The 115343-nt window shown below is 42.0% G+C and carries 110 protein-coding genes, 2 tRNA genes and 2 pseudogenes (2 of these 114 cut by a window edge); 59 read left to right on the forward strand and 55 right to left on the reverse strand.

All coding sequences use genetic code 11. The features are described 5' to 3' along the window. On the forward strand, positions 1-1600 hold the 3' portion of the coding sequence (gene rbtA, locus AC3IT7_RS04280) for a rhombotarget A (protein WP_489249511.1). Its footprint begins 200 nt before the window's first position; only the last 1600 of its 1800 coding nucleotides appear in the window; the start codon falls outside the window, past its left edge; it ends in the stop codon at positions 1598-1600. A 9-nt stretch (positions 1601-1609) separates the two neighbouring features. Continuing rightward, positions 1610-4021, forward strand: coding sequence for a CSLREA domain-containing protein (locus tag AC3IT7_RS04285; protein ID WP_489249512.1), 2412 nt, complete (start codon positions 1610-1612; stop codon positions 4019-4021). A 55-nt stretch (positions 4022-4076) separates the two neighbouring features. Here the strand turns inward: AC3IT7_RS04285 and AC3IT7_RS04290 are convergent, their stop codons facing one another. From AC3IT7_RS04290 to AC3IT7_RS04310, 5 genes are all read right to left on the reverse strand, one after another. Further along, positions 4077-4490, reverse strand: coding sequence for a DUF3106 domain-containing protein (locus tag AC3IT7_RS04290; RefSeq protein ID WP_489249513.1), 414 nt, complete (start codon positions 4488-4490; stop codon positions 4077-4079). Continuing rightward, positions 4480-4797, reverse strand: a complete 318-nt coding sequence (locus AC3IT7_RS04295; protein WP_475653792.1) for a hypothetical protein — start codon at positions 4795-4797, stop codon at positions 4480-4482. The genes AC3IT7_RS04290 and AC3IT7_RS04295 overlap by 11 nt, the downstream gene beginning before the upstream one ends. Further along, positions 4794-5408, reverse strand: coding sequence for an RNA polymerase sigma factor (locus tag AC3IT7_RS04300; protein WP_489249514.1), 615 nt, complete (start codon positions 5406-5408; stop codon positions 4794-4796). The genes AC3IT7_RS04295 and AC3IT7_RS04300 overlap by 4 nt, the downstream gene beginning before the upstream one ends. 167 nt (positions 5409-5575) lie before the next feature. After that, complete coding sequence (locus AC3IT7_RS04305) at positions 5576-6352, reverse strand: TrmH family RNA methyltransferase (RefSeq protein ID WP_475653794.1); 777 nt, start codon at positions 6350-6352, stop codon at positions 5576-5578. A gap of 52 nt (positions 6353-6404) precedes the next feature. After that, positions 6405-7379 (reverse strand): class 1 fructose-bisphosphatase, encoded by a 975-nt coding sequence (locus tag AC3IT7_RS04310; RefSeq protein WP_489249515.1) that lies wholly within the window; start codon positions 7377-7379, stop codon positions 6405-6407. A gap of 181 nt (positions 7380-7560) precedes the next feature. On the opposite strand from AC3IT7_RS04310, the gene AC3IT7_RS04315 reads away from it, so the two are divergent. After that, on the forward strand, positions 7561-7746 hold the full coding sequence (locus AC3IT7_RS04315) for an NF038105 family protein (protein ID WP_475653796.1): 186 nt from the start codon (positions 7561-7563) through the stop codon (positions 7744-7746). A 75-nt stretch (positions 7747-7821) separates the two neighbouring features. On the opposite strand, the gene pal is transcribed toward AC3IT7_RS04315, so the two are convergent. The 7 genes from pal to AC3IT7_RS04350 form a co-directional block, all read right to left on the reverse strand. After that, positions 7822-8394, reverse strand: coding sequence for a peptidoglycan-associated lipoprotein Pal (pal, locus tag AC3IT7_RS04320; protein ID WP_180191091.1), 573 nt, complete (start codon positions 8392-8394; stop codon positions 7822-7824). Positions 8395-8450: 56 nt separating this feature from the next. Next, positions 8451-9734: a Tol-Pal system beta propeller repeat protein TolB gene (gene tolB / locus AC3IT7_RS04325; protein WP_489249974.1), complete on the reverse strand. Its 1284-nt coding sequence runs from the start codon at positions 9732-9734 to the stop codon at positions 8451-8453. 204 nt (positions 9735-9938) lie between these two features. Beyond that, entirely contained in the window at positions 9939-11282 is a 1344-nt protein-coding gene (tolA, locus tag AC3IT7_RS04330; protein ID WP_489249516.1) for a cell envelope integrity protein TolA, read from the reverse strand. A gap of 3 nt (positions 11283-11285) precedes the next feature. Continuing rightward, positions 11286-11735 (reverse strand): protein TolR, encoded by a 450-nt coding sequence (gene tolR / locus AC3IT7_RS04335; RefSeq protein WP_489249517.1) that lies wholly within the window; start codon positions 11733-11735, stop codon positions 11286-11288. Next, complete coding sequence (gene tolQ, locus AC3IT7_RS04340) at positions 11735-12433, reverse strand: protein TolQ (RefSeq protein WP_100357458.1); 699 nt, start codon at positions 12431-12433, stop codon at positions 11735-11737. The genes tolR and tolQ overlap by 1 nt, the downstream gene beginning before the upstream one ends. 27 nt (positions 12434-12460) lie before the next feature. Next, positions 12461-12868 carry a tol-pal system-associated acyl-CoA thioesterase gene (gene ybgC / locus AC3IT7_RS04345; RefSeq protein WP_100357457.1) on the reverse strand — a complete coding sequence of 136 codons (408 nt, stop codon included), beginning with the start codon at positions 12866-12868 and terminating at the stop codon, positions 12461-12463. Between the two features lie 268 nt (positions 12869-13136). After that, positions 13137-14480 (reverse strand): amidohydrolase, encoded by a 1344-nt coding sequence (locus AC3IT7_RS04350; RefSeq protein ID WP_489249518.1) that lies wholly within the window; start codon positions 14478-14480, stop codon positions 13137-13139. Between the two features lie 380 nt (positions 14481-14860). Between AC3IT7_RS04350 and AC3IT7_RS04355 the strand changes: the two genes are divergently transcribed. Next, on the forward strand, positions 14861-16087 hold the full coding sequence (locus tag AC3IT7_RS04355; RefSeq protein WP_489249519.1) for an acetamidase/formamidase family protein: 1227 nt from the start codon (positions 14861-14863) through the stop codon (positions 16085-16087). A 145-nt stretch (positions 16088-16232) separates the two neighbouring features. After that, complete coding sequence (locus tag AC3IT7_RS04360; protein ID WP_489249520.1) at positions 16233-17027, forward strand: hypothetical protein; 795 nt, start codon at positions 16233-16235, stop codon at positions 17025-17027. A gap of 11 nt (positions 17028-17038) precedes the next feature. Here AC3IT7_RS04360 and ruvB read toward each other — a convergent pair whose 3' ends face one another. The 6 genes from ruvB to AC3IT7_RS04390 form a co-directional block, all read right to left on the reverse strand. Then, positions 17039-18046, reverse strand: a complete 1008-nt coding sequence (gene ruvB, locus AC3IT7_RS04365) for a Holliday junction branch migration DNA helicase RuvB (protein ID WP_278357088.1) — start codon at positions 18044-18046, stop codon at positions 17039-17041. A gap of 267 nt (positions 18047-18313) precedes the next feature. After that, positions 18314-18916, reverse strand: coding sequence for a Holliday junction branch migration protein RuvA (gene ruvA, locus AC3IT7_RS04370; protein ID WP_489249521.1), 603 nt, complete (start codon positions 18914-18916; stop codon positions 18314-18316). Between the two features lie 84 nt (positions 18917-19000). Further along, the gene (locus AC3IT7_RS04375; RefSeq protein WP_489249522.1) at positions 19001-19492 is read right to left on the reverse strand and encodes a hypothetical protein; all 492 of its coding nucleotides are present in this window, start codon (positions 19490-19492) and stop codon (positions 19001-19003) included. Then, entirely contained in the window at positions 19489-20832 is a 1344-nt protein-coding gene (locus AC3IT7_RS04380) for a deoxyguanosinetriphosphate triphosphohydrolase (RefSeq protein WP_489249523.1), read from the reverse strand. Before AC3IT7_RS04380 ends, AC3IT7_RS04375 begins: the two co-directional genes overlap by 4 nt. A gap of 669 nt (positions 20833-21501) precedes the next feature. Continuing rightward, positions 21502-21633, reverse strand: a complete 132-nt coding sequence (locus AC3IT7_RS04385) for a putative transporter small subunit (protein ID WP_475653853.1) — start codon at positions 21631-21633, stop codon at positions 21502-21504. Positions 21634-21644: 11 nt separating this feature from the next. After that, the gene (locus AC3IT7_RS04390; protein ID WP_489249524.1) at positions 21645-23282 is read right to left on the reverse strand and encodes a sodium:solute symporter family transporter; all 1638 of its coding nucleotides are present in this window, start codon (positions 23280-23282) and stop codon (positions 21645-21647) included. 1346 nt (positions 23283-24628) lie between these two features. Between AC3IT7_RS04390 and purL the strand changes: the two genes are divergently transcribed. Together purL and AC3IT7_RS04400 are read left to right on the forward strand one after the other, a co-directional pair. Further along, the gene (gene purL / locus AC3IT7_RS04395; RefSeq protein WP_489249525.1) at positions 24629-28462 is read left to right on the forward strand and encodes a phosphoribosylformylglycinamidine synthase; all 3834 of its coding nucleotides are present in this window, start codon (positions 24629-24631) and stop codon (positions 28460-28462) included. A 311-nt stretch (positions 28463-28773) separates the two neighbouring features. Continuing rightward, positions 28774-28899 (forward strand): KGW motif small protein, encoded by a 126-nt coding sequence (locus tag AC3IT7_RS04400; RefSeq protein ID WP_489249526.1) that lies wholly within the window; start codon positions 28774-28776, stop codon positions 28897-28899. 43 nt (positions 28900-28942) lie between these two features. Here the strand turns inward: AC3IT7_RS04400 and AC3IT7_RS04405 are convergent, their stop codons facing one another. Then, the gene (locus AC3IT7_RS04405) at positions 28943-30685 is read right to left on the reverse strand and encodes an FAD-dependent monooxygenase (protein WP_489249527.1); all 1743 of its coding nucleotides are present in this window, start codon (positions 30683-30685) and stop codon (positions 28943-28945) included. Positions 30686-30856: 171 nt separating this feature from the next. On the opposite strand from AC3IT7_RS04405, the gene AC3IT7_RS04410 reads away from it, so the two are divergent. Both AC3IT7_RS04410 and AC3IT7_RS04415 read left to right on the forward strand, forming a co-directional pair. Next, positions 30857-31732 carry a LysR substrate-binding domain-containing protein gene (locus AC3IT7_RS04410; protein WP_489249528.1) on the forward strand — a complete coding sequence of 292 codons (876 nt, stop codon included), beginning with the start codon at positions 30857-30859 and terminating at the stop codon, positions 31730-31732. A gap of 29 nt (positions 31733-31761) precedes the next feature. Next, on the forward strand, positions 31762-32079 hold the full coding sequence (locus tag AC3IT7_RS04415) for an NGG1p interacting factor NIF3 (protein ID WP_489249529.1): 318 nt from the start codon (positions 31762-31764) through the stop codon (positions 32077-32079). 190 nt (positions 32080-32269) lie between these two features. On the opposite strand, the gene AC3IT7_RS04420 is transcribed toward AC3IT7_RS04415, so the two are convergent. Next, positions 32270-33073, reverse strand: coding sequence for a nitroreductase family protein (locus tag AC3IT7_RS04420; RefSeq protein ID WP_489249530.1), 804 nt, complete (start codon positions 33071-33073; stop codon positions 32270-32272). 73 nt (positions 33074-33146) lie between these two features. Then, positions 33147-33947 carry an enoyl-CoA hydratase-related protein gene (locus AC3IT7_RS04425; protein WP_489249531.1) on the reverse strand — a complete coding sequence of 267 codons (801 nt, stop codon included), beginning with the start codon at positions 33945-33947 and terminating at the stop codon, positions 33147-33149. Positions 33948-34048: 101 nt separating this feature from the next. Here AC3IT7_RS04425 and AC3IT7_RS04430 point away from each other — a divergent pair, with 101 nt between their 5' ends. Continuing rightward, positions 34049-34618 carry a nicotinate-nicotinamide nucleotide adenylyltransferase gene (locus tag AC3IT7_RS04430; RefSeq protein WP_489249532.1) on the forward strand — a complete coding sequence of 190 codons (570 nt, stop codon included), beginning with the start codon at positions 34049-34051 and terminating at the stop codon, positions 34616-34618. 8 nt (positions 34619-34626) lie between these two features. Here the strand turns inward: AC3IT7_RS04430 and AC3IT7_RS04435 are convergent, their stop codons facing one another. After that, entirely contained in the window at positions 34627-35538 is a 912-nt protein-coding gene (locus AC3IT7_RS04435) for a LysR family transcriptional regulator ArgP (RefSeq protein WP_489249533.1), read from the reverse strand. Between the two features lie 103 nt (positions 35539-35641). Between AC3IT7_RS04435 and AC3IT7_RS04440 the strand changes: the two genes are divergently transcribed. Together AC3IT7_RS04440 and AC3IT7_RS04445 are read left to right on the forward strand one after the other, a co-directional pair. Continuing rightward, positions 35642-36247 (forward strand): LysE/ArgO family amino acid transporter, encoded by a 606-nt coding sequence (locus AC3IT7_RS04440; RefSeq protein ID WP_489249534.1) that lies wholly within the window; start codon positions 35642-35644, stop codon positions 36245-36247. A gap of 448 nt (positions 36248-36695) precedes the next feature. Beyond that, the gene (locus AC3IT7_RS04445; RefSeq protein WP_489249535.1) at positions 36696-37259 is read left to right on the forward strand and encodes a YceI family protein; all 564 of its coding nucleotides are present in this window, start codon (positions 36696-36698) and stop codon (positions 37257-37259) included. 169 nt (positions 37260-37428) lie between these two features. Here the strand turns inward: AC3IT7_RS04445 and AC3IT7_RS04450 are convergent, their stop codons facing one another. The 5 genes from AC3IT7_RS04450 to dapD all read right to left on the reverse strand — a co-directional run bounded on the left by AC3IT7_RS04450 (position 37429) and on the right by dapD (position 40764). After that, positions 37429-37887: a peroxiredoxin gene (locus tag AC3IT7_RS04450; protein ID WP_475654051.1), complete on the reverse strand. Its 459-nt coding sequence runs from the start codon at positions 37885-37887 to the stop codon at positions 37429-37431. An 80-nt stretch (positions 37888-37967) separates the two neighbouring features. Next, positions 37968-38381: a hypothetical protein gene (locus AC3IT7_RS04455; RefSeq protein ID WP_005170085.1), complete on the reverse strand. Its 414-nt coding sequence runs from the start codon at positions 38379-38381 to the stop codon at positions 37968-37970. A gap of 16 nt (positions 38382-38397) precedes the next feature. Continuing rightward, positions 38398-39066 carry a 7-cyano-7-deazaguanine synthase QueC gene (queC, locus tag AC3IT7_RS04460; RefSeq protein ID WP_489249536.1) on the reverse strand — a complete coding sequence of 223 codons (669 nt, stop codon included), beginning with the start codon at positions 39064-39066 and terminating at the stop codon, positions 38398-38400. Between the two features lie 34 nt (positions 39067-39100). Continuing rightward, complete coding sequence (gene queE, locus AC3IT7_RS04465; protein ID WP_336018477.1) at positions 39101-39811, reverse strand: 7-carboxy-7-deazaguanine synthase QueE; 711 nt, start codon at positions 39809-39811, stop codon at positions 39101-39103. Between the two features lie 131 nt (positions 39812-39942). Further along, a complete protein-coding gene (gene dapD, locus AC3IT7_RS04470; RefSeq protein WP_475654048.1) occupies positions 39943-40764 on the reverse strand; it encodes a 2,3,4,5-tetrahydropyridine-2,6-dicarboxylate N-succinyltransferase in 822 nt (273 codons plus the stop codon). Between the two features lie 319 nt (positions 40765-41083). Here dapD and carO point away from each other — a divergent pair, with 319 nt between their 5' ends. Further along, the gene (gene carO, locus AC3IT7_RS04475) at positions 41084-41806 is read left to right on the forward strand and encodes an ornithine uptake porin CarO (RefSeq protein ID WP_489249537.1); all 723 of its coding nucleotides are present in this window, start codon (positions 41084-41086) and stop codon (positions 41804-41806) included. A gap of 60 nt (positions 41807-41866) precedes the next feature. Here carO and AC3IT7_RS04480 read toward each other — a convergent pair whose 3' ends face one another. The 8 genes from AC3IT7_RS04480 to AC3IT7_RS04515 form a co-directional block, all read right to left on the reverse strand. Further along, positions 41867-43039, reverse strand: coding sequence for an outer membrane protein transport protein (locus tag AC3IT7_RS04480; RefSeq protein ID WP_489249538.1), 1173 nt, complete (start codon positions 43037-43039; stop codon positions 41867-41869). Between the two features lie 145 nt (positions 43040-43184). Next, the gene (locus AC3IT7_RS04485) at positions 43185-44108 is read right to left on the reverse strand and encodes a CysB family HTH-type transcriptional regulator (protein WP_475654045.1); all 924 of its coding nucleotides are present in this window, start codon (positions 44106-44108) and stop codon (positions 43185-43187) included. Positions 44109-44162: 54 nt separating this feature from the next. Beyond that, positions 44163-45224: a sulfate/molybdate ABC transporter ATP-binding protein gene (locus tag AC3IT7_RS04490; RefSeq protein ID WP_489249539.1), complete on the reverse strand. Its 1062-nt coding sequence runs from the start codon at positions 45222-45224 to the stop codon at positions 44163-44165. 11 nt (positions 45225-45235) lie between these two features. Next, positions 45236-46129: a sulfate ABC transporter permease subunit CysW gene (cysW, locus tag AC3IT7_RS04495; protein ID WP_489249540.1), complete on the reverse strand. Its 894-nt coding sequence runs from the start codon at positions 46127-46129 to the stop codon at positions 45236-45238. Next, positions 46126-46959, reverse strand: a complete 834-nt coding sequence (gene cysT / locus AC3IT7_RS04500; RefSeq protein ID WP_263576911.1) for a sulfate ABC transporter permease subunit CysT — start codon at positions 46957-46959, stop codon at positions 46126-46128. The genes cysW and cysT overlap by 4 nt, the downstream gene beginning before the upstream one ends. 87 nt (positions 46960-47046) lie before the next feature. Then, a complete protein-coding gene (locus tag AC3IT7_RS04505) occupies positions 47047-47652 on the reverse strand; it encodes an RBBP9/YdeN family alpha/beta hydrolase (protein WP_489249541.1) in 606 nt (201 codons plus the stop codon). A 29-nt stretch (positions 47653-47681) separates the two neighbouring features. After that, positions 47682-48695, reverse strand: coding sequence for a sulfate ABC transporter substrate-binding protein (locus AC3IT7_RS04510; protein ID WP_489249542.1), 1014 nt, complete (start codon positions 48693-48695; stop codon positions 47682-47684). Positions 48696-48872: 177 nt separating this feature from the next. After that, on the reverse strand, positions 48873-49880 hold the full coding sequence (locus AC3IT7_RS04515) for a sulfate ABC transporter substrate-binding protein (RefSeq protein WP_489249543.1): 1008 nt from the start codon (positions 49878-49880) through the stop codon (positions 48873-48875). Between the two features lie 159 nt (positions 49881-50039). On the opposite strand from AC3IT7_RS04515, the gene pabC reads away from it, so the two are divergent. The 4 genes from pabC (at position 50040) to AC3IT7_RS04535 (ending at position 53025) form a co-directional block, all read left to right on the forward strand. Next, on the forward strand, positions 50040-50852 hold the full coding sequence (gene pabC / locus AC3IT7_RS04520) for an aminodeoxychorismate lyase (protein ID WP_489249544.1): 813 nt from the start codon (positions 50040-50042) through the stop codon (positions 50850-50852). Between the two features lies 1 nt (position 50853). Further along, a complete protein-coding gene (gene mltG / locus AC3IT7_RS04525) occupies positions 50854-51912 on the forward strand; it encodes an endolytic transglycosylase MltG (RefSeq protein WP_489249545.1) in 1059 nt (352 codons plus the stop codon). Between the two features lie 2 nt (positions 51913-51914). Then, positions 51915-52514: a dTMP kinase gene (gene tmk, locus AC3IT7_RS04530; protein WP_489249546.1), complete on the forward strand. Its 600-nt coding sequence runs from the start codon at positions 51915-51917 to the stop codon at positions 52512-52514. Between the two features lie 94 nt (positions 52515-52608). Next, on the forward strand, positions 52609-53025 hold the full coding sequence (locus tag AC3IT7_RS04535; protein WP_475654036.1) for a PaaI family thioesterase: 417 nt from the start codon (positions 52609-52611) through the stop codon (positions 53023-53025). Positions 53026-53132: 107 nt separating this feature from the next. On the opposite strand, the gene nadB is transcribed toward AC3IT7_RS04535, so the two are convergent. Further along, the gene (gene nadB / locus AC3IT7_RS04540; RefSeq protein WP_489249547.1) at positions 53133-54767 is read right to left on the reverse strand and encodes an L-aspartate oxidase; all 1635 of its coding nucleotides are present in this window, start codon (positions 54765-54767) and stop codon (positions 53133-53135) included. 230 nt (positions 54768-54997) lie between these two features. Between nadB and AC3IT7_RS04545 the strand changes: the two genes are divergently transcribed. From AC3IT7_RS04545 to AC3IT7_RS04595, 11 genes are all read left to right on the forward strand, one after another. Beyond that, on the forward strand, positions 54998-56380 hold the full coding sequence (locus tag AC3IT7_RS04545) for a Do family serine endopeptidase (RefSeq protein ID WP_475654034.1): 1383 nt from the start codon (positions 54998-55000) through the stop codon (positions 56378-56380). Positions 56381-56511: 131 nt separating this feature from the next. After that, on the forward strand, positions 56512-56967 hold the full coding sequence (locus tag AC3IT7_RS04550; RefSeq protein ID WP_489249548.1) for an acyl-CoA thioesterase: 456 nt from the start codon (positions 56512-56514) through the stop codon (positions 56965-56967). 248 nt (positions 56968-57215) lie between these two features. Continuing rightward, entirely contained in the window at positions 57216-59033 is a 1818-nt protein-coding gene (gene lepA, locus AC3IT7_RS04555; protein ID WP_475654032.1) for a translation elongation factor 4, read from the forward strand. A gap of 20 nt (positions 59034-59053) precedes the next feature. Further along, positions 59054-59881: a signal peptidase I gene (lepB, locus tag AC3IT7_RS04560; RefSeq protein ID WP_489249549.1), complete on the forward strand. Its 828-nt coding sequence runs from the start codon at positions 59054-59056 to the stop codon at positions 59879-59881. A 24-nt stretch (positions 59882-59905) separates the two neighbouring features. Beyond that, the gene (locus AC3IT7_RS04565; RefSeq protein WP_489249550.1) at positions 59906-60277 is read left to right on the forward strand and encodes a DUF4845 domain-containing protein; all 372 of its coding nucleotides are present in this window, start codon (positions 59906-59908) and stop codon (positions 60275-60277) included. Next, positions 60249-60947: a ribonuclease III gene (gene rnc / locus AC3IT7_RS04570; RefSeq protein ID WP_475654029.1), complete on the forward strand. Its 699-nt coding sequence runs from the start codon at positions 60249-60251 to the stop codon at positions 60945-60947. The genes AC3IT7_RS04565 and rnc overlap by 29 nt, the downstream gene beginning before the upstream one ends. Continuing rightward, entirely contained in the window at positions 60947-61978 is a 1032-nt protein-coding gene (era, locus tag AC3IT7_RS04575; protein WP_475654028.1) for a GTPase Era, read from the forward strand. The genes rnc and era overlap by 1 nt, the downstream gene beginning before the upstream one ends. Before the next feature lie 37 nt (positions 61979-62015). Next, positions 62016-62213 carry an NF038104 family lipoprotein gene (locus AC3IT7_RS04580; RefSeq protein ID WP_475654027.1) on the forward strand — a complete coding sequence of 66 codons (198 nt, stop codon included), beginning with the start codon at positions 62016-62018 and terminating at the stop codon, positions 62211-62213. An 11-nt stretch (positions 62214-62224) separates the two neighbouring features. After that, on the forward strand, positions 62225-62935 hold the full coding sequence (recO, locus tag AC3IT7_RS04585; protein WP_489249551.1) for a DNA repair protein RecO: 711 nt from the start codon (positions 62225-62227) through the stop codon (positions 62933-62935). A 13-nt stretch (positions 62936-62948) separates the two neighbouring features. Beyond that, positions 62949-63674 (forward strand): pyridoxine 5'-phosphate synthase, encoded by a 726-nt coding sequence (gene pdxJ / locus AC3IT7_RS04590; protein ID WP_489249552.1) that lies wholly within the window; start codon positions 62949-62951, stop codon positions 63672-63674. A gap of 13 nt (positions 63675-63687) precedes the next feature. After that, complete coding sequence (locus AC3IT7_RS04595; RefSeq protein WP_489249553.1) at positions 63688-64341, forward strand: MiaE family protein; 654 nt, start codon at positions 63688-63690, stop codon at positions 64339-64341. 221 nt (positions 64342-64562) lie between these two features. On the opposite strand, the gene AC3IT7_RS04600 is transcribed toward AC3IT7_RS04595, so the two are convergent. Then, positions 64563-64638 (reverse strand) — tRNA-Asn (locus AC3IT7_RS04600). Positions 64639-64874: 236 nt separating this feature from the next. Here AC3IT7_RS04600 and AC3IT7_RS04605 point away from each other — a divergent pair. Then, positions 64875-65324, forward strand: a complete 450-nt coding sequence (locus AC3IT7_RS04605) for a hypothetical protein (RefSeq protein WP_475654023.1) — start codon at positions 64875-64877, stop codon at positions 65322-65324. Positions 65325-65364: 40 nt separating this feature from the next. On the opposite strand, the gene AC3IT7_RS04610 is transcribed toward AC3IT7_RS04605, so the two are convergent. From AC3IT7_RS04610 to map, 3 genes are all read right to left on the reverse strand, one after another. Continuing rightward, entirely contained in the window at positions 65365-65799 is a 435-nt protein-coding gene (locus AC3IT7_RS04610; RefSeq protein WP_489249554.1) for a PaaI family thioesterase, read from the reverse strand. A 194-nt stretch (positions 65800-65993) separates the two neighbouring features. Beyond that, complete coding sequence (locus AC3IT7_RS04615; protein WP_475654021.1) at positions 65994-67229, reverse strand: pyridoxal phosphate-dependent aminotransferase; 1236 nt, start codon at positions 67227-67229, stop codon at positions 65994-65996. 437 nt (positions 67230-67666) lie between these two features. After that, entirely contained in the window at positions 67667-68494 is an 828-nt protein-coding gene (map, locus tag AC3IT7_RS04620) for a type I methionyl aminopeptidase (RefSeq protein ID WP_475654020.1), read from the reverse strand. Between the two features lie 207 nt (positions 68495-68701). Here map and rpsB point away from each other — a divergent pair, with 207 nt between their 5' ends. Next, the gene (rpsB, locus tag AC3IT7_RS04625) at positions 68702-69448 is read left to right on the forward strand and encodes a 30S ribosomal protein S2 (RefSeq protein ID WP_004279050.1); all 747 of its coding nucleotides are present in this window, start codon (positions 68702-68704) and stop codon (positions 69446-69448) included. A gap of 142 nt (positions 69449-69590) precedes the next feature. After that, positions 69591-70466, forward strand: a complete 876-nt coding sequence (gene tsf / locus AC3IT7_RS04630; RefSeq protein ID WP_489249555.1) for a translation elongation factor Ts — start codon at positions 69591-69593, stop codon at positions 70464-70466. 684 nt (positions 70467-71150) lie between these two features. Here the strand turns inward: tsf and AC3IT7_RS04635 are convergent. The 7 genes from AC3IT7_RS04635 to AC3IT7_RS04665 form a co-directional block, all read right to left on the reverse strand. After that, the gene (locus AC3IT7_RS04635; protein ID WP_489249556.1) at positions 71151-71606 is read right to left on the reverse strand and encodes an Mpo1 family 2-hydroxy fatty acid dioxygenase; all 456 of its coding nucleotides are present in this window, start codon (positions 71604-71606) and stop codon (positions 71151-71153) included. A 247-nt stretch (positions 71607-71853) separates the two neighbouring features. Next, on the reverse strand, positions 71854-72468 hold the full coding sequence (locus AC3IT7_RS04640) for a septal ring lytic transglycosylase RlpA family protein (protein ID WP_475654017.1): 615 nt from the start codon (positions 72466-72468) through the stop codon (positions 71854-71856). Positions 72469-72757: 289 nt separating this feature from the next. Next, positions 72758-73759 (reverse strand): lytic murein transglycosylase B, encoded by a 1002-nt coding sequence (gene mltB, locus AC3IT7_RS04645; RefSeq protein ID WP_489249557.1) that lies wholly within the window; start codon positions 73757-73759, stop codon positions 72758-72760. Positions 73760-74051: 292 nt separating this feature from the next. Continuing rightward, positions 74052-74705, reverse strand: a complete 654-nt coding sequence (locus AC3IT7_RS04650) for a hypothetical protein (protein ID WP_486396072.1) — start codon at positions 74703-74705, stop codon at positions 74052-74054. Positions 74706-74723: 18 nt separating this feature from the next. Next, positions 74724-75539 (reverse strand): NADPH-dependent 7-cyano-7-deazaguanine reductase QueF, encoded by an 816-nt coding sequence (queF, locus tag AC3IT7_RS04655; RefSeq protein WP_486396071.1) that lies wholly within the window; start codon positions 75537-75539, stop codon positions 74724-74726. Continuing rightward, positions 75539-76312, reverse strand: coding sequence for an ABC transporter permease (locus tag AC3IT7_RS04660; RefSeq protein WP_489249558.1), 774 nt, complete (start codon positions 76310-76312; stop codon positions 75539-75541). The genes queF and AC3IT7_RS04660 overlap by 1 nt, the downstream gene beginning before the upstream one ends. Further along, on the reverse strand, positions 76309-77244 hold the full coding sequence (locus AC3IT7_RS04665; RefSeq protein WP_475654012.1) for an ABC transporter ATP-binding protein: 936 nt from the start codon (positions 77242-77244) through the stop codon (positions 76309-76311). Before AC3IT7_RS04665 ends, AC3IT7_RS04660 begins: the two co-directional genes overlap by 4 nt. 178 nt (positions 77245-77422) lie before the next feature. On the opposite strand from AC3IT7_RS04665, the gene AC3IT7_RS04670 reads away from it, so the two are divergent. Next, positions 77423-77498: transfer RNA gene (locus AC3IT7_RS04670), tRNA-Arg, on the forward strand. A gap of 630 nt (positions 77499-78128) precedes the next feature. Here AC3IT7_RS04670 and AC3IT7_RS04675 read toward each other — a convergent pair. Then, positions 78129-78359 (reverse strand): annotated as a pseudogene (locus AC3IT7_RS04675) (IS5/IS1182 family transposase); the annotation flags it as partial. A 428-nt stretch (positions 78360-78787) separates the two neighbouring features. On the opposite strand from AC3IT7_RS04675, the gene AC3IT7_RS04680 reads away from it, so the two are divergent. Genes AC3IT7_RS04680 through AC3IT7_RS04695 form a run of 4 tightly spaced genes read left to right on the forward strand, consistent with a single transcriptional unit; the run spans position 78788 to position 84165 of the window. Next, complete coding sequence (locus AC3IT7_RS04680) at positions 78788-79375, forward strand: hypothetical protein (RefSeq protein ID WP_489249559.1); 588 nt, start codon at positions 78788-78790, stop codon at positions 79373-79375. Then, complete coding sequence (locus tag AC3IT7_RS04685; RefSeq protein WP_489249560.1) at positions 79372-82272, forward strand: AAA family ATPase; 2901 nt, start codon at positions 79372-79374, stop codon at positions 82270-82272. Before AC3IT7_RS04680 ends, AC3IT7_RS04685 begins: the two co-directional genes overlap by 4 nt. Further along, positions 82262-83635 (forward strand): hypothetical protein, encoded by a 1374-nt coding sequence (locus AC3IT7_RS04690; protein ID WP_489249561.1) that lies wholly within the window; start codon positions 82262-82264, stop codon positions 83633-83635. The genes AC3IT7_RS04685 and AC3IT7_RS04690 overlap by 11 nt, the downstream gene beginning before the upstream one ends. Continuing rightward, complete coding sequence (locus tag AC3IT7_RS04695; protein ID WP_489249562.1) at positions 83632-84165, forward strand: condensin complex protein MksE; 534 nt, start codon at positions 83632-83634, stop codon at positions 84163-84165. Before AC3IT7_RS04690 ends, AC3IT7_RS04695 begins: the two co-directional genes overlap by 4 nt. Positions 84166-84339: 174 nt before the next feature. Here AC3IT7_RS04695 and AC3IT7_RS04700 read toward each other — a convergent pair. Continuing rightward, a pseudogene (locus AC3IT7_RS04700) lies at positions 84340-84734 on the reverse strand (transposase); the annotation flags it as partial. Between the two features lie 295 nt (positions 84735-85029). Then, positions 85030-85845 carry an IclR family transcriptional regulator gene (locus tag AC3IT7_RS04705; protein ID WP_489249563.1) on the reverse strand — a complete coding sequence of 272 codons (816 nt, stop codon included), beginning with the start codon at positions 85843-85845 and terminating at the stop codon, positions 85030-85032. Between the two features lie 263 nt (positions 85846-86108). Here AC3IT7_RS04705 and AC3IT7_RS04710 point away from each other — a divergent pair, with 263 nt between their 5' ends. The 15 genes from AC3IT7_RS04710 (at position 86109) to AC3IT7_RS04780 (ending at position 101722) form a co-directional block, all read left to right on the forward strand. Next, the gene (locus tag AC3IT7_RS04710; protein ID WP_489249564.1) at positions 86109-86414 is read left to right on the forward strand and encodes a non-heme iron oxygenase ferredoxin subunit; all 306 of its coding nucleotides are present in this window, start codon (positions 86109-86111) and stop codon (positions 86412-86414) included. Between the two features lie 26 nt (positions 86415-86440). After that, positions 86441-86740 carry a recombinase-like helix-turn-helix domain-containing protein gene (locus AC3IT7_RS04715; protein ID WP_489249565.1) on the forward strand — a complete coding sequence of 100 codons (300 nt, stop codon included), beginning with the start codon at positions 86441-86443 and terminating at the stop codon, positions 86738-86740. A 17-nt stretch (positions 86741-86757) separates the two neighbouring features. After that, a complete protein-coding gene (locus AC3IT7_RS04720; RefSeq protein ID WP_489249566.1) occupies positions 86758-87825 on the forward strand; it encodes a Rieske 2Fe-2S domain-containing protein in 1068 nt (355 codons plus the stop codon). Further along, positions 87818-88582: an SDR family oxidoreductase gene (locus AC3IT7_RS04725; protein ID WP_489249567.1), complete on the forward strand. Its 765-nt coding sequence runs from the start codon at positions 87818-87820 to the stop codon at positions 88580-88582. Before AC3IT7_RS04720 ends, AC3IT7_RS04725 begins: the two co-directional genes overlap by 8 nt. Before the next feature lie 10 nt (positions 88583-88592). Then, positions 88593-89522 (forward strand): VOC family protein, encoded by a 930-nt coding sequence (locus AC3IT7_RS04730; RefSeq protein ID WP_489249568.1) that lies wholly within the window; start codon positions 88593-88595, stop codon positions 89520-89522. Between the two features lie 27 nt (positions 89523-89549). Beyond that, on the forward strand, positions 89550-90758 hold the full coding sequence (locus AC3IT7_RS04735; RefSeq protein WP_489249569.1) for an NAD(P)/FAD-dependent oxidoreductase: 1209 nt from the start codon (positions 89550-89552) through the stop codon (positions 90756-90758). Between the two features lie 44 nt (positions 90759-90802). Further along, on the forward strand, positions 90803-92026 hold the full coding sequence (locus AC3IT7_RS04740; protein ID WP_489249570.1) for an MFS transporter: 1224 nt from the start codon (positions 90803-90805) through the stop codon (positions 92024-92026). Between the two features lie 114 nt (positions 92027-92140). Further along, positions 92141-92662, forward strand: coding sequence for a cupin domain-containing protein (locus AC3IT7_RS04745; protein WP_489249571.1), 522 nt, complete (start codon positions 92141-92143; stop codon positions 92660-92662). A 20-nt stretch (positions 92663-92682) separates the two neighbouring features. Continuing rightward, positions 92683-93495 carry an alpha/beta fold hydrolase gene (locus AC3IT7_RS04750; RefSeq protein ID WP_489249572.1) on the forward strand — a complete coding sequence of 271 codons (813 nt, stop codon included), beginning with the start codon at positions 92683-92685 and terminating at the stop codon, positions 93493-93495. Between the two features lie 25 nt (positions 93496-93520). Then, the gene (locus AC3IT7_RS04755) at positions 93521-94315 is read left to right on the forward strand and encodes an SDR family oxidoreductase (protein ID WP_489249573.1); all 795 of its coding nucleotides are present in this window, start codon (positions 93521-93523) and stop codon (positions 94313-94315) included. 9 nt (positions 94316-94324) lie between these two features. Beyond that, on the forward strand, positions 94325-95116 hold the full coding sequence (locus AC3IT7_RS04760; protein ID WP_489249574.1) for an aspartate dehydrogenase: 792 nt from the start codon (positions 94325-94327) through the stop codon (positions 95114-95116). An 18-nt stretch (positions 95117-95134) separates the two neighbouring features. Then, a complete protein-coding gene (locus AC3IT7_RS04765; protein ID WP_489249575.1) occupies positions 95135-96601 on the forward strand; it encodes an aldehyde dehydrogenase in 1467 nt (488 codons plus the stop codon). 53 nt (positions 96602-96654) lie between these two features. Then, positions 96655-98295 carry a thiamine pyrophosphate-binding protein gene (locus tag AC3IT7_RS04770; protein WP_489249576.1) on the forward strand — a complete coding sequence of 547 codons (1641 nt, stop codon included), beginning with the start codon at positions 96655-96657 and terminating at the stop codon, positions 98293-98295. A gap of 449 nt (positions 98296-98744) precedes the next feature. Then, on the forward strand, positions 98745-99947 hold the full coding sequence (locus AC3IT7_RS04775; RefSeq protein WP_489249577.1) for a hypothetical protein: 1203 nt from the start codon (positions 98745-98747) through the stop codon (positions 99945-99947). A gap of 857 nt (positions 99948-100804) precedes the next feature. After that, positions 100805-101722, forward strand: a complete 918-nt coding sequence (locus tag AC3IT7_RS04780; protein ID WP_489249578.1) for a LysR family transcriptional regulator — start codon at positions 100805-100807, stop codon at positions 101720-101722. 37 nt (positions 101723-101759) lie between these two features. On the opposite strand, the gene AC3IT7_RS04785 is transcribed toward AC3IT7_RS04780, so the two are convergent. Then, positions 101760-101933: a hypothetical protein gene (locus AC3IT7_RS04785; protein ID WP_475654967.1), complete on the reverse strand. Its 174-nt coding sequence runs from the start codon at positions 101931-101933 to the stop codon at positions 101760-101762. 1305 nt (positions 101934-103238) lie between these two features. On the opposite strand from AC3IT7_RS04785, the gene AC3IT7_RS04790 reads away from it, so the two are divergent. Further along, the gene (locus AC3IT7_RS04790; RefSeq protein WP_475654968.1) at positions 103239-103457 is read left to right on the forward strand and encodes a hypothetical protein; all 219 of its coding nucleotides are present in this window, start codon (positions 103239-103241) and stop codon (positions 103455-103457) included. Positions 103458-103691: 234 nt separating this feature from the next. Here AC3IT7_RS04790 and AC3IT7_RS04795 read toward each other — a convergent pair whose 3' ends face one another. From AC3IT7_RS04795 to AC3IT7_RS04805, 3 genes are all read right to left on the reverse strand, one after another. Further along, entirely contained in the window at positions 103692-104042 is a 351-nt protein-coding gene (locus AC3IT7_RS04795) for a hypothetical protein (RefSeq protein WP_489249579.1), read from the reverse strand. A gap of 200 nt (positions 104043-104242) precedes the next feature. Next, a complete protein-coding gene (locus tag AC3IT7_RS04800) occupies positions 104243-104860 on the reverse strand; it encodes a hypothetical protein (RefSeq protein WP_489249580.1) in 618 nt (205 codons plus the stop codon). A 102-nt stretch (positions 104861-104962) separates the two neighbouring features. Then, entirely contained in the window at positions 104963-105661 is a 699-nt protein-coding gene (locus AC3IT7_RS04805; RefSeq protein WP_475654971.1) for a 3'-5' exonuclease, read from the reverse strand. A gap of 349 nt (positions 105662-106010) precedes the next feature. Between AC3IT7_RS04805 and AC3IT7_RS04810 the strand changes: the two genes are divergently transcribed. The 7 genes from AC3IT7_RS04810 (at position 106011) to ahpF (ending at position 114888) form a co-directional block, all read left to right on the forward strand. After that, a complete protein-coding gene (locus tag AC3IT7_RS04810; RefSeq protein WP_489249581.1) occupies positions 106011-107252 on the forward strand; it encodes an alpha/beta hydrolase family protein in 1242 nt (413 codons plus the stop codon). Positions 107253-107406: 154 nt separating this feature from the next. Then, entirely contained in the window at positions 107407-108657 is a 1251-nt protein-coding gene (glyA, locus tag AC3IT7_RS04815) for a serine hydroxymethyltransferase (RefSeq protein WP_475654973.1), read from the forward strand. A gap of 552 nt (positions 108658-109209) precedes the next feature. After that, a complete protein-coding gene (gene rnk / locus AC3IT7_RS04820) occupies positions 109210-109614 on the forward strand; it encodes a nucleoside diphosphate kinase regulator (protein ID WP_475654974.1) in 405 nt (134 codons plus the stop codon). A gap of 572 nt (positions 109615-110186) precedes the next feature. Next, entirely contained in the window at positions 110187-110978 is a 792-nt protein-coding gene (locus AC3IT7_RS04825) for a tellurium resistance protein (RefSeq protein ID WP_489249582.1), read from the forward strand. Positions 110979-110994: 16 nt separating this feature from the next. Next, positions 110995-112128: a toxic anion resistance protein gene (locus tag AC3IT7_RS04830; protein WP_489249583.1), complete on the forward strand. Its 1134-nt coding sequence runs from the start codon at positions 110995-110997 to the stop codon at positions 112126-112128. Positions 112129-112161: 33 nt separating this feature from the next. Then, positions 112162-113079, forward strand: coding sequence for a hypothetical protein (locus tag AC3IT7_RS04835; RefSeq protein WP_489249584.1), 918 nt, complete (start codon positions 112162-112164; stop codon positions 113077-113079). 243 nt (positions 113080-113322) lie between these two features. After that, on the forward strand, positions 113323-114888 hold the full coding sequence (gene ahpF / locus AC3IT7_RS04840; RefSeq protein WP_218209175.1) for an alkyl hydroperoxide reductase subunit F: 1566 nt from the start codon (positions 113323-113325) through the stop codon (positions 114886-114888). 270 nt (positions 114889-115158) lie between these two features. On the opposite strand, the gene AC3IT7_RS04845 is transcribed toward ahpF, so the two are convergent. Beyond that, positions 115159-115343: the 3' portion of a YfhL family 4Fe-4S dicluster ferredoxin gene (locus AC3IT7_RS04845; protein WP_218209174.1), read on the reverse strand. The gene runs 70 nt beyond the window's last position; 185 of the gene's 255 nt are visible here — the last part of the coding sequence; the start codon falls outside the window, past its right edge; the stop codon is at positions 115159-115161.

The raw sequence follows: 115343 nt of genomic DNA on the forward strand, positions 1-115343 counted from the left end.
TATTTTAAAAGAAAAAAATAAGTACATTCTTAATAAGCATATAGTAATTAAAAAATCCATGACCATCCGCTCTGTCGCTGACAATGATGGCGAGTTTAGTACAGTTGAAAAAACACTGGGTCTGCACAATGCTTATATTCAAATGCAAGGTACTGATAATCTTTTTCGGATTAACAGTGCAGATGAACTGATCCAGCTCAACTTAAAGGAACTGGACCTCGAAGGCTGTGATAAAGCCAGTTGTGCTGAACAAGGTGGCCTCATTTATAATCAGGGTCAGGTGGTCATCGACTATAGCCGCTTATTTAATGGCGCAGCCAATCGGGGTGGTGCAGTCTATAATGCGGGAAATTTTGGCCAGAATTTTATCAGCCGGATCGAAATTAAAAATACCCTGGTCGAAAATAATAAAGCACAGCAGGGCGGTATTCTATATAGCGAGCTGCCTGCTTTTCTTGTCAGCAAAAGTGTACTTAAAAATAACCAGACACTGGATAATACTGCGACCAATATTTATAGCGCAGGACAATTTTCTGACTCCAGTGATACTCAAAATATTAGTGCGGAAGTACTCAGCAGCACCATATTAAAAAATAAGGGTGCTCTCATCAATGTCATGGATGGAATGGGATTGAATAATCTGACCATCGTTGACAATACTGATACTGCTTTACGCATCTATGCGCCGAATGGCAGGGCTTATGTGGCCAATAGTATTATTTTAAAAAATGGCGCACAGGATTGCCAAATCGCAACCGGTGATAAAAGCCTGATACAAAATAATCTGCTTAGCGCGTCATGTGGGGCCGGTGATGCTATTGCTCCGAATGAAATCTGGAACGGAACTTCACTTCTGGCTGAAGCTTCAGGTCAGAGTGAAGGTATCTGTCAAACTCTGAATGAAAACAGCTCGGCGATACTCTGTCCGTACAGTGTTCCCAAAGGGCAATTCCTGGGCTATATGCGCCCACGTATTTTATTGAGCCATAATCAGCTCAGTGAATCGGTCATTGTCAATCAAGGTACAGCGCTCGATCTTGCCAACCCGAGTGTGGCATGTGAGGCTGCAGATCAGCGCGGTATTAACCGTTTGATGGATAACCTGTTTTGTGATCGTGGGGCGATTGAAATCACAGTGCCAACTTCAGGCAGTCTGGTTGGACAAGACCTGTTAAAGGGTGAAATTGCCAAGTTTTCAATTGAATCTTTCTTGGGAGATAGTGATTTAATTCCCAAAGAACAATGTAATGCCATCATCGGTCAGAACCCAACAGGTGAACCTTGGCAGGATGGTTGTTTGCAAGTCGTGCAAACCAAAACCGTGTCTAAGGGTAAAACTCTGATCGATATTCATGGCAATGTCATTTATAGCCCGAATTCGTCTTGGCACGGAGCCGATATTTTCGAATTACAGGTGGTGACCTCCTCCACACGGTTTAATAAAAGCAGACCTTATTTGACGATTACCACTCAAATCGTGCAGGAGCCAAAAAATGAAATGCAAGACAAATCTGTCAAAACTTCAGGTGGCGCGTGGGGTTTCGGTGGGCTGCTGGTTTTACTTGGACTGATGGGTTTACGCCGTGAATTAAGGGGTTAAGGAAAAATCATGAAAAATTATAAAAAGGGACTGCTTGCGGCCATGATTTTATCTGCCATGAGTTTGATGGCAGCCGAAGATAAAACCATATATGTCACCACTTTTGCTGATGAGGACGGGGAAAATAGTAATGCCTGCTCTTTACGGGAAGCGATTAAAACGGCAAAACTAGATAAATCCTATGGGGGCTGTAATGTCGGTCGTACCCTTCGACTGGATGGTTCAGCCCCTGATGTGATTCAGCTTGAGGCAGGTGAGTATAAATTGGATAAAGAGCTGATCGTCGAGTCAGCCCTTCGAATTTATGGAAAAACTCCACTTAGCTATACCAGCCGTAGTCCGATTACGCTTTTATATCCAACCCGTGAAGCTTTAAAAACCACGATTTCAGGGCAAGGAAAAACACGTCTATTTAATAGTATTGCCAGTCAATCCAGTCTGGATATCTATCATCTCATCTTAAAAGATGGCTATGCAGCAGTCGGTACAAACGACAAAGGCAATGGTGGCACCTTTTATGTGGCGGGTCCTTTAAGCATTAATACCAGTGAAATTGTGAATTCCCGTGCCGATGCAGAAGGTGGAGCGATTTATACGGTATCCCTGAATACGGAAAGAAGTTTGATCATTCAGGATTCTTTGCTGCATCAGAATAAGGCAAATTCATTTGGTAGTGTGCTTGCAATGGATTGCCAGGGAAATTTAGGTGCGACTCAAACCAATGTAAAAATTGCTTATAGTAGCATTGTTAAAAACGGTTCGGAAAATACCGCCAGCATTCTTGATTTTTGTGGTTATGCTACCGTAGAGATGAGTAACTCTACCATTGCCAGAAATACTGCGAGTCCGACAGGGCATATTGTACGCATGACCAATCAGGTCAATCGTCCACTCAGTAATTCTTCCAGTTTAACGGCGTTAAGTAATACCATTGTTGAGAATGCAGCTCGCTCTACCTTATTTTATGACAAGACCGGTACTAAATATTTCAGTTTTAATGTTTTAGCATTTAATCAGGGCTTATCTTGTGAATATGCCTTGAATCAGGGCAATCCGGATAAAGCTCAGGAAGTCCGATTTTATAATGGTAACAATGCCATTCAAAGTACGGGATCATCGCGTTGTGTACTGCCTGAACCCGCAGAAGATGTCCGCTCAACAAACCTTGACGTTTCCGGGAGTGATATAAGTAGCCTGTTAACAGCCTATATTGAACCTGCAATTGATAACCGTTTTTTAGGCATGTATTACCCGCGTGATAATCGAACAGCAACAGATTTGGTCGATGTGGGGGTCAGTGGTTGCCTAGAACAGGATCAGCGTGGGATTGACCGTGTCATCGGATCAACGCTTACCCTGGATCCGGATGCAAAAAACACCTGTGAGATTGGTTCAGTCGAAATCCGGCGTCTGACTGCAGCAGATATCACCGATTTGAAAAATACCAGTTTGATAGAACTCACTGATTTTTATCAGGCAAATATTGACGATATCGAAAGCATTATTGCGAATAAAAATACCCCGGCAGAAGAGCTGCCCGGCTTAAGAGAAGAATTAAAAGAGTACCAGGATCTACTTAAATATACCAAGCAATATCAGAAATATCGGGCAATTTATGTCAATCCCTTTGTATTGGCCATGCCTGAAGAAACCCTGACCGGCAATACTGTTCAAACCAAAGCCCTGAATGCACAAAATTATGATCTTAGTGTTAAATCTCTGGGAGTCGGTGAATTAGTGGGTACAGGGAGTTCGACCAGTGTGAACGGTGATCCGAATGACCCTAATCTCAAATGTGAATGGAAGCCTGATCTCAACCGGATCATGATGTATCGTACTGATGGAAAAACGACCAAAGCAGCTGATATGGAGTTCTGTAGCTATACCTTGAAAGATAAGGCCACAGGAGCCAGCAGTGCAGGGATTTTAAAAGCAGCTTTTACTAATATTGCACCGATTGCAAAAAATGATGAATATCGGATTAGCCCAGAAAACAACCTCACTGTTACCGTGAATCCGCTTGAAAATGATAGTGATGCCGGTGATGGTTCTCTAGCTGCAGAAAAACCGGCTTTTTATCAGGATAAAGATGGCAAAGAGATCCCGATTCGTATTGTCAAGATTCCTGCCGGGGTTTCTCTTAAGGCAGAGCGACAAGGGCCTTGTCCAGCTACTTATGAACGTGAAACCTGCTATGGTGGACAGCTGACATTTAGTGTGAAGAATAATCTGAGCCAAGCAGATTACAGCATGGAATATACGATTTTTGATGCGGATGAAAAAATGTCTGGAACCGCCATGATTGTGTTGCGCAATACAGTAAAAAATACCAATACTTCTTCGAGTGGCGGTGGTTCGTTGGGAATCTGGGGATTAATCGGATTATTCGGACTTGCAGCTTATCGCCGTATAAGAAAATAAAGCATAATTTACGTCATCAAAAAAGCCTCCAGATGGAGGCTTTTTTGATGCTTGTTTAATGTGAGCTAGAGGCTGGTTGAGTTGCCTGCTGATATTTGAGAATGTATTCTTCCCGAATGGCAAGTCGCTCTTCAGGTTTGGCTTTTTGCATGCGTAAGCCAAGTTCGCGACGCTCCTGACTGCTCATCATTTGCCAGGTCTCACGCATTCTTTGTTTTTCGGCCTCAGGAAGTTGGGTGAACCAGTCCATACGTTGTTGTAAGCTGACACGTTGTTGTTCTGGGATTTCTTTAAGAGACTGATAGCGCTTAATCAGTGCCAATTGTTCAGAATCAGAGAGACTATCCCAGGTATCGGAAACCTGGGCATTTGCATCTTTGGAAAACAACCAAAAACGTTCAAATCCTGCAAAACTGGTTTGCAGAAAACTGAATGCACAAAAAGCAATTGCCAATTTTTTAGCTGCCATGTGGAACTTTGTCCTCACCTAGAACCATTAACATTTCTAAATCTTCAAGCATTTGAGGAGACAGCTTTGGTACTGACACCATTTGGGTTTGCGGCTCGTTGTGACTGGCAAAGTTCGGCAAGACCACAACGCCGGCAATTGCCGCTGCCAGGGCAAAACCAGACATTTTTAGAAATGCAAAGCGTGAATTTTTAGAATCCTGAATTTCTTCAAGAACATGGTGCATGACAACAGGTTTGTCTTTATGTTGTTGTGCCAGTCCATCAAGTTTGGAAGTTACTTGTTTTAAGAAATCATCTTGATTCATTCGGATGACCCTCCCAGATATGGATTTAAATGTGCTAAAGAGGCACGTAAACCTTGAATAGCACGGTGATAGTGGGTTTTTACACTGCCTTCTGTACAGTTCATAATTTGTGCGGTGGTGTGTGTATCAAATCCTTCCCAAGCCCTCAGCATAAATGCCTGCTGCTGTCGTACCGGCAGTTTGGCAATTGCGTCCTGAATTTCTTCAGCAGTTACTGCCTGATCAAGAAAGTCCAAAGGCGTCGGTGTGGATTCGTCCACTACATCGTCCAGTTCAATTTCGTCATCATCCAGACTGACTTTTTTGAAAAAGGAAAACATCTGACCACGTCGTGCTTCTTTACGACGCCAGTCCTGTAACTTATTGTTCAGAATAGTATAAAACAGGGGATACCATTCTTCAGTGCTTTTTTCTGCATAGGATTTATGCAGCGAAATAAATGCTTCCTGAACCAGATCCATGGCAATACCATGCTGACTTTGGGTCGCACTTTCCATCATGACCAAGGCACGTCCAGTCACATCCTGCATAAAATTCTTCAGACGTGCTTCAGCCGTACTCTTTAGAATACTCGCATCGTGTGACTGCAACTGTTTTGGCGCTAAATCCATAGAGATGGAAAATCCCGTCATTGGACACCCACCATGATTCCCAAGTTCATAATCACATAACGTTGGGACTCATGGTTTGGTTGACAATTAAGTTTATTATTTTTGTAGTGTAATCTATTTTGTAAACAGACAGGACTGAATTAAAACACTGTAACCTAAATCCTTAATTAGATACGTTGACGTACCATTTCAAAGAAGCAAATTGATCCTGCGATCGCCACATTTAGAGATTCCTGGCCGCCCGGTTGGGGAATACTGACAGCTTCTGCGTGTTGCATGGCATAATCAGAAACGCCTTGACCTTCATTGCCCAGAATCCATACGCAAGGTTTACGTAAATCTTTTGAATATAGACTTTCGGCACGGTGTGAGCTGGTGACGTATACAGGAATTTGAAATTGCTCAAGAATTTGTTCAAGTGCAATATTTTCAAATGTCAGCAAAGTGAAGTGCGCACCCATGCCTGCACGTAACACACGCGGTGACCAGAGTGATGCAGAACCTTTGGTACATACAATCTGTTCAATACCGGCAGCGGCAGCAGAACGAAGCAGTGTGCCGACATTTCCCGGATCCTGTACATTTTCCAGAATTAAAGTGTCTGCTTTAAAATCAAGTGCATAATTGGCCGTGGGCAAAGTGACCACAGCTAAACAGGCCAATGAAGTACCCAGTGTGCTTAAATCTTTGTATAAAGATTCACTTAAAACAAAGACCATACCTGTGTATTTTGCGAGAATTTTCTCGAAATCAGGATGTGAAAGTGCATGTTCAGTAGTAAAAATCGAATCAATTTTACGGTTTTCATGCAACCAGGCCAGCGCCAGGTGTGTGCCTTCCAGAACGGTTTGGCCCTGTTTTTTACGATAGGTATTTTGTTCAATCAAACCACGTAAGTGTTTAATCTTTGGATTGTCTTTTGAGTCAAGAAAAAAAGTTGGCATGGGAGATATAATCCACGGCAGCCGATTCAATATCGGCTGCCGCTATAAAAAATTAGTTATGGTAGCTGGTCACAAGATCAACTTCGTTTTTAGAGCCGATGATCACGGGCACACGTTGATGTAGATCAGTCGGTTCGATCTCGAGAATACGCACACGGCCTGTGGTCGATGCACCGCCAGCCTGTTCCATCAGCATGCTCATCGGGTTGGCTTCATACATTAAGCGTAAACGGCCCGCTTTAGCCGGATCTTTAAGATCGTATGGATACATAAAGATACCGCTACGGCAAAGAATACGGTGAATGTCGCCCACCATACAGGCAACCCAGCGCATATTGAAGTCTTTTTCGCGTGAGCCGGTTTTGCCTGCCAGTAATTCATCGATATAACGTTGTACTGGTGCTTCCCAGTGACGCTGATTTGATGCATTGATCGCATATTCTTTGGTATCTGCAGCAACTTGAATTGCTTCAGAGGTCAGCAGGAATTCTTGAGTCTCAGGGTCATAGGTAAAGAACACTACGCCTGCACCGACCGTCAATGCCAGCATGGTCGACGGGCCATACAGCACATAACCTGCAGCAACCTGATGAACACCGGCTTGCATGAAGTCTTCGGCCTGGGTCACGGCATTTCTTGCAGGAAGAATCGAGAAAATCGTACCCACACACATATTGATATCGATATTGCTTGAGCCATCTAGTGGATCGAACAAGACCAGAAATTGACCATTTTCCTGTGCAGGCGTGAAGTCATCCAGTTCTTCTGAAGCCAAACCACCAACATGCGGATGTTGCTGTAAGGCATCAATCAGATAATCATTAGAAATGACATCCAGTTTCTTTTGCTCTTCGCCTTGAACATTTTCATGCTGGGCACTTCCCAATACACCCGCTAAAGCACCTTTTTGCAGTAACTGATCGATATCTTTACAAGTTTTTGCAATCGTTTCAATGACTTGCGCAAGCTCAGGTGTGAGATTCCCGCTTTGTTTTTGTAAAAACTGGGATAGGGTGCGGTATGACATAAGGGAAAACTCCAAGACTTAAATCGGGAAAAAATGATCAAAACGATATGCGGCTATATTTTAGATGAGAACGTACTAAAAGAAAAATCAAACTGGATTATTTGTATCGATTTTGCCCTTGCAACTCCTGTGGAAAATGCTATGTTGAATGCAAGGGAAAATTGAGAATCGGAGCACAGATATGACAACATTAAAGTTTGATGCGACTCCAACGCCAAGTGAAGGCATTACTTTAGAGGGCATCTCTGAAGACAAGATGAAAGAAGCATGGCGGGATTATGAAGCAAAACCAGAGTACAAACAATTCAATAAACATGACCTGATCGAATCGATGCAACCGGCTGAAGCAGACCAGCCTGCAGAATAAACAGATTCTTTCATTGAACTCAATAAAAAGCACTCCATCAGGAGTGCTTTTTATTGGATACTCTATCATTGAATATTATTTCAATAATGGCGGTACCGCTTCATAATTAATTTCTACACGGCGGTTTTCTTTCCAGGCATTTTCGTCATGACCCGGATTGATTGGCATTTCTTTACCATAGCTCACAGCTTCTAATTGAGCAGCATTCACGCCGGTAGTGACCAAAAAGCTTTCTACGGCTTTGGCACGACGCTCACCCAGCGCCATGTTGTATTCACGAGTACCACGTTCATCGGTATGACCGGTAAGTGCGACACGTGAATTGGCATTGGCCATCAGGAACTGCGCATGGGCTTGTAGCGTACGCAGATCTTCATTGCTGAGTTCAGTGCTGTCATAGTCAAAATGCACCACACGTTTTGCCAGGAAGGCTTTATTTTCTGCAGTAACACCTTTTGCAGAAGCACCTGCCATATTCTGTGCGTTTAGTGCAGCATCTTCACTCAAACCTTGGGTATTTACTGTGGTTGAACCAGTGGTATCTAAACCACCCGTTTGAACTTCAGCGGCAGGTTTACGGCTTGCACAACCGGTCATAACAACTGCTGCTGCTAAAAGTGGCAAGGCAAATAATTTTACTTTGTTCATCTTCATCTCCATGAAGTTTGATTATGGGGTAAACAGTTTATAGCTATACAAAAATGTTATTTTGGTGCCCAAGCCGGTTCACGAACTTCACCTGTTTCACTTGGCAAGTTCATGCGGAAGCGGCCATCCAGCGACATGATCGACAGGAGTCCGCGTGCGCCCTCACGTGTGGCATAGACCACCATCTGGCCATTTGGCGAGAAGCTTGGTGATTCATCCAGGGTCGTTGGCGTCAGAATGTTGTTCACTCCAGAAGCCATATCCTGAACGGCAACGCGATAATTACTGCCGCTTGGACGATGCACCAGGGCCAGTTTTTTACCATCGGCACTGAGTGTACCACGCGCATTAAAGGCACCGCGGAAAGTCAGACGTTTATTGCTGCTCGATGCAAAATCATAGCGATAAATCTGCGGAGAACCACCACGGTCCGAAGTGAAAATAAAAGATTTTCCATCTGGTGCATAACGTGCTTCAGTGTCAATTGCACTGTCATTGGTCATGCGTTGTAGCTGCCGCGTTTCCAGATTCATCTGGTAGATTTCCGGATTGCCGTGCATGGATGCAGTAAATAGCATGCTCTTGCCATCTGGAGAGAAACTTGGTGCGCCATTTAAACCACGGAAGCTGGCCAATTTTTCACGTTGTCCTGTAGCCAGATCCTGGACATAAATCGCTGGACGTTTGGTTTCAAATGACACATAAGCAATTTTTTTGGCATCCGGTGTCCAGGCCGGAGAAAGGATCGGATCGCGCGAGGTCAGAATGGTCTTTGGCTGTTCGCCATCGGTATCGGCAATCTGTAAGGTATAACGCTGATCAGGGGTTGCCGGATTACGCAGCACATAGGCAATACGACCGCTAAAATCACCCGGAATTCCGGTCAATGCCTGATAGATGGCATCACTGATCATATGCGCTGCCTGACGGGTACGCGAGGCTGGAACAGTTAGCAATTCATTTAAGAGATATTGTTTTTTTTCGATATCGTAGAGCTGGTACTGGATTTGGAATGAACCATCTGCGGTGGTTTTTGATGAGCCGGTCACGACATAGGGAACGCCAGCAGCTGCCCAGGCTTCTGCATTCGGATTATTCAGTGTTGCCGTGGCAGGCAGGTTTTTTGAAGCACTGGTAAATCTGCCTGAACGATTCAGGTCATTTTCAACAATCGGATAAATGCTCTGATCCTGACTGAAAGGCACAATGGCAATTTTAGGAGCTGCCTCGGGTGCCTTGGTAATTTCAAGATGCAGCTGAGCATAGGACTGAGTTGCCAAGACAGGACTTAAAGCGCCAATGATTGCGAGGCAGAGTAGGTGTTTGCGAGTCTTTTCCATCATTCGTTATTTACTCAGATCAACGGATTTATTGTATAGGTGCTTGGGCTACATCATCGCATGGATTTAATAGAATAAAACCATGAATTTATGACCAAACTGTTATGACACTGTGAAAAGTGAATATTATTCAATCAATTTAAAGTGAAGTTTAGCTTAAAAAATCAAAGCCATCACCACATTATTTGGGTGATGGCTCCAGTTTTATTGCGCGGTAAAAGTTGAAGTAAAACTTCGTGCTTCTCGGCGTGCATCTGGATCGGAAGGCATCGGATAAGGTGCAGCAGCCCGCACCGCAGCTTCGACACTGGCTTTCATATCTGCATCGCTTGAATTGACGATAACAGAAACGACACCGCCATTATCATTCAAGGTCACACGAGCAGTGGCGCGCTGGCCTGATGACCCTACGGGTGTATCCCAGGCACGTTTAATTTTATTTTCAAAGTCACGTTTTGCTGTGGATGCAATCCGTTTTGATTCCGCTTTTTTCTGTGCAGCTTCTTCAGCGGCCTGTTTGGCTGCTGAAGCTTTGGCGTCTGCCTCTGCTTTTGCTTTGGCATCTGCGTCCGCCTTAGCCTTAGCATCTGCCTCGGCCTTCCGTTTAGCGTCAGTCTCTGCTTTGGCTTTTGCATCGGCATCCGCTTTACGTTTTGCATCTGCGTCGGCTTTTGCTTTGGCTGCTGCATCAGCTTTGGCTTTTGCATCGGCATCTGCTTTACGTTTTGCATCCGCGTCAGCTTTTGCTTTGGCTTTTGCATCGGCATCCGCTTTACGTTTTGCCTCTGCGTCGGCTTTTGCTTTCGTTGCTGCATCAGCTTTGGCCTTTGCATCGGCATCTGCTTTACGTTTTGCCTCTGCGTCAGCTTTTGCTTTCGTTGCTGCATCAGCTTTCGCCTTTGCATTGGCATCCGCTTTACGTTTTGCATCCGCGTCAGCTTTTGCTGCCACATCTGCTTTTTGTTTAGCAGCCAAATCTGCTTTTTTCTGTGCGTCTAATTTGGCTTTTTGTGCAGCATCGGCTTTGCGCTGTGCATCGAGTTCTGCCTGACGTGCAGCTTCGGCTTCAGCCTTGGATTTTTGCGCTGACTCAGCTTTGGCTTTAGCGGCTGCCTGTTTGGCCTGTTCGGCAGCTTCAGCACGTTTTGCTGCTTCGGCCGCCTGTTGTGCAGCTTTGGCTTGCGCTGCTTCCGCGGCTTTTAATTCCTGTTGAGCTTTTTGGGTATCTACTTTGGGTACAGCTGGAGCAGCCGGTGTTGCTGGGGCAGCTGTCGGAATCACGGGAGCTGGCTCTACACTAGGTTCTGCCGTTTGTGTAATTTCTTCTGCAACAGTCTCATGTGCAGTTTCCTCAAACAGGGTTTCTTCACGGGTAACTGGTTTAAGGTCTTCCGGCTTGATCAGCACAGTTTTAATCTGTTTGGGCGGCTCAGGTGGTTTACTCATGCCAAGATAAAGTAAGCCCACCAAAGCCACGGCATGGATGCCCAAAGTGAATCCAATCGCGATGGCTTTTTTCTGGAATGGCGGCTTTTTATAATCTTTCATACATTATTCTAATGGCTTGGTCAGTAAACCGACTTGGGATAAACCGGCATCCTGCAGGCTGGACATTAAGGCCATCACATCACCATAAGGGCGGGTATTGTGACCATTGATCACGACATTCATCACCTTGTTGTCATTCTGTGCCTGTGTTTGTGCGGCAACGAGGGCACGCGTCAATTCTTCCAGTGTAATCGGGCCAGTCTCCTGATTGCGATGTTCCAGATAATAGGAACCATCTTCTTTCAGGGTGACAATGGTCGGCGCATCTTTAGATTCAATCGGTAAGCCATTGGCCTGAGGAAGATCAACCTTGATTCCGCTGGTGATCATCGGGGCAGTGACCATAAAAATCACCAGCAGCACCAGCATGACATCAATATAAGGCACGACATTCATGTCACTTTTCAGTGGTTTTTTTATACGCTGAAAGCGTCCTGAACCTTGAATCGCCATTAGCCTTTGTCCTGAGTTACGCCCACAGACTGACGTTGCAACAATGCCACCATTTCTTCTGCAAACAGGGCACGGTCAGAATAAACCGTTTCGCCTTTAGCAGTGAAATGGTTGAATGCCAGTACGGCTGGGATTGCTGCAAACAGACCGATTGCTGTTGCAATCAGGGCTTCTGCAATACCGGGTGCCACTGTTGCCAAAGTCACCTGATCGACATCTGCCAGACCAATAAAGGCATTCATGATGCCCCAGACCGTACCAAACAGACCTACATAGGGTGCAACCGAACCAATACTGGCCAATGCGCCCAGACCTTGTTCCAGATGGCCTTGATCACGGCTCAAACCGACACGTAAGATACGCTCGGTACCTTCAATGGATTGGGCAGTCGGCGCATGACGTTTTTTCAGCTTCAGGAATTCGCCCAGACCCTGATAGAAAATATCTTCAAGGCCGGTACGTTTAGAATTGAGCTGGGCATTGTTATACAGGGTGTTCAGCTCGGCGCCAGACCAGAAAATTTTCTGGAAATGTTCATCATCGGCCTGGGCTTTTTTATAACTCATATATAACCTGGCAATCAGATACCAGCTATATATAGAGGCTAACAGCAGAGAAAGCATCACCAGTTGTACGACAGGGCTTGCTTGTAAAATAAGATCTGAAACTTGAAGAGATGATTCTAACTGAGTCGCCATAGTTGTTACGTGTGCCAATAAATTTTTTTAGTCTTGTCCCAATTCTTTTTGAATTAGTTCGCGGATTTCATCCGGAAGTCGACGTGGTCGCATCTCTGCACTGATACATGCCAACTCAACTTCACCTGATGCAAGCATGATTTCACCACGATAAATATTTTGTTGCAATACAAATGATGAAGCTTTACATGAAATGACACGTGCAGTTACAGTAATTAAATCATCCATCAGGATCGGACGCATATATTTGACATTAATTTTGTGTACTACAAAATTGTATTCTGCCTGTTGCCAGTAATGACTGACTCCGGCAGCACGTAACCATTCGGTACGGGTACGTTCCATATAGCGAATGTGGTTAGCATGGTAAACAATACCACCTAGATCCGTATCTTCAATATATACGCGGATATTGAATTCAAAATGATTCGCCATAGTTTTGTTCCATGCAGATGTTCGAAAATTTTGCTGATTATATTGGAGATAGGAAAATCAGAGGATTCACCGGATTTCTGTCCAAAGTCAAGCAATTTAGCGGGACAAAGTTTAGCATTTTGAGTTTTGAGACCAATGGCACAAGGTGTCAAATCTGGACAGAAGTGGTATCGAGGAAGTATAGAACAGCTAACAGCTCATTTATAAAACAGCAGCAGATACTAAAATGCGCGAGTCCATGGAGCCGCGCATTTTTTGTAGCAGAGGATTAGCCTTTATTTTTCTGTTTCCAGTTGGCCTGAACCTGCTCAGCCACTTTTGGATAGTCCAGAATAAAGCGGACATGGCTTTCAACACCGGTTTTCAGGGTCGCATCATCAACAATGAAATTCGGGTTATGGTTCGGTGCGGCTTTTGCAGGATCCTGATTTGCCGGTGTAGCGCCGACAAACACGAAGAGCGATGGCATGAGCTGGCCATAGTAAGCAAAGTCTTCGCTGGCGCTGGCATTGTTGTCTAAAACATGCAATTTATCTTCACCATGTACGTTCGCCAAGGTTGGACGCATCAATTCAGTCAAGGTTTTATCATTGGTGGTTACCGGGGCATAAGGTGCAATTTCGACTTTCACCTTGACGTCATTGGCTACGGCATTATGTTCCAGCATTTTTGGCAAGTCTTTTAAAATGCCCTGACGTACATCTTCACTATTGGAACGGATGGTGCCGACCATATTGACCTGATCTGGAATGACGTTACCTGTGGTACCGCCCTGAATGCTGCCGATACTCACCACCCCCATCCCTTTGGTCAGGTCAGCTTTACGGCTGATCAGGCTTTGTAAATTGGTCACCATCTGGGCAGAAGCATAAATCGGGTCTTTACCTGCCCAAGGCATGGAGCCATGCACCTGACTGCCATTGACCTGAATACGTAAATGATCGGCACTGTTTAAAATTGCACCATCTTTGTAGAAGATATTGCCGCTTGGCATTCCTGCCATTACATGCATCCCGAAAATGACTTCAGGTTTTGGATTTTTTAAGGCACCGTCGGCAATCATTTTACGTGAGCCAATCTGATCGCCATGAGTGAAGTTATCGATATCTGCACCACCTTCTTCAGCCGGCTGGAATACAAACACCACTGTCCCCACAATTTTATCTTTATTGGCTGCCAGCACTTTGGCTGCACCCAATAACATGGCGGTATGCGCGTCATGGCCACAGGCATGCATCACATAAGATTCTTTGCCTTGATAAATGGCTTTTTGTTTACTGGCGAAAGGCACAGGCGCTGTTTCTTTAATTGGCAAGGCATCCATATCTGCACGTAAGGCCATCACAGGGCCAGGTTTGCCACCTTTTAATACACCGATTACACCAGTTTTAGCATAGCCTTTACGTACTTCAATGCCATAAGATTTTAATTCTTTTTGTACCAGTTCCGAGGTTTTAAATTCCATATTGCCCAGTTCTGGATGCTGGTGGATATGTTGGCGTAATTTGATAGTGTGTGCTTCAGCAGCATGTACAGAGTCATCAATCCAGTCGGCCAGGCTGAACTGGGTACAGAAAAGAAGAGGTAAACACAAGGAGATCTGCTTATACATGTTCATACTTCGGGAGAACCTTAAGAATTTGAAATGGTTAAAGTGATTCTTTAGGATGGCATGCTGATCTAAATTTAACCAAAACCCTCTGAGTATTTTTTGATACTTTAAAGGTATTTTGGATGTTAATGGCTGTTCTAAAAGAGCTTTATTTCCTCATTTACATTGTAAAAATATGTATCTATATTAATTTTTTTATATTTATAAGGTATGAGGCTTATAAAATAACCAGATGAAAAATGATTATGAAAAAGAAAAAATACTTCCATATATATCTATAGCCTCGATGAAGTGAAGATTTTTTAAACATTTTAAAATAATTTTGGCACTTAGATTGCATGCACTGTTTCATAATATTTTTTATGACGGAAATTGAACACATGTTAAAACCTTTGGCTTTATCTCTGGCAGTGGCTTCAAGCTTAAGTTTTATTTCGACAAGCCTATGGGCTGAAGACTTTAAAATACTGAAACAGCTAGAAAATAAACCGACATTACTCAAAAGTGGTGAATATAAAGGTCATTATTATGTGCCGAGTACTTTAAATACCATTAGCTGGGGTTATCTGCCAAATAAAGATGCAAAACCTATTCTGACTGTTGCATCGGGTAGCACAGTAACCTTCGATACAGTCTCGCATGAAGGACTGCTCGAAGATCAGGGGCGCAATGCCGAAAAATATTTTGTCTCGAAAGGTGTAAAGCCGGAGCAGGTTTTAGATGAAGCCAAACTGATTACAGGCTCCAAGCTGAAACATGATTTTCATAAAGATGGGCCACATATCATTACCGGACCGGTGGCTATACAAGGTGCAATGCCCGGCGATATTTTGAAAGTAGAGATTTTGAAGGTAGAACCACGTGTGCCTTATGGCGTGATTTCAAACCGTCATGGGAAAGGAACGTTGCCGGAATTTCCGAAACGTCAGAAACATGATCATGCCTCTGCTGCAAACCCTGAAGCTTATGGAAATGTTTCTGTGTTTACCCCGATTGAAAAAAATGCAGCTGGTGTCTGGGAAGGGGTACTCAAAACTGAATCGGGTAAATCCATTCGTTTCCCACTCAATCCGTTCATGGGCACCATGGGCGTGGCAGCCAATACCAGTGAACCTGTACATTCTGTGCCACCATCTTTTTATGGCGGCAATATTGATATTAATGATTTAAGCGCAGGAGCAACCGCATACTATCCTGTGCAAGTGCCGGGTGCGTTGTTCTATACAGGAGATAGTCATTTTGTTCAGGGGGATGGTGAAGTTGCTTTGACTGCACTGGAAGGTTCGGCACGTGCAACCTTTAAAATTTCAGTGTTAAAAGCAGGAAGTGACAAGATTCCGGGTAAATCCTTGGCACAGCCTTTGGGTGAAAATGATGAATTCTGGATTACGCCGGGCTTAGATGAAGACCTTGATGAAGCGATGCGTAAGTCTACCCGTGAAGCGATCCGTTTCTTGGTTAATGAATACGGAATTTCAGAAGAAATTGCTTATGCCTACTTAAGTGCTGCAACTGATTTTGAAGTATCGCAAGTAGTGGATAAAACCAAAGGCATTCACGCCATGATTCGTAAAGCAGATTTTAAGGAGTTTAAAAACGAGAAGTAATACCCTTAAATATAATTTCAATATTTAAAAATTTATTTTTGCCAACTGATTTAGGCATGGTCAGTTGGCTTTTTCTTTTGTAATGATTTGAAAATGTTTAGAATGCGAGAGATAAATAGTCGATTTAAAACAAGAAGGGTAGATTGTGGCAGTAGAAGAAAAACAAGCGGTCGTTATAGAACAGTCTAAAGATCAGAAAGTATATTTAGATCTGCAGCATTCGACGGATACCACAGCCATTAGCTCATTTGCTTTATCTGTTGTTATTGCTTTAATTTTAGGTTTGTTAGCAACTTGGCTAGCATATTGGTATGGTCGTAAAAGTTTTAAGTTAACGGGGATGTCTTTTAAAACAGTAGTTGAAGAAATAAGAACTTCTCAAAAGTCGGCAATAGATTTGAATACGAGATTATTTGAACAGCAGAAGAGCTTACTTTATATTCAGGCAGAAGAAAATAGATATCAAATAAGACTCTCTAATGTTAAGAATTCGGGAGGGAGATTTATTGCTTCTGTTAATAAATTTATACTCTATGCTGAAAATTTTGAGAAAAACTATTTTGATTTAACATCAAAGATTAAATTGGATGTCCATTGTGAAGCTGGTCAATTATTTTTAAATCTTAGAAAATTAAGTGATCAAATTCTATTAGATATTGTTGGTCTAGAATTGGATTCAGATAATTCTAAGGATTTTGAAAAAATTATTCATTTAGGAAATTTTATATGTGTTGTCATTGAAGATCTTTTAAATGATTATATAGATGATAATTTAATTTATTTAAAGAAATTTGAAATTTCTGAATTTACGCCAAAGGAACTAATGCAAGGTTATGCTTTAGAAGATCTTGAGCAGGATTATAAGTTAAAGGTTATTGGGTTACTTATAAGAAATTTTATTATTAATCTAATTAAAATTTTAAATAAAAAAGCAGCCTAAGCTGCTTTTAATCATTTATCCTTTGGTTCAGGCGGTGTCAACCCAAACTGTAAATACGCCATATTAGTGGCAATACGACCACGCGCAGTCCGCATCACATAACCTTGCTGAATCAGATAAGGCTCAATCACATCTTCCAAAGTACCTGAGTCTTCTGCCATAGCAGCAGCCAAGGCTTCTACACCGGCAGGGCCACCATCAAAACGTTCAAGTAACATTGATAGATAACGGCGGTCGAGTGTGTCTAAACCATCTTTGTCGACTTTAAGCATGTCCAAAGCACGTTGCGCCATATCCTGATTGATTTCACCGGTGCCTTTGACCTGGGCATAGTCACGGACACGACGCAATAAACGGTTGGCAATACGTGGTGTTCCCCGCGAGCGACGGGCAATTTCTTTTGCACCATCTCCAGTCATGGGTACATCCATCAGATTGGCTGAACGTTTGACGATATGAGTTAAATCTTCAACCGAATAGAACTCTAAACGCTGTACGATGCCGAAACGGTCACGCAAAGGAGAGGTAAGCAGGCCTGCACGTGTGGTTGCTGCAACCAGAGTAAATGGAGGTAAATCCAGTTTAATCGAACGGGCTGCCGGACCTTCACCAATCATGATATCGAGCTGATAGTCTTCCATCGCTGGATAGAGAATTTCTTCAATGACCGGTGACAGACGATGGATCTCATCAATAAATAAAACGTCACCCTCTTCAAGGTTGGTCAGCATTGCTGCCAAATCACCGGCGCGTTCCAGTACCGGACCTGAGGTCGACTTCAGGTTGCCACCCATTTCGCGGGCAATAATATTCGCCAGCGTCGTTTTACCTAAGCCGGGCGGGCCGAAAATCAATGTATGATCTAGTGCTTCTTCACGGCCACGCGCTGCGCCAATAAAGATTTCCATCTGTTCACGGACTACTGGCTGACCGATATAGTCGTCGAGTGAGGTTGGGCGGATGGCACGATCAAAATGATCTTCTGGTTTTTCAGAACCACTGATAAGACGGTCTTGCATATCGATTTAATTCATCTCTTTATTGAAGCTGTTTTGATGCTGATGGAACAGCCTCAAATAATGATTTGTGTTTCACTGCCATTGTGTTGGCGGTATTTTACTTTTGACGGGACAAAATGAGGAATTTAAAATACATTTTAAATTCCGCAAGGAAACCCTTTTGTCAGATTGAGGATATGTCCCTATATCCCAATCTGACGGACGACATCCATCTCGTCCAACGTGTAGCAAAACTAAGTGCTTAACATATGTGGTTGACGTTAATCATTAGCGATTCATCGACTTCAATGCAGCACGGATGATGTCGCTGGCTTCAGTATAATCTGCTTTTACCGCATTAATCAGTTTCTGTGCTTCAGCAGGTTTATAGCCCAAAGACTGTAATGCAGCTTCGGCTTCTGCCACTGCAGAGTTACCCATAAACTGAATTTGTGGCGCGGTAGAATTGGTCGGTGCCGTACCCGAAGCCATGGCTTTGAAACGGTCACGCAATTCAATCATCAACCGTTCTGCGGTTTTTTTACCGACACCAGGGACTTTGACCAAGGTATTCACATCTTCATTTTCAACGGTATGAATCAGCATTTCCACACTTAAGGTCGAAAGAATACCCAGCGCCATTTTTGGACCAACGCCGTTGACTTTCAGCAGGGTACGGAAAATAGTTTTTTCCTGAGCATTGATAAAGCCATACAGCAATTGCGCATCTTCACGAACGGCTAAATGCGTCCATAGAGTGACTTTCTGACCTTTTTGCAACTGGCAGAAAGTTGTCAGCGGCGTATCAATTTCATAACCCACACCATTTACATTTAACAGTACGGTCGGTGCTTCCAGAGCCAGTACTTCACCAATCAGACATCCAATCATTTTAAATTATTACTCTGTTTTTCATGTGTGACATAGTAGTGAGGCTGAATTGAAAAGGCAAAAAAATCAAAATCTATTTTGGCCTTACTTTTGCATTTCATATAAATATTGATTAGATCGATGGAAATTAAATTGCCAAAGATTCTGAGTCGGTTTTAACTGAGCACGTGCATAGCCATATGTTGGGTGATAAAGCCGAGTATCATTTGGCTCATTGCCATGTATGGTCCAGCCACGGTCTAAAAAACGAGGAACGATCTCTGTATTCCATCGATCAGTTGTTAACTGTGCAACTTGTATCTCAAATTGAAGTTCTGTGCCAAAACGCGGGGTATAACGCATGGCATCAGCAGACAAGTGTGGTAGATCATCAGCAAAAATCTGTACAACTTCATGATGTAAATGACTCATTTGTTTTGGTGTACGTTCAAGTTTCTCTGAAAGTGACTCGGAAATTTGAGGCGTATGACTGATTTGGCTCAAACCATACAAGCCTAGAATCACCAATGCACAAAAACTGCCAATGCCTAAAGCGAAGTTACGTTGTTGACGTGAATCTTGTTCAGCTGGTGTCATGACAAGAGTCCGGCTTTGTTGCCTTGTAATTCCTGCGACAGGTTATAAGCCTGATGGTCAGAAAATTTCGAAACAATATCGAGCACCTGCATGATATTGTCATAATGGCTCGTGCTAAAATCCGCGCCTGAACGTTGCAAGATCGACATCAAGCGCTGTTCTTTAAAACTCAGGTTTTTATGCGGCGTGGTCAAGGGAATAAAGGCATCCAGAATATTTTGCAAACTCTGATGCGCAATAATTTCCAGGCCGGCTTTTTGAGGATGTTCAAAAATTTTGTCACGTGCCAGTTCTTTGGCGCGATTAATCCCGATTTCAATGTCCGCAGTACAGTATTGCAATAAGCCACCTTGTAACTGACCCGATAAAATCTGGTCATGATGGCGGGCAAAGGCTGTCGTGACTTCATCGACCAGACGCTTCATGACCCGGCCACGCAAAGCAGCAATTTTCTGCTGCCAGGTGGTATTGCTCATGGCGATTTCGGAAGGAACGCCATACTCACCGAGCAGGTTCAGAAAGACTGGTTCAACTTCATCATAGCTCAGCATATTCAGACTGATGCCATCTTCAAGGTCAATCAGGGCATAACAGATATCATCCGCCGCTTCGAGCAGATAAGTCAGTGGATGACGGCAATAATGATATTCAGCCAACTGAATCAGGCCAAGCTCTTCGGCGATCTGCTTTAAAATCTCTTTTTCAGCTTGGTAGCAGCCAAATTTGGCCCGATTGCTGGCCGGTAAGTCGACTTGAGAGGCCATGGTTTTTGACAGCCACGGATATTTTAAATAAGCCCCCAATGTGGCATAAGTCAGACGCATACCGCCATCATTGGGATGATAATCGATTTTGGTTAACAGGCGCAGGCCTTGGGCATTGCCTTCAAACTGACGTATATCGGCTTCCTGTTCCGGGCTTAAGTCTTTTAAGAAATCGGTATGCGATACATCATCAAACCATTCCCGAATTGCATATTCACCGGCATGACCAAAAGGCGGATTGCCAATGTCATGAGCAAGGCAAGCAGCCTGAATAATCGCACCCACATCGGCCGGAGAAATCCAGGGTGGGAGCTGATCCTTGATTTTTTCTGCGGCCAGCATGCCGAGTGAACGTCCAATACAGGAGACTTCGAGTGAGTGGGTAAGTCGCGTATGAATGCCATCATGCTGGGTTAAGGGATGCACCTGAGTTTTGCGGTTCAGCTGACGGAAACTTTGCGAAAAAATAATACGGTCATAATCTTTGTGGAACGGGCTACGTGCCAGCTCAGTACTTTGCTTTTTACGACCAATCCGAACTGTCGAAAGCAGCTCTAACCAACGCATTTGAGTCATTTATCATTATTCAATTCTTTACTAAGTGCATCATGCCAAAAAAGTGGCGACAGCACTAGGGCGCTGCGACATGAATTGTCATTTGAAGTGAGCTTGGCTGAAATCTGGTGAAGAATCGTTAAATGGTCTATAGGCTTGTCTCAATAATTTCAGGTAAATAAGAAGCGGAATAAAATCATTTTACAGGTTGAATAGAACTCACAACCAAATCGTTTACTCAGTGTCGTGCAAGAGGGCTTGTCTGACTGAAGTGCTTGATATGAGGGGAAATCAAAGCTTAGGTTGGCATACGATTGCGCTTGATGGATTCAACCTGACTATTTTCCGGTATATGACTACTTTAAACAGCCTTTCTGATTGTCAGGTGCGACCAGACATTCTACCTTTGAAGCAGATCGTCCAGACAATCAAATTCCCGGTTGATTGAAAATCACGAGATGTATGTAGAAGATAAGGACGTGATTAGTATCCCCCCCTGAGGAGCTTTTATAGTTCAGGCTAGCTTATGGGGAGCTTGCTGGCTTATCTGCAATAGCATCACAACCCTAATCGTCTGAACTTTTTATATTAAGCCGGCTATCAGACTTTCGGCTCTGTTCCTTCACTAGCACACGAGCAATAAAAAAACAGGTCAAAAGACCTGTTTTTTGCTGCAATAGTCGCTGTGTACTAAAGCAGATCGTCACCAGTGACTTTGGCTTCTTGGACATCTTTATAGACACCCATACAAATGACGAACAAAATCAGGCTCGCCACCAATGGCCAAAAAAGTACATATAGGGTCATAAATTGACTACTCATCTGAAATCTCCTTATTTACTTTTCTCAGATGCTTGGTGAAATTCAATCACCATTTTATTGATTTGTTTAAAATCAAATCGTTCTTTGCTATTCATTAAGGTCAGTACGGTACAGACAATGGCGCTGCTACCATAAGCGGTCAGAGAGCTTAATAAGGTGCCATAATCACGCAGGAATCCGATGGTCCACGGCAAGAAGCCAATACTGGCTACAATACCTACCACCAGACCAACTTTTTTGCCAAAAAAGCCAAAGCTCATCAGGCCAAGCACCACACCCAGACCGATCGTCGCCATAAATTCAAAGCCATAGGCGGTCAAGCCCTGAATCGGTAGCCATTCAAATCGAACCACCAGGAAGCTGAAAAATGCAATGCCGACAGACCAGTTAAAGGCACGCGCATTGACCTTGTCCCAGTACAGGCTGACAATCACGGGGAATACGATGGCACCCCAAAGTGCTCCCACGAAAATCAGCATCGCCAGAATATCGAATTTAAGCGTGGCAATTAAAATGCCGAGCATGGTGGCGACAATCATGGTCATCCGGCCAATAAACAGCATTTTTTTCGGATCAGGGCGATTTTTGGCAATCTGCTTGCCATAAATATCGGTCATTACAATCGCAGACAGAGCAGATAAATCTGAATCCGCTGTCGAAGAAAGTGCGCCAATGACCATGACAAAGAGCAAGGCCACCATAAATGGAGACAGATAGGTTGCTGCCATTTGTGGAATCAGGTTGTTCAGGTTGCCATCAATCGGCTGAATCCCGGCAAATAGCGCCAATAATCCGAGCATTCCTAAACCGACAACAATTGCGGCATAACCGATAGTTGCAGTGATGAAGCTGGGTTTGATCAGGTCTTTACGGACTGCAAACAGGCGTTGCGCGATGGTCTGGTTACCAATGGCATAGGCCAGTACTGCTACAAAAAACGGCGCACCCTGTTCTAAAAATGCAGTTTTCGAGAAGAAATCCAGTTGTTCTGGTTGCAGATTATGCATGCCGCTCTGAAACAGTGAAGGGCCGCCCAGGGTAAAAAATAGGGTCGGAATAATGATCACGGCCGCGACAATCATGGCCACCAGCTGACCAAAATCGGTAAACACCGAAGAACGGAAACCTGACCATAAGGTATAGGACAGGACGCCAAGCCCGGTGATCAAGACCCCATGGATAAAGCTCAGTGGTGACAGAATCTCGACCAGTGCCCCGGCTGCGGTAAAGTTCACCATCAGGCTGATCACGCTCCCGACAATGTTGGAGCCTGCCAGAATCATCTGGCTCTGGTTGCCATGCCGTGCATGCATGATTTCTGCCAGCGTATGGGCATTTGGTGCCAGTTCGCGGAAGCGTTTGCCGAAGGGATAGATAAATAAAATCATCAATGCCCCCCACAAACCATAGTGTAAGGCACCGGAAACACCGTATTTGTATCCAGACGAAGCTGCTGCATAAAACGAGGCAGCCCAGATCCAGGTGGCGGTCATACTGGCCGCAGACATTCCAAATCCGATAGAGCCATTTGAAACCATGTATCCATCGACATTTTCATTTTTTTGCTTAATGCGTAACGACAATAGAAAGGTGATGCCGTAGAAAAGCACCATCAATAGTACAGTTGCTGTACTAGTGAATTGAAACATACATACTCCTTAAGCGGGTCACCTTTTGTTTTTAAAAAATTAACTCATTGGCAACAGATTAAGGCTCTAGATTAGACAGAGCAGTGAAGCTACAGAAAATAAAAAAATCAGCGTTTGAATATAAATTTTATATTCATGTCTGCAGCAGAAAGAGGGTATTTATAGGTCCTGAATTTGGACACTTCCTCAGCAATTGGCAGAGAGATTAACATAAAATCATCAAATTTACTGATGAAGTGCTGAGGTATGGAGATTTTTTGCTGATATAGGGCGGGTTTGAATTTTGTACACTTGTTGAATGTCGATCCAAAATTTTTATATTTTTATAGGAATTACAGTGGTTTATTTAATAGTATTGAAATTGAATAAAAGTAGGTATGAGCTAGAAAATAAAAAAGTAACAAAATTTTAATTTTAATTGTTTCTTCATTATTTCCAATAAATTTCCTCATAATCACGCAGGTTTTTTTGATTAATGTATGCCCGGTTTTTCTGATATATTCTGGCATTTGGAATAAGAGCAGAAGCTAAGAATGGGCTGAATTTTAAGCTTTGAACTTTCAATTGATTAGCAGGAAATCGGGATTTTTCAGAGCAAGATATTCACTGAAATTTGCATAAATTTTATTAATCATGCTCTGAATAAAAACAGGCTTAATATCCTGGTCAGATATTTAATTAATTTGGCTGGTTGATTTTAACTTTAACCTTGATTAGAAACGCTGTGCAGGTCTTATATGGCAGGATTCAAGCATCTTTAAATCTAGCTGAGATATTAATGTGTATGACCAGAATAATCATGCGTCCTGAATATCGTAAAAGGCGACTTGAAGCTGGCAATATGGTTTGCTCATACAGACAGGCTCGAAAAGGGAGAGCAGTGAGATGGAGTCCTGTTCTGGAGCTAAGGCATGGCATAAATGGATATAAAATTATTTCACTATTACAGGCAGTTTTCACAGCAATCCACTGAACAATAAAAAAAGGCTATCGCAGTTTATTGTGGGAGAATTCATCCGGTTTCCCATCAGGCTTTTAAAAGATATTTAAGATAAATTCTGGACTTATTTTAAGGCGTATTGCTGTTGAAAAATAATACAATTTTCTTCAGTGAAATTATTCTTGGGCGGTTTTGATTTTTAGTTAAAAAAGTGTGTTAATCTACGCGACTACATTCAATTTTCCTGTCTGAAAATAAACACAATATTTTAAAAATACAGAATATTTCAGGCATAGTTTTCGTATTTGCCATCTAGCCGATTTCCTTATTTCACAGTAGAATATGCGCTCTCTCAAGTCACATTGTGGCATGGTCGTTCAGACCATCCCGTGGAGCCAAAATCAGCATGTTTATCGTTGCCGGTGCACCCGCACATTCTTCTTTTAAGAAAACTCAACTATTATCGCGTTTGACGTCAATTAGTTCTGTTCAATCAATTGAAAGTCAATGGGTCTACCTCTTTGACCAAGCGCTCAACGAGCAACAACAGCAATCAGCTTTACAGCTTCTCAACGATGGGCAATCTTTTGAATTGCACCAGGCTGCAAGTGATGAAATCCAAATTTTAGTGACCCCGCGTGTCGGCACCATTTCACCTTGGTCGTCTAAAGCTACGGACATCTTTAAAAACTGTAATACACCGGTGCATCGTCTTGAGCGCGGCGTTTTATTTACTTTAAAGGGTCTAAACGACGTATCAAATGAAGTCAAACAGGTTTTGCATGACCGTATGACTGAAAGCGTCTTCAATGCGATTGAAGAAGCTGCGGTGCTGTTTGTTGAAACGGCGCCAAAACCACTGAACTCAATTGATATTCTGGGTGAAGGTAAAGACGCACTGGTTAAAGCCAACAATGAGTTTGGTTTTGCATTGTCGATGGAAGAAATTGATTACCTGACTGACGCATTTATCAAGCTGGGTCGTAATCCGAATGACATCGAACTGATGATGTTTGCGCAGGCGAACTCTGAGCATTGCCGTCATAAAATCTTCGGTTCTGAATGGACAGTTGATGGTGAAGTTCAACCATTGTCATTGTTCCAGATGATCAAGAACACGTATAAAGAATCACCTACAGATGTATTGTCGGCTTATAAAGACAACGCTTCGGTGATTGTTGGTTCGGATACCCAGCGTTTTTATCCAACCAAAGAAGACAATGGCCAGCAGGTTTATAAATACAAGAACCAAGCTGCGCATATCCTGATGAAAGTGGAAACCCACAACCATCCTACAGCAATTGCGCCATTTGCCGGCGCTGCCACGGGTTCTGGCGGTGAAATCCGTGATGAAGGTGCGACCGGTCGTGGCGGTAAACCTAAAGCAGGTTTAACTGGCTTCACTGTCTCTAACCTGAACATTCCGGGTTTTGAACAGCCTTGGGAAGAAAATTACGGCAAGCCATCACGTATGGCATCGCCGCTACAAATCATGATCGAAGGCCCGCTTGGTGGTGCTGCGTTTAACAACGAGTTTGGTCGTCCAGCCTTAAATGGTTACTTCCGTACTTTCGAACAAAACATCAATGGCGATGTTAAAGGTTTCCACAAGCCAATCATGATCGCTGGTGGTTACGGGAATATCCGTCCAGATCACGTTGAAAAAGATCCGATTTTGCCGGGCGATTTATTGATCGTGCTTGGTGGCCCTGCAATGCTGATCGGTCTTGGCGGTGGTGCAGCTTCTTCTGTAGACAGCGGTAAACTCGGTGAAAACCTGGATTTCGCTTCAGTACAACGTGAGAATCCGGAAATGGAACGCCGTTGTCAGGAAGTGATTGATACTTGCTGGCGTATGGAAGACCAGAACCCGATCGTGTCTGTACATGATGTCGGTGCAGGTGGTGTATCAAATGCGATGCCTGAACTGGTGAATGACCATGAACTTGGTGCGGTGCTGGATCTGCGTAAGATTCCATCGCTTGAGCCAGGCATGTCGCCAATGGAAATCTGGTCAAACGAAGCGCAAGAGCGTTATGTACTGGCGATTCGTCCATCTTCTTTAGAATTGTTTGAATCAATCTGTGCACGTGAACGTTGTCCGTTTGCGGTACTGGGTGAAGCGACTGAAGCACGTCACTTAACGGTTGAAGATCCATTGTTTGGCAACAAGCCAGTGGATATGCCAATGCAGGTCATGCTTGGCGGTACACCGCGTATGAGCCGTTCATATGAAACCATTGAACGTAAAGGCGATGATTTTGATGCATCGAAAGTGACTGATTTAAAAGATGCGATTTATCGCGTTCTGAAAAATCCAACGGTTGCTTCTAAATCGTTCCTGATCAGTATTGGTGACCGTTCGATTACCGGTATGGTGGCACGTGACCAGTTTGTAGGTCGTTGGCAGGTTCCTGTGGCAGATGCTGCAGTTACCACAACCAGCCTGGTCGGTTACACCGGTGAAGCGATGGCAATGGGTGAACGTCCACCTGTAGCATTGCTGAATCCTGCTGCATCGGCACGTTTATCGGTGGCTGAATCAATCTCGAACATCATGTCTGCGAAGATTGAAAAAATCAGCAATATTAAATTGTCTGCAAACTGGATGGCCGCTGCCGGTCAACCGGGCGAAGATCAAGCGCTATTCGAAGGTGTAAAAGCCATCGGTATGGAAATGTGTCCAGCACTGGGTATTGCAATTCCAGTCGGTAAAGACTCGCTTTCAATGCGTACGACCTGGAATGACGAGGGCGAAGACAAATCAGTGACCTCTCCAATGTCAGGCGTAATCACTGCATTTGCACCAGTGACCGATGTTCGTAAAACCTTGACACCTGAATTGAAAGATCTTGAATCTGTACTGGTACGTATTGACTTGTCTAAAGGTCAGTTCCGTCTTGGCGGTTCGATCCTGGCACAGGTGTACAAAGCCATTGGTTCAGTCACTCCGGATGTAGATAGCTTCGATGACTTCAAAGCATTCTTTGCTTTAGTTCAAGACTGGAACAATCGCGGTCTGATCAAGGCATATCATGACATCGGCGATGGTGGCTTATTGGCAACTGTTGCAGAAATGATGTTTGCATCACGTCTGGGTGTGGCTTTAGAAGATCAGTCTACTGCAAGCCTGTTTGCAGAAGAAATCGGTGCAGTTCTGCAAATCGCGAAAGCAGATTGGGCAGCATTAGAAGCTGAAGTTGCAGCATCTACCCTGAAAGATGCCATTCAGGTTGTAGGTACAGTCAACAATACGGATCAGTTATCTGTAAATGGTTTAGTACTTGAACGTGCTGATCTGCAAGTGGCTTGGACGGAAGTGTCGCATCAAATCCAGCGTCTGCGTGACAACGTAGAAACTGCGGATCAGGAATTTGCGCTTATCACTGACAAATCTCATGCAGGAATCATTGCGAAACCGACATTTGACCTGAATGAAGCGATTGAAGCACCTTATATCAACTCGCGTCGTCCAAACATGGCGATTCTGCGTGAGCAAGGTGTCAATGGTCATATTGAGATGGCAGCAGCATTTGATAAAGTAGGCTTCAATACTGTTGACGTACATATGAGCGACTTGCTGGCAGGTCGTATCAGCCTGGATGACTTTGAAGGTCTGGTGACGTGTGGTGGCTTCTCGTACGGTGACGTAATGGGCGCTGGTGGCGGCTGGGCGAAATCAGTATTGTTCAATACGAAACTGCGTGATCAGTTTGAAAAATTCTTTAACCGTCAAGAAACCTTCTCACTAGGTATCTGTAATGGCTGTCAAATGTTGTCTCAATTGGCTCCACTGATTCCGGGTGCGGAGGCTTGGCCACGTTTCCACCGCAATACTTCTGAAGTGTTTGAAGCACGTAGCGTGAATGTTCGTGTAGAACAATCAAACTCTGTATTGCTTCAGGGCATGGAAGGTTCAATTCTACCGATCGCTGTAGCACATGGCGAAGGTCGTGCAGTTGCAACTGCGGAAAACTTTGCTGCGCTAAACGCATCAAATCAGGTGGTTCTGCGTTATGTAGATAGCCATGGTAATGCAACACAGCACTATCCATTGAACCCGAACGGTTCGCCAGAAGGGATTACCGGTGTAACGTCGCAAGACGGTCGTGCAACGATTATGATGCCGCACCCTGAGCGTAACTTCCGTGCAATTCAGCACTCTTGGAAACCAGAAGATTGGGATCAAGATGGTGCCTGGTTACGTATGTTCCGTAATGCACGTAAGTTTATTGGTTAATCGGTTATAGATTCAAAAAAGGGTTGCGTCAGCAGCCCTTTTTTAATGCTGTCATTATAGTAATAATTACAAGACTGGAAAATTTTTCAGCTTTTGTTTAGACTAGCTTCATCAATTGCCACCTTTAGGTGGCTTTTTGTTTTTAAGTATTTTGATTTTTTAATTTAACTTCTCCTGCTGAGTTGGTTTAGATTTTGCTTTCATATTGTATATAAAGTGCTATGGTATGTTTTATGCACAACTTTATTGCACTATAAAAGAAAGATGGAATAGATCAGTTCAGTATCAATTCTCAAGTATGAGGTGATGACATGGCTAAAACACTTAGAATAATGGATAAGGCGGCAATGCGTCAGAAAGGCTGGATGTTGTTTGGTATTGTCGTAGGACTACAAGTATTGTTTGTTGCGGGCAGTTACTTGTTGCAGGGTTCTTGATCATCAGCTTTAATAAAGCCACCATTAAGGTGGCTTTTATAATTTAAACAACCAATTGAACCTGCTTCAATACCGCCTTTAACGTATTTTCATAATCAAAAGCATCACTGGTCTGATCCTGATAACGCCAAGCCACATAACCATCTGGACGAACCAACACAGCACCAGATTCATGAATTTCAGATTTGCTGTTCCATGTACCATAGACATCACGATAATCACGTGAACCAATCTGAATTACGTCCAGATAAGGTAAATCTAGAGCCTCGGCAGCCAATCTCCAGCCTTTGCCTGATAAACCTGTCAGCAGCGTAAAACGGCCTTTACCGCTAATGTCCAAAGTGGATTGCTTTTGGCCTTTGCTATTGATCAGCCAGGTATGTGGAACTTTGGCACCGGGACGAGTGCTGGCTTGCAGATAAAGCTGTTCATCTTTCTCGAAAATTTCAGGCTCAGTTTCACTAATCACTGCATTTGAGCTATAGCGTTGATTTAGCTCCACACCTTGGGCATTAAATTCAAAATGCTTGATTTCAAGAGCTTCAAATAGTTTTTGACGAATCTTTGCCCCTTGTTCATCTTCAGAGAAAATACGTTCCAGCATTTGTTTTTGCGTCGTGATGCCTTGGTCAAACCCAAAGACTTCTTTTAAATGTTTATAATCGAAACGGGACTGGTTGGCGCGCGCGACAATCTGTTTGCCCACAGGTACACGTTCAGCTGTATACGAATCGAGGAGGGACGGTGCTGCCCAACCTTTAATTGCATAGGCCAGTTTCCAGCCGAGGTTAAACGCATCCTGCATACAGGTATTGGAACCTAGGCCGCTTGAAGGTGGATGACGATGTACCGCATCACCGCCGCAGAACACGCGGCCTTTGGAATATTCGGTTGCCCAAGTCTGATTTACATACCAGTAAGACAGTTTCTGGATTTCAACATCTTCTACTTCGGCGCCAACAAAGGTATTTAGGCGTGCCCGAACTTGTTCTTCGCTGACTTGTGGTTCGCCTTTGGAAATGTCAAAGCCCCAGCCCATAATCCATTCATTCCATGGCGTAATGGCACGTAACAAGCCCATACCGAGATCACCAAAGCTGGCTTCAGGATTGACAATCCATTGCAAAATCGCAGGACGATGTTGAACGTATTTAGACAGATCTGCTTTAAAGGTCACATAGACTGTACCAGCACGCGCCATCACACCTTCGAGTGGCAGTTCGAGTTGCTCTACCACTTTGGAGCGGGCGCCATCCATACCAACCAGATATTTGGCTCTTAAGCTAAATTCTGTATTGGTAATCCGGTTCAGGAGCGTAGCAGTGACACCATTTTCATCCTGAACATGTGATAAATATTCAGTATTGAAGTTATAGATTGCACCGCGCTCACCGGCATTCTTGACCAGTAAGGCTTCCATTTTCGGCTGAATCAGATCGACCAATGGACATGGACTACCCTTGATGTAGTCACCATGGCGTTCATCCCCTGTACCCCAGGCACTTAAGCGGGCAATTTCTTCACCGACCAGACTGGTGGTAATCAGGCTTTCACCCATGTGCTCCCACGGTGTCGCAATTTCCTTGACTTGTTCTTCAATGCCTAAATCACGTAATACTTCCATGGCACGTTGATTGGTAATGTGCGCACGTGGACTATTGGCCAGCCAGTTAAACTGGGTGAAAAGCTGAACTTTGATTCCGTAGTTTGCCAGCGCCAAACCTAAGGTAGATCCTGCAGGTCCTGTGCCAATCACCAATACGTCAGTATCGTAATGCTGTGTCATACATGACTCCATGTCTGTGTCTAAAGAACAAGATTTGAATATATCTATAATCCAGTGTAGTGAAATTCAGGCAATGCAGGAGGAGTATTCATATAAACTATGGGTCTATTGGTATTTTTACTACTTTCTCGCTGGGCAGCTTAAAATGCCTGGGAATATGTGGCTTAGTTTATGGAACTTCGACATTTACGTTCTTTTTTAACGGTAGCTCAGGAACAGAGTTTTACCAAAGCAGCAGACAGGCTGTTCACGGCACAGCCTTCTTTAAGTCAGCAGATTAAGGATCTGGAGCAGGAAGTCGGTGTGATGCTGTTTGACCGCTCATCCCGGCAAATTAAACTGACGGATGAAGGGCAGGCTTTTCTGATTCATGCTGAACAGGCGCTTGAAAGTGCCAAACTGGCAGTTGCTGCGGCGCGTCAAGTGGCGCAGCAGAAAAATAACCAGATCCATATTGGTTTTTTAAATGTCGCAGAACTGAAAGTGATGCCAAATATTCTGGCCAAACTGAAGCAGAATATTCCCGATTTAAAAATTCATCTGCATAGTCTGACCTGTATGGAGCAGATTCAACGCCTGAAAAATGCCGAACTGGATTTGAGTTTTACCCGTTATTGTCTGCAGCATCCCGATTTTGACAATATTCATTTAATGAATGAACAGATTTATCTGGTGGCCGCCGGGCATTTACATCCCACCGATCGGCTACTTAAATTACAGGAACTGAAAAATCATCAGTTGATTATGTGTGAGCAAAATGCCTCGCCGGTCTTTTATGAGCAGCTGAATCGGCTGATGTCTTTTGAGCAATTGCAGCATGATCAAATACTGTGGGTTACCAATGTATTGCAACATATTAACCTGATCAATATGGGCATGGGTTTTAGCTTTGTTCCGGAATATCTGCTGCGCTTTTTGAATGAGCATGTGAAAATCGTGCAGACTGATCAAGCTCTGCCGCAATTGGGACTCTATGCAACATTTAACAAGAATTCTCATAATCCTGCATTGAATATCATTACCCAGGCACTGAACAATAGACCTTAACTAAGCCACTGAAAAGGTTGCAGGAAAATATGCTAAAACTTATTTATTATGTGCCGGATGAACATCTTGAACTAACCAAAGCGGCCTTATTTAAGGCGGGTGCAGGCGGTATCGGGGATTATACCCATTGTGCCTGGCAAGTACTCGGAACAGGACAGTTTAAGCCGCAGCAAGGGGCAGATCCTTATATAGGTAAGGTCGGGGAATTAGAGCAGGTCGAAGAGTGGCGGGTGGAAATGCTTGTTCCTGATGAAAAGGTGGTCGAGGCCGCCAAAGCTCTGAAAGCAAGTCATCCTTATGAAGAGCCAGCTTTTGAGTTTATACAAATTTTAGAGATTGATTTTTGACACAAGCACGGTGACAGGGATGTCATCCGTTAGACAGAGATTCAGGGCTGAATCTTCTGTCTAACAAAGGATTTTGGTTAGCTTAGGAAATATCTTCCTTATCTTTCAAAGTAACAAGTAATACCTACGCCATAAAATTTAAAACATAAGCTGATAATTGGGATAGTGACTAGCTGGATGATTGAGTAATTCAAACCTTTTGAATGAATAAATCATGATCAAAACGATACTGCGGGAAGAACACCCCATCTTCTGCACGCTCACCGGCACCAATCACCATGACTGGATATTGCTGATCATTTAAACCTAAGATATCGCGTACCATCGGTTCATCAAAACCTTCCATCATGCAGCTGTCAAAGCCATACGCTCGCAAGGCCAGAACCAGATTTTCGCAAGCCAGCGCCGTTGTTTTGGTCGCCCAGAGTTTGGCATCGGCCGGACTGAAAGCAGATACCGGCATCTGTTTGTCTAAAGTGCGGGCAACTTTAAACGCCACTTTTTTAAAGTTGCCAAAGACATTTAAATAGCCGGTTTTATAGTTATACGGAATGTATTTGTAGTATTTTTTGATCGCAGCTGGCGCTTCCGGATATGGAAATTCATTGACATTGCGTTTGGCCATTTCATCAATACGGTCGGTACGTGCCACACAGATAATCAGTTCAGAAGCCGTTTTTGCTGCCAGCTGACTCATGCAGGCCTTGACCAGACGCTTTTTCTTGCCCGGATTTTGTACCACATAAAATGTCCAGGGCTGCAAGTTTGATGAATTGGGAGCCAGCAAAGCCAGATCCAGACATGCATCCATTACATCTTCTGGAATTGGTTTTTTGGTAAATTTACGTACTGAGCGACGACTTTCGATCACTTTACGGAAATTGTCGACATCAATATCCTGCGGCGCAGGTTCGTAATAGCGTTTTTTATCTGGATTGGCGCTATCCACGGTTTCATGAGATTTATCAATAGGGGAGGAATTTTCAGTAGACATATTCTTTATTCTGGCAGCTAAAGGAATCAATGAGGCAGTCTAAACCACCTCATTCACATTATAAGTTTGAAAATTAGTTGAATTGTGTGAAATCAGATTTACGTTTTTGCATGAATGCCTGGACCGCTTCCAGCATTTCCGGTGAGCCGACACGCTGCATGAAAATTTCTGCTTCATGGTCAATCCATGCCACGATTTCATCCAGATTATGTTTCATCAACGCTTTGGTCTGCTTTAAAGAGGCCAAAGGTAAAGCCGCTAAAGTCTGTGCCTGTTTTTGTGCAGCGGCATAGGCATCATCTTCAATGCTATTAACCAGACCGGCATCGAGTGCTTTGTCACTATTGAATTTTTGTGCAGTCAGCAATAATTCGGCGGCTTTATGGTAGCCTGCCTGCTGAATCAGTAATTTGCTGGATGCACCTTCAGGCGATAGGCCCAGACTGACAAATGGAATCTGGAACAGGGCAGTGTTGTCACTATAGACCAGATCACAATGCAACAGGATCGTCACCCCAATCCCGATCGCAACGCCACGTACCGCTGCAATTAAAGGCTTGGAAAACTTGGCAGCCGCTTTGAGTAAAATAAATGGCGGGCCTTCAGCAGCAGGTGCCTGACCTTTCCTGGCAACAGATTTCATGAAATCCTGCATATCGTTACCAGCGCTAAAATCCGCATCCTGACCGCGTAAGACTACGACACGCACCTGATTATCCTGATCTGCCTCATCGAGTGCTTGAGCAATCCATAAATACAGTTCGCTGTATAAGGCATTTTTCGCTTCCGGGCGATTGATGGCTAAAGTAAGTACACCATGTTCTAAATTCGCATTCAAATGCTCATGAGGTTGTTGAATACAGCTCAGTGTCATCGTACTATCCTTGCTTTAAAACTTAATTTGATTTTATGAGATTGATTATGTCGCATATTTATTGGGGCGGCACAACTCATGAGTCATAAAAATGATCTGTTATGAACTATACATTTGATTATCTGGTTTTCATTGGCCGTTTTCAGCCTTTTCATCTGGCGCATATGCAAACCATTCAGATTGCCTTGCAACACAGTCAGAATGTGATTTTGGCTCTGGGTTCTGCGCAAAATGAACGCAATATCAAAAATCCCTTTCTGGCCTCGGAACGTGAAGCCATGATCCTTGCAAACTTTAATCCAGAAGATCAGGCGCGGCTTAAATTTGTAGAAGTGGTTGATGTTTATAATGATGAAAAATGGCAGAAACTGGTGAAATCACTGGTAAATCAGGTTGTTGAACCGAATGCCAACGTTGGGTTGATTGGGCATTTTAAAGATGATTCTTCCTATTATTTGAAGTTTTTTCCGGAATGGGAAATGGTTGAACTGGAAAGTCTTGAAGGCGCTTTATCCGCTACACCAATGCGTGAAGCTTATTATCGTGGTGAAATTCAACGGGATAAATTTCCACAAGGCACGATTGATTTTCTGGAGCAATTCCAAGCAACTGAAACCTATCAGCAGCTTAGTGAAAAATTTGCCCAGAACGATAAGACCAATCTGGTTTAAAACAATCTTTAAAGTGATACAGTCGTCGGCTGGTTCATGGCAGTTTGGGCATGCAGTTTTAAACACTCACCCAGAAGCGCCAGAGCAGGAGACTGTTGTTTCCAGTGATGCCAATACAACGGTACTTCAATCCGCATTTCATTCGAAAGTTCAAGCAATTGACCTGATTGCAGTAAGTGCCGGGTTTGATAATCCGGTAGCCAGCCATAACCTAGGCCCATGACTATCGCATCAAAAAATGCATGCGTCGATGGAATAAAAAAATGAGGATATTGGGCCGGATTCAGGCCAAATCCCTGCTGGATATACTGGGTATGCAGCTGATCTTTTTCATTAAACAGAATTGCCGGTGCGTGACCTAAGGCTTCGCGATGCACACCCTGATGAAACCAGTTTTGGGCAAATTCAGGCGTGGCAACCAGACGGTACTGCATTTCACCAATCAGCTCGGCCAGACAACCTTTCATGGCTTTGGCCTCGGTACTCAAACAGGCATTGACCAGTCCGGCTTCCAGTAAATGGTAGGTTTGTGATTGGTCATCGACCTGGAAATGCAACACAATTTTATGCTGGATCAGTTGGGTTTGTAAGGTTGGCAATAACCAGGTCGCGAGTGAATCGGCATTGGTGGCAATATTCAGACGGTAAAAACCTTCCTGTTGCAGTTCTCCGCCCAGATCCTGCATCAGATTCTGTTCCAATAAACGCTGATGCTGTAAATAATGCAATAAAGTCTGTCCGGATTGAGTCACCCGACATGGCCGGTCTCTGACCAGCAGCAAGTGTCCCAATTGTTTTTCCAGACTCTGGACGCGCAGCGTAACAGCAGAGGCGGTAATATTTAGCTGTTCTGCAGCCAGGTCAAAACTTCCTGTTTTTGCAACTGCATAAAAAGCATCACATTGTTTCGCATTCAGCATGGTTTTTATCTGAGAAATTTTTAGTTAGATTGATATTAACTTAGTTTTAATTAATCAACTCATTTTTGTTGAATAATGCATGTATTCAAAAGAGGGGAATATCATGTTGAGTTATGTGGCCAGCGGCTTTGCTGTGGGAATGAGCCTGATTGTCAGTATCGGGGCACAAAATGCCTTTGTATTAAAACAAGGTTTGAAACAGCAGCATGTCTTCTGGATCTGTGTGACATGTGCACTGTCTGATACTATTCTGATTCTGTTGGGTATTTTTGGTTTTGCTCGAGTGATTGAACATTATCCGAACGCGCTTATGTTTTCTAAATATCTCGGTGCCGGATTCCTGTTTTATTATGGTCTACAGCATGCAATCAGTGCATTTAAATCAACAGCGGTCTTAGCCCCAAGCGAGCAGTTTACAGAGCATTTTCTGCGTGTGCTGATGATCTGTCTGGCATTTACCTGGCTGAACCCGCATGTTTATTTGGACACCGTGATATTGATGGGTTCAATCTCAACTCAATATAGTCTGGGAAAATGGTGGTTTGCTTTAGGCGCAGTCTGCGCATCCTGGTTGTTCTTCTTCAGTTTAGGCTATGGTGCAAAGCTATTGACTCCCTGGTTTCAACATCCCCGTGCCTGGAAAGTTCTGGATGCCCTGATTGCTTGTACGATGTGGATCATCGCAGGGTCATTAATTCTAAGTGTCTAATTCAACTGGTATTATGAAATTTATTAATTGAGGTTTTTATATATTGCAAAGGGAAGACGATGAAAGATTGTGATGAATAGCAGTCTCGGTATTCTATTCTAAACAGTTTCCATCGCACGTCAGAAAATAGAGTTTACAGTGCTACCTGTATAGGCGTACTTCAGTTCAAAGATTATTAAACATCTATGCTCATATTTATAAGATAATTTTTTTAATTCAAGCTACTAACCGCGCTCATTTGATTAGAATGCTTCTTTTGGAGCATCTCTTAAAAATAAATACTGACCATTATTCTTTCCATTAGTCATTAAGCATTTTACAAAAACTTCAGTTAACTGGTATAAAAATAACCAAAACAAAAACTCTAAAACTGAAAGAAAATTTAATTTCAGAGTGAACGGTCTGGCTAAATCCGGTTAATCAGAAATTAAACAAGGTGGATGTTAAATTGAAAACAACAATAAAAACCGGACTAATTAGTCTGGCAATCTGTTTATTTTTGAGTGGGCAGGCTTTTGCAAAATCATGGACCTTAACTCCCCAAAGTGATGTCGGTTTTGAGATCAAGTCGATGGGACTGACTGTGGTCAAAGCCAAGTTCAACCAGGTGCAATCCAGTATGCAGTTTGATGCTAAAGCACCGCAACATGCTTCAACGCATCTGGTTATGGATGTGCAAAGTCTGACTTTTAATAAACCGTTATTGAAACATATGATGCTGGGAGAAGACCTGTTTTATGTGGAAAAGTACAAAACGGTAAGTTTTAAAAGCATCCAGTTTAAAGACTTGGGCAATGGTAAGTACAATGTTTTAGGCAATTTGACCTTGCGTGGCGTGACCAGGCCAGTGGTTTTTGAAACCACTTTCAAGCCCAATCTGTCCAATGAAAATTTACTCGAAGTCCAGGCCTTTGCAGTGATTAACCGCAGCGATTTTGGCATGAGAAAGGGGATTGCAGGCGTAGGAGAGAAAGTGAATCTGCATCTCTCAGGCTATTGTGAGGTGAATTAAGGGTGTTTGATACAGTCTTTTTTCAGATAGAGAGACTGCTGCACACTTGTCCTTGCCCAAGTTTAAAAATTAAAGAATAGAAGACATATCAAATGCCTGATTGCGTAAAAACGATCATAAAAAAAGCCCGATTTTTTTTCGGGCTTCTATCTTTATAGCAAATATGCCATCAAGCACTCTGCAAGGCTTTTAAATCTTCCAGGACTTGTTCTGCATGACCTGCTGCTTTAACTTTGCGGTACTCTTTAACCAGTTCACCGTTATGGAAAATAAAAGTCGAACGTTCGATTCCCATGACTTGTTTGCCATACATATTCTTTTCTTTAATCACATCAAAATGATTGCACAGCACTTCTTCTTTGTCACTGATCAGGTTGATACTCAAATTCTGCTTTTCAGTAAAGTTTTGATGTGCTTTCACCGAATCACGAGAAACGCCAATAATTGTGGTATTTAAGGCATCAAACTGGTCTTTTAAACATGAAAATCCAATGGCCTGCGTAGTACAGCCTGGAGTTGAGTCTTTAGGGTAAAAATAAATCACCAGCCATTCTGTATCAAGCTGGGTTAAATTGATTTCACCTGTGGTTGCAGGGAAGTTCTGATTCAATAAACTTATTCCAGACATAAAAACTCCTGTTTTCTTTAAAATTTTCAAAAAAATAAGCCACATTATAGTGGCTTATTTTATCAAAGAATAATCAGATATTATTTCTTCGGTGCAGCTTGAGCTGATTTCATGGCTTCTTCAGTCAAAGTTTTCAGTTTGCCTGTCAACTGTGGACCAAAACAGGCTTGCAGGTCTTTATTTTGCTTTTGGACAAAAGCTAAAGTGCCTGGGCTTTTCTTCTGGTTAATGGTGCTTTGAATTTCCCATTTTTGCGCATTGGTTAATTTACCATCTGCTTCAACAGCACAAGTACAATACTTACTGACTTCAGCAGCTGTCAGTTTTTTACCTTTGCCAGTTTCATCTTTACAAACATTGATCAATGCAGATTTCACATTGGTGCTTTTATAAGCTTGTTGTAATTTGTCATCAGCTGCCTGAGCTGTTGTTGCGAACATAGCAGCAGCTGAAACAATTGCTGAAAGCACGATGCTTGATTTTAAATTCTTCATAAACTCTACCTTGTTATTACGGTATATAACGTGTCGGGTCTTCAACACCTGCGTCCGCAAAACCCTGTTTACGTAAACGGCAACTGTCGCATTTGCCACAGGCACGTCCTTGGTCATCTGCTTGATAGCATGACACCGTTTGACTGTAGTCTACGCCATGTTCAATACCTAAGCGAATAATATTTGCTTTGGATAAATGTAACAAAGGGGTTTCAAATTTGAGCGCCTGACCCTCTACGCCAACCTTGGTAGCAAGGCGTGCCATATTGGCAAATGCGTCAATAAATTCCGGTCGGCAATCCGGATAGCCCGAGTAATCAACCGCATTAATTCCGATCACAATTGCTTCGGCTTTAAACACTTCTGCTGCTGCCAGGGCATAAGACAGGAAGATGGTATTACGTGCAGGAACATAGGTAATCGGGATACCTGACTGTTCATGATCCGGCACGTCAATGCTATGATCGGTAAGGGCTGAGCCACCCAGATTGCCCAAGTCGATATTGATGACACGATGTTCCACACCGGCACGTTGAGTCAGGGCTTTGGCAGCATCGAGCTCTGTGGTCGAACGCTGACCATACATAAAACTGATTGCGATACATTCGTAGCGAGCCTGTGCCCAAGCCAGACATGTAGTTGAGTCTAATCCACCAGATAACAGAACAATGGCACGAGGGCGCATAAGCTGATTCTCCAAAAAATAACTTTACAAAAAATTAACGACCAGTTTCATCATTCCATAACAACTTGTGCAGCTGTAACTGGAAACGAACAGGGAGATGGTCTTCTAAAATCCATTGAGCCAAATCACGCGCCAGTTGCGGTAAGCGAACTGCACCTTTTTCAACTGCAAATGCAGGCGAAAACCAGACTGTACTTACTTTTTCTTGAAGTTGGTACTGTTCAAGCTGCTGCTTGGACCATTCATAGTCTTCGCGGTTGCAAATGACAAACTTGATTTGATCATGTGGCGTTAAATGATCCAGATTGGATAGCAAATTTCGTGCAACTTCACCTGACGTTGGAGTTTTTAAATCTAAAACTTTGGAAACGCGCGGGTCTACTTTAGCCACGTCTAAAGCACCGCTGGTTTCAAGTGAGACTTCACAGCCTAAATCGGCAAGGCGCTGCATGAGAGGCAGGGCATTGGGTTGCGCCAGCGGTTCACCACCGGTCACACAGACATAGGGCGTTTTAAAATCGAGCGTGGTCTGGATAATATCTTCCAGCGATTGACGCTCGCCACCTTCAAATGAATAGGTGGTATCGCAGTAGCTACAACGTAACGGGCAACCGGTTAAACGGATAAAAACCGTTGGCAAGCCCGCAGCATTGGCTTCACCTTGCAATGAATAGAAGATCTCCGTAATGCGTAAACCCGCAGACGGATCAGAAACTGGAATTGCGGAAGATCGAAGCGTATTCATAACAAAATTAACCAATGAAAAATAAATAACCGGGTATAAAAATAAAAATCCCTACGATCATTGCTAATCGTAGAGACGAGGAGCGGTTGAGGCTCCGAGGAACACCAGTGTGCCCTCTAACTTAAGACATCTTAGTCTTCGCGCAATAGATCGTTCAGGCTTGTTTTAGAACGAGTTTGAGCATCTACTTTTTTCACGATAATCGCAGCATACAAGCTATAAGTACCGCATTTAGAAGGCAGGCTGCCGGCAACCACGACTGAACCTGCAGGAACGCGACCATAGTGAACTTCGCCAGTGGCACGGTCATAAATCTTGGTCGATTGACCAATAAATACGCCCATTGAAATTACAGAACCTTCTTCAACAATCACGCCTTCCACGATTTCAGAACGTGCACCGATGAAGCAGTTGTCTTCAATAATAGTCGGGTTGGCTTGAAGTGGCTCAAGTACACCACCAATACCGACACCGCCAGACAGGTGTACATTTTTACCAATTTGTGCACATGAACCAACAGTTGCCCATGTATCAACCATGGTGCCTTCATCTACATAAGCACCAATATTGACATAAGAAGGCATCAAGATCACGCCTTTAGCCTGGAATGAACCTTTACGTGCCACAGCAGGAGGCACTACACGTACACCAGCCGCCTTGAACTGTTCTTCAGTCCAGCCTGAGAATTTAGTATCTACTTTGTCATAGAAACGAAGATCACAAGCTTCCATTGGTTTGTTGTCGTTTAATTTAAATGATAACAATACCGCCTTTTTAATCCATTGGTGAACAACCCATTCACCCTCAATTTTCTCGGCAACACGTAAAGTACCATTGTCTAGGCCAGCAATTACTTCCTCAACTGCTTGACGGATTTCAGCAGAGCAATCTGCAGCTGTGAAATTCGCACGGTCTTCAAACGCTTGTTCAATGATTGTTGAAAGCTGCGACATGATCTTCCTTCCAGAAAAAAATTTTCTAGATTTTACACTATATTGCATTAAAAATAGTTGAGCAGAGCTAAAATAGATGAAAAATCGCCAAAAGCGTGGCATGTCTGAAATAATGAACGTGATAAGTGTTATTTTTCATTATTTTAAAATGTAGGAGAAGTGTTAGAAAAAACCAGCTTATCAACAAGAAAAATTAATTTGTATCAAAAAATAACAAAAGATCAGCAAAACGTGAATAAAAAATATTTTTTAAGTCCTTTATATTGAACCCATCACGAATAACTAATGATCAAAATAAGTTCTTTTGAGGAGAGAAATAATGAAATCTTTACATAAAATTTTAGCAGTTTCCATTTTGGCTGCAGCAGCTGGTTCTGCTATGGCTGCTGATGAAACGATCGTAACAGATGAAGGTGTAGCATCTTTCTCTTTCTTTAAACCCGCAGCTGTTCGTGCTGAAGTCGGTACTACCGGTTATGGTGGTGCACTTTCATGGAATGTGAATCCATATGTTGGTGTGACTTTAGGTTATAACGGTGGTGACATCTCTTGGTCTGATGACTTGTCAATCAATGGTTCTAAATATGACCTAGATATGGATAATAACCTGACCTATTTAAATGCTGAGATTCGTCCTTGGGCGAACTGGTTCTATATGGCTGCCGGTGTAGGTTATGTTGATAACGACTATGAAATTGAACGTCGTGTCGGCGCTGGTGAAGGTTTTAGTGTAAATGGTACAGATTTTGTTGCTGGACCTAGCGGTGTTCGTATCAATGGCGATCTATCTTACAAAAACAATATCGCTCCTTACGTAGGTATTGGTTTCTCGCCAGCAATTACTAACCGTTGGGGCGTATTTGGTGAGGTTGGTGCCTATTATAATGGTAATCCTAGAGCTAATTTGACAGCAACTGGTACAACAGAAAATCTTAATGCAAATTTACAAGATGAAGTAAACCAAGAAGCTGATGATATTCGTAACGACAATAAATACGAATGGCTACCAGTAGCAAAACTGGGTGTCAGCTTCCGCTTCTAAGGTTGAGCTGCATAAAAAAACGAGCTTCGGCTCGTTTTTTTATGCTTTGTAATAAGTAATTTAAAAGTGATAACCCAGTTTTAAACCTGCGATCCAGGCACTATTGTCAGAAACAGCGGATAAACCCGCTATCTGGGGAGTAAGCGAATCAGATGTTGCCACCTCAGGTTTCTGAAATTTTAAATAATAGAGTCCTGTAGCAATATCCCAGGTCTCTTGAATCTTATAAAGATGGCCTAGTCCGATGCCCCAATATCCATCACTCGGATTTAATGTTGAAGCCGGATTTCCTGTACCGGAATCCCATAAAAGCTCGATAGAATTTATGCCAAAAGAGGGCCATTGATGGGCAAGCCCAATTTTTGCCGACCATTGATCCTCACGATAATCAATCATCCTGAATGTTTGTACTTCTGGAAACTCTAAAGCAGCATAGTCAATCACTGCAGCGAATTTAGGAGGTTGAATGACAAAATTTTGCCAGTTTAACCAGCGTAAGGTGGCATAAAATGCATTCTGATAAGGCAAACCGGTTTGAAAATCCAGATTGACAGATTGAGGGGTTTGAATCTTGGTATAGGGAGATGGATGGGTACCCACTGCAATAGATTCGGTCGTTTTATTCTGGTGAGTAATGCCTGAACGGTATGTCAGTGCAGTTCTGAAAAAATATTCTGGAATTTGATAACTGAACCCTGCAAGCCAGCCCCAGGCAGAATCTTGTTCAAATGTAGCCTGATAACCATTAAATACATAAAAGGTTTGCCCAGATAAATACAAGCTTCCTTCCAGGCTTTGGTAACTTAAACCTGTATAAAAATTCCAGGCATCATCCGGTTGAAAACCGATTAAAGAAGTGAGATTGTGGCTATTAAACTGAATGGTAGCCGCTTCAACAGGCAGCGTCTCACCTGCAAAAACCGGATTATAAGCATAGGCAACATCTACATAATAGGGCTGATCATAAATCAGTCCCCATGATAACTGAGGGTGCAATTGCAGTTTGAGTGCAAGATTGGTGATCAATTGTGTACTCGCGAGTTGACCGGTAGAAAAGTCAGTAATGCCCAGTTCTTGCAATTGCTCGGTATGTTGTACCTGGCCTTTAATATCTGGACGAACCCAGGCCAGTGAAATTTCAGCATAATGATTTTTTTCAAAAAAAGACTGAATACTTTGATTGGACTGTTCAAAAGCAGCGCTATAACTTGACCCGGAAAAAGTGCAGCCCATGCAAAAAAGAAAAAATTTATAGTTAATCATATTGCTATATTTCAATTTATTATTAATGTGATTATGCTTGATATTTATACAATTTATCTACTTAAAAATAAAAAAGAGGCCAATGAGCCTCTTGAGTTTAAAGCCTGAATTGGGTTCAGTCGTCTGGATAAGCGACTTTTTTAAGCGCTTTAATATTGGCATCTGGCGAGCACAATGAAATAAACTCGTAGCCATAGCCACGCAGTAAATGTCCTTTACGTACCGCAATCCAGGTGGTATTGACACCAAAAATGTCTGTTTTAATTTGCTTTAAACGATAATCGCGCTCAGGGTCATAAGCGACATCATTGACGATACCCACGCCCATGTTCATTTCTACATAGGTTTTAATCACATCGGCATCGAGTGCGGACATCACGATATCGACGTCAAAGCCGGCTTCTTCAAAAGCAGTATCAATCTTGGAGCGGCCGGTAAAACCACCGTGATAGGTAATAATCGGATAGTGAGCCAGATCTTCAATCCGGATGTTTTCCTTACTCGCCAGCGGATGATTTTGCGGCGTAATAATACTGTGTTGCCAGTTATAATAAGGCACGCTGGCCAGATTGTCTTCAGTCGTCAGGGCTTCAGTCGCAATACCGATATCGGCTTGGCCTTGCAGCAGCATTTCCGTAATTTCCATCGGACTGGCCTGTTGCAGAATCAGATGCACCTTAGGAAATTCTTTTTTGAACTGGCTCACGATCGGCGGCAGGACATAACGTGCCTGGGTATGTGTTGTGGCAATGGTCAGGGTGCCTTCATCCACTTTATTAAAATCATCAGCCAGACGTTTAATATTGTCGGCATCGACCAGCATGCGTTCTACAATTCCTAAAAGAGCCTGTCCCGGCTCGGTTAAACCCAGTAGACGCTTACCTTTACGGATAAAGAGCTGCACGCCAAGCTCATCTTCCAGGTCTTTAATATGCTTGCTTACTCCAGACTGTGAAGTATAAAGCGCAGCCGATGCTTCGGTTAGGTTAAAGTTCTGTCTAACCGTTTCGCGTATAATTCTTAGTTGTTGGAAATTCATAATACTCTTTACCCTAGAAGAGAATGGGGCATTTCGCAGCCCCATCTTTTAGTCTTAAGCGACCTGATTTTCAAATAAATGCAAATTCACCGCACTTAACCAAACAGTTTGATTTGGGCGGAATTGATGTGCTCTTGCTTCATCAGGTGTCAGTAAAATTTCGATCAGGTTGCCTTGACGGTCATTCAGTTCTGCAACCACTTTACCCGCGATCCATAATTCACGAATGAAAGTGGCCTGGATGGCGTTATCTTGTGGCTGGGCATGGATGCGTAGCTCATCCGGGCGTGCGAATAAAATCACTTCACCTTGAGCGGCATTTTTGGCACCGTCAAACTGAATACGGTCCTGACCGAGTTGAATAATGCCGCCATTGTTTTGTCCTTCAAAACGATTTGCCTGACCCAAAAAGTCGAACACAAATGGGGTTGCCGGTGTTTCATAGACTTCACGTGGCGAACCGATCTGTTCAACATTGCCTTTGTTCATCACCACGATCTGATCGGCGACTTCCAGGGCTTCTTCCTGGTCATGGGTTACAAAGATCGAGGTAATATGCAATTCATCATGCAGGGTGCGTAACCAGCGACGCAATTCCTTACGCACTTTGGCATCCAGTGCACCGAAAGGTTCATCCAGCAACAGCACACGCGGTTCAACGGCTAAGGCACGTGCCAGTGCAATACGCTGACGCTGACCACCTGACAATTGTGCAGGATAACGGTCTGCCAGGAAGCCAAGCTGAACCAGATCAAGTAAACGCGTTACACGTTTTTTAATCTCCGCTTCCGATGGACGGGTTTTACGCGGGCGAACACGCAGACCAAAGGCAATATTGTCAAATACGGTCATATGGCGGAACAGGGCATAATGCTGGAACACAAAGCCGACTTCACGTTCACGCACATGAACATTGGTGGCATCTTCACCCTCCAGAATGACCTGACCGCCATCTGCAGATTCCAGACCGGCAATGATCCGTAGCAGCGTGGTTTTACCACAACCCGATGGACCGAGCAGGGCCACCAGTTGCCCATCTGGAAAGTCGAGCGAGATATTTTTAAGTGCATGGAATGCACCAAAGTGTTTTTCAATATTTTGTACTTGAATACTCATGTTGGCATTCCTTAAGAAACTGTTGAATCTTCATTACGTTTGTCTTGTTTTTCCTGGCGCAGTTCAACCCATGTTTTTAAAATCAGGGTCACAATTGCGAGGAGAGCCAGAAGCGAAGACACGGCAAACGCAGCACTAAAGGTATATTCGTTATAAAGAATTTCGACGTGTAGCGGCAAGGTGTTGGTTTCACCGCGGATATGGCCGGAGACAACCGATACCGCACCAAACTCACCCATGGCCCGTGCATTACACAGAATCACGCCGTAAATCAGACCCCATTTGATATTTGGCAGGGTCACTTTCCAGAAGGTTTGCCAGCCCGATGCACCGAGGACAATTGCAGCTTCCTCTTCTTCGGTACCTTGCGCCTCCATTAAAGGAATCAATTCACGTGCGACAAACGGTACAGTAATAAAGATGGTCGCCAAGACAATAGCAGGCACTGCATAAAGGATCTTGATGTCATTGTCCATCAGCCAGGAACCCATCCAGCCTTGCGTACCAAAAATCAGTACCAGCATTAAACCGGCAATAACTGGAGAGACTGAAAATGGCATATCAATCAAAGTGGTCAGGAAAGACTTGCCAGGGAAATTGAATTTTGCTACCGACCATGCAGCAGCTACACCAAATACCACATTCAGCGGTACTGCAATTGCAGCAGTCAACAGGGTAAGTTTGACCGCAGATAAAGTATCCGGATGTACCAGCGCCTGTGCATAAACACCCACACCCTGTTTAAAGGCTTCGACAAAAACCAGAATCAGGGGCAGGATCAGACAACTTAAAAAGAAAATCAGTGCAATGGTAATCAGGGTATAGCGTACCCAGGTTGGCTCACGGGTTGCATCACGGGATTGCAACTTTTCGGCCAGCGCATTGCTGTTGGTATTTAAACTCATCGTGCAGTTCTCCCGGTGCGACGGCTTGCCCAAGCTTGCAATAAGTTAATCAGGAACAGCAACACAAATGAAATCAGCAGCATCACCACAGCAATTGTGGTTGCACCAGCATAATCATATTCTTCTAAACGGGAAATAATCATTAAAGGTGCGATTTCTGTTTCAAAAGGCTGGTTGCCGGCAATAAAGATCACCGAACCATATTCACCAACACCGCGAGCAAAGGCCAAGGCAAAGCCAGTGATAAGTGCAGGCAGTAAAATCGGGAAAATGACCTTGGTCACAATTTGCAGACGATTTGCCCCGAGTGCAGATGCCGCCTCCTCCAGTTCAGTTTCCAGGTCACTGAGGACAGGCTGTACGGTACGTACTACAAAAGGCAGACCAATAAAGATCAATGCCAGGGTAATACCAATCGGCGTATAGGCAACCTGAATCCCCAATGGCTCAAGATACTGACCAATCCAGCCCGTTGGTGCATATAGGGATGTCAGTGCAATACCGGCAACTGCGGTTGGCAGGGCAAAGGGTAAATCGACTAAAGCATCGACAATACGTTTGCCTGGAAAACTGTAGCGCACCAGACACCAGGCCAATAGCAGGCCAAACACCACGTTCACCAACGCAGCAATAATGGCCGCGCTGAAACTCAGCTGCAGTGATTTTTGAATACGTTCAGAGCTCAGGATCTCCCATAAGCCTTCCCAGCCAATGCCCAGCGATTTAATAAAAACAGCAGACAGCGGGATTAAAACGATTAATGATAAATACGCTAGGGTAAAGCCTAGAGAAAGACCAAATCCTGGCAGCACTCGGGATCGCTGCGACATGATGACTCCTCAAAAGAGAGAAAGCTGGTTAAAACTAACCAGCGAAAATTGAAAAAAGAAATTGGACACAAGCATAATTTGCAACGACTAAAATGCAAATTTGAAATAGTACTTGCTGTCATTAGTATTACTGATATGTTGCATGGTCTTTTCTGAAATCAGATATTGTGCAATTTCAGGAAAAGGACCAAAGCCTGAGGCGACATTGACATGTCCAACTTGCCCGAGATTGATCGGCTTGAGTTTCCAGGCTTTGGCCAGCAGCTGTGCATCTGCATAGCTTAACCAGGGATCATTCTCGCTAATCAGGAGTGTGGTTGGAACCTGAATCTGCAATTGTTGAAAATAATGGCTGTAATCGCTGTGGCTGTCACGTGCAAAACCATTTTCCCCAAAACGTGCCGGATTGGCCGGCGCAACCAGAATCAGTTTTTTAACTTTAGCATTTAATTCTGGATGTTGTGCCAGTGCCGCAACCGAGGTCAAACAGCCAAAGCTATGCGCCACTATCTGTACCTCGTCCTGAATATTTTGCAGGGCTTTGACAAACTCGGCGATCCATTCCTGCAATACCGGACGATTCCAGTCGTGTTGTTGCACCCGAGAGCATCGACTGAGCTGATGTTGTAACCAGGTCTGCCAGTGGTTGTATTCGCTACCACCCACACCTGGAACAATAAGCGTATGTATCATGTCGATGCTCCTGTCAGATCAGCTCAGTCTTACTTGGTATTGTTGGCCTTCACAATCTGGTCAAAAATACCGCCATTTTCAAAATGCGCTTTTTGTACTTTTGCCCAGCCGCCAAATTCCTGATCAATTGTCACCAGCTTAAGCGGTTTGAACACATGACTATATTTCTTTAAAGCTGCTTCGCTACGTGGACGGTAATAATGTTTACCTGCCAGGTCTTGTCCCAATGGCGAGTACAGGAAGTTCAAATAACCCTGAGCCAGATATTTATTGCCTTTTTTCTCTGCATTCTTTTCTACAATTGCCACTGGCGGTTCAGCCAGAATCGAAAGGGAAGGGGTAATGATTTCAAATTTGCCCGGCTGCTCACGAAGCGCCAGATATGCTTCATTTTCCCAGGCCAGTAACACATCGCCTATACCACGTTCAGCAAAAGTGGTGGTCGCGCCGCGTGCACCTGAGTCCAGGACTTTGGTCTGTTTATAGATTTGACGGACAAATTCCTGAGCTTTGGCATCATTGCCACCTGCCTGATGCTTGGCCCATGCCCATGCTGCCAGGTAGTTCCAGCGTGCACCACCCGAAGTTTTCGGATTCGGGGTAATAATGCCGACACCCGGTTTCACCAGATCGCCCCAGTCTTGAATGCCTTTAGGGTTGCCTTTACGCACCAGGAATACAATTGTTGAAGTATACGGTGTCGAGTTTTGTGGCAATTTCTTTTGCCAGTCTGCAGGTAATAACTTGGCTTTTTCTGCCAGCACATCAATGTCGGCGGCGAGTGCCAAAGTCACTACATCTGCATTCAAGCCATCAATAACAGAACGTGCCTGTTTGCCGGAACCACCATGGGACTGTTTGAAGTTAATCTTTTGACCAGTACGGCTTTCCCAGTATTTGCCAAAATTCTTGTTAACATCTTCATACAATTCGCGTGTCGGATCGTAGGAAACGTTCAGAAAGTCGCGTGCTGCAGCACCAAATGATGTTGCTGAAATAACAGCAGCCAGAACCCCAAGTTTTATTGTTTTTGAAATGCTCATAGAAATCTCAATCTCTTACACGTTTTGTAACATAGCTGCAGAATAAACCTATTCTTTATGCGTAAAAAATAATTAAAAATGAATTTTATATGAAAATAAGAGATAAGCGGAATCTTAATTGCTTGAAATAACAATGGCCTTATCAATAAAGGCCATTATAGTTTGTAGAACAGGCCATTATTTTGCGTGATTGGCTTTCACGATCTGGTCGAAGATACCACCGTTATCAAAATGTGATTTTTGTACCTTGTTCCAGCCACCAAACTCCTGATTAATGCTTACCAGTTTAAGTGCTTTAAATACATGGTTATATTTTTTCAGCACTGCCTGATTGCGGGGACGATAAAAGTTTTTCGCTGCCACAGTTTGTCCGGCCGGTGAGTAGAGATAATTTAAATAGGCTTTGGCCAGATGTTCATTGCCATCTTTTTTGGCATTTTTTTCTACGATCGCGACTGGTGGCTCAGCCAGAATAGAAAGAGACGGGGTAATGATTTCAAATTTCCCCGGTTGTTCACGTGTCGCGAGATGTGCTTCATTTTCCCAGGCCAGCAACACATCGCCAATGCCGCGCTCAGCAAAAGTCGTAGTCGCACCACGTGCACCTGAATCCAGAACTTTGGTCTGTTTATAGATCTGACGGACAAATTCCTGAGCTTTGGCATCATTGCCACCTTGCTGATGCTTGGCCCATGCCCAGGCAGCCAGATAGTTCCAGCGCGCGCCACCTGAAGTTTTCGGGTTTGGGGTAATAATGTCTACGCCCGGTTTTACCAGATCGCCCCAATCTTGAATGCCTTTAGGGTTGCCTTTACGCACCAGGAATACAATAGTCGAGGTATAGGGTGTCGAGTTTTGCGGAAATTTCTTCTGCCAGTCTTTTGGCAATAGACCTCGCGCTGCAATTTCATCAATGTCGGCTGCCAGCGCCAGGGTTACGACGTCTGCATCCAGCCCATCAATCACCGCGCGTGCCTGTTTGCCGGAACCACCATGGGACTGTTTATAGTTAATGTCCTGCCCCGTGGTTTTTTTCCAGTATGCACTGAACTCCTTGTTGAAATTGTCATATAATTCGCGGGTTGGATCATAAGAGACGTTGAGAAAGTCTTTTGCAGATACACTAAAAGCACTTGCAGAGAGCAGTGCTGCCAATACCCCAATTTTTAAGTTATGAAGATTCATTTTTGCCTCAGGTTTTTTAGCTTTTGTTGGTGATGGCAAGAATAGCTGCAGATTATTTGCATAAAAAATAATTAAAAACGAAGTTTATGTGAGTAAAACAGATATGTGCACAGCACTTATCTTTTATGAGCGGATACATCACTTGAGAGGCGATAAAACATGCTTTGTTTGAAAAATGCGCAACATGTCAGAGAGATAGATGTGCTGGATCGCGCCTTTCATTATGGCGATGGCTGTTTTACCACGGCCCGGATTCGACGTAACCGGATTGAGTTATATGATCGTCATCTGGCACGTTTACAGCTCAGCCAGCAAAAGTTAAGCCTGAATGCTGATCTGGATCTGATTACACAAAGTTTACAGATCTTGCTTGCATCAGAAGGTGAACTGAATGGAACATTAAAGATCGTACTGAGTCGTGGTATTGGCCAGCGCGGTTACAGTCTGCCAGATCATCCTGCGGATCTCTGGCTGTTCTATTATCCTCAAGTGGTCGAGGATTTTAAGTTTGAAGAGATTCAGAGTGGTGTATTGCAGCAGGCGCTAGGTTTGACCATGCCGAGTCTGGTGGGATTGAAAACCCTAAACCGTCTGGAGCAGGTATTACTCAAGCAGGAAGCCGAGCAACGGGCTTGGCCTGAGGCACTGGTAACAGATGTGCAGGGTGGAATTGTAGAAGGGGTGAGCAGTAATTGCTTCATTCGTATAAACAATACATGGATTACACCCGAACTTCGTTATAATGGCGTCTTTGGTGTAATGCGTGCAGAAATTCTGCAACGTATGCAGGATCAGGGATTTGCCTGCCAGCAACGTTGTATTGAGATGGATGAAATTTCGCATATTCAGAGCCTGTTTTTCTGTAATGCACTGAGCCCGATGAAAATTGTCACACAATTCGAGCAACGCTCCTTGGATGGAGAGGCTTGTATTGAACTTTTTAACCGTCTTCAATTAAATCAGATTTTTTAATATGTCAGCGTCCAAGCCTAAAGCCAAAAAGAAAAATAAAGCCAACTCTCCGTCAGCATTCAAAGGTATTGCGCTGCTCCTGATTGGGCTTGCCTTGATTGTGACACTGATCCTGAAAAGCAGTCTGTGGAAAGATTATCCGGTCAAAGGCAAAAAACAGCTGCTTGCGATTGAATCTGGTCAAACCTATTCTGCTTTTATTGACCGTCTGGCCAAAGAAAATCAGGTTAGCTTCCCGGTTATTCTCAAGCTGTATCAGCGCATCATGATTCATGACACCATGAAAGCCGGCGTATATGAAGTACGTCAGGGTATGAGTATCCGTCAGGTGCTAGAGATGATCTCTAATGCTGAAAATGCGCAAATGAACCGTATTTTGGTGATTGAAGGAACCACGTTTAAGCAACTGATTGATGCGCTGAAGAAAGATGATCTGGTCAGCAAAGAAGTACTGCATTTGCCGACTGCGCAACTGCTGCAAGAACTCAATATTCCATTTTCACATCCTGAAGGTCTGTTTGCACCAGATACATATTTCTTTGCCAAAGGCGAAACGGACCGCAAGATTCTGACCAGTCTGTATCAGCGCCAGATGAAAGCCCTGGACCAGGCTTGGGAAAAACGTGCAGCTGATCTGCCGTATCAGAATAAATATGAAGCGTTGATTATGGCGTCGATTATTGAAAAAGAAACCAGTGTCGATAGTGAGCTAGAACAGGTCTCTGGAGTGTTTATGCGCCGTTTAAAAATCGGCATGCGTTTACAGACCGATCCAACCGTCATTTACGGCATGGGTGACAGCTATAACGGCAATATTACCCGTAAGGATTTACGCACCCCAACGCCTTATAATACCTACACCATTTCAGGTTTACCGCCAACGCCAATCGCCTTGCCAAGCAAAAAAGCCATTGAAGCGGCCATGCATCCGGATAATTCAGACAACCTGTATTTCGTGGCCACAGGCAATGGCGGACATACCTTCACTACCAATCTGAATGACCACAATAAAGCAGTGCAGGAATATCTGACCGTTTTACGCTCGAAAAATAAGGAATGAGTATGTTTATTAGCTTTGAAGGCACAGAAGGTGTAGGTAAAACCACGCTCATTCGTTCGATCTATGATGATTTTATCGCGCAAGGCAAAGATGTAGTACTGACTCGCGAGCCGGGTGGTACGCCGATGGCTGAACAGATCCGTTCCTTGCTTCTGGCGGTTAATCATGAAGAAAGCATGGCACATGATACCGAATTGCTGTTGATGTATGCAGCACGTGCCCAGCATCTGGCACAAGTGATTCTGCCTGCATTGCAAGTCGGAAAAATTGTGTTGTGCGACCGTTTTACCGATGCCAGCTTTGCTTATCAATGCGCAGGGCGGGGACTCAGTGAAACAAAATTACAGGTTTTGAATGATCATTTTGTGGTACGCATGCCAGACATGACTTTCTGGCTGGAAGCTCCGATTGAACTGGGAATGAACCGGGCACGTGAACGCGGTGCGCTGGATCGTTTTGAACAGGAGAAAGTAGCTTTCTTTGAGAAAGTAAGAGCCGGTTATGAAGCCTTGTGGCAACGTCATCCTGAGCGGATCAAGCGGCTGGATGCGACTCAAACACCTGAACAGGTATTTGAGCAAGCTTTAAGTTATTTAAAATAAGCTTGGTATTAATATAGTTTTATTTAAATTTTCTCTAGGTTTATCTATGAAGAATCTTCTATATTGAGATGGATATAGAAGATTTTTTAATCATATGAAAACGACCAAAACCGAGATTGAACAATTTTTACAACAAGAATTTCCACAAAGTCTAGAGAAATGCCGGATTGAAGCCGTTTTTCCATGTGGAGCGACTTTGCTTTATCAGGTTAGCGCCCAAGAACTGCGTCCAGGTGGCACGGTGTCTGGTCCTACCATGATGACCCTGGCAGATTTTGCCTTATATGTTGCCATTCTGGGCGAAATTGGGCTGGTGGGTTTGGCAGTCACCACTAACCTGAATATCAATTTTCTACGTAAACCCTCCGGTGGAAAAGACCTACGTGGCGAATGTAAGCTAATGAAAGTCGGTAAGGCGCTGATTGTTGGAGAAGTCTGGATTTATTCTATCGATCTCGAAGAGCCTGTGGCACATGTTACTGGAACCTATTCCATTCCACCTCAACGCTAGAAATTTAAAGTGAAAAGATTGGCTATAAAATAGCCTAAGCTTAATCAAGCTGATGAACGTCAAAAGACAGGGAGATATGATTTTTAAAATAATATCTCCCCAATGACTTAAAGATTCACCAAAGGCGTTTCTACTTCAAAATTCACCGGATTCAGAATGGTCTTGCGTAGTTCAGGCAATAATTCCGGATAATCCAGAGTGTAATGCAGACCGCGAGATTCCTTGCGGTGCATGGCACAGCGCACAATCATCTCGGAGACCAGTACCAGGTTGCGAAGCTCAACCAGGTTTTTGCTGACCTGATAATCCTGATAATACTCGGTAATTTCTTTTTTCAGCATTTCAATACGATGCAGGGCACGTTCCAGACGTTTGGTGCTGCGCACAATGCCAACATAGTTCCACATGGTCTGACGTAACTCATCCCAGTTTTGTAAAATCACCACATCTTCATCCGGATTGGTCACCTGAGAATCATCCCAGGCCGGTACTATCGGGAACTGATACTCACGGTCAAAATGCGATTCAATATGTTTGGCTGCACTCATGCCATAAACAAAACATTCTAAAAGTGAGTTACTAGCCATCCGGTTAGCACCATGCAGGCCGGTATATGAGGTTTCCCCAATTGCGTACAGACCTGCGACATCAGTCTGGCTATGCTCATCGACCATAACTCCACCACAAGTGTAATGAGCGGCAGGAACGACAGGAATCATATCTTGGGTAATATCAATCCCAAGCTCCAGCAAACGGGCATAAAGTGTCGGGAAATGTGCTTTGACAAAGTCAGCATCTTTGTGGGTGATATCCAGCCAGACATGACGAATACCCAACCGCTTAATTTCAAAATCGATGGCGCGCGCCACGATATCACGCGGGGCAAGTTCAGCACGCTCATCAAAACGCAGCATAAAGCGTTCCCCGTCTGGCAGGCGCAGATAAGCACCTTCACCGCGCATGGCTTCAGTGATCAGGAAAGAACGTGCTTGTGGGTGATAGAGGCAGGTTGGATGGAACTGGTTAAATTCCATATTGGCAACCCGGCAGCCGGCACGATAGGCCATGGCAATACCATCTCCGGTGGCAATATCCGGATTGGAAGTATATAAATAAGCTTTCATGGCACCGCCACAGGCCAGGGCAGTAAATGGCGCTAAAAAGGTATGTACTTTTTCAGTCTTTTCATCCAGTACATATAAACCCAGGGCACGATTTTCTCCGTCTAAGCCGAGTTTTTGTGAGCAGATCAGATCAATCGCAATATAATTTTCAAAGATTTTAATATTCTGTTTTTCTTGCGCGCGTTGTACCAAAGTGGTCGAAATGGCACGACCTGTGGCATCTGCAGCATGAATAATCCGGCGCTGAGAATGACCACCTTCACGAGTAAGGTGCAACTGTTCCTGTTCATCGAGGGTAAATTGCACACCGTGTTTCAGCAGAAAATCAACTGATGGTTTACCACCTTCTACCGTCTGTTTGACTGCCTCCATTTCACAAAGCTGGGCGCCTGCAATCATGGTGTCATCAATGTGCTGTTCAATGGAATCCATTTCATCCAGCACTGCGGCTACCCCGCCTTGCGCATAAAAGGTGCTGGCATCGGTCAGGGTCGATTTCGCCAAAACTGCAATATTAAAATGGTCAGGCAGTGATAAGGCTAGACTTAAACCGGCACCGCCACTGCCCACGATAATGACGTCAAATTGATGGGTAAGAGATAAATTAGACATGTCCATCAGCTAATTTTAAAAAAAGTTTGGTAATAACAGCGCTTTTTGACACAAAAGGCAAGCGTTGAAATGCTCATTTAATGATTAAAAAAATGAATTAAAGCCTTAATTTAGTGTTTTAATAATGCGGCATTAACAAGAATAAAGCTTTGGAACATATTGTTACTTAAACCTTATGGCGTTTATGATAAAACCTATTTACATAAATTTATCAACAATTTGGGTGAATAATTTATATGAAAATTCTGGACTTAAAAAAAGGATTATTTGCAGCAACTTTGACCATGAGTGCTGCACAGCTACAGGCGGTCACACCTGTTGATTTTTCCAATCTGGTAGAGCAGGTCAGTCCTGCTGTGGTCAGTGTCAATGTCGTTAAAAAAATGAGCGAGCAAGAACTCTTACAACAACAGGTTCCGGAAATTCTACGTCGCTTCTTTGGAAATCAGGTGATTATCCCGCAGCAACGCATGCCTCAGGAAAAAACCGGCTATGGCAGTGCATTTTTTATCAGTAAAGATGGCTATTTGCTCACCAACCACCATGTGGTGGAAGATGCCTCTAAAGTCACCATCACCCTGAATGACCGCCGTGAAATTGATGCCACGGTGGTGGGAAGTGATGAACGTACCGACGTGGCTTTGCTGAAAGTCAACGGTTCGAATTTCCCGGAATTACGTACCGGGGATGTAGGACGCTTACGTGTTGGGGAGCCTGTGCTGGCGATCGGTTCGCCATTTGGTTTCGATTACTCGGCCTCTGCCGGAATCGTAAGTGCCAAAATGCGCAACATGATGGGCGAAACAGCGGTGCCTTTTATCCAGACCGATGTTGCATTGAACCCGGGTAACTCTGGCGGCCCTTTATTTAACCAGCGCGGTGAAGTGGTCGGTGTGAACTCGCGGATCTTTAGCGGAACCGGTGGCTATATGGGGCTGTCTTTCTCGATTCCGATTGACGTTGCCATGGAAGTGGCAGAGCAGCTGAAAAAGAATGGTAAGGTGACCCGTTCTTATCTCGGTGTCAGTTTGCAGGATATCGACCGTAATCTGGCAGAGTCTTATAATCTGTCTAAGCCTGAAGGCTCGCTCATTACTCAGGTTGCACCAAATTCACCTGCTGCACGTGCCGGTCTGCGTGTCAGTGACGTGATTTTAAAATACAACGGCACTGCGATTTCGCGTACCAGTGAGTTATTAAATTATCTGAACCGTACTGCACCTCAGCAGCAGGTACAACTCGAAGTTTTACGGGATGATAAGCGCCGTACCATCTCGGCAACCTTAAGTACTGCACCGGATGATACCCCTGCGAAAGCGGGAGCACAGGCGCAACCAACTAAAGGGCCGGTAATTGGTGTAGCGATTCGTGACCTAACGCCGCTAGAAATGGATCGACTGGAGATCAAAGGCGGAGTAATGATTCAGGATGTACGTTCAGGGGGAATTGCCGCACAGGCACGTATTATGCCAAATGATGTGGTAACCCATATTAATAACAAGGCAGTATTGAACTCGGAGCAGTTTGTACAGGAAGTTTCTGAGTTGAAGAAGGGTAATGTTGCACGCGTTACCCTTATGCGCCAAGGGCAGCGGGCGATTGTGGGAATGCGTATCTAATTCTGGTCGCACCTCTGTATATAACAAAAGGCCGCTCTTGATGGGCGGTTTTTTTATGATTTGCGATTTATCTCCGCGCTAAATTCGGTAGACTCTAAAACATCAAAACTCATGCAAAGGATAAGAGAAAAGTGAGCGGTATTTTTGATCTTGCTTTAAAGGTTCAGCCTGAACATATTGATGGATTAGGTCATGTCAATAACGTGATCTATGTCCAGTGGATGCAGGATGTCGCCACCGCCCATATTGAAAAGCTGGGACTGGGATTGAAGGAATATGTGGAGCTGAAACATGCCATGGTGGCGGTTGAACATCAGGTGCAATATCGCAAGGCCGCTTTCGAGGGCGATGAAATTATTTTGCGCACCTGGCTCAACGATATCAACGCCCTGTATTCATTTCGGCAATATGCATTCTATCGGCCACAGGATAAAACCCTGTTATTTACCGGCAATACGCAGTGGGCCTGTATCGAAATAGCCACTGGACGTCCAAAACGCATGTCACCGACATTTACCCAGGCCTATCAGCTCATTTCTGATCAAATAAATCCTTATGATTTTTCGACTGTATATCTGGATCTATGAACTATAGATTCACTCACCTGATTGTAGCGCGGGATCTGTATTCATTTGGGCGCATGTCTTGAAACGTGCACTGCCATCAAGCGGATTCAGCTTTAAACCGATTTAGATCTATCCGGCTTGATGGATAAAGGAAAAAATATAATTCTTTTTCTAGATCACCATTCTGCTATAATCCTTCGCAATTTCTATTCGGCTTTTGTTATGTAATATTTTTAAATTACATAGCGCGTTTTTTTTCAAGGTAACCCATGGCGCAAGCTAAAAAATCTGTTGATATTAAAAACATTCGTAACTTCTCGATTATTGCGCACATTGACCATGGTAAATCGACCCTCGCGGATCGCTTTATTCAGACCTGTGGAGGGTTGCAGGATCGTGAAATGCAGGCTCAGGTCCTCGATTCAATGGAGCTTGAGCGCGAACGTGGGATTACCATTAAAGCCACTTCGGTGACGCTGAATTATACTCACCCGAATGGTGAAGTTTATCAGTTGAATTTTATTGATACACCGGGACACGTCGACTTCTCTTATGAAGTATCACGCTCGCTTGCAGCCTGTGAAGGTGCATTGCTGGTCGTTGATGCGGCGCAAGGTGTAGAAGCACAGTCTGTTGCCAACTGCTATACCGCAATTGAACAAGGTCTGGAAGTACTGCCGATCCTGAACAAGATCGACTTGCCACAAGCTGAACCTGAACGTGTTATTCAGGAAATCGAAGATATTATCGGGATTGAAGCCACAGAAGCGCCGACCTGTTCTGCAAAAACCGGTTTAGGTATTGAAGGTGTGCTTGAAACACTGGTGAACGTGATTCCGGCACCGGAAGGTGACCGTGACGCGCCGCTTCAAGCCCTGATTGTAGACTCATGGTTTGATAACTACCTAGGTGTCGTTTCTCTGGTACGTGTCAAGCAGGGTCGTGTGCGTAAAGGCGACAAGATGTTGATTAAATCAACCGGCCAAACGCATATCATTACTTCTGTGGGAATCTTTAACCCGAAACATACTGAAACAGGCATGTTGGAAGCGGGTGAAGTTGGCTTTGTGATTGCCGGTATCAAAGATATTTTCGGTGCACCGGTCGGTGATACGATTACGTTGGCTACAACGCCTGAAGTTGAAACCTTACCGGGTTTTAAAAAGGTTAAGCCACAGGTCTATGCCGGTTTGTTCCCGATTGATGCCAGCGATTTTGAACCTTTCCGTGAAGCCTTGCATAAACTGCAAATTAACGATTCGGCGCTGTTCTTTGAACCGGAAAGTTCGGATGCGCTCGGTTTCGGTTTCCGTTGTGGCTTCCTCGGCATGCTGCACATGGAGATCGTACAGGAGCGTTTAGAGCGCGAGTACGATCTTGACCTGATTTCTTCTGCACCGACTGTAATTTATGAAGCGGTGATGAAAAATGGCCAGACCATTTATATCGACAGCCCATCTAAAATGCCGGATGGTTCAACTGTAGAAGACCTGCGTGAACCGATTGCTGAATGTCATATTCTGGTACCACAGGAATATCTGGGCAATGTGATGACCTTGTGTGTTGAGCGCCGTGGTGTGCAAAAAGACATGAAGTTTATGGCCAACCAGGTATCAATTACTTTCGAAATTCCAATGGCGGAAGTGGTCATGGATTTCTTTGATAAATTGAAGTCTTGTTCACGTGGTTTTGCATCGCTTGACTATAATTTTGTCCGTTTTGAAAGTTCGTCACTGGTGAAGGTGGACGTACTGATCAATGGTGAAAAAGTTGATGCCTTGGCAATGATCTGTCACCGCAATGACGCACGTCATCGTGGTATTGCACTGGTTGAAAAAATGAAAGACCTGATTCCGCGTCAAATGTTTGATGTGGCAATTCAGGCGGCGATTGGTGCGCAAATCATTGCACGTTCGACTGTAAAAGCAATGCGTAAAAACGTATTGGCGAAATGTTATGGTGGTGACGTGTCACGTAAGAAAAAACTTCTGTCTAAACAGAAAGAAGGTAAGAAACGCATGAAACAGGTGGGCAGTGTCGAAATCCCGCAAGAAGCGTTCTTAGCTGTATTAAAAGTCGAACGCTAAAATAAGAAGGATATAAGCCCATGGATTTTGATTTTAATTTGATTCTTGTTCCTGCGACGCTGTTTTTTATCGCACTGTGGTTGCTCGACAAGTTTGTCCTGAAACAGAGACAAACCCGGGGCAAGGGCAATGAAAATTTTATTATCACCTGGGCTTATGACTTTTGGCCAGTACTGACGATTGTGCTGGTTTTGCGTTCGTTTTTGTTTGAGCCGTTTAACATTCCATCCGATTCGATGGTGCCGACCCTGGAAACAGGTGACTTTATTCTGGTGAATAAATTTGACTACGGCATCAAGTTGCCGATGGTGAACACTAAAGTTATTGATACCGGTAGCCCGGAACGTGGCGATGTCGCAGTGTTCCGTTATCCACCGCAACCGACCATCAGCTATATCAAGCGTATTGTGGGCTTGCCTGGTGATCATATTGTTTATGATCATGGTCAGTTGAGCATCAATGGTGAAAAAGTAGCGAAAGTTCCGGTGGAGTTTAGCCGTGAAAAAGACCGTCTGGATACACCGAATGCCATCTATCATAAAGAGACTTTGGGTGAACATACCTTTACCATGCGTGAGCTGGAAGGGGTCAATGTCGCACGTCAGGCACCTTATATTAACTTCGTGGAAAATGGTAAATATTCAGGTGAAAATGGTTTATATTGGGAAGTGAAAGTGCCAGAAGGTCATTACTTTGCGATGGGGGATAATCGCGATCAGAGTGCTGACAGTCGTTTCTGGGGGCTTGTTCCGGAAGAAAACCTGACAGGTCGCGCATTCTATATCTGGATGCATAAAGAACCTGGCTTTAAACTGCCATCGTTTAGTCGAAACGGAACAATCGATTAATTGTTTCAATCAGGAAAATAAAAAATGAGACATCAACAAGGTGCTTCGTATATTGGGATTTTATTTGCAATCGTGGGGTTTGCATTTCTGGCCAAAGTGGCGATTGCAGTGTGGGGGCCATACTTTGATGACCGTATGGTAGATGGTGAGATTGAGGCGCTGTTAAAAAGTGCGCCGGCCAATATAACGCCAGAAAAATTCCGTCAGCAGATGAATCAGCGTTTGGAGATGAATAATATTCGTGATCTGAAATTTGATGAAATTGCCAAGGTGACCCAGACCGATGGTTTGCAAGTACACAAGAATTATGAAATTCGTAAAAATTTCATAATGAATATCGATTTAGTGATGAAGTTTGAGAAAAATTTTGATCAAAGCGCAGTCAAAACTCAATGATGAACGTCTTGCCAGACGGATCGGTTATCAGTTTAAAAAAGCTGAACTGCTCAAACTGGCACTGACTCATCGTTCAGTCAGTCATAAACACAACTATGAACGCCTAGAATTTCTAGGCGATTCTCTTTTAGGGATGATCATTGCGAATTATCTTTTCACTGCCTATCCGAGCGAAAATGAAGGTCGGCTGACGCGTATGCGCGCGACCTTGGTTCGTCAGGAAGCCTTGGGAAAAATCGCCAATGATTTAAAACTCAGCCAACATTTAATTCTCAGTACCGGTGAATTGAAATCTGGCGGTCATCATCGCGAGTCTATACTGGCAGATACGGTAGAAGCCATTATCGGGGCAATCTATGTCGATTGTGCTGATCTCACCGTGCTAGAAGCAATTGTGTTAAAATGGTACATACCTTATTTAGACCATATCGAGCCGACAGATCAGCTGAAAGATCCGAAATCTCGTTTACAAGAGTATCTGCAAGCGCGTAAGAAACCTCTCCCAGTGTACGAGGTTGTAGATATTCAGGGCGATGCACCCAATCAGCATTTCAAAGTGGAATGTCAGGTGGATGGATTGCCAACCATGCTTGGTGAAGGCGCCAGCCGACGCTTTGCAGAACAAGCCGTTGCGGCAGATATTTTAAAACTTTTGGAGCATAAGTCTTAATGACTACTCATTCCGATCACATTGATGCTGATCACGAGTCGCAAAGCGACAACAGTCACGACCTTATTAGTCAGTTTTTTAGTGCCCAAGGCACCGAAATCCCGTCAGATTATCGCAGTGGTTTCGTTGCCATTGTCGGTCGTCCGAACGTGGGTAAATCGACTTTAATGAACCATATTCTGGGTCAGAAACTTTCGATTACTTCACGTAAACCGCAAACCACACGTCATAAGATCGTGGGAATTGATTCGCGTGAAAAATCTCAGGCAGTATTTGTCGATACTCCGGGGATGCATAAAAAAGAAGTCCGTGCCATCAATAAAATGATGAACCGCGCTGCACATTCAGCTTTACGTGATGTGAACCTGGTGCTGTTTGTGGTAGATGCACAAAAATGGACACCGAATGATGACCTGGTACTGGAAAAGCTGAAAAATGCTGAAATGCCGGTGATTCTGGTGATTAACAAGCTAGATACTTTTGAGAACAAGAACGAAGCATTGCCTCTGATTCGTGAGCGTGAAAAGCTGATGAACTTTGCAGAAATCGTCCCGGTATCTGCATTGCGTGGTGCCAATCTTGAACATCTGCGTGACACGATTGCCAAGTATCTTCCATTTCAGCCGCCACTTTATTCACTGGATCAAGTGACTGACCGTTCAGAGCGCTTCCTGGCTTCTGAAATTATCCGTGAAAAGATCATGCGCCAGCTGGGTGAAGAACTGCCATATGATTTGACAGTTCAAATCGAGTCGTTCAAAACTGAACAGCCCGTGATGAATGAAAAAACCGGTCGTATGAAAGCAGCATGTACCTATATTGATGCGACGATTTTTGTCGATCGTGCAAGCCAAAAAGCCATTGTGATTGGTGAAAAAGGTGTCAAGCTGAAAAAAATCGGTATGGATGCACGTCTCGACATGGAAAAAATGTTCGAACAGAAGATCATGCTGACCCTTTGGGTGAAAGTCAAAGGTGGTTGGTCGGATGATGAACGTGCACTGAAAAGTTTAGGTTATAGCGATATCTAAGCGATAAGATTGATAAGACCTTTCAAGGAATTCCGTGATGATGAAAATGTTGGCAGTGGTTGCATGTGTTTTATTCCTGCAAGGCTGTATTCATAAAGTGGTCACGGTGCCTGTGAAAGTGGCTTATAAAACCACGAAAGTCGCGGTCAAAGGTACTGCGGCTGTCGTTGGTGCAGTCATCCCGGATGGAGATGACCAAGAAGATGATAAAAAATCAAAAAAAGATAAGGATTAAAATACTTACTTATGCGTAATGAAGTACTGCATGGCTATTTGATTCATCATCGTAAGTACCGTGAACGCAGTCATATCGTGCATTTATTTACCCAGGAATATGGCCGTATTGACGGGATTCTCCGGCAGATGCCACCTCCCCAATACCAGCCCATTCGCTTGCAAGCTTCGGGCAAGTCAGAACTTAAGAACTTTACCAAGCTGGAAATTGTCAATCAGCCGATTTTCTTTTTCGGTGATGCCTTTTTCTCGGGTTTTTATCTGAATGAAATCCTGTTACGACTTTGTCCCCTAGAAGTCGAAATGCCGCAAACCTTTGCCAAATATGCAGAAACCTTAACAGGATTACAGCAGCTCTCGGCACAATCCAATCCAAATTTACATCTCAAACAGATTTTGCGTCAGTTTGAACATGTTTTACTGGAAGAGCTTGGTTATGCGCTGGATTTCTCCTTAGATGCCAATCAGGCACAAATTGATCCACTACAGCACTATTATTTTCAGCTCAATGCCGGTTTCATGCCATCGGCGAAAGCCTTGCGCTCTACCATGTCAGGTCAGCAGATTTTAAGCATGCTCGATCATGAAAATGGTGGGGATTTTAAGCCGGAACAGTTACAATTACTGACCAAACTGTATCGACAGATGATCACGGCCTTGCTCGGTGATCGCCCGTTAAAAAGTCGGCAACTGTGGATTCAAAATTCTCAATCTCAAACGTAGTTAGGAAAAGATTATGGCTGCATTACTTGGTGTCAACATTGACCATGTCGCAACATTAAGACAAGCACGTGGTACGACGTACCCAGACCCAGTCAATGCTGCATTGATCTGCGAACAGGCTGGGGCAGAGGGCATTACTCTGCACTTGCGCGAAGACCGTCGTCACATTCAGGATGAAGATGTACGTCGTATGCGTCATGCGCTGAAAACCCGTATGAATCTGGAACTGGCGGTAACCGATGAAATGGTTGCCTTTGCCAGGGAAATCCAGCCGCAGCATGTTTGCTTTGTGCCTGAAAAGCGTCAGGAAGTCACTACTGAAGGTGGTCTGGATGTCGTGACCCATTTTGAGTCGGTCAAGGCAGCTACACAAGAACTGGCAGCGATTGGCTGTGATGTATCTTTGTTTATTGATGCAGATTTTGCCCAGATTGATGCAGCAGTAGCCTGTGGTGCACCGACGATTGAGATTCATACTGGTGCCTATGCCGATGCAGTAAGCCCAGAAGCACAGCAGGCGGAGCTTGAGCGCATTATTAAAGGTGCTGAATATGCGGCATCGAAAGGTCTGGTGGTAAATGCCGGTCACGGCTTAAATCTGGATAACGTGACGCCGATTGCTGCAATTCCACAGATTCATGAACTTAATATTGGCCATTCTTTGATTGCCGATGCGGTATTTGTAGGACTGGCACAAGCAGTTCAGCAATTGAAAGCCGTGATCAAGTCAGCGCGTTAAGATCAGAGCAGTTATGTCGAATATAAATTATGATGAACTGATGCAGCCGGTAATTGCTTTCCTCGGTTGTGAAACGCCACAAGCATGGCTGGATCTGGCAGTTGAAAATCTTGAAATCCTGATGCAGGATCATGCCAACTGTGAAAAAAAAGCTGCCAGTACCGCCATGAACCTGATGTTTCGTTACAGCTATTTTGTCGATCTGCAGGTAAAACTTGCACAACTGGTTCGTGAAGAAATGCTGCATTATGAGCAAGTGCTTGAATTGATGAACAAGCGCGGTCAGGCGTGGCAGAACTTGAGTGCAGGGCGTTATGCCGGTGGTTTACGCAAGGAAATCCGGACTTTTGAGCCTGAAGCCCTGATTGATGTACTGGTGATTGGTGCCTTTGTGGAAGCACGTTCCTGTGAGCGTTTCTATGCGCTGGCTTCGCGTGTGGACGATGAATTGGCACGTTACTACCGTTACCTGCTCAAGTCAGAATCTCGTCATTTTGAGGACTATCTGGCCTTGGCGATGGATGCAGCTACCACAGCAAAACTGAAAAATCCGAAAGAGGATATTCAGGACCGGATCAATCATATTCGGGAAGTCGAAAAACAGCTCATCTTAACGCCTGATGAAACTTTCCGCTTCCATAGCGGTGTTCCGGCTCAGGCGGCTTAATCCCAGTGAAATCTAAAAATCCTCCATTCATAGGGGATTTTTTATCGCTTAATTTTCCCAATAACAGCATGCATTCTATCGAATGCTGCTCTAGCTTTAGCCTGTTCATGGTTTAGTTATTTTTAGTATTTATACTGATTTTCAACTTTTCAATATCATCAGTTTTAGCAATTCAAGACAATAAAAAAGCCCACTTCATTATGAGTGGGCTTTCTTGAATTTGGCTCTCCAACCTGGGCTCGAACCAGGGACCTGCGGATTAACAGTCCGTCGCTCTACCGACTGAGCTATTGGAGAATCTGAAAGCGATTATAGAGAGATTTTGACAGGGGTCAAGCAAAAATTGTCATATTTATTATAAATACAGGCTGTCTGTTTTTAATTTAGGCAATTGCATAAATTTCATCAAAAATACTTGTCAGAATAAATTTCACTTGCTAGATTAAAAACATAAAGTCGTTTGACCAGATGGTCAAACAGTGTGGATTTAAACCTACTTGCCAGCACAAAAATGGCTAAACCGGAGACAGCGAATGAATACGCTCAGCATCCCTCAAATTTTCTCTCAACTGGCTTATTATCAAGACAACTATCTCGATATTATCCAGGATCCCACCCAATATTTTACGCCTGTTGCCGAGGCAGAAATCCGTTTATGGCCATTAGCTACCAAACAGTTGTATTTAGGCGACTTGTTGCAATTATGGTTTGCAGAAAAATGGCTGGTAGAAAAAGAACGTCAATTTAGCTTTGAAGTGTTCCTGAATGCGCCTGAAACCCAGCAAAAAGATCTTTATATCTATGCAATTTCAGGCAATCTTTTGACGGGGAGTAATCAGTCTAAAGTCTGGCAGACATCTGTTGAGCAGATCCAGACACTCAGCGTGGCAAATGTTTCCAGACATTATTTCGAGTTTCAAGGTCTAAGCCGGCCACGTTTGTCGCATGTTGATGCAGGGCAAGTAAAGCGCAGCATCATTTAAGTAAATTGTCTGGTGGATGCTAGGCGCTATCAATACTTATTTAGTTGCGAATAATCATACAGGTCGCGGTAGCATGGGCATACAGGCGACCTTCTTGATCCACAATCTGACCTTCAGAAATGCCTAAGTTTTTACTAAGATTGATCGATTTTCCGATAGCAGTCAGTTGCAGGTCCTGGGGAATCGGGCGGCACATTTTAACATTCAGATCAATCGTGCCATAACCGACACCTGCTTCAAGTAAAGTATGAATCGCACAGCCTGTCACCGTATCTAAAACAGTTGCAGCAAAACCACCATGCACACCCCCAAGCGGGTTTAAATGCCGGTGATCGGCTTTGACCTTAAATTCTACGTATCCGCTTTGGATGACGGCAGGTTGCATCGACATGGTTTCGCTAATACTGGGAGCGGGAATTTTTCCATCTCGCATTGCTTCCAATAAAGCTAAACCGTTCATTTGTTTTGGATTCATTGTGCTTTTCCTGTGATTATTCTCTAGCTGTTTCTGTTTTATTTAAAAGTTATTTTTAATACGATATGTAGCATAACACTTTGACTGTAAGCATGTGTTTAAGCTGTTTAAAAATTTAATATCTGAAGTTTTGGTAAAGACATAAAAAAACCCGCGATCAACGCGGGTTTTTCAAATCTGATGTTTCAGTCAGATTATTTAGCAGCTTTTTCAGCTTCGATTGAAGCAATTGCAGCATCAACACCTTCGATTGAGTCAGCCGCTTTCTTGATGCGTGCAAGTGCATCAACCAGTACTTCGTCAGCAGTTGCATAAGAGATACGCATGAAACCACCTAGACCAAATGCATCGCCAGGAACTACAGCAACGCCAGTTTCTTCCAGTAACCAAGCAGAGAATTCTGTGCAAGATTTAAGACCTTTGGCACGAATCAACGGCTTGATGTTTGCGTATGCGTAGAATGCACCATCCGCAGGCAAGCAAGAAATACCATTGATGTCATTCAAGCCTTTCACAACCAGGTCATGACGACGTTTGAACGCCTCAATCATTGGCTCAAGTACGTCTTGAGGACCATTCAATGCAGCTTCGGCAGCAACTTGTGAAATAGAAGTCGGGTTAGAAGTTGATTGAGACTGGATCTTCTTCATCGCGCCGATCAGTTTTGCAGGACCCGCTGCATAGCCGATACGCCAACCAGTCATTGCATAGGCTTTAGACACACCGTTTAACACGATAGTGCGCTCATAAAGGTCTGGTGCAATGGTCGCGATGTTGTAGAACTCGTCATCCCAGCGGATTGGTTCGTACATGTCGTCAGATGCAATATACACTTCTGGGTATTTGCGTAGTACCGCAGCCAGAGCTTCAAGCTCAGCTTTGGTATAGATCATGCCTGTCGGGTTAGAAGGGCTGTTTAATACCACTAGACGTGTTTTGTCAGTGATTGCAGCTTCCAGTTGCTCAGGTGTGATTTTGAAACGTTGCTCTTCGCCACATTTCACAATAACAGGCACGCCTTCAGCAATGATCACCATGTCCGGGTAGCTGACCCAGAATGGCGCAGGAATGATGACTTCATCACCTTTGTTTAACAGGGCAAGTGCCAAGTTAAAGAAAGACTGCTTACCACCACAAGAAACCAGGATCTGGTTTGCTGCATAGTCCAGGTTATTGTCACGTTTAAATTTAGCAATAATGGCTTTTTTAAGGCCTGGCGTACCGTCAACAGCGGTGTATTTGGTGAAACCGTTGTTAATCGCTGCAATTGCTGCATCTTTGATGTGTTGAGGGGTATCAAAATCTGGCTCACCTGCGCCCAAACCAATCACGTTATGACCAGCAGCTTTTAATTCAGCAGCCTTGTTGGTCACAGCAAGCGTAGGGGACGGTTTGATGGCATTCACACGATCAGAGAGACGTACGTCCACGGCAGTATTCCTTCTTATAGGGATTAAAAAATAAAAAGCACAATATCTTAGCTCAGTTTCACTGTTTTAGGGCAAAGATTTTTGCAAGCTTTAAAGGAAAAAGTGTTGTAGTTGTATAAATTTATCTTGAACGTCGATGCTAAAAAGCATTTAGGACTTTATTTTGAATGGATCTCTTTCATAAATCAAAAAATAATCGTTATATTCATATTTAAATGGATATTAAAAGTTCCTTCTCCCTCTGGGATGAGAAGTATTGCTTTGCCAGAGGTGAGAGGATTTCTTAGAAAAACCTCTTCCTTGCATAGCAGAGCTGTGTAGTGATTCAAAAACGATTTATGAAAGAACACTAATCTATCCTTTAAATAATTTGGTTTATTCTAGCTGTAAAGTAAAAAGGCTGTCCGCAGACAACCTTTTATCTTAATTGAATAATATTAAGAACTAAAACGTGACAAATCTTCTTCCGGACGTGCCGTTAAAATCTCTGCGCCAGTTTTGGTCACTAAAATCGTATGTTCATATTGTGCCGAAAGTGAATGGTCTTTGGTCACAACGGTCCATTTGTCGCCCAGAAGTTTAGTTTTCCAGTCTCCACCATTGACCATTGGCTCGATGGTAAAGGTCATGCCTTCCTCTAGAATCATGCCAGTCTCGGGTTGGCCATAATGCAGCACTTGCGGTTCATCATGGAAAGTCGTACCAATTCCGTGACCACAATATTCACGAACCACGCCAAAACGTTCCGATTCGACATACTGCTGAATGGCATGACCGATGTCACCAATGGTTGAGCCTGGTTTTACAGTTTCAATACCGCGATACATCGCTTCTTGCGCTACTTTACATAGACGGTTAGCAAGAATTGAAGTTTCACCACCGACGATGTACATCATGTTGGTATCACCGTGGTAACCATCTTTAATCACAGTGACATCGATATTTAAAATGTCACCTTTTTTCAGTTTTTTGCTATCCGATGGAATGCCGTGACAGACCACGTGATTCACAGAAGTACAAATCACGTGTTGAAATGCCGGACGGCCAGGTGCAGCACCATAACCTAAGCAGGCAGGAATTGCGTCTTGTTTATTGACAATGTAGTCATGACAAATCGTATCAAGTTCCAGGGTGGTGACACCCGGAACAATATGCGGTTTGATCATATCCAAAACTTCTGCCGCCAGTCGCCCTGCCACACGCATTTTTTCAATTTCGTCAGGGGTTTTGATGAGTCGACGTGGCGCTTGGTAAGTGTTGTTCATGATCTCTAAAAACTTTTGGAAATTTGTGTGTGACTATGGTATAAATAGCCGCCCATTTTATCAAATGCTTTTTCGTGAATAAATTTCACGGGCTTTGTGCGATGAGGCAAAAAAATCCGCACATATATCGACACATTACTCTGGGTGCCCTTTGGGGTGGAGAATGCGGGTATATGGAGGCCTAACCCAAACTTTAAGGTAAAGAAAATGGCAGATTACAACGTAAGCATGCGCGACCTTCTTCAAGCTGGCGCGCACTTTGGTCACCAAACTCGTTTCTGGAATCCAAAGATGCGTGATTACATCTTTGGTGCGCGTAACAAAATTCACATCATTAACCTTGAGCACACTGTTCCTGCGTTAAATGATGCTTTGAACTTTGCTAACAACTTGGCTAGCAAAAAGAACAAGGTTTTGTTCGTTGGTACTAAGCGTGCAGCTTCTGCAATCATCCGTGAACAAGCGCAACGTGCTGGTCAACCATATGTTGATCACCGCTGGTTAGGTGGTATGTTGACGAACTGGAAAACACTTCGCCAATCTATCAACCGTTTAAAAGACCTTCAAACTCAATCTCAAGACGGTACTTTCGCTAAGCTGACTAAACGTGAAGCTCTAGAGCGTACTCGCGAGATGGAAAAACTTGAGCGTGGCTTAGGCGGCGTTAAAAACATGGGTGGTTTACCTGACGCATTATTCGTAATCGACGTTGATCACGAAGCGATTGCAATCAAAGAAGCGAAGAACCTTGGTATTCCTGTAATCGGTATCGTTGATACAAACTCTAACCCAGACAACGTAGACTACGTTATTCCGGGTAACGATGATGCGATCCGTGCAGTAACTCTTTATGCTTCTGCTATGGCTGATGCGATTCTTGCTGGTAAAGAATATGCTCAATCACAAGCAAATGCACAAGCTAAAGCAGAAGAAGCTCCGGCTTCTGAGGCTTAATGCGTTTGACGCTAGCTTGTCATTTTTGCGACATGTGATGGTGGCAAAGTAAGCGTTATGTATGCAGGCGGCCCATGAGAACTCCTCTGGGCCGTTTCTGTTCTAAAAAGAATTCATTTTCTACCGAATTTAGGAGATAAACATGACTGCAGTTACAGCGAGCATGGTTAAAGAATTGCGCGATCGTACTGGTCTTGCAATGATGGAATGTAAAAAAGCTTTGACAGAAGCGGGCGGCGACGTTGAACTAGCGATCGACAACCTGCGTAAATCTGGTCAAGCAAAAGCTGCTAAAAAAGCAGGTAACATCGCTGCTGACGGCGCGATCACAATTGCTCAAGAAGGCAACAAAGCACTTCTTCTAGAAGTGAACTGCCAGACTGACTTCGTTGCTAAAGACGAAAACTTTGCTGGTTTCTCTGCAAAAGTTGCTGCTGCTGCACTTGCTGCAAACACAACTGATGTTGCTCAAATCGCTGAATTGAAACTAGAAGATGGCGCAACTGTAGAAGAAGCGCGTATCGCTCTTGTTCAAAAAATCGGTGAAAACATCCAAGTACGTCGTGCGAAAATTGTTGAAGGTGCTAACCTTGCAGTTTACAAACACGGTCTTCGTATCGGTGTTGTTGTTTCTTACACTGGTGATGAAGCAACTGGTAAAGGCTTGGCAATGCATGTTGCTGCGTTCAACCCAGTCGCTGTAAATGCTGAAGGCGTTTCTGCTGAGCTTATCGCGAAAGAGAAAGAAATTGCTGAAGCTAAAGCACTTGAATCTGGCAAGCCAGCAAACATCGTTGAGAAGATGGTTGTAGGTTCTGTTGAGAAATACTTGAATGAAGTTGTTCTTGAGCGTCAAATGTACGTAATCGACAACGACAAGAAAGTTGCTGACGTTCTTAAAGCAACTGCTACTACTGTAACTGAATTCGTTCGTTTCGAAGTTGGTGAAGGTATTGAGAAGAAAGCTGAAATGAGTTTCGCAGAAGAAGTTGCTGCTGCTCAGGCTGCTGCTCAATAATTCGGTAACGAATTAGAAAAAAGCTCCACCTGGTGGGGCTTTTTTTATGTCTGTATAAAATATAAGTAAGCTGGACGTGTGGCTTGAGTCTAGAAAATGAACCTGATCAAATCACCACCACTTAAAGAAAAATATTATCGGATGGCAGATAAACCCAACAGGGCATTAGGGTGATGATGACCTTAACAATTATTGCAGAGCGGAGTTGATACGCAGTAAAACCAGCTTGAGCAAGGCTGCACATATAAAGCCAGCAAAGTAATCGTGTCAGAACTAAATGTGAAGCAAAGTCATTTAAGATGGCCCAATAAAATTCAGAATGCTTTTGAACATCGCTAGAGTGCTATTGAGGCTCGTTCTTAAGCCAAACTGATCACGCTATAAAAAGATCATCATCACGGGCCACGCTATCACAACTTTATTCTGCGACTATTCAAGACATAGTCTCTAGAAATGGCTCGTAATATCAATGTAGTGTCATATATCTACGGTATTTAAAAGTATCCAGAGTATTTAAAAAGCAAATCGAATCGAGTTTTATGGCGAATAGGCACAAGCTGAAAAGGGATGTGTGATGTATTGAATCCATCCTGATCTTGGGTATAACGATAATGAGACTGGCTGAAACTTGAGGGAAGAACCTATCCATCAGGTTCTTCCAATCCAAGAAAATCAGCAATAGCGCTAGATGCTCTTCATTTCTCGTGTTTGGCGACTTTTCCAGAAAGGGGTAACTTTGCCTAGATAAGCATCCATACACCAAATGGGGCCAATGAGAAGGAATTGGAGGTCTTTAAAGAAAGAAGGCTTTTTCCCCTCAATCTTATGTCCATAAAATTGCCCAACCCAGGCAACAACAAATACCCCAATATAAAACCCGATACCGGCTGGCAGTATCCAGATTAACCAGACCATGATTGAGGTTAAAACAGCCATGGCGACCGCTAATACAAGATCCAGGCGTGCATAAAAGATAAAAGCCAGCGCCAGGAGCAAGGCGGTCAGTAAAGCGCTGAAATGTGCCAGAATGCCAATAATCGAAAAATAGATGGTTGGTACACAGACCCAATGGATGAGCTTGTTGGTATGATTTTGATGGCTCTCGCTATATTCATCTAGCCATTCAGAGATTGTTTTCATTCTTCGCTCCATTCCATGAGTGCGTTTTGCTTATCTGGAAATATAAAGCAGAATCTGGGCGTGGTCAAAACTTAATCATGCAAGCCTGTGATTTTTAGTTGGCAAACTTGCAAGTTTCAAACCGTGATGAATACACAAGAAGGAAAAGAGTGCAGCTACACAGGGTTGATCATTCTTGTATAAATCCGAAGCAATAAAAAAGCCACATCACTGTGGCTTTGGGTTAAATGCGTTATGAAGCTAAATTTTAAGAATTTGGTCCAGCAACACGTTCGATGCTAACTTTAGCAACACCAGCGCTGGTAATGCCCAACTGTTTTGCAGCCCCGTAAGATAAATCAACTACACGATTGCCATGGAATGGGCCACGATCATTGACTTTCACGACAACGCTCTTGCCGTTATTGCGATTGGTCACGCGAATATAGCAGTTCAATGGCAGGCTACGGTGAGCAGCAGTCATGGCATTCATGTCAAAGGTTTCACCGCTGGCAGTTTTACGGCCGTGGAACTGACGACCATACCAAGAGGCTGTACCTGTCTGGCTGAACTTACGTACAGTGTTCGAAGCAACCGTATTCAGTTTTTCAATCACTGAAGGCTCTTCTGCAGGAATTTCAATTTTCGCTGCAATAGTTTCACGGCGAACTTTATCGCCAGAACGCTCAGTGATTGAAAGGCTGTTCAAATTGGTAAAATTTGAATTGAAGCTTTGAGCTTCTTTGTTTAATACTCGCGTTGCAAGGCGCGAATTGTCATTTTCCTGATTAAACGAAGATGACGGAACCATATCTGCCTGCGATTGCGTCAGCGTGACGATCGTGGCAATGGCCATAAAATACTTCAAAATTGAAGAATGCATCGAATCAACTCCTAACAGCATATCTGGTTGGTTGTTCATAAGTGGCTGAAAAACCATGTAAACATGCCTGATATTTAACTTATGCAACGACATTTAACGAAATGGATAATATTCATGCCGGTAATATCCTGTCTAGTGTTTAATTAAAATAGTTAAAAAAAGAACCCAAAATAAACAATAACTGGTTAAATAATAATCAATATTGTAACAATATATTAAAAATGCCTATAAAGTAGGCATTTTTACCAAGAAAAATGTTGACTTTAATAATTGGTATTAATTTTTAGTGTTAACGGCTGGTAATTTCTGTACCTAATAACCACAATGCAGTGGCGTACATGCGACTGCGATTATAGGTGGTAATCACTTGAAAATTTGGATAAGTGATATAGTAAATATGCCCATAATTTTCTTGTAATTGAATCACATTGACCAGATCCAGATCATCAATTTGAACAATCGGATTCATTGGACTGATGCCTTGGGTTTTTAGCACACCATAGGGAGTCGGTTGAGTCAGATCTTTGGCAATCACCGCATCTGGATTTGAGCCGCTGTAACGGGCCGGAAAAGCAATCGGCTGATTGCGCTGCCAGCCATGCTGAGCCAAATAGTTAGCAATCGAACCAATTGCATCTACTGCAGAATTACGCAGGTCAATATGTCCATTGCCATCGTAGTCCACCCCGAATTTTGGAATATTACTTGGCATAAACTGCGGATAGCCCACTGCACCGGCATAAGAACCGACCACCGAAGAGGTAGCCACACCATCTTTATAGGTCCAGGCAATCAGGGCCGCCAGTTCATCCTGAAAATACTGGGCACGACGTTCATAACCAAAACCCAGGGTGGCCAGCGCATCACGCGTCACAAATGAGCCTTTGTTTGAGCCAAATCCGGTTTCTACACCTAAAATTCCCAGAATAATTGCCTGTGGAACACCAAACTGCTGTTCCGCACGATTCAGTGTTTCTGCATATTGCTGTTTAAAGCGCACGCCGCGTTGAATGGTCGATTCAGCCAGAAAGTTGGTTTTATAGGAATACCATGGCTTACTTTCACCTGGACGGTTCATGATGTTGATGATATTGGGCAGATTACGTGCACCATTCATGGCTGAATCGATTTGCTCGGCACTCAGGCCGTACTTCTGCATGGTGTTGTATTTGAAACTGGCATACGCGGGATTAGATTGGAAATCGTTGGCCAGACTAAAGCTGCTGAGTCCAAGGACGGTCAACGCGATTGAAAACTGTTTAAATTTTTTATAAAAATCTAATTTCAACATCTTGCTACGATTTCCAATTTTTGATGAGTTGCTGGCAATGTTATTTGAATCATGCCATGAAAAAGATTGATTAATTTTTTTCAATCATGAGGCTTTAAAAGCGAGATTAAGATAACATTCGGATGATTAAGAGATATAGACGCTTATACAAAAATAGTGCAAGAGTGATTATTTTTAAGGCAGTTTTTCTTTTATAGCAGTTTATCTGTAACAAGCTATTTCACTGGTCATAAAAAAGCCTGACCGGAGTCAGGCTAATTCAATACAATCTGCAAGAAGCATCTAGGTGGCACTATTCTGTATAGAACAAGGTGTCGTGATATTCCGCCATGGCACGCAACTCATCCTTATTTAGGTTCAGGATAATTTTATCTGCGGCAATGTTAATGGCTTTAATCACTGCAGATGCACCAATATCTGCTGCCTTGCGCTTGATCATGCCGAGATCCAAGGTTTTATTAAAGTCGACCATAAAGTGACGTACTGTCGCTTCACCAAACTGTTTGTACAGATTGCTGAAGGTTTGTTTGTCGATACTCTGGCCGGCTTTTAGCTCCGCATAATGATGTTTTAAATTGGTTACCAGATTGGCATCCAGTGATTCACCAATACGCATCTGTCCCGCAGGGTCCTTAAACAGACTGCGTTCAGAGAAGGCAATCGACTCTCTGACCACATCATTTGGTGCTTTACTCAATAACTGCTTGAGCAAGACCGCTACAGTTGACTTGATATAACCGGCCAGCTTTTCTGCGGTATCGCGTTTATCGCTGGCAGGAAAGCGACGCACCAGTTCCGTCAGAATCGCATCAATAATTTCATCATTAATCATCAACGCAGTTTTATCACGCAATGGATAAAGCGGCTCACTTGAGTTTTTGTTTTGTTGTGCAGTCTGAATTGTAGTTAAAAGCTCTGCAGAAGGAATAAAACCAAAAAACGGCATTGTCAAACCTCAGTGTTTTTATTGTCGCGCTAATCGAATAGGGCGAGGCATCCATGTTAAATCCGATACACGGCAAGGGTTGATATCCAATCCACCACGGCGTGTATAGGTTGCGTAGACCATCAGCTTTTCCGGTTTCAGTTGCTGCCAGAGATCGGCAAACATCTGCTCCACGCATTGTTCGTGAAAACCATTATGCTGACGATAAGAAATAATATAAGCCAAAATACTCTTATAACAAGGTTTTTTGCCCTGATAGCGTATAAATACTGTACCCCAATCCGGTTGTCCAGTGACTGGGCAGTTACTTCTTAACAAATGTGAATACAGCTGGATTTCACCTTCTGCTGCATCATCCGCGTCCAAAGCCAATAAACTGGCATCTGGGTGATTTTCCAGACGTTCCGGGATTAATTCATCAATGCAGATGCCTGCAGGTTTCGTAATTTCCAAGTCATCAACCTGAAATAAATCCAGGGTAATCTCTGCGCCAGCCGCAGCCGATAAATCCTTTTCCACTGTAGCAATAAAGTCAGCTTGAGAATCAAATCTGGCAAAATTCAGGCTATTGAAATACAGCTTTAAGGACTTGGATTCAATCAGGTTTGGTGAAGAAGCGGGCAGACTGATCCGGCCAATCGCGACTTGAGGAACACCAACCGCATTTAACCAGGAAATTTCAAAAACATGCCACCAGTCGGTGCCTTGCTGAATTGCGTCAACATGGGCATATTGTTCACGGGCAGGTGCGCGCGAAATCGGAAACAGAACATCGGGCTGATATTCTGTCGGGTAATTGGTGTCTTTACCAAGGAGAGATTGTTCTACACTCATTATTCACGCATTCCTGAACCACGGGAGAGTAAATGATAGGCCACTGCATATAGCAGGCCACAACATAAGGTGATCACTGTCAGTGAAACAGTCACATTGACATCGCTATGTCCTAAGATGCCATAGCGGAAGGCATTGACCATATACACTACAGGATTGATCAAAGATAAGTTTTGCCAGAACGGGCTTAAGTTCGAAATGGCATAAAACACACCACCTAAATAGGTCAGTGGCGTTAAAACAAAGGTCGGGATAATTGAAATGTCATCGAAAGATTTGGCATAGACAGCATTGATGAAGCCACCCAGCGAAAACAGCAGGGAAGTAATCAATACGGTATAGATCGTCACAAACCAGTTGGTGATATATAAGTCGGCAAAAAACAAACTTACGGCACTGACAATAATAGCCACCAGGATTCCGCGAATCACGCCGCCCAGCACATGCCCCCAAAGAATGGCATGCATCGGCACCGGACTCATGATCAGTTCTTCAATGCTCTTTTGAAACTTAGAACTGAAAAAGCTGGAAGAGACGTTGGCATAGCTATTGGTGATCACGGCCATCATGATCAGGCCAGGCACAATAAACTCCATATAGCTAAAGCCACCCATGTCTCCAATCCGCGAACCGATCAGATTACCAAAAATCACAAAGTACAAGCTCATGGTGATGGCAGGTGGTAACAAGGTTTGCGGCCAGATGCGCATAAAGCGCCGTACTTCTTTATAAACGATAGTATATAAAGCAATGCCGAGTTGATTAATGTTCATTGCGCAGCTCCATCCAGATTTTTCTCGACCATTTTCACAAAAAGTTCTTCCAGGCGATTGGACTTGTTACGCATACTGCGCACCTGAATATTCTGCGATTCCAGTAACTGGAACAGATCATTCATACTGTGTGCCTTGTCCATGGTAATTTCCAGGGTCATCGGATCGATTAAATTAAAACGTACCCCGATAATCTCCAGATGCAAGGGTTCAATAGGTGCTGCCAGATCAAAAATAAACGATTCTTCATTGAGCTGCCCCAAGAAGTTTTTCATGGTCGTATCTTCTTTAATGACACCACGGTCAATAATCGCAATACGACGACACAGCATTTCCGCTTCTTCCAGATAGTGGGTAGTCAAAATGATGGATGTCCCTTGCTCATTCATCTCATTCAGAAATTCCCACATCGAGCGACGCAGTTCGATATCGACGCCCGCAGTTGGTTCATCCAGAATCAGAAGTTTCGGTTCATGCATCATGGCGCGCGCAATCATCAGGCGGCGTTTCATCCCGCCAGAAAGCATGCGAGCCTGAGTGGAACGTTTTTCCCACAGACCCAGCTTGGTTAGATAGAGCTCAGCCCGTTGCTGTGCAATTTTTTTAGGAATGCCGTAATAACCCGCTTGAGTCACCAGAATGTCGAAAGTTTTCTCAAACTGGGCAAAGTTGAATTCCTGCGGTACCACCCCTAAACACTGTTTTGCTTGAGACGGATGTGTATCCAGGTTATGACCGAAAATCTCGACCGTACCAGAGGTTTTTTTTGTTAATGAACTGATAATACCGATGGTGGTGGATTTCCCGGCACCATTGGGTCCCAGTAGTGCATAAAACTCACCTTCCGGTACATTTAAGTTAATTCCTTTCAATGCCTGAAAGCCATTGCGATAGGTCTTTGACAAATCCCTTAAGATCAGTGCATCAGTCATGAATATCTCAAATGGTGAAAAGTTGAGATATTGTGAGTGATCTTGGAAAATAAGCCAAGTAATTCATATGCAATTCTGTGTTGCCATTTTGGAACATTGTATAAAGTCTAAGCATAAAATGCGGAAGTTGTAGATAGTTGCTTTACCTTATGATTTTTTTTGTTATGATGTGCATCGCGCGCTCATAGCTCAACTGGATAGAGTACAGGTCTCCGAAGCCTGTGGCGTGGGTTCGAGTCCCGCTGAGCGCACCACTACTACTTATAAAATCAATAACTTATAATGCCTTTGGCGTAATTCTGGCGTAATCCATATTTTAATTAAGAAAAACCCCGCTATATTTTGCGGGGTCTGCCTACTGCTTTTTTCAAATCTTCCGGCCTACTTTCTAGCCAGTCAGATAACTTTTTTTAAATTACCTCTTCGACTTTTTATAGTTTCAGTGATGTACTTTGGTTTTGGAAATCCCTTTAAACAAATAATCGATGCTTTAAAATATTTTTTCGTAACTTAGAAATTTTGCTGCCTAGTCATCCGTCAACTAAATAACTGAAAGGTGGCAGAGCAATTATAAAGTTACCGATGTTCGCCATTGCTGTCATTGATTTATCTTCATACAACTTTCTGTATCATTAACAACTTGCTGCAATTGGCCTGCTTGAGTACCCAATCCCAAGGTACGAAGCAAATTTACTTTAATTTTTGAAGTCTCTAAGCCTTACTATTTTTCAACCAGTTTATGCCTTTTAGCAAGGCGTTTTAGGTCATTAAAATCATGATCTGAAATTAAATAGTCATGTTGCAGAAGCCATCGGTCTTAGACATGCACAGATTAAAATGGCTTTGTTGTATAAAAAATCAAAATCTTAATTTCACCCAAGGTATTAAAATTTAAGATTAAAATTTGTGTGGGGTCGGTCTGCTTCCATAAAATTATTTATGACTGCCACATATGCAGGAATCTCATTCACCTAGCTTTGAAAGTTCTTGGTACTGAGTTTATCTCCCAATAATTTGATGCAATGCATCTTGGTTTCTACCAAGCTTTGGGAATGATACCTAGACCACTTTTTCCAAATTTTTCTTCCTAGATATTTAACCATTTTCAACAATTGTATAAGCGACCATTAACTGATATTTGGTAAGTGAGTGTTTGTTCATAATAATTAAGATTAGTTATCTGCCCCTCCTTAAGTTATTTTAGACATTATGAGTATTTAAACGACATGAAATGTCGCATAAAGTTTAAAAAAAGAAAAAACAGATTGACTCATATAGATCTAAATGATTATTTTTTATTCAATGATAAATCATATAAATGGAAAATGCTTTGAGCTTAAATACTTTAAAAAAAATGATGTTCGACATCGAAAGAAAGCAACCTATTAATATGCTTCGGTTTAAAGCTTTAATTTTAAATCTAAATATTCGCCATCGTGTTGAGGCTGTTGATATTCAAGGTATCAAAATTAAAGGTGATCTTTATCTGATTTAGTATATACATCCTACTATTGAAATGGAGATTAAATGTTTAATAGCAAATATGGGGAACAATCGTATTAGTGCAGCTAAACAAAATTTTAGTCATCTGCATAAAGTTATTGGTTCATTCATTTTAATAAGACAATCTCCACAACATCCTCACGTAATTCTTTTTGACGAAGGTGGTAATTATCAATCCCCTGTAAATTTGTCGCGTCACGCTGTTATTGTCGAAAATCGTCAAGTCTTTTTAAATATTGAAAAATTCCAAATATTTTTAAAAGATCATACTGATGTACCATGCGATTTACCATTTGATTTTATATTTGGTACAGGAAATGAAATTTCAAACTCTTTACATCGAAATTTTTTAAATCAGTATGAACACCTGTATCTATGTTTTGATTGTGATTATGGTGGTCTTAAAATAGCTAAAAACTTATTTCAACTGCTACCAAATAAAAAGATGACCTTTGTACAACCTAATGACATTCAACAGCGTTTGGCTCAAGTTGTACATGCTTTGAGTTCAGATGAACTAGAAAAACTGGCTCAGTTTGCCTTGCAAGCCCCAACATTTATACAACATTATATACAGTTAATGTGTAATGCCCAACGTAGTCTTGAGCAAGAGAGTTTCCTAATATGATCAATAATAGTTTGTCTCTATTGCAGTTTACATTGAAGCGATTAGTGTTTGTTAACTCTGCGAAGCATGCGTATTCAGAGCTTCTATTAGATCAGCATTTAGCGATGTTTGGGCGCAATAATAATGGTAAAACGGCAAGTTTAGCGGCAACTAAGTTATTACTTTTTCCAGAGGTGAACTTTAAGCATTGCTTTCAGAAATTTGGATTTGAAGGCAAAGATGGGCCATATGATGCAGAGCAGTCATTTCGTTTTTATTTTCCCACTATTAAATCCTTTATAGCGTTGGAAGTTGAAAACCCCAGCGGTACTTTTACCATGGTGTTATTTCGTGCTGCAAGTAGTGAGAAAAGTCAGGACTATGCCTACCACCGTGCATTTATTCCATTGCCTTATCAAGAGGTGAGACATTTATTTTGGAATGAACCAGAACAGGATTTTGCAACAATTTTGGGTACGGAAAGTTTGCTTAAGTTTACTCAAAAACAATGTGGCGTGATTATTCAAGAAGCCGCTAAACTTCGACAAATGATTTTTGCACGGTTGGGCAGTCCAGATGCGCAGTACTGTATTATTCCATTAAAAGATAACAATGCCGACTCGCTCAACGCTTTTCGTAAAGTCTATAATTTGGCTTTTTCAATGTCGAGGAGTGTTTCAGATGTTTTGTCATCTGCTATCGCAGCCCTCATTGAAATGCAGCGTGGTCGTGCGGAAGAAAAGCTCGATCATGATTTAGATGAAACATATCAAAAATATTTACAGCTCAATCAACAGAGTCAAACATTAAAATTAAAACAAAACAATTTAGAACGTTTTAATCAGCTTACTCTCGAATTTAAATCCATATACCAATCAAATTTTAATTATTCTGTCGATCATCATTCCATTGATTTATATGTTAATTCTCAATTAAATAAATTAAAGCCAGAGCAAATTAGACAGCAAAGTCAGCTTAATGAGATTAATCGTCAGTTTCGTGAATTAAAAGCGAAGATGAATCAATTTAAATCTGAGATTAATGAGTGTGCAGCACAAATCAAGCTACTTGAAAGGTATTTTAATGAAACGCAAAAGCAAATAGAGCAAACGCTAAAAGTTCGCTATGAATATCCGCTCGAAATGTCAATTTATGAAATCAAAAATGCACTATTTTCAGATATCCAAGACCTGATTAATAAGCGGGAGCTTTTACTAAATGGTGCTAAAGCAACAGAAGAGTATCAGGCTAAAAGAAAACAATTTCATCAATTACAACACCAATTAGAACAACTGAATCTTGAAATTGAAACTATTAAAAATCAGAAAGATGACAATTTATTGGTCAAACAAATCAGCGAACATAGTCAGCACGTTATACACAGTTTAAATGCTAAATTAGTTAATATTAGTCAAATATTAACAGCATCAGAAAAACATAGTATTGAGTCATTCACGGCGCTATTTCATACCAATTTATCAATGCTTGCCTTTAAAGATAAAGCTTTAACTATACCCCTCAAACTGTATGAACCAGAAGATATATTACTCAAAATGGAGCAGCAGCAGCAGGCACTCTTAATACAGGTACAAGATTCAGAGCAAGAGTTTAAGCAATTAGAACAACTCATTTGTGATGCTAATAACCCTGAATTAAACCAAGCTAAAGTCTTGAAGCTCTTGAACGATATTCAAAAAAATGAAGCAGATATCGCTTTGTTAGATGCTTTTGATATAAATACCGAGCATGCTAAAAAATATACACAGGAAATCACTGCTCTGATTGAGAAAAAAAATATTTTGGATGAGCAGTTACGTATTCACACCATTCAATTTGATGATTTCTTGGCTCAACAGGGTCGTTGCCAGTCTATTCTCGATCAATTGAGTGATCAGCAAGAAAAATTCAAAAAAATTACTGATTTTCTTGGTCATGCATCGCATATGTATGAGGTATTACCAACATCAGCATTGCAACAACAAGATTTACAACCTAAAACAACTGTTGTTCATGAATTGTTTGATCAGGCGCATGACTTAAGCGAGTTAGCGAAAAAACTTCAAAAACAATATAACGATTTTATCGTTAAATTTAGTCAATTTTCCAATGCTGTTCCATCGGCAGATATTGATTTAAATCGGGTACATATACGTTTAAATGAATTAGAACAGAGTCTCGAAATTTATCATAGTATGTTTTCAAATTTAGATTTAGAGCAACAACAATTTAGACATGCGGTATTGGGTCATAATGAAGAAATTCGCTCTCAAGTGCAAGAAATTAATGAGGCTCAAGATCAATTACACCGTGCGGTCGCCATGATTAATAAAAAAATTAATCATCATCAAATTTCTAATTTAACTGAAATTCGTTTGCAACTTGAAACGGTTTCAGACTTTGATCATCTAAAGAATACCTTGGAAAAGCATAATATCTCAGGCGAAACTCTAGCAGAAGAATCCTTTTATTTATCACTTATTGCATTTTTTAATAAACACCAAGACAGAGGGCGCTTGAAGATGGCTAATCTTATCGAGTCGATTCAATATCGTTATAAAGTTGATGGTCAAGAGGTGATTAAATCACAATCTGGTGGAACCACCACAACCATCACATCCTTTGTATTGGCTGTGTTATTAAAGGAGATTCAGGTAATTGGTACTTCCGTACGCATTCCAATAATTGTTGATGAAATTTCTGCTTTAGATGCTGAAAATACGGCATCAACCATTCAGCAAATTAGTGAGCATGGTTTCTCAATATTCTGTGCAACACCTGAATTGACAGCATATTTGGTTTCAGAAGTTGGTCGTTATATTCATATCAATCAAAATGTTGCTAAGAATATTATAGACGTTGAGTGTCAATGGAATATCATGCCACACCACGTTAATCATTGGGGGGAGCATGAAGTTTAATCGTGACTTGATCATTAAAGCAATTATCGATGAAAAAAGTCATTTCCTGGTGTTCATTGACTATATTAATGAATACCACTCTGGAGGGGAGTTTCCTAAAACCTTATATATTGATTTTTTTGAGCGGCAGATACGCACGCGAGCGAAATTCGATTTGAGTAAAACAAATTTGATTCAATTACTTAGTTTAGAGTCGCTCATTGATAATCATATATTTGCTGACTTTCCTTCGACAGGTCAACTGGTACTGAATAAAACAGTGCTCGATTTACTCGGTTTTCTAGACACCAAACGTAGTCGTCAATTGGTCAACGCACAGTTTGAGGATATGCGGAAGCGCACGGTTGATGTTGCCTCAGAGATACAACATGCTGAAATTGGGAGTCAGTCATATCGTGAATTTGTATTAAATTTCAAATTATTACTTAATGAGATTCACAGTAAAGTACAAGAAAACTGTATGGTGCTGCAAAGCCGTTTAGAAGGTTTTGCTGAGGAATATCGGTTATTTGAACAAGGTGAAAGCAAGCTGACCATTCAAGATTTATATACTGAAGTTAATCAATTATTTTTGCGTAATGTGAAACCATTTTTGGATTTTACTTCAACGGACCAAATTTTATCGGTGCAGTCTTTTCATGAAGCTGTGTCATCCATCATTGATTTTTTTGAAGGGCAATGTGACATTGAATTGTCTTATCAGCTGAGTTATCGATTGACTGCAATTACGTCTTATTATAAAGATATCCAACATATTTCAGAAAGAATTACTCGCTATTTACATCAAATTGGACAAGATCGTTCCAGTTATTTGGCAATTGAAAATGCATTTGCTGAATTGATGAATGCTTTAGAGCCTTTACGTCATGGAGGTTCTAAAAATATTAAATTAAAGCCATATGCTGATTTTTTTAAGAATATAACTGTTTTAGATGGGGTGGCAGATCATAAAAAGAAATATCAAGCCAAACTGAATTTAGAGCCTGATAAAAACCTATTTCCATTCGAATATTATTTGGAACGGTTATACTCAAAACCTTATAAAGAAACTCTGATTATTGAACGCGTGGCGCTGCCAAAAACTATTCGTTTGGAAGAAACTCGTAAAAAAATGATAATGAATTTTGTGGCAAATCTAACATTACCTGATCAGGTTGAAGATATTTATTTGTACATTCATCAGCAACTTCAACAGAATTTAAATGATTACTCGCTTAAAGATATTTTGTTTGGATTAGAAATGTTATTGCCATTATTAAGAAGTGATTTTATAGGGAAACAAACAAGGGGGCGTGTGGAAGATATACAATATTATTTAGAATATTCAGTGCTTTCATGGCAAAAGAAAGGGGCGAGTACGTGATTAATTTTCAAAGAAGTGAACAGATTTTTAATACATTAATGAATGGACGCATTATTAATCGTGAAATCATCGATAACGATGTTTTGATACCTAATCCTTTATTTAATGAGATTATGGATTATTTAGAAGATTACCAAAAACAGTATGAAATGAGTGGTTTTAAGTTTATTCACTCAGGTGATTACGTCTACATTACTGAAGATGAAAAGAACAAGACTGAGATTGCAATGAGAGCTCAAATTCTGTTGCTCTTGATTGGAAAATACCTAAATAACAATAATTTTAGCTTACAAAAGATAAAACAGTTAAATTTAGGTCTGACCCTTTCAGATATTTTGAATATTCAAAATATGCCTGAATGTACAGAACTATTGAATCGGGCTGGTATGGGGGCGGATGTATATTCTCAAATCAAAAATATTTTGGTTGAACGTCACATTCTATTAGAAAAAACTACTTCGAAAGCTTTTATATTATCTGCGATTGGAGAAAAATTTTTCGATGAGTTACAACCTTTATATTTAGATTAAATATCGTAGCTTCTGATGAATTAATTTGCTTTCATATATATGCTTAGAACGATCGAAGATTGACATTAAGTATTATAAAAGCCCTAAAAGCAATCGAAATGATTTAAATTCTACTAAGATAATCCTAGAAACTAACTGAATAAAGAATTCAGTTGTCAGTCAACCATCTACTTTTTTACTTGTGGATTGCTTTAACCATGCGTAATAACCAAGGTGATGAACATCTAAAGTCGAAGATATACAACGAACAGACCATATGGGTTGATGATCCTGAATAAAGGTGTACCTCATTTGAACTGGATTGCGAAGTATGCCGCGGCCTTCTTTAATATATCCCTTTCTTTGCAAACCCGTTGCAACTCCTTTTTTAGCTGTGCCAACTCTGTAACTTCATCGCTAGATTTTGTGATTTTAGATTTCTACGATCCATAACGCTTGATGCCGACATAAGAACTATGCATGGTTTTACCTAAGCGTGTGGTAGTTTCAGCCATGCTATGATCTTTTTCAGTCACTTGCTTTACAGCTTCAATTTTGAATTCTTCAGGATATCGTTTGCTATTGCTCATAAACACCTCGTTAATTAGCTATATTGTTTGGCTAAAAAGTGTCTATAAAATCGGTGGCTACTCAATCAAGTTCCTAAAATCAAGTTGACATGATGTTATGCAAAAAAGTTAGTTGTAAGCAATAACAAGAAAATTTTTCTCTAAGACTGTATGCTCTATTACATATTATTTACCAACAGAAATAATTGGAAATTTCTATTAATAAAAAAGTTAATTTTAATTTTTTTTAAATTTAGTTTTCATAGATTTAATAGTAAAAATAATAAAATAAAAGAATGCACCTGAAAAGTGCATATTATTTGTAAATGAAGCTAGAAATTTTATTAGCACTTTCGATTAAACTTTGAGCAATGGTTGAATAGAATGCTGTTTTATCATAAGTACTAATTGGGCAACTAACAGAAAGTACAGCAACCATTTCTCTATTTGATTGGTTGTAAATTGGAGCTGCGCATGCAGCCATATCTGTATTGAAATGTCCCCAACTTACTAAAAACGGTTCTTCTTTTACTTGCTCAAGTCGCTTTAATAAACTTTCAATATTATGAGGTGTAAGCTCAGAAAAAACTTTCCAATCGTTAAAGTTTGCATAACGTCTTTTTACTTCACTTGTAGGTAGTTTAGATAGCATAAGTTGACCAATTACAGTTGCATGAGCAGGCCAATGTGTACCTATATGAACTGTACTTGTGAATGCACCTGTAGATTGTACATTATTGATAAATACAACATTTGTACCTTCTAATATAGATAGATGGACTGCAATTTTTAAGTTATCACGCAACTCTTTCATAATAGGTGATGAAAGTTCATTTAGTGATAGTTTAGATAGGCTATTAAAACCAAGAGACATGACGCGGCTATCTAATGCATAAGTTTTTTGTGTCAGTTTTCTAAGGTAACCGCAGTGCTCTAAAGTATAAATTAATCTAAAAGCACTAGAACGATTCACATCAATTTTTTCTGCAATTTCAGAAATAGTCATTTCCTGATTATTTTCATCAAATAATGCAAGAATTGCTAATCCCCGTATCAGTCCAGGAACCAAGTAACGATCTTCATTTTTGTTTGTTTCTGGATCTTGCATTACTTCTACTTCATTTGAATTCATCAACGAGCCTGCTCTGACTATATTTAACTTTGCCCCATATAGGGGATGCCCTGCACCATATCTTAACGGTCTTTCACCTCCTTCACAATGTTTATATACAAAACAAAATTTATCAATCAAAACGTAACAAGGTATTTATTTTATATAAGTGCATGAAAATAATTAATAAATATTAATTGACAAATATTTTGGTTAAAGCTTATTCTGATATTGTGTTTTAAATATTAAATAAAGTTTTGTTGGTAAAACATAGAGGTGGTCTCGTGAATTGGATATCTGTTTGTAAAGTAGATGAAGTTGCAGAAGAAGAGCCGAAGGCAATTGAGATCAATGACAAAAAAATTGGTGTTTTTGTAATCGATGAAAATTATTTCGCAATTGAAAATGTTTGTCCTCATGCATTTGCTCTATTAACTGAAGGTTTCATTGAAGATTCAACAGTTGAATGTCCATTACATGAGGCAATTTTCGATATTCCAACTGGGCGTTTAGAAAGTGGCCCAGGTTGTCGCGATTTATGTACATATCCCGTTCGAGTTGAAAACGAAGAAATTCAAATTCAACTTTAAGCACGAATGATTAGGGAAGAGATCAAATGAAGCAATATAACGAAAAGCTAGCTAGATGGATCACCGCAACTCCTTCAAGCTATGCTGGGATTAATAATATTCAAATTCCAGGTCAAGTAGAGCACTTGATATGGCAGAACCGTTACAAAGAACCAAGCCCGTATGAGCAAGATTTTGTTCAGTATTTAATTACTGCATTCACCAATGGTGTAACTGAATTAGATGACTTAGTGAATGCCTTAAATGATCAGGGATTCAGAGATGAATCTGGTGATCTATGGTCAGTTGGAAGTTTTTCGACTGAAATGCAACGTTTAGGTTATTAACACACAAGGACATCATGATGACTATTGCAGAAATGAATGTTGAACAATATCTAGACCTTGGTTTACGTGACCAATGGTATCCGGTATTGGCAGGCTGGGAAGTGGGGGCGAACCCTGTTGGCATCACACGTTTAGGTGAAAATATTGTCGTATGGCGTGATGATAAAGGTCAGGTTCACGCACTTGAAGATCGCTGCCCGCATCGTGGTGCACGTTTATCTTTAGGTTGGAACTTAGGTAATCGTATTGCTTGTTGGTATCACGGTGTTGAAGTTCGTCATGATGGTGTTGTTGAAGACGTACCTGCTGTTCATGATTGCCCATTAAAAGGCAGTGACTGCGTAAAAAATTATCAAGTTCAAGAATTAAATGGAGCAATCTTCATTTGGTTTGGTATTGATGCTAATGAAGCACCTGCTGAACTTGTGCTTCCAGATCAGCTTTCTAGCGAAGAATGGAGTTCGTTCCTTTGCATGGCAGACTGGAAAGTAAACCATCAATATGCAGTTGATAACGTGATGGATCCTATGCATGGTACATACTTGCATTGCACATCGCACTCAATGGCAGATGGTGAAAAAACCGCAGAAATGAAGCATCGCCCGACGAAAGATGGTTTTGTTTTTGAAAAAGAAGGTCAAACAGGTGTGAACTTTGACTGGGTTGAATACGGTCAAACAGGTGCAGCTTGGTTACGTTTATCTATTCCTTATCGTAAACAGTTTGGTCCGGGTGGCGAATTCTGGATCGTTGGTTTTGCGACTCCAATTGATGAAAATAATACACGTGTGTTCTTCTGGCGTTGCCGTAAAGTTTCAGGCTGGCAACGTAATGTATGGCGTTTCTTATACCGCAATCATTTAGAACAATTGCATTGGGATGTATTAGAACAAGACCGCATTATTTTAGAAAATCTTGCGCCAAATGCACGTAAGCATGAATTCCTTTATCAGCATGATGTTGGCTTATCACGTTTACGTCGCTTAATGAAAAAAGAAGCAGAAAAACAGCTTAAAAAATTTGTAGTACTTCAAGGCTCTCAAAATGAAAACCGTATTGACATGAAGGAAGCATCTAATGGCTAATCTGCCAATTTTAGCGGGAAAACGTATTCTTGTGACGGGTGCAGCACGTGGCCTAGGGCGTGATTTCGCCCAAGCTGCTGCTGAAGCTGGTGCATCGGTTGTGATGGCAGATATTCTGGCAGACTTAGTTCAGCAAGAAGCGAAGGCATTATCTGAACAAGGATTGGATGTTTCTGCAGTTGAAATTGATTTAAGTCAAAAAAAATCAGTTCAGCAAGCGGTTGATCAAGCTGTTGCAATGTTAAATGGCTTAGATGGATTAATCAACTGTGCAGCTTTGGCAACAGGCGTTGGCGGCGTGTCACTAATGGAATATGACGAAGATCTTTGGGATCGAGTGATGACTGTCAATGTGAAAGGTACGTGGTTGGTGACACAAGCATGTGTTCCACACTTAAAAAAATCGGGTTCAGGAAAAATTGTCAACATTGCATCGGACACTGCAATGTGGGGTGCTCAGCGTTTAATGGCTTATGTTGCAAGTAAGGGTGCCATTATTTCAATGACACGTTCAATGGCACGTGAATTGGGTGAAGACAATATTTGTGTCAACACGATTAGCCCAGGTTTAACGCTGGTAGAAGCAACCGAATATGTACCTCAAGCTCGCCATGATTTGTATGTCAATGGAAGAGCGATACAACGTCAACAACATCCACAGGATCTAAACGGCACAGCGATTTATCTACTTTCAGATATGTCTTCTTTTGTGACGGGTCAAAACATTCCTGTGAATGGCGGCTTTGTATTTAATTAAGGAGCAACACATGATTACAGGTATTGAAGTTTTAAAATTTGGTGTTGAAGATCGAGTTGAAGCAAAAACCTTCTTGGCAGATTTTGGTTTAACAGTAACTACTTCAGATATAGATGGCGCAGATTTATACCAAACACAAAATGGCTGCAAAGTTTATTTATTTGATATTGCTGATGCACGTTTACCAGAAGCGATTGAATCAGGTTCTACTTTACGTGAAGTGACTTGGGGTGTTGAAAGTGATCAAGACCTTGAGGCTCTAAAAGAAAAGCTTTCTGCTGAACCAAAATTCTTAGCAGACGACACCAAAGTGCAATGTCTTGATCCAAATGGCATGACCATTGTTTTTGAAAAAACGATTACAAAAGTTGTTGCACAAGCACGTACAGAAGGCATTAACCAATTTGGTAACGTTCAACGTGTAAATGCAGCAAGCCCTGTTTATGAAAAAGCAGAACCTGTTGATATTGGTCACGTTGTATTTTTCACACCAGATTTGAAAACAACTCAAGCTTTTTATATTGAAAAATTAGGCTTCCATTTATCGGATGCTTACACAAACCGTGGTGCATTCTTGCGCTGTCGTAGCGAAGGCTTCCATCACGATTTATTCCTATTGTCTATTCCGAATAAACCTGCTGGTTTAAATCATGTTGCCTTTGTGGTTCGTGATATTCACGAAGTGATTGGTGGTGGTTTGAGTATGAACCGTCAGCAATGGTCAACATTCATTGGTCCTGGTCGTCATCCTATTTCATCTGCGTATTTTTGGTATGTGAATTCGCCATTGGGTGGTGCGTTTGAGTACTACACCAACGATGACTACCTAACGGAAGAATGGCAACCCCGTGAAGAAGAACATCGTTTAGAACTCTTTACGGAGTGGGCGATCGAAGGCGGTTTAGACCACGAAACACGTCGCCAAGTAAAACCAGTGTAATCAATAGAAGATAAGGATGTCGACAACATGAATCAAATTGTGATTGTAGGTGCTGGGCAAGCTGCGGGCTGGGCAGTTCATACACTGCGAAACCAAGGATATAATGGTGAAATTCATGTTGTATCGAATGAAGATAATGTCTTTTATGAACGTCCACCGCTATCGAAGCAAGTTCTCTCTAAAGAAGCGACTGTAGAAAGTTTGAATCTATTTTCTTCTGATCAAGTCAATCAGTTTTCAGTGATTTGGCATAAGCCGGATTATGCGATACAGATTAATAAACAGAATAAGACTTTATTGTTGAAAAGTGGAAAATGTTTAGATTATGACAAATTACTCATTGCAACTGGGAGTAAAGCTAGGATTCCAGTAAATGCATGGAAGAGTATAAAAAACGTTTTTACACTTCGAGATATTCAAGATTGTCACAATCTCTCAGCACGCTTAGAAACAGCGCATAAGATTGCAGTAATTGGTGGAGGATGGATTGGACTTGAGATAGCTGCTACAGCACGTAAACAAGGAAAGATGGTTGAGGTATTTGAATATGGAAGCCGTCTATGTGCTCGTAGTGTGAGTCCTGAAGTTTCAGATTATATAAAGGATTTACATGAAACATCTGGGACAAAAATTCATCTTAATGCAACAAAGATTCATTTGATTGAGCATTCTGATAAACAGGTCGAAGTCTTTAATACAAGTGGACAGCCTGAAATTTTTGACTGTGTCATTGTAGGAGCAGGTGCTGAAATAGCGAAGGACCTGGCAGTAGAAGCTGGTCTCGAAGTCAAAGATGGAATAGTCGTAAACAAATATGGGCAGACTTCCGATTCGGATATTTATGCTGCAGGTGATGTCGCAATCCATCCTGAACTAGGTTTCTGTATTCAATCTTGGGCTAATGCTCAAAATCAAGCAATATCAGCGGCAAAATCAATGTTAGGGGATTTGACGGCATATCAAGATATACCTTGGTTATGGTCAGATCAATATCAATGCAATATTCAAATTTTGGGGACGTATCAGCCTGAAAGAACAGCTCAGGTGGTTATACGTAAAACAAACTCTTATCAACAAAGCTTTTTTTACCTTGATGATCAAAATCGACTCATCAATATGATTGCCGTGAATGAAGCAAAACTAGTAAAGCTTGCAAAAAGATGGTTAGCAAATGCTATAGAGCTTAATCCACAACAACTACAAGATTTAGAATTTAATCTGATGAAATTGAAATAGTTAAGCAAGAGAAATCACTTAGCACATATTCGAAGGAACGTACAATGGAAAGTGAAACAAAGACAGGTATAAAACATTGGACACCAGCCGTCATTTTAATGATCTGCGTAGTCCTCGCTTTTTTTGACAAAATTAGTATCGCAGTATTGTTTTCCGATTCAACATTTTTAGATGTGATGGGGATTGGTAATGACAAAGCAAAACTTGGATGGTTGATGACCAGTTTCTTGCTGGCATATGGTTTTTCATCAATGTTCTTAAGTTTCTTGGGAGATATTTTTTGTCCTAAGAAAATGTTGTTTTGGAGTGTAGCTTCATGGGGTTTACTCATGTTAGCGATGGGATTCACCTCAGACTTCATCACACTTGTTGTACTTCGAATTTTACTCGGTTTAGCTGAAGGTCCTTTGTTTGCATTAGCATATACCATTGTTAAGCAAACCTATACTGATCGTCAGCAAGCTCGTGCATCCACAATGTTTTTACTTGGTACACCAATTGGTGCCTTCCTTGGTTTCCCAATTACGGCATATGTACTTGCGAACTATGATTGGCATAGTACGTTTTTTGTGATGGCTGCCTTAACACTTGTAGTCATGGCCCTAGTTTACTTTGGTTTACGCGGTCTTGAGCTAAAACGTACAGTGGATTTAGAAGGTGTGGCTCAACGTGTCAATTTTAAAGATCACGTGACCAATACTAAAAAGCTATTAACGAATAGTGCATTCTGGTTGATCTGTATTTTTAACATTGCTTTGATGACTTATTTATGGGGCTTAAATAGTTGGGTGCCTTCTTATTTGATTCAAGATAAAGGCTTTAACTTAAAAGAGTTTGGTTTTTATTCAAGTTTGCCATTTATTGCCATGCTAATAGGTGAAATTGTAGGTGCTATTTTCTCAGACAAACTCGGTAAACGTGCAATCCAAGTAAGTGGTGGCTTGTTGGTAGCAGGGATCTTTATGTATCTCATGGTCATTGCAACAAATCCAATGATGGTGATTTTAGCAATGTCCTTAAGTGCAATGGCTTGGGGCTTTGGTGTGGCAGCTGTATTTGCATTGCTAGCTCGTGTGACTACTGCAGATGTAGGTGCAACTGCAGGTGGTATTTTCAATGGTTTAGGTAACTTTGCGAGTGCGGCAGCGCCAGTCATTATTGGTGCCATTGTGATGCAAACTGGGAGTTTCAATCTAGGTATTACCTTCCTTGCTGCTGTTGCAGTGATTGGTTCGTTCTTCCTTGCTCCACTATTGAAGCGTTACTAAAACTAAAATGTTTACTTGTCACAAGGCGTGATTGGAAAACAAGAATTTAACAAACGGACTGAATGAAATCTTAAGACATTACGATTCAGTCTAAAATTTAAAGGAGTGAGTTTCATGTCAACTCAACAATTTGAATCTTGGAAACAACCAGAAGACAAAACTTTAGAAGAGTGGATTGGTGGACGTATTGCTCGCTTTGAAACCCGTAAATATGATTTTGATGCTTTGAAGTTTCAAGCAGATTACGACCCTAAATACCGTCGTGCACAAATGCGTTATATGGGTACTGGTGCTACGGGTGTAGCGAGTGATAGCAATACTGTTCCTGCAGAAAACTTCACATTCTCAACAATGGTGCTACCACCTCAGTGTGAAGGTCCATTGCATATTCACCATGATGTGGAAGAAGTGTTCTTTATGCTTCGCGGTGAGATTGATCTATTTATTGAGCATGAGGGTGAAAAATTTTCTACACGTTTAAAAGAGCGTGATTTGATTTCAATTCCACCTGGTATTTATCGTGGTTTGTTTAACCCAGGTACTGAAGACGCATTGATGTGCGTGATGTTGGGTACAGGGAAACCAACAATTCCTAACTATCCACCTGAGCATCCATTGTCTCAAATCAAGCGTTAATTTATTCAGGATACCAAGTCATGACTTATATCGAACAACTCGCACAAGTTGAATTGAAAACTGTTCAATTTAATGGCGTGAAGCAGTCTTATAGAGAAGCAGGACAGGGTGAAACTTTGGTATTGCTCCACGGTATTAGTTCAGGTTCGGGTTCTTGGATCAGACAATTGCAAGATTTAAGCCATGACTTTCATATCATTGCTTGGGATGCACCAGGCTATGGTCAATCAGACTTATTAAATACTCCAAAACCTAATGCAACTGATTATGCAAAGCGTTTAAAAGGCATGTTAGATGCATTGAATTTTAAAAAAATTATTTTAGTTGGGCATTCATTGGGTGCATTACAGGCAGCAGCATTTAATGCTTTATACCCTGAATATGTAAATGCTTTAGTTCTTGCGAATGTAGCGCAAGGATATAAAGGTTTTGGTGCTCAGAAACAACAAGATGTTTTTGAAAAAAGACCAAAAATGTTGAAAGAACTAGGTGCAACGGGAATGGCAAATTCACGTGGACCTTATTTAGTTGCACATGCAACACAGCATGCGATGGAACTTATTACAGCTGTTATGCAAGGCATTAGCTTAGATGGTTTTACGCATGCATCTTATTTACTGGCTTACGACTCAATACAAAGTTATTTGCAAAAAAAGCAAAAAAATACGCATGTAGTAATGGGTATGTCAGATGGAATTACACCTGCACAAGATATTCAAGTATTGGCAGAAACGTATGAATTGAACCAATGCTATCAAATTGAAGATGCTGGGCATTTGAGTTATCTCGACCAAGCAGAACAATTCAATCAAATTTTATTATCGCTTAATTAAGTAAGCGTTTATGTGAGTTATGGATATGAGCTTCCAATTGAATGGAAAAAATGCAGTTGTTACGGGTGGCTCGTCGGGTATTGGGCTAGCAACAGTTGAATTACTTGTTGCAGAAGGTGCCAATGTCGCGTGGTGTGGTCGTAATGAACAACGCTTAGCGGAATCGAAAGAATTTATTTTATCGCATTATCCAAATGCAAAAGTGTTCACAGCAACATGTAATATTTTAGATAAACAGGAAGTTATTCAATTTGCAAACAACGTTGAAAAAGAATTTGGCGGTATTGATATTCTAATTAATAACGCTGGTCAGGGGCGTGTTTCAAACTTTGAAAACACGGAAGATGAAGATTGGTTAAAAGAAATTGAGCTGAAATATTTTAGTGTATTGCATCCTGTAAAAGCATTTTTACCTGCTTTAAAGCAGTCGAATTTTGGTTCTATTACCAATGTAAATTCACTACTTGCTTTACAGCCAGAACCTCACATGATTGCGACTTCTTCAGCACGTGCTGCTTTACTGAATTTAACGCATTCGTTGGCACATGAGTTTTCTCAATACAACATTCGTGTGAACTCGATTCTATTAGGCATGGTGGAATCTGCGCAATGGAAACGTCGTTTTGCAGATCGTTCTGACCAAGCTCAATCTTGGGAAGAATGGATTGGCAATATCGCGAAAAAACGTGGCATTCCAATGGCGCGTTTAGGTAAGCCTGAAGAACCAGCTCGCGCGCTTGTTTTCTTAGCATCACCATTGGCTTCATACACAACAGGTTCAACCATTGATGTGTCTGGCGGCTTCAATAAGCATCTATAAGGTGAATATATGAAACAGTTAATGATGATTGGATTTGGAGCAATGGCAAATGAAGTGTGTAGTCATTTGCCAAAAGATCTTGAATTGAAATGGGTGGTTGTACCTGAGCGTAGTGTTGATGCTGTAAAGCAAAAGGTCGCAGCAGATGTACACGTCATTTCTAAAATCGATGACTGTTTAGGTGAGCCTGATTATGTCATTGAGGTTGCAGGGCAAGCAGCGGTAAAAGAACATGCCGAAAAAGTTTTGGCACGTGGTTGGACGATTGGTCTGATTTCTGTAGGCACATTGGCAGATCCTGAATTTTTCGAAAAATTGCAAGAAACTGCAGAAAAATCGGGTGCACATCTTCATCTTCTTGCAGGAGCTATTGCGGGTATTGATGGTATTGCAGCTGCTAAAGAAGGGGGCTTAGAAAAAGTGACCTATAAAGGTTGTAAAAGCCCAAACAGCTGGCGTGGAAGCTATGCGGAAAAACTCATTGATTTAGACAATGTGAAAGAAGCAACAGTGTTTTATAAAGGCACAGCCCGTGAAGCAGCGCTAAATTTTCCTGCGAATGCCAATGTCGCTGCAACCATTGCTTTAGCTGGCATTGGAATGGATGAAACGCAAGTTGAATTAACGGTTGATCCAAATATTAATCAAAACAAACACACCATTGTGGCAGAAGGTCGCTTTGGTCAAATGAGTATTGAAATGATTGGGGTGCCTTTGGAAAGTAATCCAAAAACTTCAACATTGGCCGCACTGAGTGTCATTCGTGCATGTAGAAATAGCGTAGATGCAATTCAGATTTAAAAGGGATAGGTGAATGCCATGGTAAAAGAAATATATATTGCAGGTGAATGGCGTCTAGGTCGTGGAAATGTCATTCAAAGCCTATTTCCAGCAGATAACTCAGTCAATGCTGAAATTTCTACTGCGACTTTAGAAGATGTTGAAGAAGCAATTGTGAAAGCAGATCGAGCTTGGCGTAAGCCCGAATGGCGTAATTCATTACCACATGAGCGTGCAAAAATTTTGTATCGCGTGGCAGATATTATTGAATCGCGTGTTGATGAACTTTCAAAACTGCAAACACGTGACAACGGTAAGCCTTTATCTGAAACACGTGCTTTAGTGATGAGTGCTGCTGCAACTGCACGTTTTAATGCGGCTGCATGTGAAACTTTTAATGAAGAGTTAACAACTCAACGCGCACCAGATTTCATGACCATGAGCGTGTATGAGCCTGTTGGTGTAGTTGCAGCAATCACACCTTGGAATTCACCAATTGCCAGTGAAGTACAAAAACTTGCACCTGCAATTGCAGCAGGTAATGCTGTTATTTTGAAACCTGCTGAAGCGACATCACTCATTGCTTTAGAGCTTGCAAAAATCTTTGAAGAAGCAGGCTTACCAAAAGGTATTTTAAGTGTACTTGTTGGTCGTGGTTCAGTCATTGGTGATGCGATTGCACATCATCCATTGTTGCGTAAAATTTCATTTACAGGTGGTACAACGACTGGTCGTCATTTAGCGCATATTGCAGCTGAAAAACTGATCACAACTTCGCTAGAGCTTGGTGGGAAATCTCCAACAATTGTATTATCAGATGCAGATATTGAAATTGCTGCAAAAGGCATTGTTTACGGTATTTTTAGTTCGGCTGGTCAGGCATGTATCGCAGGTTCACGTTTATTTATTCATAAGTCAATTTACGACGAGTTCTTAAAACGCCTTGTTGAAATTACCGAAGGCTTACGCGTAGGTCATCCTGAAACACCAGATGTTCATATGGGTTCGCTCATTAACCAAAAACATTTGGAATCGGTTCATCGTTATGTAGAGCTTGCAAAGTCTGAGGGCGGTACGGTTATCACAGGTGGTGAAGCCATTACTGAAGGTGAATTTGCCAAAGGTAGTTTCTACAAACCAACCATTATTACAGGCTTAAAAAATAGTGCTCAAACATGCCAAGAAGAAATTTTTGGCCCTGTTCTTGTGGTGATGTCTTATGACAATGAGCCAGATTTAATTGAGCAAGCAAATGACAGTTGCTTTGGCTTGGCAGCTGGTATTTGGACAGAAAACTATCGTAAAGCATGGAAAATTGCCCGTACTTTAGAAGTTGGAACAGTATGGATTAACACCTACAAAAAATTCTCGATTAGCGCGCCATTTGGTGGTTTTAAAGACAGTGGTATTGGTCGTGAAAAAGGTCGCTTGGGCATTTTGTCTTACATGCAACAGAAAAGCATTTATTTAGGTTTAAACGAACAAGCAAATCCTTGGGCAGATTAATACCCGCCTACACAGCAACAGATTTAGGAAAGTAGAATTAAGGAAATATGAAAATGAAAGAAAAAGTAAATGTAGGTGAAGCAATCGCACGTGTTTTAGAAGCACACCAAGTTGATAGTATTTACGGGGTAATCTCGATTCATAATTTACCGATTGCAGATGCAGTAGGTCGCCGTGAAAAGATTCGTTTTATTGCAGCACGCGGTGAAGCAGGCTGTGTGACTATGGCAGATTCACACTCACGCTTTACAGGTTTGGGTGTTGCACTTACCAGTACAGGTGCAGGTGCAGGTAATGCTGTAGGTTCACTGATTGAAGCAATGAATGCAGGAAGCCCTGTATTACATTTAACAGGTCAAGTAGAACGTGAATATTTAGACCGTGATGCAAGCTTCATTCATGAAACCAAAGATCAGCTTACTTTTTTAAAAGCATCAAGCAAAGCAGCATTTCGTATTACAAGCCCAGACAATGCGGTAGGTGTAATCCGTGAAGCTATTCGTGTTGCAACAACAGTGCCAATGGGACCTGTGAGTGTTGAAATTCCAATTGATGTGCAAGCAGCAGAAATTGATTTACCTGCAAATTTAGGTCCTGTAAAAGCGCTTCAACTTCCTGTCGCTGAAGATATTGAAGTAAGTTTAATTGCAGATGCGATTAAAACTGCAAAACGTCCTGTATTTTGGATTGGTGGTGGTACTTTAACTGCAGTTGACGAAGTAAAAGCAATTGCAGACTTAGGTATTCCTGTTGTGTCATCTACACATGCACGTGGTGTTTTGGCAGATAACCATCCACGTACATTGGGTGCATTTCATAACTCAGCAGCGGTAGAACAACTGATTAAAGAGGCAGATTTATTGGTTGTGGTAGGTTCACGCTTACGTAGTAATGAAACCAAAACGTATTCGGTAGTGTTCCCAGAAAATATTATTCAGGTAGATGCAAACCCAGTCGCACAACAACGTAACTACAAAACTGGTCAATTTGTTTGTGCCGATGCGAAAGATACACTTGCACGTGTTGTAAATGCATTATCAGGTGTATCAAAAGTAGATGCAGCTTACGATGCAGGAATTAAAGCTGCTCGTGGAAATGCAATTGAAGCTTTACGTACGCAAATGGATCAATACGCCCTCATTTGTGATCACTTACGTGCAGCACTTCCTGAAGATGGCATTTTTGTTCGTGACATTACCATGTCAGGTAGTACATGGGGAAGTCGATTATTCCCAGTACAAACACCAAATAAAAATATTCACTCACTTGCAGGTGCAATTGGCTTAGGTCTTGCCCATGCCATTGGTGCATCTATTGCAAATCCAACCAAGAAAGTTGTGGGCTTAGTAGGTGATGGTGGATTAATGCTCGGTATTGGTGAAATTGCCACAATGGCACAAGAAAATACCGACATGGTTCTTATGATCATGAATGATGGTGGTTATGGCGTAATGCGTGGCATTCAAAATAACTACTTTGGTGGTCGTCAATATTTCAATGAACTACACACACCCAATTATCAAGCCTTAGGTGAATCTATGGGCGTGAAAAGTTGGAAAGTGGGCAGTGCTGAAGAGTTCAAAACTGCAATTAAAGAAGCGATTGATTTGAATGGTCCGGCAGTTATTGAGTTAGATATGAACTCTATTGGTCCACTTAAGTTTGCGGGTCCTCCGCAGAAGAAATTGTACTAATTCATATTTAAATTCTGATTGTACTGACTATTCATTTAGATGGGTGGTCAGTTCCCAAAACTTTAATTGTGGATTACATAGGACATGGAGCACAGTTTCGATTGTTTTAAATGCAATGATTCAATTTAAAAAAGATGTCAAACAAATAGCAAAAATGAGCGAACAATAACCGAAACTCGTCACGACAAGTAAAACAGTCTTTTTAAATAAATGGTGAAGTTTGCGAGCAATACATTGCTTCAAGCCTAAGAATGTAAAGGAATTATTCAGAAAGTTTTGTTAGAAAAGGAAAATGGACTGAAAAAATCTTTAATGTGCTTTATCCAGAGGAAGCAAATTGAAGAACAAACACCACTAGCTAAGGATTTAGCTAAATTTTTTTAAGTAAAATCGAGTTTAAACATTGTTTTGTATGCAAAACAAAGCGGTGTTTATATGAAGGGGTTAACATGAAAAAAACTTTATTAGGTACTGCCATTTTATTTATGATGGCGTCAACGAGTCCATTGTTACATGCAAAAGATGACCCATTGGAATGGAAAAGTGAAGATGGTGCAAACTCATTTAAAGTAGGTGGTGTACTTCGTTTTAATCATCGTTATGAGCAATGGGACGAAAGTAAAAATCGTGGCGCTGGTAAATTAGATTTCGATATTTTCCGTATAGATTTAAAAGGAAATTATGGCGATTTATATTTTAATGCTAGTCCTATTATTCAAGACCAAGAAATGACGTCTATTGAAAAAGCATATGTTGGCTACAAAATAGATGAAAAGCAAAGCATAGAAGCAGGTTTGGTCTATAAACCATTTGCGCTGTACCCATATCCGCAAAATGGTTGGACATACCATATTCCATTCTTCTTAGGATACGGTAACAATATTGCGCCTGGTTTGAACTGGAATTTTAACAATGTACAATGGGACGTTAAACTGGGTTATTATCCACGTATGCTAGATGCGGATTTACGTTATTCCCCAGAGTCTGGTACATATGATGATTTTGATAAAAATCATCTGCCATTCCAATCTGGCTACCAAAATGAGAAGCATAATCAAATTAATACACGTATTGTTCATAAGATTGGTACCGAAAATTTCGGTAAGCATGAGGTCGGAGTATCTGGTGCAGTTTCTGAGCTTTACAACACCACTACGAAGAATGATGGGAATTACTATGCGCTAGGTCTGCATACCAATAGTGATTACAAACGTTGGAATTTACAGTCTTCGATTATTCATTATGAATATGATGCTAAGAATCCAGATGGTGTAGATAATCGTATGACGCTGATGGGTGCAAATGGTCTTACCCCATCGTATTTTATTGCTTCTGAAGGGACTATCGGCAGTTTGAACGTCGCTTATACTTTACCTGTGCAAGATATGGGGATATTAAAAGCTGTTCGCTTTTATAATGATTATAGTTATTTCCATAAGTCAGAAAAAGACTGGAATGCATCGCAAATGAATACTACAGGTGCAATGTTTATCGCAAAACCATTTATGGTGTGGGCAGATTATACATGGGGTAAAAATGCCAATATTTTAGGTGGTGCACAAAATGGTACAGGTTTTACAACAGGTGCTGGTTCTAAATATTCAGATCAGTGGTTATATCGTGTTAACTTGAATTTAGGATTTACATTCTAAAATTATGATTTTTTATAATCTTCAATAAAATTGATGTTTAATAGAAATAGGTTGTTGTCGAGGCAACAACCCTTCTTAATCTTATTCTGAGGAGGTGCACTCACATTAAGATAATTGTACAAACAAAACAATCATCACGTATCTTCAAAACCATGATTAAAAGATTATTCTTTTAAAATCATTGGCTTAGGCTCTTAAGTTTAATTAATGTCATCACTATAAAGTTTAAGTTATCAACCATAATAGCTCATAGTATTTTTATGGCAAAGACTCCTTAAATTATATTTTTTATATAAAATCCTACCATAAAATCTAAATTCATTACCCGCTGAGCGCACCATCTTCTTGTTGCATGCTAAATAAAATCATTATGCTAGCTTTCTTTTAAGATATCTTTTTTACTCAGTTTTGCCTTTTGCCTTTTGCCTTTTGCCTTTTGCCTTTTGCCTTTTGCCTTTTGCATTCTAGCTATTCAATCATCTCTCCCGCTGACTCATTGGCCTGTACTTTAATAATACTTTTTAAGAATTATGAAATTTTTTAAGCAGCTATATACAGATGCAATGTCTATTCATCTTTTATAATTTCCTGCGCAGACGTGTTTGGTTAAAAAAAATAAATACATGGCATCTTTTTACGTCTAAAAAATCACTTGGAATGCAAAGTATCAATTTTCTTATCACCTTGATGATCGAGAGTTAAACGCTTATTGAAAATGGTTTTTTATAAATAATTTATTGAGAAGAATTCATTAGTTTTATAAAAAAGTGAAGAAAATGCATTAAGTGGCATGGGAATAGATTATGCTATTCAGTAAACCTGAGTCCGCTTAACCTTTGTATTTTCTGGATGGCCCCATGATAGAGCTACGACATTTAAAAACGCTGACAGCACTGAGAGAACACGGATCACTGGTTGCAGCAGCAGGGGATCTGTGTCTAACACCTTCGGCCTTGTCTCACCAATTACGTGAACTTGATCAATGGTTGGGTGTGGAAGTGGTCAATCGCCGTAGTCGCCCGGTGAGTTTTTCTAATGTGGGGTTACGTCTGTTGAAATTGGCAGATGATGTACTGCCGCAAGTACAAATTGCCCAAAGTGATATCAGCCGTATAGTGCATGGACAGACAGGCCGCATCATATTTTCCTCGGAATGTCATAGTTGTTTTGACTGGCTAATGCCCTTATTGAATCAGTATCGGATTCAATATCCGGATGTCGATTTGGACTTTGCTTCAGGTTTTGAAGCCAACCCGCATGAATTGTTGCAAACAGGCGAGTTTGATCTGCTGATTACAGCCGATCCGATTGCATTAAAAGGGGTGGAATATTTCCCGATTTTTGAATACGAATCACGTTTGGTACTTTCGAATACCCATCCGTTAGTACGTGCCACAGATATTAGCGTACAGGAGCTGGCAGAGGAAACATTGATCACTTATCCGGTAGATAAGCACCGTCTGGATATCATGTCACGCTTGTTTATTCCTGCAAATATTCTGCCTAAACAGATTCGAACCACTGATCTGACCCAAATGCTGATTCAACTGGTTGCCAGCGGACGTGGAATTGCGGCTTTGCCGGATTGGGTGGTCAATGAATATGAACAGAAGGGCTGGGTGACTTCACGCCGTCTGGATTGCGTTGCAGCTGAAGGCTTACGTCGTACTTTATATGCAGGTTATCGAGCCGAAGAAAAGCAGAAAGACTACTTTGAGGGCTTCTTAAAGCAACTAGACCGATTCTCTAAAAAGAGAGCACATTATTACGACTGATTTTAGTCCCAAAACAACAGAATCAATAAGGTAAGAATTAAGGATTCTGTTGCTCTTCATCCTGATGTTTTTGACGGACTTGATCCCTTTTGATCTGAGGGTCTTTATCCACGCCTAACTGACCGCGTTGAAGCTCCCGGTCCTGTTTTTCTTGCGGATCGAGTTCCTCTTCTGGAAACTCTTCATTCAGTTCTTCATCTGGATTTATCATGGCATTATTCCTTATTAAAATAATAGATGTGATTAAGATCTGCTTGGCATTTGCTTTAAGTGCAGCTCTTTATTGTATATAGGGGATTTCATGACATTGTTGTTTTTTATAGCGCTTTTAATCTGATAAATGGACGTTCTTGTAAATATAGCTATGGCTCAGTTTTTAATGAAAAATTAATAGCTTTAGCCGGAATAATAAGAAGGCAGAATTGTAAGGATATTTATAATTGATTGGTGGTATTACAGGATTCTTTGTTGTAGAGATAAAAAATTTTCCTGTTATGACTTTTAAGCACTCCATATGAGAACTCTTTATACTTTTAAGAATCAAAAAGTGATATTGCTGCGCATATCAAAATAGAGATTAAAAATATCTTCTCCCTCGGGGATGGAAAGCACTGCTTAGCAATAGGTTAAAGGAAGATATAAGGTCTCTTCCTGAAGCGTATATGCCATAACTTTCATGCATAGAGAGGGAATTGCCTTTTTAGGCATTATAAAAATGATTTATTCAAAATATGCAAAAACTGGAGTGATCCAGATCATGGAAAATATATTTAAAAAAACTGCAAAACTGCGTAAACAGATATTAAATCTGTAATAGAGTTCTTTCATAAATCATTTTTTAATCATTAAAAAGAAATTCCCTCTCCTTGTAGGAGAGGGCTAGGGAGAGGTTATTTCTAAGAATTACCCTCATCCTAACCTTCTCCCAGAGGGAGAAGGAACTTCCAAACTTCATTAAATATGAATGTAACGATCATTTTTTGATTTATGAAAGATATCTAATGAGTTTAGTTTAATTAATTTGAAATTCTATAAAAATTATATATTTATTTCTTTAAGGATTAATCTTGAAACAGGGTAATCTGTCGAGATTAACAAACCAGCAATATCATAATTTATTTTGGAAAAATGACAATTTAAATCTTGTATAAGTCTTCTTTTAGAAGTGTAAATAAGGCTTGTAGCTTTAAAAATTCTTGTTATATTGAACTCATGGTAGGTCGTAAAACCAATAAGACGCTACCGATAAGTTGGACGGATCAATGACAGTTAGTTGAGTTTGATGTTTATCACCAGACAATAAATCTAGCACTAGCCATCCAACACAGAGCTCGCAGCAATGCGAGCTTTTTTAATGCCGGTCATAAAATTTTATCAGACTCCTCCTTAGTATGGCCTGTTTTGATTGAGCCATATAAAAAAGTTTACATTGCCAAATTCGCTAACATCTTGACGCTAAACAAATGATTTAAGTGTGGTATAAAAAAATGGAAATTAAATAAAGGAGGAGAGAAAAATGTCAAAAATAATTGATATAAAAGTCAAAGACCAATTTAGCAAGATCGTTGAGGCGAAAGCTTTATTACGTTCTTTTGCCGAACAGACTCAGCATGATGCAATGGATTTGGTAAAGAAAATCGAACATATTGTGGTGGATGGCGAAACAATTTTGCCGAGTATTGAGCTGTTATTTGAAAGTCGGAAATCTCCAATTATTTATAAAGTAGTGGAATAACTGGATCAGTAAGTTATAGAAAGGTGAAAAAATTGAGCCCATTTATTCAAAACTACAGCGGTAGCAAATAAAAAACTCACCTGCTTGGTGAGTTTTTTATGTATGCAGCAATAGCTTCGAGCCTGATTTAGGCATATACCGGCTAAGTTGATTTAAGTTACAAGACTTATAGTTTCAATTGATCGCGAGAATTTGTCTGGTCTTGATAAAAAATTTATTGGTGTGAGCAACAGTCTAGATCTGCTTGAACTGTACATCTACATCATATTTTTTAAACTCTTGCAGAATCTGCTCCAAGATTTGCTGAGCTGTCCTGTGTTCAGCACTTAAGGAAATTTCCTGACCAGTTAAACTGTCAAAACATTCAATGGCCTGAATAAGCCAATGATGTTCGATGGGGCTTTTTTGAATCAATACACGGCGTGGTTGTAAGCTGTCACTGAGCTGACGCGGAAGTACATAACTAATCGCCAGTTGCACGAGTTCCAGTTCTTCGACTGGACTTAAAAAGGTGATCACCCAATTACCGACTTTACTCAGCTGCATGGGATTATCAAAAGCATCGAACTCTAAATAGTGTGACATATACATGATCTAGGCAGATTTTAATGGTCACTATATGGCGGGATTGTGAGTATTTTTCTATCCCGCTTAAGTCTTATATTTTGGGCTTTAAACTTATAAAAATAATAAATATTATATAAAATCAGTTGTCTATATTAAAAAAATAAAACAACTTGATTGTTAAATTTACTGATTTAAGAGCTTAAAAGACTAAGAGCTTCTTATTCATGCGCTTCATTTTGCTGTAATTGTGCCAAAGAAAAATTGATTTGTTGCAGAATATGGTTTAAGTCTTGTGGCGCGAGCCGACTTTCCTGCAATGAGGTAATCCATTGCATTTGGCACAGTTTTAAACTGCGCAGATCCTGTACCTGTAAAATATGCTGAATTTGTTGCCTAGCCATCAATCCACAATATTTTTGCAGGGTGTCCATCATCAGGTATTTGAGGTCTTCAAAAGATAAGGCCTGGCGTTCAGACCGGTTAATAAACTGAGAGTCTGGAGGCGTTTCAGCAGATGAGTTTTCTTGTGGCTCTGCAATTGGCGCTGATAGGCTAAGATCCGGGGTTATGGACGGGGTCGCCAGAAATGCGTTTAAGGGACGGCGAATTTCGGAATGTGCCAAATCAATTTTGGTATCGGCTTGCGCAATTAAATTAAGCTCACAAAGCTGCTCTAACAGCTCGGCGGGAGCCAGTTGCTGCTTTAAGCCATCATTTAACAAGTCAAAATCTTTGCTGCCAATCAGCACCAGCAAGCGGCGCTGCCGTGCAGTCAGTGGGATGGAACGATCCTGTAACACCTCAATCCCACGTTGAGTTTTATAAAATTGCATCATAGCTGAAATAGGGGGTTCACCAAATTCAGCTAGAGCATAGTGCGGAAAAATTACATTAATATGAAGCATTTATTAAAGTACAAATGTGGAGTTCGATAAAAACTATAATGTTGTTATCGCATTATTTTCCAGTGCTTTACGCAAATAAGGATCCAGTTCATCCTGGCGTAATAGCCATTGCACATAGTCTGCAGGCAGTTCTGCAATTGCGGTGCCGCGATGTTTGCCAAAATTGATCGTGCGCGGAATTCGGGCATCTTCAGAAGCTTCAAATAGCTCCTGCATAGTGTTGATTTTTAAATGATGCACGATATGCATCAGAATATTGGCGGTTAAAATAATATCCATGTCAGCACGATGCGCTTTACGGATCATTTCACGCGCTCGCTCACTGCCTTTGGTGATCATATAGATCAGTGCAGAAATGTTATGGGCTTCTGCATCTGGCCAGACCCGGCGAGCTAAAGCCAGTGTGCAAATAGCTTTGATCTTCGAGGTATCCACCCCGCATTTTTCGATGGCACGCAGGTCATAATCGATATTATGGCCAATCATATAAACTGTTTCATCGGGCAGGCGAAAGGTGCTGTAATGCGGCTGACCTTCCAGATCAGATTCCAGAATATGATGCACTGCCATGGCAGCAAAAGAAATCGCTTCATCACATGAGTAAAGCTGATCAAACAGGCGGCTTTTATCCAGGCTGATTTTATGGTCTACAATGTCTACAGGTGCATAGGCAATTTCAATGGGCTGACCATTCAGGGTGTGGGTTTCGGTATCAAGAATAATGGCCTGCATATCGGAAATGTGCCTGAAAAGAGAGGAGAGTAAAATCTAACATTATTATTTTGCTAGTGACAATTGAATTGCTCTATTTCGGTATTGATTGCAGGCTTTTTAGCTTATAGCAGATACTTTTTATGATGACTGGTAAATAAATGTTTTTACTAAATACTGGAATCATTTCTGAGACTTAAATTTATTGCTTTAAGATTGGTTCAAACTCACTTGATTTTGACTGAAAAATAACTCAATAAGTGCTTGCCATTATTTAAATAAATTGGGAAATTAATCATTGTTTTATCGTCTGGTAAAGATAAAACCATAAGACTCACAAGAGATAATAATTAAGACAAGGATAAGATCAATGAAACGTCATGTATTGACTGGTACGCTGCTCGCTTTAAGCGTGGCTTTAACTGCTTGTAATGATAGCGATAATGATCGTTTTTATGAGTCCAAACCCGCTCTCCCTGTAAATAATATAGACAATCCGGTGGTGGCAACCCCGGTGGCCTATACTGAAACGGATTTCGCCGGGATCGCTGACGAAAGTGTGATCATGACTTATAAGATGTTAGGGATTAATGGTAAAGAAACACAAGCGACTGCATTGGTGTTCACCCCTGAGGGAACACCTCCAGCACAGGGATGGCCGATCGTCGCATGGGCTCATGGCACGACTGGCGTTGCTGACCAATGTGCACCAAGTCGAAATGCACTGAATCCTTTTATCAGGAATATGATTGCTGGATTTCTTCAAGCGGGATATGTGGTCGTTGCACCCGATTATGAAGGTTTAGGTGAACCTGGTGGAAAAGAGCTCCATCCTTTCCTGAATCTCAAGAGTGAAGCCTATTCGATTACCGATGCCGTTGTCGCTGCAAAAGATTATTTAGGGACAGATGCATCTAGTCAATGGATGGCCGTTGGGCATTCCCAAGGGGGGCAGGCAGCTTTAGGTGCTGCACAATATGCAGCACGGGCTGCTCAAATGACTTATAAGGGGACAGTGGCTCTAGCCCCTGCTTCTAATTTTAGCCTGATTTTATCAGGTGGCGAGGCGCAAGCTGGACAAGAAACCGATCTGGGTAAAAAGATTGAAACTTTGGCGTCTTTAGATACGTTCACGGCATTGATTACTGCCGGTTTACGTAATCCAAACCCAAATCTGCAATATAGCCAGATTTTTAAAACACCGACTGACCAGATCGCCAAGAATGCGGAAACTGATTGCTATGATGTACTGGGTAATAAATTTGGTGCTGCAATGGGACAGTATGCTCAAAATAACGGAAATTTAGAAGGATACCCGCGTACCCAGCCCAACTTCATGAGTATTCCGGTGGTGAAAAACTTCTTGGATAAAGATTCTCAGCCTTTACAGGTCAAAGTGTCTACGCCAGTGATTATTTATCAGGGTTCTGCAGATCGCACCGTGCCAAAAGCAGCAACAGATGTTTTGGTCGCACTCGCCAATCAGAAACAAACTTCAGTACGCTATATTACAGATGAGTCAAATGCCACTAAATGGGATCATGGTAGTGTCTATGCACTCAATATTCCTAATATTATTTCAGATGTAAAATCTCTAATGCCAATTCAATAACTTATTTTTATCTAAATGGCTCATGTTTTTTTAGACATGGGTCATTTTTATTGCAAACTGCAGAAAGTTCATGATCGAAAATTCAAAACTTCATGCTACAATACGCGCCAATCTTAGCACGGCTTAAAAGCCCTAAATCAATAGGACCTCGCTAATGTTTGCCAATATCTCTATCGCTGAATTTGATCCAGAATTAGCTCAAGCAATCTCGAATGAAGATGCTCGACAAGAAGCTCATATTGAGCTAATCGCTTCTGAAAACTACTGCTCACCAGCAGTAATGGAAGCTCAGGGTTCAAAACTCACCAACAAATATGCGGAAGGCTACCCAGGTAAACGCTACTATGGCGGTTGCGAATATGTAGACGTGATTGAACAATTGGCAATTGACCGTGCTAAAGAACTCTTTGGTGCTGATTATGCTAACGTTCAGCCACATGCGGGTTCACAAGCAAACTCAGCAGTTTACTTGGCGCTGCTTAACCCGGGCGATACAGTTCTGGGTATGAGCCTTGCTCACGGTGGTCACTTGACACACGGTGCCAAAGTAAGCTTCTCTGGTAAAACATATAATGCGATTCAGTACGGCTTAAACCCTGAAACTGGCGAGATCGACTACGAAGAAGTTGAACGTTTAGCGGTAGAACACAAGCCACGCATGATCGTTGCTGGTTTCTCTGCATACAGCCAAATCGTAGACTGGCAGCGTTTCCGTGACATCGCGGACAAAGTAGGCGCTTACCTGTTTGTTGATATGGCTCACGTTGCTGGTCTGGTTGCTGCGGGTGTTTACCCAAGCCCGGTAAAAATTGCTGACGTAACCACTACCACCACGCATAAAACACTTCGTGGCCCACGTTCTGGTTTAATCCTTGCGAAAGCAAACGAAGAAATCGAGAAAAAATTACAGTCTGCTGTATTCCCGGGCAACCAGGGTGGTCCTTTGGTTCACGCGATTGCAGCGAAAGCCATCTGTTTTAAAGAAGCAATGGCACCTGAATACAAAGCTTACCAGCAACAAGTTGTGGTGAACGCGAAAGCTATGGCTGAAGTATTAATGGCGCGTGGCTATGACGTGGTTTCTGGCGGTACTGAAAACCACCTGTTCTTGTTGTCTTTGATCAAACAGGACATCACAGGTAAAGAAGCTGATGCCTGGTTAGGTGCTGCTCACATTACTGTGAACAAAAACTCTGTACCAAACGACCCACGCTCTCCGTTTGTGACTTCAGGTATCCGTATTGGTACACCTGCGGTAACGACTCGTGGCTTCGGTGAAGCAGAAGTACGTGATCTTGCTGGCTGGATCGCTGACATTCTGGACGCGAAAGGCGATGAAGCGGTTATCAATGCGGTAAAAGCGAAGGTTGAAACTGTATGTGCTAAATTCCCAGTTTATGCATAATCGGTTTTAATCGGAAAGGAGCTCCCAACCGGGAGCTTTTTTTATAGCTGTTAAAACGCCGAAACCACCAAGGCAGATGTGCTGGAGTGTCATCTAAGCTGGGCATATCTATGCAGAACGATGATTCAAACTTAAGATTTTATGGTCAATGTGCATCTAGTAAAAAGGTGAGTGCTTAATAAAATCATATTGAGTTTTTCTGAATCTGGCTTAAAGTCTTTTATAAAGCAATTTTATTTTTAAACTTTTAAAAGCACTGATGTATTTACTGTCGGCTGTTTAAAACCATCTACAAATAGTATGCTCAGAAATCTGAAAATTTAAAAAATTTATCTATTTGGTTAAGTTAACGTATAGATGAAAAATTTTAGGTAAATGATAAATCACTACAAGTTACTGGCGAGATCACTGCGGCAAATAACATCATTTTCTTTTGATTTGAACGTGGTATTTATAGGAATCATTCAGGTATGGCTAAAGTCTATATCTCGAGATCCTGTTGGCTGTTGATTAATTAATTTTTCACTTATGAATTTAACAAAGGTAATCAGGATGAATAAACCCAATATTATTTTATCTGAGCAAGACTTGCATCGTCTGGAAACCATGCTGGAAAATCAAAGCAAGCTAAGTGAAACCATGATTCGTCTGGAAGATGAGCTGGCACGTGCGGAAATCGTGGAACCTGCGAAAATCGCAAGCAATATCGTTACCATGCATTCGCGTATTTTACTGACCATTGCGCCGTCCCCAGAGCCGGTAGAAGTGACGCTGGTTTACCCACATGAGTTCAAGGGTGATAAAGGTCAGGTGAATGTGGTTGCCCCGATTGGCGCAGCCATTCTGGGCTTAGCCGAAGGTCAAACCATTGAATGGCCGCAACCAGATGGCCACACCATGAAAGTGACCATTGAGAAAGTGCTTTATCAGCCGGAGAGTGCAGGGGATTATCTCTAACATTTCTTTAAAGCATTCTTGAAAGCCATAGCAATACGTCATGCCAGTCAGTTAGTAAATTGACTGGCATTTTCTTTTTAAATTCATGATTATATTTGATAGAAGCAAAAGTCATCTGCAACTATGTGAGACAGGACTACATTAAAAAATGATTGTTTCTGCGATAAATTTGCTAAGTTGATAGGAGTTGACGATTTTTGCCGATGATAAATGCCTTTGGGTCTATTTCTAAGCGCCTTAACTGACTGGCATTAATGGCAATATGGCTTTTTTTTATAGGGCAATGATGAGTAAGTGCTTTGTAGCGATATATCGCGAATTGAATCAGACTGCGTTCTGGATCTAAATATTAACTACTTGACCAGATTAAGCCGGAAGGGCAGTAAAACTTATCAGGAAATTTTGCCTGTATTGCAAAAATCATAATGAAAATAAATATAAAACATGGATTTAGTTAAAGTGATGTAACGAATTTCAGGATAAATATACACAACGCTGCCGGTTTTTTTGCTACATTCGAGGATATTCAAGATCTCTTCATCTAATCTCTCTAGAAGGATACAGCCTCCGCCATGTCGCGATTTGAAGCCTTACCTGCCTTGACTGACATGTCTTTTGATCGTGAAGAAATACTGGCGATCAAGCGTAATGAACTTGTGCCTGTCCTGAGTCATCAGTATGGACTGAATCATTATGCGGATTCTTTGATTCAGGCACAGTCAGTCCTGCTCAATGGCGTCGATCCACATTTAACCCAGCAGTTGAGTCAGACCATTGAACACTTGATTCAGGCCTTGGCAGAGTCTAAAAAATATCTGAAAAAACGCAAATTTAATGCGTTACAGAAATGGCTGGGTATCGATCTGGATTATGGCTCAAGTCAGGTGGAATACTATCAACGACTGGATCGTTTGCTCGATCAGGCCGATCATTTAAGCCGTAAGTTGCAGATTGAAATACAGAAATCTCAGGCCCGGTTTCAGCAGCTGGTCGGTTTACGTGAACAGATGGCCAAGCATATTGTCGCAGCTGAAGAGTTTTTATCAGAATATCCGCTATTTATCAAAAACCAGCATCCACTGGATAATTTTTCCGAGCGACTTTCCAAGAAAATCAATACATTGCGTACCTTGCAAAGCAGTAATGACATTGCCATTACCCAGATGCAGCTTTCACAGCAACTGTCCTTTAGCTTGCTGGATCGCTTTAAGGAAGCACAGCAGGTGTTGATTCCGGCTTGGCAATATCATGTCAAACAAAGCCAGGCCAGACACTCGACAAGTGATCTGGAAAAACTTGATAATAGCCGTGAAAGTCTGATTAAAACGTTAAAAAAATCCCTCGAGAAACCCTCGAAAACATAACAATATAAGGTGAACCATGACCAAGTCTGATTTAGTAAATTTACCTGTTGAAAGCTCGAATGAACTGGTCGAACAAAAATTTCAGCAAATGAACCTGAAAGAACTGGGCTTGCAACCTGCAGACTTTCAGGAAGTGCTGGCTGCACGTAATGAGTTGCAGGACATGAGTCATAACAGTGTGGCTGAATATGGTAAAAATATTGCGACCAAAACCTCGACCTATACCGATGAACTCCTCAATCTGGTTCAAAACCGAGATCTGGATGCCACAGGACAGAAACTGAATCAGGTGGTGCAGGTCGCCCAGCAACTCAATACCAGCAGCATATTGAACCAGAAAAAAAGTTCAGGTTTTTTTGGCAATATCATCAGTAAATTCAAAGGTGCAAAAGGCAACTTTGATGCACATTTCAATAGCACCAAAGAGCAGCTGGATGTACTGGTCAAAGAAATTGAAACCTCGCAATCCGGTTTAAAAGCGCGAGTGGATACCTTGGATAAAATGTTCGACGGGGTACAGGATGAATATAAACAGTTAGGCATACATATTGCTGCTGGCCGTTTACGCGAGCAGGAACTGCAACAGGAAATTTCCGCGCTAACTGCCTTGCCGCAAGATCAGAGCACAACACAAAAAATTTATGACCTGAATCATCTGGCCAACAATCTGGAAAAACGTGTCAGTGATTTACAGGTATTGCAACAGTCGGCCATGCAAACCTTGCCGATGATCCGGATTATCCAGTCCAATAACCTGATGCTGGTCGACAAGTTTTATGCGATTAAAAACATTACTTTGCCGGCATGGAAAAACCAGATCAGTCTGGCGATTTCATTGAGCGAACAGAAGAATAGTGTACAGCTGGCCAATACCATTGATGATGCCACCAATGAGCTGCTGCGCCGCAATGCAGACCTGTTGCATCAGAACTCGGTGGATACCGCAAAAGCCAACCAGCGTTCAGTGATTGATATCGAAACGCTTGAACATGTGCAAAACACCCTCATTAAAACTGTAAATGATGTGATTCAGATTCAGAAAGAAGGTGTACAAAAACGTACAGAAGCCACCGTGCGTTTAAACGCTTTGCAGGATAATCTGAATCACTTGGTGATTGAATCAAGTACGAGCGGATCAAAACCCAACTAAAAATTGTGGTTGAAAATCTGAAAGGAGTAAAGATTGCCTCCCCTAGATGAATATGCGGTATCTCCTGGTGAGATCAAGCAAGGCGTGGTCGCGCTCAAGAAACGTCAACGCAATTTGATGTTATTGGGCATCACCAGTTCTACAGTATTGATTGCCTCCATCATTGGTCTGTTTTTTCAACAGGAACTGGTCTATGGCTTTTTTGGTCTGAGTACTGAAGTGCAGCAGTTACATTTGCCGGTCAGTGTAGATGCTACCTTGGCCAGTATTGGCGATAGCCCGGATTATTTTTTTAGTTTGCTGAGCTGGTTTGGCTGGCTGATTATTAAAATTTTTGCTGCTTTTATTGGTGCATTTTTTATTATTGGCATATTAAAAAAGCTGCGCTTCTTTTATGTGCGTTTTCAGTCTTTTGTATTGAAATTTGTGGCCTGGCTAATTGCTTTTATCCTGATCTGGTCGGGATTGACTTATTGGCAACATGACCTAAGCAATGATCGGGATGACGCTTATCAGCGGGTGGTGTATTACGAAAGCAATATCAATGATAGTGAAATTGCCCGCTACCTGGCCGATTCAGAAATTGCTGCACCGGTGAAGTCTTATTTGCTGGCGCAAACCGCACTATTGCATAAACCTCAAGATTTATCTGCGGCAAAACCCTATGTCTTGAATCTGGTGGAAGCTGAAAAACAGGATGCAAAATTTGAGCAATATGGCTTTAAGCCGGAACAAATCTGGACCATGCAACAACAGGTTTATGGTCAAGCCATGACACCAGTTGCCAAGAGTGTCAATACGCAGGTACAACAGGCGGATCAGTTAAGTCAGGTCACCAATCTGGTGATTATTGGTATTGCGATTTTATCGGCATTTCTGAGTTTGATTCTATTTTTGTTGGCCAATTCAATCAAAGGCCGATCCTTGCGTATCGAGCAACGGATTCATTAATGATCAGAATTGCCCCTAAATAGGGGCAATTTTCACTTGAAACTTGTATATGATTTTTAAGTGAGTCTAGGCAATTTATTGGGCAGAGCCTAAACCTAGATAAAAATGGCGATACATCTATTAATCAGATTGATAATCTATAAAATCGATCAATAGTATAAAAACAAACTGTTTTAACTATTTTAATCTATGCATTACTATAGCTTCATCGAATAAACATTTACTCCTCTGGAGACGTTAGCAATGTTAGACCAAAATACTTCAGCTCAATTAAAAACACTTCTGGAACGCCTTGAAGGCCCAATCGAACTGGTTGCAACCTTAAACGATTCTGACAAATCTGCAAAAATCAAAGAACTGGTTGAGGAAATCGCAGCATTATCCGATCTGGTCACTGCACGTTTTGATGGCAAAAACCAACGTGCCCCAAGCTTCGGTATTGCCAAAGCAGGTGAAGAACCACGCGTCTACTTCGCAGGCCTGCCAATGGGTCACGAGTTCACCTCACTGATTCTGGCCTTGCTGCAAACCTCTGGTTATGCACCAAAAGTATCAGATGAAGTTCTGGAGTCGATTAAAGGCCTAGGCGTGCAATCAAACTTTGATGTATTCGTATCCTTGAGCTGTCATAACTGTCCGGATGTGGTTCAGGCATTAAACCTGATCGCAATCTACAACCCGGGTACGACAGCCACCATGATTGATGGGGCCTTCTTCCAGGATGAAGTGGAAGAACGCAAAATCATGGCCGTACCGATGGTATTCCAGGACAATGAACATATCGGTCAAGGCCGTATGACGCTGGAAGAAATCGTAGCGAAACTGGATACCAACTCTGCTGCCAAAGATGCGGAAAAGCTCAATGCCAAAGAAGCCTTTGATGTACTGGTGATTGGTGGTGGCCCTGCGGGGAATACTTCTGCGATCTATGCAGCGCGTAAAGGTATCCGTACAGGGATCGTGGCTGAACGCATGGGCGGTCAGGTCATGGATACCATGGACATTGAAAACTTCACCTCAGTGCAAAAGACCCAGGGTCCGAAGTTTGCAGCCGAGATGGAAGCACATGTACGTGAATATGGTGTGGACATCATGAACCTGCAACGTGTCTCTGACATCAAAGGTGCAGATGAAACAGCCAATGGTCTGGTTGAAGTCACTTTAGAAAATGGCGCCAAACTTGAATCAAAAACCGTGATCCTGTCGACCGGTGCGCGCTGGAGAGAGATGAATGTTCCGGGTGAGCAGGAATACAAAACCCGTGGTGTTGCCTACTGCCCACACTGTGATGGTCCACTGTTTAAAGGCAAACGTGTTGCGGTAATTGGTGGGGGTAACTCCGGTGTTGAAGCAGCGATTGATCTGGCAGGTATTGTAGAGCATGTCACTCTGGTGGAGTTTGATACCAAGTTACGTGCCGATCAGGTACTGCAAGACAAATTGAACAGCTTGCCGAATACCACAGTGATCAAAAATGCCTTGTCGACTGAAGTGGTCGGTGACGGTGCACAGGTGACGGCGCTGAAATACAAAGACCGTGCTACAGATGAAGAGCATACCGTTGAACTGGCAGGTATCTTTGTACAGATCGGCTTGTTGCCAAACACCGATTTCCTGAAAGAAACGCCAGTTGCACTGAGCAACCGTGGTGAGATTATGATTAATGATCGCAATGAAACCAATGTCAAAGGTGTATTTGCGGCGGGTGACTGTACCACAGTGCCATACAAGCAGATCATCATTGCCACCGGTGAAGGCGCAAAAGCATCACTGTCTGCCTTTGATTATATCATCCGTTCAGGTCAGTAAAAAAATAGCATCCAGGTTCCCCAAAACCTGGATGCTCTATTCCGATTATCTTTGTTATACCTTTTTATAGGAACTCCGGACGCTAACACCAGAGTTCCTTTTTTTGTTTTTATCCTTGTTTTTCTTCTTTATAGATCAGCCAGAAGCCTCCCCAAATGCTTCTGGCTGTTTCTTTCCTCTGTACTGTTTTTGTTTTGATTCTTCTTATTCAGCCTTCCCCAAGGTTATTTTTACTCACTGCAATATTTGTTCCAATATCGCATTCACAGTTCAAGACTGGAATAAATTCAAAGCTTTAAATTTTTCCATCAATTGGTTCTTTGTTTCCCGGTGTTGCGGATGTGGAATAATGCACTCAATTGGACAGACATCCACACAGGTCTGATGCTCATAGAAACCGACACATTCTGTACAGCGATTGATATCAATTTCATAGATTTTTGCGCCCTCATAAA

It is taken from the genome of Acinetobacter sp. KH_038 (assembly GCF_057839405.1).

Bases quoted from the DNA above. Each gene is read 5' to 3' on its own strand.
- AC3IT7_RS04285 (WP_489249512.1), top strand. From the start codon at position 1,610: ATGAAAAATTATAAAAAGGGACTGCTTGCGGCCATGATTTTATCTGCC.
- AC3IT7_RS04290 (WP_489249513.1), bottom strand. From the start codon at position 4,490: ATGGCAGCTAAAAAATTGGCAATTGCTTTTTGTGCATTCAGTTTTCTG.
- AC3IT7_RS04295 (WP_475653792.1), bottom strand. From the start codon at position 4,797: ATGAATCAAGATGATTTCTTAAAACAAGTAACTTCCAAACTTGATGGA.
- AC3IT7_RS04300 (WP_489249514.1), bottom strand. From the start codon at position 5,408: ATGGATTTAGCGCCAAAACAGTTGCAGTCACACGATGCGAGTATTCTA.
- AC3IT7_RS04305 (WP_475653794.1), bottom strand. From the start codon at position 6,352: ATGCCAACTTTTTTTCTTGACTCAAAAGACAATCCAAAGATTAAACAC.
- AC3IT7_RS04310 (WP_489249515.1), bottom strand. From the start codon at position 7,379: ATGTCATACCGCACCCTATCCCAGTTTTTACAAAAACAAAGCGGGAAT.
- AC3IT7_RS04315 (WP_475653796.1), top strand. From the start codon at position 7,561: ATGACAACATTAAAGTTTGATGCGACTCCAACGCCAAGTGAAGGCATT.
- pal (WP_180191091.1), bottom strand. From the start codon at position 8,394: ATGAACAAAGTAAAATTATTTGCCTTGCCACTTTTAGCAGCAGCAGTT.
- tolB (WP_489249974.1), bottom strand. From the start codon at position 9,734: ATGGAAAAGACTCGCAAACACCTACTCTGCCTCGCAATCATTGGCGCT.
- tolA (WP_489249516.1), bottom strand. From the start codon at position 11,282: ATGAAAGATTATAAAAAGCCGCCATTCCAGAAAAAAGCCATCGCGATT.
- tolR (WP_489249517.1), bottom strand. From the start codon at position 11,735: ATGGCGATTCAAGGTTCAGGACGCTTTCAGCGTATAAAAAAACCACTG.
- tolQ (WP_100357458.1), bottom strand. From the start codon at position 12,433: ATGGCGACTCAGTTAGAATCATCTCTTCAAGTTTCAGATCTTATTTTA.
- ybgC (WP_100357457.1), bottom strand. From the start codon at position 12,868: ATGGCGAATCATTTTGAATTCAATATCCGCGTATATATTGAAGATACG.
- AC3IT7_RS04350 (WP_489249518.1), bottom strand. From the start codon at position 14,480: ATGTATAAGCAGATCTCCTTGTGTTTACCTCTTCTTTTCTGTACCCAG.
- AC3IT7_RS04355 (WP_489249519.1), top strand. From the start codon at position 14,861: ATGTTAAAACCTTTGGCTTTATCTCTGGCAGTGGCTTCAAGCTTAAGT.
- ruvB (WP_278357088.1), bottom strand. From the start codon at position 18,046: ATGCAAGACCGTCTTATCAGTGGTTCTGAAAAACCAGAAGATCATTTT.
- ruvA (WP_489249521.1), bottom strand. From the start codon at position 18,916: ATGATTGGATGTCTGATTGGTGAAGTACTGGCTCTGGAAGCACCGACC.
- AC3IT7_RS04375 (WP_489249522.1), bottom strand. From the start codon at position 19,492: ATGACACCAGCTGAACAAGATTCACGTCAACAACGTAACTTCGCTTTA.
- AC3IT7_RS04380 (WP_489249523.1), bottom strand. From the start codon at position 20,832: ATGACTCAAATGCGTTGGTTAGAGCTGCTTTCGACAGTTCGGATTGGT.
- AC3IT7_RS04385 (WP_475653853.1), bottom strand. From the start codon at position 21,633: ATGAGTAGTCAATTTATGACCCTATATGTACTTTTTTGGCCATTGGTG.
- AC3IT7_RS04390 (WP_489249524.1), bottom strand. From the start codon at position 23,282: ATGTTTCAATTCACTAGTACAGCAACTGTACTATTGATGGTGCTTTTC.
- purL (WP_489249525.1), top strand. From the start codon at position 24,629: ATGTTTATCGTTGCCGGTGCACCCGCACATTCTTCTTTTAAGAAAACT.
- AC3IT7_RS04400 (WP_489249526.1), top strand. From the start codon at position 28,774: ATGGCTAAAACACTTAGAATAATGGATAAGGCGGCAATGCGTCAGAAA.
- AC3IT7_RS04405 (WP_489249527.1), bottom strand. From the start codon at position 30,685: ATGACACAGCATTACGATACTGACGTATTGGTGATTGGCACAGGACCT.
- AC3IT7_RS04410 (WP_489249528.1), top strand. From the start codon at position 30,857: ATGGAACTTCGACATTTACGTTCTTTTTTAACGGTAGCTCAGGAACAG.
- AC3IT7_RS04415 (WP_489249529.1), top strand. From the start codon at position 31,762: ATGCTAAAACTTATTTATTATGTGCCGGATGAACATCTTGAACTAACC.
- AC3IT7_RS04420 (WP_489249530.1), bottom strand. From the start codon at position 33,073: ATGTCTACTGAAAATTCCTCCCCTATTGATAAATCTCATGAAACCGTG.
- AC3IT7_RS04425 (WP_489249531.1), bottom strand. From the start codon at position 33,947: ATGACACTGAGCTGTATTCAACAACCTCATGAGCATTTGAATGCGAAT.
- AC3IT7_RS04430 (WP_489249532.1), top strand. From the start codon at position 34,049: ATGAACTATACATTTGATTATCTGGTTTTCATTGGCCGTTTTCAGCCT.
- AC3IT7_RS04435 (WP_489249533.1), bottom strand. From the start codon at position 35,538: ATGCTGAATGCGAAACAATGTGATGCTTTTTATGCAGTTGCAAAAACA.
- AC3IT7_RS04440 (WP_489249534.1), top strand. From the start codon at position 35,642: ATGTTGAGTTATGTGGCCAGCGGCTTTGCTGTGGGAATGAGCCTGATT.
- AC3IT7_RS04450 (WP_475654051.1), bottom strand. From the start codon at position 37,887: ATGTCTGGAATAAGTTTATTGAATCAGAACTTCCCTGCAACCACAGGT.
- AC3IT7_RS04455 (WP_005170085.1), bottom strand. From the start codon at position 38,381: ATGAAGAATTTAAAATCAAGCATCGTGCTTTCAGCAATTGTTTCAGCT.
- queC (WP_489249536.1), bottom strand. From the start codon at position 39,066: ATGCGCCCTCGTGCCATTGTTCTGTTATCTGGTGGATTAGACTCAACT.
- queE (WP_336018477.1), bottom strand. From the start codon at position 39,811: ATGAATACGCTTCGATCTTCCGCAATTCCAGTTTCTGATCCGTCTGCG.
- dapD (WP_475654048.1), bottom strand. From the start codon at position 40,764: ATGTCGCAGCTTTCAACAATCATTGAACAAGCGTTTGAAGACCGTGCG.
- carO (WP_489249537.1), top strand. From the start codon at position 41,084: ATGAAATCTTTACATAAAATTTTAGCAGTTTCCATTTTGGCTGCAGCA.
- AC3IT7_RS04480 (WP_489249538.1), bottom strand. From the start codon at position 43,039: ATGGGCTGCACTTTTTCCGGGTCAAGTTATAGCGCTGCTTTTGAACAG.
- AC3IT7_RS04485 (WP_475654045.1), bottom strand. From the start codon at position 44,108: ATGAATTTCCAACAACTAAGAATTATACGCGAAACGGTTAGACAGAAC.
- AC3IT7_RS04490 (WP_489249539.1), bottom strand. From the start codon at position 45,224: ATGAGTATTCAAGTACAAAATATTGAAAAACACTTTGGTGCATTCCAT.
- cysW (WP_489249540.1), bottom strand. From the start codon at position 46,129: ATGAGTTTAAATACCAACAGCAATGCGCTGGCCGAAAAGTTGCAATCC.
- cysT (WP_263576911.1), bottom strand. From the start codon at position 46,959: ATGTCGCAGCGATCCCGAGTGCTGCCAGGATTTGGTCTTTCTCTAGGC.
- AC3IT7_RS04505 (WP_489249541.1), bottom strand. From the start codon at position 47,652: ATGATACATACGCTTATTGTTCCAGGTGTGGGTGGTAGCGAATACAAC.
- AC3IT7_RS04510 (WP_489249542.1), bottom strand. From the start codon at position 48,695: ATGAGCATTTCAAAAACAATAAAACTTGGGGTTCTGGCTGCTGTTATT.
- AC3IT7_RS04515 (WP_489249543.1), bottom strand. From the start codon at position 49,880: ATGAATCTTCATAACTTAAAAATTGGGGTATTGGCAGCACTGCTCTCT.
- pabC (WP_489249544.1), top strand. From the start codon at position 50,040: ATGCTTTGTTTGAAAAATGCGCAACATGTCAGAGAGATAGATGTGCTG.
- mltG (WP_489249545.1), top strand. From the start codon at position 50,854: ATGTCAGCGTCCAAGCCTAAAGCCAAAAAGAAAAATAAAGCCAACTCT.
- tmk (WP_489249546.1), top strand. From the start codon at position 51,915: ATGTTTATTAGCTTTGAAGGCACAGAAGGTGTAGGTAAAACCACGCTC.
- AC3IT7_RS04535 (WP_475654036.1), top strand. From the start codon at position 52,609: ATGAAAACGACCAAAACCGAGATTGAACAATTTTTACAACAAGAATTT.
- nadB (WP_489249547.1), bottom strand. From the start codon at position 54,767: ATGGACATGTCTAATTTATCTCTTACCCATCAATTTGACGTCATTATC.
- AC3IT7_RS04545 (WP_475654034.1), top strand. From the start codon at position 54,998: ATGAAAATTCTGGACTTAAAAAAAGGATTATTTGCAGCAACTTTGACC.
- lepA (WP_475654032.1), top strand. From the start codon at position 57,216: ATGGCGCAAGCTAAAAAATCTGTTGATATTAAAAACATTCGTAACTTC.
- lepB (WP_489249549.1), top strand. From the start codon at position 59,054: ATGGATTTTGATTTTAATTTGATTCTTGTTCCTGCGACGCTGTTTTTT.
- AC3IT7_RS04565 (WP_489249550.1), top strand. From the start codon at position 59,906: ATGAGACATCAACAAGGTGCTTCGTATATTGGGATTTTATTTGCAATC.
- era (WP_475654028.1), top strand. From the start codon at position 60,947: ATGACTACTCATTCCGATCACATTGATGCTGATCACGAGTCGCAAAGC.
- AC3IT7_RS04580 (WP_475654027.1), top strand. From the start codon at position 62,016: ATGATGAAAATGTTGGCAGTGGTTGCATGTGTTTTATTCCTGCAAGGC.
- recO (WP_489249551.1), top strand. From the start codon at position 62,225: ATGCGTAATGAAGTACTGCATGGCTATTTGATTCATCATCGTAAGTAC.
- pdxJ (WP_489249552.1), top strand. From the start codon at position 62,949: ATGGCTGCATTACTTGGTGTCAACATTGACCATGTCGCAACATTAAGA.
- AC3IT7_RS04595 (WP_489249553.1), top strand. From the start codon at position 63,688: ATGTCGAATATAAATTATGATGAACTGATGCAGCCGGTAATTGCTTTC.
- AC3IT7_RS04605 (WP_475654023.1), top strand. From the start codon at position 64,875: ATGAATACGCTCAGCATCCCTCAAATTTTCTCTCAACTGGCTTATTAT.
- AC3IT7_RS04610 (WP_489249554.1), bottom strand. From the start codon at position 65,799: ATGAATCCAAAACAAATGAACGGTTTAGCTTTATTGGAAGCAATGCGA.
- map (WP_475654020.1), bottom strand. From the start codon at position 68,494: ATGAACAACACTTACCAAGCGCCACGTCGACTCATCAAAACCCCTGAC.
- rpsB (WP_004279050.1), top strand. From the start codon at position 68,702: ATGGCAGATTACAACGTAAGCATGCGCGACCTTCTTCAAGCTGGCGCG.
- tsf (WP_489249555.1), top strand. From the start codon at position 69,591: ATGACTGCAGTTACAGCGAGCATGGTTAAAGAATTGCGCGATCGTACT.
- AC3IT7_RS04635 (WP_489249556.1), bottom strand. From the start codon at position 71,606: ATGAAAACAATCTCTGAATGGCTAGATGAATATAGCGAGAGCCATCAA.
- AC3IT7_RS04640 (WP_475654017.1), bottom strand. From the start codon at position 72,468: ATGCATTCTTCAATTTTGAAGTATTTTATGGCCATTGCCACGATCGTC.
- mltB (WP_489249557.1), bottom strand. From the start codon at position 73,759: ATGTTGAAATTAGATTTTTATAAAAAATTTAAACAGTTTTCAATCGCG.
- AC3IT7_RS04650 (WP_486396072.1), bottom strand. From the start codon at position 74,705: ATGCCGTTTTTTGGTTTTATTCCTTCTGCAGAGCTTTTAACTACAATT.
- queF (WP_486396071.1), bottom strand. From the start codon at position 75,539: ATGAGTGTAGAACAATCTCTCCTTGGTAAAGACACCAATTACCCGACA.
- AC3IT7_RS04660 (WP_489249558.1), bottom strand. From the start codon at position 76,312: ATGAACATTAATCAACTCGGCATTGCTTTATATACTATCGTTTATAAA.
- AC3IT7_RS04665 (WP_475654012.1), bottom strand. From the start codon at position 77,244: ATGACTGATGCACTGATCTTAAGGGATTTGTCAAAGACCTATCGCAAT.
- AC3IT7_RS04680 (WP_489249559.1), top strand. From the start codon at position 78,788: ATGGGGAACAATCGTATTAGTGCAGCTAAACAAAATTTTAGTCATCTG.
- AC3IT7_RS04685 (WP_489249560.1), top strand. From the start codon at position 79,372: ATGATCAATAATAGTTTGTCTCTATTGCAGTTTACATTGAAGCGATTA.
- AC3IT7_RS04690 (WP_489249561.1), top strand. From the start codon at position 82,262: ATGAAGTTTAATCGTGACTTGATCATTAAAGCAATTATCGATGAAAAA.
- AC3IT7_RS04705 (WP_489249563.1), bottom strand. From the start codon at position 85,845: ATGAATTCAAATGAAGTAGAAGTAATGCAAGATCCAGAAACAAACAAA.
- AC3IT7_RS04715 (WP_489249565.1), top strand. From the start codon at position 86,441: ATGAAGCAATATAACGAAAAGCTAGCTAGATGGATCACCGCAACTCCT.
- AC3IT7_RS04720 (WP_489249566.1), top strand. From the start codon at position 86,758: ATGACTATTGCAGAAATGAATGTTGAACAATATCTAGACCTTGGTTTA.
- AC3IT7_RS04725 (WP_489249567.1), top strand. From the start codon at position 87,818: ATGGCTAATCTGCCAATTTTAGCGGGAAAACGTATTCTTGTGACGGGT.
- AC3IT7_RS04730 (WP_489249568.1), top strand. From the start codon at position 88,593: ATGATTACAGGTATTGAAGTTTTAAAATTTGGTGTTGAAGATCGAGTT.
- AC3IT7_RS04735 (WP_489249569.1), top strand. From the start codon at position 89,550: ATGAATCAAATTGTGATTGTAGGTGCTGGGCAAGCTGCGGGCTGGGCA.
- AC3IT7_RS04740 (WP_489249570.1), top strand. From the start codon at position 90,803: ATGGAAAGTGAAACAAAGACAGGTATAAAACATTGGACACCAGCCGTC.
- AC3IT7_RS04745 (WP_489249571.1), top strand. From the start codon at position 92,141: ATGTCAACTCAACAATTTGAATCTTGGAAACAACCAGAAGACAAAACT.
- AC3IT7_RS04750 (WP_489249572.1), top strand. From the start codon at position 92,683: ATGACTTATATCGAACAACTCGCACAAGTTGAATTGAAAACTGTTCAA.
- AC3IT7_RS04755 (WP_489249573.1), top strand. From the start codon at position 93,521: ATGAGCTTCCAATTGAATGGAAAAAATGCAGTTGTTACGGGTGGCTCG.
- AC3IT7_RS04760 (WP_489249574.1), top strand. From the start codon at position 94,325: ATGAAACAGTTAATGATGATTGGATTTGGAGCAATGGCAAATGAAGTG.
- AC3IT7_RS04765 (WP_489249575.1), top strand. From the start codon at position 95,135: ATGGTAAAAGAAATATATATTGCAGGTGAATGGCGTCTAGGTCGTGGA.
- AC3IT7_RS04770 (WP_489249576.1), top strand. From the start codon at position 96,655: ATGAAAGAAAAAGTAAATGTAGGTGAAGCAATCGCACGTGTTTTAGAA.
- AC3IT7_RS04775 (WP_489249577.1), top strand. From the start codon at position 98,745: ATGAAAAAAACTTTATTAGGTACTGCCATTTTATTTATGATGGCGTCA.
- AC3IT7_RS04780 (WP_489249578.1), top strand. From the start codon at position 100,805: ATGATAGAGCTACGACATTTAAAAACGCTGACAGCACTGAGAGAACAC.
- AC3IT7_RS04785 (WP_475654967.1), bottom strand. From the start codon at position 101,933: ATGATAAATCCAGATGAAGAACTGAATGAAGAGTTTCCAGAAGAGGAA.
- AC3IT7_RS04790 (WP_475654968.1), top strand. From the start codon at position 103,239: ATGTCAAAAATAATTGATATAAAAGTCAAAGACCAATTTAGCAAGATC.
- AC3IT7_RS04795 (WP_489249579.1), bottom strand. From the start codon at position 104,042: ATGTCACACTATTTAGAGTTCGATGCTTTTGATAATCCCATGCAGCTG.
- AC3IT7_RS04800 (WP_489249580.1), bottom strand. From the start codon at position 104,860: ATGATGCAATTTTATAAAACTCAACGTGGGATTGAGGTGTTACAGGAT.
- AC3IT7_RS04805 (WP_475654971.1), bottom strand. From the start codon at position 105,661: ATGCAGGCCATTATTCTTGATACCGAAACCCACACCCTGAATGGTCAG.
- AC3IT7_RS04810 (WP_489249581.1), top strand. From the start codon at position 106,011: ATGAAACGTCATGTATTGACTGGTACGCTGCTCGCTTTAAGCGTGGCT.
- glyA (WP_475654973.1), top strand. From the start codon at position 107,407: ATGTTTGCCAATATCTCTATCGCTGAATTTGATCCAGAATTAGCTCAA.
- rnk (WP_475654974.1), top strand. From the start codon at position 109,210: ATGAATAAACCCAATATTATTTTATCTGAGCAAGACTTGCATCGTCTG.
- AC3IT7_RS04825 (WP_489249582.1), top strand. From the start codon at position 110,187: ATGTCGCGATTTGAAGCCTTACCTGCCTTGACTGACATGTCTTTTGAT.
- AC3IT7_RS04830 (WP_489249583.1), top strand. From the start codon at position 110,995: ATGACCAAGTCTGATTTAGTAAATTTACCTGTTGAAAGCTCGAATGAA.
- ahpF (WP_218209175.1), top strand. From the start codon at position 113,323: ATGTTAGACCAAAATACTTCAGCTCAATTAAAAACACTTCTGGAACGC.